This is a genomic window from Bradyrhizobium sp. 137 (assembly GCF_023074095.1).
Taxonomy (GTDB): Bacteria; Pseudomonadota; Alphaproteobacteria; order Rhizobiales; family Xanthobacteraceae; genus Bradyrhizobium.
In genome coordinates this window covers 1-115,343 of record NZ_JADPKU010000063.1, presented here as the reverse complement: position 1 = coordinate 115,343, position 115,343 = coordinate 1, and the positions used below count along the sequence as shown (strand labels likewise).

At 62.8% G+C, this 115,343-nt stretch carries 99 protein-coding genes and 1 pseudogene (1 of these 100 running past the window's edge); 65 read left to right on the top strand and 35 right to left on the bottom strand.

Annotated elements, in window-relative coordinates; translation table 11 throughout:
- The 3 genes in view from IVA78_RS19730 to IVA78_RS19720 are tightly spaced (at most 5 nt apart) and all read left to right on the top strand, a layout consistent with a single transcriptional unit that may run on beyond the window.
- Positions 1-342, top strand: partial view of a lipopolysaccharide biosynthesis protein gene (locus tag IVA78_RS19730; RefSeq protein WP_247467167.1) — the end only. 1,206 nt of this gene lie to the left of the window's left edge; only the last 342 of its 1,548 coding nucleotides appear in the window; its start codon lies off the left edge, out of view; its stop codon occupies positions 340-342.
- A 5-nt stretch (positions 343-347) separates the two neighbouring features.
- On the top strand, positions 348-1,430 hold the full coding sequence (gene gmd / locus IVA78_RS19725; RefSeq protein ID WP_247467164.1) for a GDP-mannose 4,6-dehydratase: 1,083 nt from the start codon (positions 348-350) through the stop codon (positions 1,428-1,430).
- Entirely contained in the window at positions 1,411-2,367 is a 957-nt protein-coding gene (locus tag IVA78_RS19720) for a GDP-L-fucose synthase (protein ID WP_276017352.1), read from the top strand. The genes gmd and IVA78_RS19720 overlap by 20 nt, the downstream gene beginning before the upstream one ends.
- Before the next feature lie 94 nt (positions 2,368-2,461).
- Here the strand turns inward: IVA78_RS19720 and IVA78_RS19715 are convergent, their stop codons facing one another.
- Positions 2,462-3,262 carry an FkbM family methyltransferase gene (locus IVA78_RS19715; protein ID WP_247305549.1) on the bottom strand — a complete coding sequence of 267 codons (801 nt, stop codon included), beginning with the start codon at positions 3,260-3,262 and terminating at the stop codon, positions 2,462-2,464.
- Positions 3,263-3,692: 430 nt separating this feature from the next.
- On the opposite strand from IVA78_RS19715, the gene IVA78_RS19710 reads away from it, so the two are divergent.
- Positions 3,693-4,820: a polysaccharide pyruvyl transferase family protein gene (locus IVA78_RS19710; RefSeq protein WP_247467161.1), complete on the top strand. Its 1,128-nt coding sequence runs from the start codon at positions 3,693-3,695 to the stop codon at positions 4,818-4,820.
- 10 nt (positions 4,821-4,830) lie between these two features.
- On the opposite strand, the gene IVA78_RS19705 is transcribed toward IVA78_RS19710, so the two are convergent.
- Complete coding sequence (locus tag IVA78_RS19705; protein ID WP_247467158.1) at positions 4,831-6,495, bottom strand: putative Ig domain-containing protein; 1,665 nt, start codon at positions 6,493-6,495, stop codon at positions 4,831-4,833.
- Positions 6,496-6,788: 293 nt separating this feature from the next.
- Between IVA78_RS19705 and IVA78_RS19700 the strand changes: the two genes are divergently transcribed.
- Positions 6,789-7,607, top strand: coding sequence for a glycosyltransferase family 25 protein (locus IVA78_RS19700; protein WP_247467156.1), 819 nt, complete (start codon positions 6,789-6,791; stop codon positions 7,605-7,607).
- Positions 7,608-7,665: 58 nt separating this feature from the next.
- Here the strand turns inward: IVA78_RS19700 and IVA78_RS19695 are convergent, their stop codons facing one another.
- A complete protein-coding gene (locus IVA78_RS19695; protein ID WP_247467153.1) occupies positions 7,666-8,715 on the bottom strand; it encodes a glycosyltransferase in 1,050 nt (349 codons plus the stop codon).
- 108 nt (positions 8,716-8,823) lie between these two features.
- On the opposite strand from IVA78_RS19695, the gene IVA78_RS19690 reads away from it, so the two are divergent.
- Positions 8,824-10,020: a glycosyltransferase gene (locus IVA78_RS19690; protein WP_247467151.1), complete on the top strand. Its 1,197-nt coding sequence runs from the start codon at positions 8,824-8,826 to the stop codon at positions 10,018-10,020.
- On the opposite strand, the gene IVA78_RS19685 is transcribed toward IVA78_RS19690, so the two are convergent.
- On the bottom strand, positions 10,009-11,007 hold the full coding sequence (locus IVA78_RS19685; protein ID WP_247467148.1) for a glycosyltransferase family 2 protein: 999 nt from the start codon (positions 11,005-11,007) through the stop codon (positions 10,009-10,011). The genes IVA78_RS19690 and IVA78_RS19685 overlap by 12 nt on opposite strands.
- Positions 11,008-11,935: 928 nt before the next feature.
- On the opposite strand from IVA78_RS19685, the gene galE reads away from it, so the two are divergent.
- From galE to IVA78_RS19655, 6 genes are all read left to right on the top strand, one after another.
- Entirely contained in the window at positions 11,936-12,934 is a 999-nt protein-coding gene (gene galE / locus IVA78_RS19680; RefSeq protein WP_247467145.1) for a UDP-glucose 4-epimerase GalE, read from the top strand.
- A gap of 38 nt (positions 12,935-12,972) precedes the next feature.
- On the top strand, positions 12,973-14,091 hold the full coding sequence (locus IVA78_RS19675; RefSeq protein WP_247467142.1) for a glycosyltransferase: 1,119 nt from the start codon (positions 12,973-12,975) through the stop codon (positions 14,089-14,091).
- Positions 14,088-17,018, top strand: coding sequence for a trifunctional glycosyltransferase/class I SAM-dependent methyltransferase/polysaccharide deacetylase (locus IVA78_RS19670; protein WP_247467139.1), 2,931 nt, complete (start codon positions 14,088-14,090; stop codon positions 17,016-17,018). The genes IVA78_RS19675 and IVA78_RS19670 overlap by 4 nt, the downstream gene beginning before the upstream one ends.
- Positions 17,015-18,010, top strand: a complete 996-nt coding sequence (locus IVA78_RS19665) for a glycosyltransferase family 2 protein (protein ID WP_247467137.1) — start codon at positions 17,015-17,017, stop codon at positions 18,008-18,010. The genes IVA78_RS19670 and IVA78_RS19665 overlap by 4 nt, the downstream gene beginning before the upstream one ends.
- Positions 18,011-18,060: 50 nt before the next feature.
- Positions 18,061-19,854, top strand: a complete 1,794-nt coding sequence (locus tag IVA78_RS19660; RefSeq protein ID WP_247467134.1) for an ABC transporter ATP-binding protein — start codon at positions 18,061-18,063, stop codon at positions 19,852-19,854.
- A gap of 230 nt (positions 19,855-20,084) precedes the next feature.
- A complete protein-coding gene (locus IVA78_RS19655; protein WP_247467131.1) occupies positions 20,085-25,322 on the top strand; it encodes an Ig-like domain-containing protein in 5,238 nt (1,745 codons plus the stop codon).
- Here the strand turns inward: IVA78_RS19655 and IVA78_RS19650 are convergent.
- Positions 25,309-26,778 carry a lipopolysaccharide biosynthesis protein gene (locus IVA78_RS19650; protein ID WP_247467129.1) on the bottom strand — a complete coding sequence of 490 codons (1,470 nt, stop codon included), beginning with the start codon at positions 26,776-26,778 and terminating at the stop codon, positions 25,309-25,311. The genes IVA78_RS19655 and IVA78_RS19650 overlap by 14 nt on opposite strands.
- 403 nt (positions 26,779-27,181) lie before the next feature.
- On the opposite strand from IVA78_RS19650, the gene IVA78_RS19645 reads away from it, so the two are divergent.
- Positions 27,182-28,822, top strand: a complete 1,641-nt coding sequence (locus IVA78_RS19645) for a hypothetical protein (RefSeq protein ID WP_247467126.1) — start codon at positions 27,182-27,184, stop codon at positions 28,820-28,822.
- The gene (locus IVA78_RS19640) at positions 28,812-29,270 is read left to right on the top strand and encodes a DCC1-like thiol-disulfide oxidoreductase family protein (RefSeq protein WP_247467123.1); all 459 of its coding nucleotides are present in this window, start codon (positions 28,812-28,814) and stop codon (positions 29,268-29,270) included. Before IVA78_RS19645 ends, IVA78_RS19640 begins: the two co-directional genes overlap by 11 nt.
- A 45-nt stretch (positions 29,271-29,315) precedes the next feature.
- On the opposite strand, the gene IVA78_RS19635 is transcribed toward IVA78_RS19640, so the two are convergent.
- Both IVA78_RS19635 and IVA78_RS19630 read right to left on the bottom strand, forming a co-directional pair.
- Positions 29,316-30,479 carry a glycosyltransferase family 2 protein gene (locus IVA78_RS19635; RefSeq protein ID WP_247279523.1) on the bottom strand — a complete coding sequence of 388 codons (1,164 nt, stop codon included), beginning with the start codon at positions 30,477-30,479 and terminating at the stop codon, positions 29,316-29,318.
- Between the two features lie 615 nt (positions 30,480-31,094).
- Positions 31,095-31,385: a hypothetical protein gene (locus tag IVA78_RS19630; protein WP_130211929.1), complete on the bottom strand. Its 291-nt coding sequence runs from the start codon at positions 31,383-31,385 to the stop codon at positions 31,095-31,097.
- 992 nt (positions 31,386-32,377) lie between these two features.
- Here IVA78_RS19630 and IVA78_RS19625 point away from each other — a divergent pair.
- Together IVA78_RS19625 and IVA78_RS19620 are read left to right on the top strand one after the other, a co-directional pair.
- The gene (locus IVA78_RS19625) at positions 32,378-33,673 is read left to right on the top strand and encodes an acyltransferase (protein WP_247467121.1); all 1,296 of its coding nucleotides are present in this window, start codon (positions 32,378-32,380) and stop codon (positions 33,671-33,673) included.
- A 348-nt stretch (positions 33,674-34,021) separates the two neighbouring features.
- Entirely contained in the window at positions 34,022-34,912 is an 891-nt protein-coding gene (locus IVA78_RS19620; RefSeq protein ID WP_247467118.1) for an aldose 1-epimerase family protein, read from the top strand.
- An 8-nt stretch (positions 34,913-34,920) separates the two neighbouring features.
- Here IVA78_RS19620 and IVA78_RS19615 read toward each other — a convergent pair whose 3' ends face one another.
- A complete protein-coding gene (locus tag IVA78_RS19615; protein ID WP_247467114.1) occupies positions 34,921-35,769 on the bottom strand; it encodes an MBL fold metallo-hydrolase in 849 nt (282 codons plus the stop codon).
- Positions 35,770-36,036: 267 nt separating this feature from the next.
- On the opposite strand from IVA78_RS19615, the gene pgm reads away from it, so the two are divergent.
- The 4 genes from pgm to IVA78_RS19595 all read left to right on the top strand — a co-directional run bounded on the left by pgm (position 36,037) and on the right by IVA78_RS19595 (position 40,834).
- Positions 36,037-37,683: a phosphoglucomutase (alpha-D-glucose-1,6-bisphosphate-dependent) gene (pgm, locus tag IVA78_RS19610; protein WP_247467111.1), complete on the top strand. Its 1,647-nt coding sequence runs from the start codon at positions 36,037-36,039 to the stop codon at positions 37,681-37,683.
- A gap of 352 nt (positions 37,684-38,035) precedes the next feature.
- Positions 38,036-39,085 carry an aromatic ring-hydroxylating dioxygenase subunit alpha gene (locus tag IVA78_RS19605; protein WP_247279528.1) on the top strand — a complete coding sequence of 350 codons (1,050 nt, stop codon included), beginning with the start codon at positions 38,036-38,038 and terminating at the stop codon, positions 39,083-39,085.
- A 5-nt stretch (positions 39,086-39,090) separates the two neighbouring features.
- Positions 39,091-39,843 carry a GntR family transcriptional regulator gene (locus IVA78_RS19600; protein ID WP_247279529.1) on the top strand — a complete coding sequence of 251 codons (753 nt, stop codon included), beginning with the start codon at positions 39,091-39,093 and terminating at the stop codon, positions 39,841-39,843.
- Positions 39,844-39,853: 10 nt separating this feature from the next.
- Entirely contained in the window at positions 39,854-40,834 is a 981-nt protein-coding gene (locus tag IVA78_RS19595; protein WP_247467108.1) for a PDR/VanB family oxidoreductase, read from the top strand.
- A 126-nt stretch (positions 40,835-40,960) separates the two neighbouring features.
- Here the strand turns inward: IVA78_RS19595 and IVA78_RS19590 are convergent, their stop codons facing one another.
- Together IVA78_RS19590 and IVA78_RS19585 are read right to left on the bottom strand one after the other, a co-directional pair.
- Positions 40,961-42,922: an EAL domain-containing protein gene (locus IVA78_RS19590; RefSeq protein WP_247467105.1), complete on the bottom strand. Its 1,962-nt coding sequence runs from the start codon at positions 42,920-42,922 to the stop codon at positions 40,961-40,963.
- Between the two features lie 303 nt (positions 42,923-43,225).
- Positions 43,226-43,591: a nuclear transport factor 2 family protein gene (locus IVA78_RS19585; RefSeq protein ID WP_247467101.1), complete on the bottom strand. Its 366-nt coding sequence runs from the start codon at positions 43,589-43,591 to the stop codon at positions 43,226-43,228.
- A 172-nt stretch (positions 43,592-43,763) separates the two neighbouring features.
- Here IVA78_RS19585 and IVA78_RS19580 point away from each other — a divergent pair, with 172 nt between their 5' ends.
- Genes IVA78_RS19580 through hemC form a run of 3 tightly spaced genes read left to right on the top strand, consistent with a single transcriptional unit; the run spans position 43,764 to position 47,042 of the window.
- Positions 43,764-44,354, top strand: coding sequence for a TetR/AcrR family transcriptional regulator (locus IVA78_RS19580; RefSeq protein WP_247467100.1), 591 nt, complete (start codon positions 43,764-43,766; stop codon positions 44,352-44,354).
- A gap of 55 nt (positions 44,355-44,409) precedes the next feature.
- Entirely contained in the window at positions 44,410-46,035 is a 1,626-nt protein-coding gene (locus IVA78_RS19575; protein ID WP_247467098.1) for a choline dehydrogenase, read from the top strand.
- A 26-nt stretch (positions 46,036-46,061) separates the two neighbouring features.
- Positions 46,062-47,042 (top strand): hydroxymethylbilane synthase, encoded by a 981-nt coding sequence (gene hemC, locus IVA78_RS19570; protein ID WP_247467097.1) that lies wholly within the window; start codon positions 46,062-46,064, stop codon positions 47,040-47,042.
- Between the two features lie 169 nt (positions 47,043-47,211).
- Here hemC and hemE read toward each other — a convergent pair whose 3' ends face one another.
- Positions 47,212-48,246 carry a uroporphyrinogen decarboxylase gene (hemE, locus tag IVA78_RS19565; RefSeq protein WP_247467094.1) on the bottom strand — a complete coding sequence of 345 codons (1,035 nt, stop codon included), beginning with the start codon at positions 48,244-48,246 and terminating at the stop codon, positions 47,212-47,214.
- Between the two features lie 106 nt (positions 48,247-48,352).
- On the opposite strand from hemE, the gene IVA78_RS19560 reads away from it, so the two are divergent.
- Together IVA78_RS19560 and IVA78_RS19555 are read left to right on the top strand one after the other, a co-directional pair.
- A complete protein-coding gene (locus tag IVA78_RS19560; protein WP_247279537.1) occupies positions 48,353-48,568 on the top strand; it encodes a hypothetical protein in 216 nt (71 codons plus the stop codon).
- 171 nt (positions 48,569-48,739) lie between these two features.
- Positions 48,740-50,643: pseudogene (locus tag IVA78_RS19555) on the top strand (diguanylate cyclase).
- Positions 50,644-50,652: 9 nt separating this feature from the next.
- Here IVA78_RS19555 and IVA78_RS19550 read toward each other — a convergent pair.
- From IVA78_RS19550 to IVA78_RS19540, 3 genes are read right to left on the bottom strand one after another with little or no spacing between them, the layout of a single operon-like run.
- The gene (locus tag IVA78_RS19550; protein ID WP_247467347.1) at positions 50,653-50,871 is read right to left on the bottom strand and encodes a SlyX family protein; all 219 of its coding nucleotides are present in this window, start codon (positions 50,869-50,871) and stop codon (positions 50,653-50,655) included.
- A complete protein-coding gene (locus IVA78_RS19545) occupies positions 50,861-51,613 on the bottom strand; it encodes a rhodanese-related sulfurtransferase (RefSeq protein ID WP_247467091.1) in 753 nt (250 codons plus the stop codon). Before IVA78_RS19545 ends, IVA78_RS19550 begins: the two co-directional genes overlap by 11 nt.
- A complete protein-coding gene (locus IVA78_RS19540) occupies positions 51,610-51,816 on the bottom strand; it encodes a hypothetical protein (RefSeq protein WP_247467089.1) in 207 nt (68 codons plus the stop codon). The genes IVA78_RS19545 and IVA78_RS19540 overlap by 4 nt, the downstream gene beginning before the upstream one ends.
- Here IVA78_RS19540 and ggt point away from each other — a divergent pair.
- The 5 genes from ggt to IVA78_RS19515 all read left to right on the top strand — a co-directional run bounded on the left by ggt (position 51,815) and on the right by IVA78_RS19515 (position 58,020).
- Entirely contained in the window at positions 51,815-53,401 is a 1,587-nt protein-coding gene (gene ggt, locus IVA78_RS19535; protein WP_247467087.1) for a gamma-glutamyltransferase, read from the top strand. The genes IVA78_RS19540 and ggt overlap by 2 nt on opposite strands.
- A gap of 216 nt (positions 53,402-53,617) precedes the next feature.
- Positions 53,618-54,181, top strand: a complete 564-nt coding sequence (locus tag IVA78_RS19530) for a (2Fe-2S)-binding protein (protein ID WP_247467344.1) — start codon at positions 53,618-53,620, stop codon at positions 54,179-54,181.
- A 4-nt stretch (positions 54,182-54,185) separates the two neighbouring features.
- On the top strand, positions 54,186-55,202 hold the full coding sequence (locus IVA78_RS19525; protein ID WP_247467084.1) for a xanthine dehydrogenase family protein subunit M: 1,017 nt from the start codon (positions 54,186-54,188) through the stop codon (positions 55,200-55,202).
- A 2-nt stretch (positions 55,203-55,204) separates the two neighbouring features.
- A complete protein-coding gene (locus tag IVA78_RS19520) occupies positions 55,205-57,496 on the top strand; it encodes a xanthine dehydrogenase family protein molybdopterin-binding subunit (protein ID WP_247467081.1) in 2,292 nt (763 codons plus the stop codon).
- Positions 57,497-57,555: 59 nt separating this feature from the next.
- Positions 57,556-58,020 carry an FKBP-type peptidyl-prolyl cis-trans isomerase gene (locus IVA78_RS19515; RefSeq protein ID WP_247279544.1) on the top strand — a complete coding sequence of 155 codons (465 nt, stop codon included), beginning with the start codon at positions 57,556-57,558 and terminating at the stop codon, positions 58,018-58,020.
- Between the two features lie 150 nt (positions 58,021-58,170).
- Here the strand turns inward: IVA78_RS19515 and IVA78_RS19510 are convergent, their stop codons facing one another.
- Entirely contained in the window at positions 58,171-58,389 is a 219-nt protein-coding gene (locus tag IVA78_RS19510; RefSeq protein ID WP_247279545.1) for a CsbD family protein, read from the bottom strand.
- A gap of 128 nt (positions 58,390-58,517) precedes the next feature.
- Here IVA78_RS19510 and IVA78_RS19505 point away from each other — a divergent pair, with 128 nt between their 5' ends.
- The 3 genes from IVA78_RS19505 (at position 58,518) to IVA78_RS19495 (ending at position 60,111) form a co-directional block, all read left to right on the top strand.
- On the top strand, positions 58,518-59,030 hold the full coding sequence (locus tag IVA78_RS19505; protein ID WP_247279546.1) for a cupin domain-containing protein: 513 nt from the start codon (positions 58,518-58,520) through the stop codon (positions 59,028-59,030).
- Between the two features lie 129 nt (positions 59,031-59,159).
- On the top strand, positions 59,160-59,588 hold the full coding sequence (locus IVA78_RS19500) for a VOC family protein (RefSeq protein ID WP_247415742.1): 429 nt from the start codon (positions 59,160-59,162) through the stop codon (positions 59,586-59,588).
- Between the two features lie 34 nt (positions 59,589-59,622).
- Positions 59,623-60,111, top strand: a complete 489-nt coding sequence (locus tag IVA78_RS19495) for a VOC family protein (protein ID WP_247467079.1) — start codon at positions 59,623-59,625, stop codon at positions 60,109-60,111.
- Positions 60,112-60,230: 119 nt separating this feature from the next.
- Here the strand turns inward: IVA78_RS19495 and IVA78_RS19490 are convergent, their stop codons facing one another.
- Positions 60,231-61,409: a hypothetical protein gene (locus tag IVA78_RS19490; RefSeq protein ID WP_247467076.1), complete on the bottom strand. Its 1,179-nt coding sequence runs from the start codon at positions 61,407-61,409 to the stop codon at positions 60,231-60,233.
- A gap of 2 nt (positions 61,410-61,411) precedes the next feature.
- The gene (locus IVA78_RS19485) at positions 61,412-62,113 is read right to left on the bottom strand and encodes a FecR family protein (protein WP_247467073.1); all 702 of its coding nucleotides are present in this window, start codon (positions 62,111-62,113) and stop codon (positions 61,412-61,414) included.
- A gap of 198 nt (positions 62,114-62,311) precedes the next feature.
- On the opposite strand from IVA78_RS19485, the gene IVA78_RS19480 reads away from it, so the two are divergent.
- A complete protein-coding gene (locus IVA78_RS19480) occupies positions 62,312-63,592 on the top strand; it encodes a phospholipid carrier-dependent glycosyltransferase (protein WP_247467070.1) in 1,281 nt (426 codons plus the stop codon).
- Between the two features lie 57 nt (positions 63,593-63,649).
- On the opposite strand, the gene IVA78_RS19475 is transcribed toward IVA78_RS19480, so the two are convergent.
- Positions 63,650-64,291 carry an OmpA family protein gene (locus tag IVA78_RS19475; RefSeq protein ID WP_247467067.1) on the bottom strand — a complete coding sequence of 214 codons (642 nt, stop codon included), beginning with the start codon at positions 64,289-64,291 and terminating at the stop codon, positions 63,650-63,652.
- Between the two features lie 370 nt (positions 64,292-64,661).
- On the opposite strand from IVA78_RS19475, the gene IVA78_RS19470 reads away from it, so the two are divergent.
- From IVA78_RS19470 to IVA78_RS19460, 3 genes are all read left to right on the top strand, one after another.
- Positions 64,662-64,898, top strand: a complete 237-nt coding sequence (locus IVA78_RS19470; RefSeq protein ID WP_247279553.1) for a hypothetical protein — start codon at positions 64,662-64,664, stop codon at positions 64,896-64,898.
- A gap of 119 nt (positions 64,899-65,017) precedes the next feature.
- Positions 65,018-65,263, top strand: a complete 246-nt coding sequence (locus IVA78_RS19465) for a hypothetical protein (RefSeq protein WP_247279554.1) — start codon at positions 65,018-65,020, stop codon at positions 65,261-65,263.
- A gap of 104 nt (positions 65,264-65,367) precedes the next feature.
- Positions 65,368-66,534, top strand: a complete 1,167-nt coding sequence (locus IVA78_RS19460; protein WP_247467064.1) for a crosslink repair DNA glycosylase YcaQ family protein — start codon at positions 65,368-65,370, stop codon at positions 66,532-66,534.
- 3 nt (positions 66,535-66,537) lie between these two features.
- Here the strand turns inward: IVA78_RS19460 and IVA78_RS19455 are convergent, their stop codons facing one another.
- Both IVA78_RS19455 and IVA78_RS19450 read right to left on the bottom strand, forming a co-directional pair.
- Entirely contained in the window at positions 66,538-66,783 is a 246-nt protein-coding gene (locus IVA78_RS19455; RefSeq protein WP_247300952.1) for a zinc-binding dehydrogenase, read from the bottom strand.
- Between the two features lie 61 nt (positions 66,784-66,844).
- Positions 66,845-67,696, bottom strand: coding sequence for an oxidoreductase (locus tag IVA78_RS19450; RefSeq protein ID WP_247415726.1), 852 nt, complete (start codon positions 67,694-67,696; stop codon positions 66,845-66,847).
- 116 nt (positions 67,697-67,812) lie between these two features.
- Between IVA78_RS19450 and IVA78_RS19445 the strand changes: the two genes are divergently transcribed.
- Entirely contained in the window at positions 67,813-68,364 is a 552-nt protein-coding gene (locus tag IVA78_RS19445; protein WP_247467062.1) for a TetR/AcrR family transcriptional regulator, read from the top strand.
- Here the strand turns inward: IVA78_RS19445 and IVA78_RS19440 are convergent.
- Positions 68,361-68,795 carry a DUF2809 domain-containing protein gene (locus IVA78_RS19440; protein ID WP_247279675.1) on the bottom strand — a complete coding sequence of 145 codons (435 nt, stop codon included), beginning with the start codon at positions 68,793-68,795 and terminating at the stop codon, positions 68,361-68,363. The genes IVA78_RS19445 and IVA78_RS19440 overlap by 4 nt on opposite strands.
- Positions 68,796-68,872: 77 nt before the next feature.
- Between IVA78_RS19440 and IVA78_RS19435 the strand changes: the two genes are divergently transcribed.
- The 10 genes from IVA78_RS19435 to IVA78_RS19390 all read left to right on the top strand — a co-directional run bounded on the left by IVA78_RS19435 (position 68,873) and on the right by IVA78_RS19390 (position 83,126).
- Positions 68,873-70,195, top strand: a complete 1,323-nt coding sequence (locus IVA78_RS19435) for an MFS transporter (RefSeq protein ID WP_247279559.1) — start codon at positions 68,873-68,875, stop codon at positions 70,193-70,195.
- A 276-nt stretch (positions 70,196-70,471) separates the two neighbouring features.
- Positions 70,472-71,578: an efflux RND transporter periplasmic adaptor subunit gene (locus tag IVA78_RS19430; RefSeq protein WP_247279560.1), complete on the top strand. Its 1,107-nt coding sequence runs from the start codon at positions 70,472-70,474 to the stop codon at positions 71,576-71,578.
- A 179-nt stretch (positions 71,579-71,757) separates the two neighbouring features.
- Positions 71,758-74,895: an efflux RND transporter permease subunit gene (locus IVA78_RS19425; protein ID WP_247467059.1), complete on the top strand. Its 3,138-nt coding sequence runs from the start codon at positions 71,758-71,760 to the stop codon at positions 74,893-74,895.
- A 34-nt stretch (positions 74,896-74,929) separates the two neighbouring features.
- Positions 74,930-75,529, top strand: a complete 600-nt coding sequence (locus tag IVA78_RS19420; protein ID WP_247279562.1) for a TetR/AcrR family transcriptional regulator — start codon at positions 74,930-74,932, stop codon at positions 75,527-75,529.
- 174 nt (positions 75,530-75,703) lie between these two features.
- A complete protein-coding gene (locus IVA78_RS19415) occupies positions 75,704-76,327 on the top strand; it encodes a flavin reductase family protein (protein WP_247279563.1) in 624 nt (207 codons plus the stop codon).
- Positions 76,328-76,645: 318 nt separating this feature from the next.
- Positions 76,646-78,913: an acyl-CoA dehydrogenase gene (locus IVA78_RS19410; RefSeq protein WP_247467056.1), complete on the top strand. Its 2,268-nt coding sequence runs from the start codon at positions 76,646-76,648 to the stop codon at positions 78,911-78,913.
- The gene (locus tag IVA78_RS19405; protein ID WP_247450098.1) at positions 78,913-80,196 is read left to right on the top strand and encodes an acetyl-CoA C-acetyltransferase; all 1,284 of its coding nucleotides are present in this window, start codon (positions 78,913-78,915) and stop codon (positions 80,194-80,196) included. The genes IVA78_RS19410 and IVA78_RS19405 overlap by 1 nt, the downstream gene beginning before the upstream one ends.
- Before the next feature lie 2 nt (positions 80,197-80,198).
- The gene (locus IVA78_RS19400) at positions 80,199-82,295 is read left to right on the top strand and encodes a 3-hydroxyacyl-CoA dehydrogenase NAD-binding domain-containing protein (protein ID WP_247279566.1); all 2,097 of its coding nucleotides are present in this window, start codon (positions 80,199-80,201) and stop codon (positions 82,293-82,295) included.
- 7 nt (positions 82,296-82,302) lie between these two features.
- A complete protein-coding gene (locus IVA78_RS19395; protein WP_247279567.1) occupies positions 82,303-82,713 on the top strand; it encodes an acyl-CoA thioesterase in 411 nt (136 codons plus the stop codon).
- Between the two features lie 221 nt (positions 82,714-82,934).
- Positions 82,935-83,126: a hypothetical protein gene (locus tag IVA78_RS19390; RefSeq protein ID WP_247279568.1), complete on the top strand. Its 192-nt coding sequence runs from the start codon at positions 82,935-82,937 to the stop codon at positions 83,124-83,126.
- 230 nt (positions 83,127-83,356) lie between these two features.
- Here the strand turns inward: IVA78_RS19390 and IVA78_RS19385 are convergent, their stop codons facing one another.
- Complete coding sequence (locus tag IVA78_RS19385; protein WP_247279569.1) at positions 83,357-83,809, bottom strand: nuclear transport factor 2 family protein; 453 nt, start codon at positions 83,807-83,809, stop codon at positions 83,357-83,359.
- A gap of 153 nt (positions 83,810-83,962) precedes the next feature.
- Between IVA78_RS19385 and IVA78_RS19380 the strand changes: the two genes are divergently transcribed.
- The gene (locus IVA78_RS19380; protein ID WP_247415708.1) at positions 83,963-84,649 is read left to right on the top strand and encodes an HAD-IA family hydrolase; all 687 of its coding nucleotides are present in this window, start codon (positions 83,963-83,965) and stop codon (positions 84,647-84,649) included.
- 87 nt (positions 84,650-84,736) lie between these two features.
- Positions 84,737-85,585 carry a DeoR/GlpR family DNA-binding transcription regulator gene (locus IVA78_RS19375; RefSeq protein ID WP_247279571.1) on the top strand — a complete coding sequence of 283 codons (849 nt, stop codon included), beginning with the start codon at positions 84,737-84,739 and terminating at the stop codon, positions 85,583-85,585.
- Here the strand turns inward: IVA78_RS19375 and IVA78_RS19370 are convergent.
- Together IVA78_RS19370 and IVA78_RS19365 are read right to left on the bottom strand one after the other, a co-directional pair.
- On the bottom strand, positions 85,582-86,004 hold the full coding sequence (locus tag IVA78_RS19370) for a type II toxin-antitoxin system VapC family toxin (RefSeq protein ID WP_247467053.1): 423 nt from the start codon (positions 86,002-86,004) through the stop codon (positions 85,582-85,584). The two genes, IVA78_RS19375 and IVA78_RS19370, sit on opposite strands and share 4 nt — an antisense overlap.
- Positions 86,004-86,258: a type II toxin-antitoxin system Phd/YefM family antitoxin gene (locus IVA78_RS19365; protein ID WP_247279573.1), complete on the bottom strand. Its 255-nt coding sequence runs from the start codon at positions 86,256-86,258 to the stop codon at positions 86,004-86,006. The genes IVA78_RS19370 and IVA78_RS19365 overlap by 1 nt, the downstream gene beginning before the upstream one ends.
- 284 nt (positions 86,259-86,542) lie before the next feature.
- On the opposite strand from IVA78_RS19365, the gene glpD reads away from it, so the two are divergent.
- The 7 genes from glpD (at position 86,543) to IVA78_RS19330 (ending at position 94,320) form a co-directional block, all read left to right on the top strand.
- Positions 86,543-88,093 carry a glycerol-3-phosphate dehydrogenase gene (gene glpD, locus IVA78_RS19360; RefSeq protein ID WP_247279574.1) on the top strand — a complete coding sequence of 517 codons (1,551 nt, stop codon included), beginning with the start codon at positions 86,543-86,545 and terminating at the stop codon, positions 88,091-88,093.
- Positions 88,090-89,229, top strand: coding sequence for an ABC transporter ATP-binding protein (locus IVA78_RS19355; protein ID WP_247450104.1), 1,140 nt, complete (start codon positions 88,090-88,092; stop codon positions 89,227-89,229). The genes glpD and IVA78_RS19355 overlap by 4 nt, the downstream gene beginning before the upstream one ends.
- A 12-nt stretch (positions 89,230-89,241) precedes the next feature.
- Entirely contained in the window at positions 89,242-90,327 is a 1,086-nt protein-coding gene (locus tag IVA78_RS19350; RefSeq protein WP_247279576.1) for an ABC transporter ATP-binding protein, read from the top strand.
- The gene (locus IVA78_RS19345) at positions 90,327-91,301 is read left to right on the top strand and encodes a sugar ABC transporter permease (protein ID WP_247279577.1); all 975 of its coding nucleotides are present in this window, start codon (positions 90,327-90,329) and stop codon (positions 91,299-91,301) included. Before IVA78_RS19350 ends, IVA78_RS19345 begins: the two co-directional genes overlap by 1 nt.
- Positions 91,301-92,107 carry a carbohydrate ABC transporter permease gene (locus IVA78_RS19340; protein ID WP_247279578.1) on the top strand — a complete coding sequence of 269 codons (807 nt, stop codon included), beginning with the start codon at positions 91,301-91,303 and terminating at the stop codon, positions 92,105-92,107. The genes IVA78_RS19345 and IVA78_RS19340 overlap by 1 nt, the downstream gene beginning before the upstream one ends.
- Positions 92,108-92,117: 10 nt before the next feature.
- Positions 92,118-92,447, top strand: coding sequence for a DUF2160 domain-containing protein (locus tag IVA78_RS19335; RefSeq protein WP_247279579.1), 330 nt, complete (start codon positions 92,118-92,120; stop codon positions 92,445-92,447).
- A gap of 130 nt (positions 92,448-92,577) precedes the next feature.
- Positions 92,578-94,320 (top strand): ABC transporter substrate-binding protein, encoded by a 1,743-nt coding sequence (locus tag IVA78_RS19330; RefSeq protein WP_247279676.1) that lies wholly within the window; start codon positions 92,578-92,580, stop codon positions 94,318-94,320.
- A gap of 224 nt (positions 94,321-94,544) precedes the next feature.
- Here IVA78_RS19330 and IVA78_RS19325 read toward each other — a convergent pair whose 3' ends face one another.
- The 5 genes from IVA78_RS19325 to IVA78_RS19305 form a co-directional block, all read right to left on the bottom strand.
- Positions 94,545-95,645 carry an alkene reductase gene (locus IVA78_RS19325; RefSeq protein ID WP_247467050.1) on the bottom strand — a complete coding sequence of 367 codons (1,101 nt, stop codon included), beginning with the start codon at positions 95,643-95,645 and terminating at the stop codon, positions 94,545-94,547.
- A 183-nt stretch (positions 95,646-95,828) separates the two neighbouring features.
- Positions 95,829-96,332, bottom strand: a complete 504-nt coding sequence (locus tag IVA78_RS19320; RefSeq protein ID WP_247415688.1) for a DUF1993 domain-containing protein — start codon at positions 96,330-96,332, stop codon at positions 95,829-95,831.
- Between the two features lie 304 nt (positions 96,333-96,636).
- Entirely contained in the window at positions 96,637-97,932 is a 1,296-nt protein-coding gene (locus IVA78_RS19315; RefSeq protein ID WP_247467047.1) for a lytic murein transglycosylase, read from the bottom strand.
- A 134-nt stretch (positions 97,933-98,066) separates the two neighbouring features.
- Positions 98,067-100,004 carry a glycosyltransferase gene (locus tag IVA78_RS19310; protein ID WP_247467044.1) on the bottom strand — a complete coding sequence of 646 codons (1,938 nt, stop codon included), beginning with the start codon at positions 100,002-100,004 and terminating at the stop codon, positions 98,067-98,069.
- Entirely contained in the window at positions 100,001-101,347 is a 1,347-nt protein-coding gene (locus IVA78_RS19305) for an HlyD family secretion protein (RefSeq protein WP_247279584.1), read from the bottom strand. The genes IVA78_RS19310 and IVA78_RS19305 overlap by 4 nt, the downstream gene beginning before the upstream one ends.
- 285 nt (positions 101,348-101,632) lie before the next feature.
- On the opposite strand from IVA78_RS19305, the gene htpX reads away from it, so the two are divergent.
- Entirely contained in the window at positions 101,633-102,568 is a 936-nt protein-coding gene (gene htpX, locus IVA78_RS19300) for a zinc metalloprotease HtpX (RefSeq protein WP_247279585.1), read from the top strand.
- Between the two features lie 139 nt (positions 102,569-102,707).
- On the top strand, positions 102,708-103,349 hold the full coding sequence (locus IVA78_RS19295) for a tetratricopeptide repeat protein (RefSeq protein WP_247415682.1): 642 nt from the start codon (positions 102,708-102,710) through the stop codon (positions 103,347-103,349).
- Between the two features lie 5 nt (positions 103,350-103,354).
- On the opposite strand, the gene IVA78_RS19290 is transcribed toward IVA78_RS19295, so the two are convergent.
- On the bottom strand, positions 103,355-103,708 hold the full coding sequence (locus tag IVA78_RS19290; protein WP_247279587.1) for a hypothetical protein: 354 nt from the start codon (positions 103,706-103,708) through the stop codon (positions 103,355-103,357).
- Between the two features lie 173 nt (positions 103,709-103,881).
- Positions 103,882-104,688 (bottom strand): hypothetical protein, encoded by an 807-nt coding sequence (locus IVA78_RS19285; RefSeq protein ID WP_247279588.1) that lies wholly within the window; start codon positions 104,686-104,688, stop codon positions 103,882-103,884.
- A 227-nt stretch (positions 104,689-104,915) separates the two neighbouring features.
- Here IVA78_RS19285 and IVA78_RS19280 point away from each other — a divergent pair, with 227 nt between their 5' ends.
- A complete protein-coding gene (locus IVA78_RS19280) occupies positions 104,916-105,209 on the top strand; it encodes an antibiotic biosynthesis monooxygenase (protein ID WP_247279589.1) in 294 nt (97 codons plus the stop codon).
- Between the two features lie 119 nt (positions 105,210-105,328).
- Here the strand turns inward: IVA78_RS19280 and IVA78_RS19275 are convergent, their stop codons facing one another.
- Positions 105,329-106,792, bottom strand: a complete 1,464-nt coding sequence (locus IVA78_RS19275; protein ID WP_247279590.1) for a short-chain fatty acyl-CoA regulator family protein — start codon at positions 106,790-106,792, stop codon at positions 105,329-105,331.
- A 223-nt stretch (positions 106,793-107,015) separates the two neighbouring features.
- On the opposite strand from IVA78_RS19275, the gene IVA78_RS19270 reads away from it, so the two are divergent.
- The 3 genes from IVA78_RS19270 (at position 107,016) to IVA78_RS19260 (ending at position 109,634) form a co-directional block, all read left to right on the top strand.
- Positions 107,016-108,647: an isocitrate lyase gene (locus IVA78_RS19270; RefSeq protein WP_247279591.1), complete on the top strand. Its 1,632-nt coding sequence runs from the start codon at positions 107,016-107,018 to the stop codon at positions 108,645-108,647.
- Between the two features lie 29 nt (positions 108,648-108,676).
- Positions 108,677-108,886 carry a hypothetical protein gene (locus IVA78_RS19265; RefSeq protein ID WP_247279592.1) on the top strand — a complete coding sequence of 70 codons (210 nt, stop codon included), beginning with the start codon at positions 108,677-108,679 and terminating at the stop codon, positions 108,884-108,886.
- 196 nt (positions 108,887-109,082) lie between these two features.
- Complete coding sequence (locus IVA78_RS19260) at positions 109,083-109,634, top strand: hypothetical protein (RefSeq protein ID WP_247279593.1); 552 nt, start codon at positions 109,083-109,085, stop codon at positions 109,632-109,634.
- A gap of 146 nt (positions 109,635-109,780) precedes the next feature.
- On the opposite strand, the gene IVA78_RS19255 is transcribed toward IVA78_RS19260, so the two are convergent.
- Positions 109,781-110,665 (bottom strand): metallophosphoesterase, encoded by an 885-nt coding sequence (locus IVA78_RS19255; protein ID WP_247467040.1) that lies wholly within the window; start codon positions 110,663-110,665, stop codon positions 109,781-109,783.
- A gap of 92 nt (positions 110,666-110,757) precedes the next feature.
- On the opposite strand from IVA78_RS19255, the gene IVA78_RS19250 reads away from it, so the two are divergent.
- Both IVA78_RS19250 and IVA78_RS19245 read left to right on the top strand, forming a co-directional pair.
- On the top strand, positions 110,758-111,249 hold the full coding sequence (locus IVA78_RS19250; protein WP_247279595.1) for an NUDIX domain-containing protein: 492 nt from the start codon (positions 110,758-110,760) through the stop codon (positions 111,247-111,249).
- Positions 111,250-111,398: 149 nt separating this feature from the next.
- The gene (locus tag IVA78_RS19245) at positions 111,399-111,914 is read left to right on the top strand and encodes an N-acetyltransferase (RefSeq protein ID WP_247279596.1); all 516 of its coding nucleotides are present in this window, start codon (positions 111,399-111,401) and stop codon (positions 111,912-111,914) included.
- Positions 111,915-112,031: 117 nt separating this feature from the next.
- Here IVA78_RS19245 and IVA78_RS19240 read toward each other — a convergent pair whose 3' ends face one another.
- Positions 112,032-114,398 carry a TonB-dependent receptor gene (locus IVA78_RS19240; RefSeq protein ID WP_247279597.1) on the bottom strand — a complete coding sequence of 789 codons (2,367 nt, stop codon included), beginning with the start codon at positions 114,396-114,398 and terminating at the stop codon, positions 112,032-112,034.
- Between the two features lie 151 nt (positions 114,399-114,549).
- Entirely contained in the window at positions 114,550-114,966 is a 417-nt protein-coding gene (locus IVA78_RS19235; protein WP_247279598.1) for a DUF2946 family protein, read from the bottom strand.
- Positions 114,967-115,343 lie beyond the last annotated feature (377 nt).

Sequence of the window (115,343 nt, the reverse complement as noted above, 5' to 3'; positions counted from 1 at the left end):
TACAACATGGTCCTGGTCCGCGAACTGATTGACGCTTCTGTCTCCCGGCAATTTCTCGTGAATCTGAGGGCCGCTTTGTCCACCTGCACGATGATCATTGTCGGTCTTCTGACCAATTGGGCTTTCATTACATTTTTTGGCCATGAGTCTCACGTCTATGCTCGGTTGATTGCCGTTGTTCTCGTGAGCGCTCTTGCCTATGTCGGGTCACTTTTTGGAGTCTGGCGAGCGACAGGCTCGCCGGCCGGGCCCGAGCGTGAGATCCTGCGAATCCTGGGCGCAATCGCCGACAGGTTTGGAAAAACTGGGAAAGTCATCGATGAGAATCGAGTGGTCGGGTGAGCAATATGAATGAAAGATCGAAGCGCCGCGTCGCGCTGATTACGGGCGTCACGGGTCAGGACGGTGCCTATCTCGCCGAGTACCTGGTCGGCCTGGGCTACGCCGTTCACGGCATCAAGCGGCGATCGTCCTCATTCAACACCGCCCGTGTCGATCATCTTTATCAGGATCCGCATGCCGGCAATGTGCCGTTCCTGATGCATTACGGCGATATGACGGATTCGACAAACCTGATCCGTCTAATGCAGCAGATCCGGCCAACAGAGATCTATAATCTGGCTGCACAGAGCCATGTGGCGGTCAGTTTCGAGAGCCCGGAATATACCGCGAACGCGGATGCGATTGGAACGCTGCGGCTATTGGAAGCGATCCGCATTCTCGGCATGGAGAGGGAGACGCGATTCTATCAGGCGTCCACCTCCGAGCTCTACGGCCTCGTGCAGGAAGTGCCGCAGAAGGAAACGACCCCCTTTTACCCGCGCTCCCCTTACGCGGTGGCGAAGCTCTATGCCTATTGGATCACGGTGAACTACCGCGAGGCCTACGGCATGTTTGCCTCGAACGGCATTCTCTTCAACCACGAGAGCCCGATCCGCGGCGAAACCTTCGTCACCCGCAAGATCACGCGTGCCGTTGCCCGCATCGAGACGGGTCTCGAAGAGACGCTGTATCTCGGAAATCTCGAGGCCAAGCGCGACTGGGGCCACGCCAGGGATTATGTCGAAGGCATGCACATGATCCTGCAGGCCGAGCGGCCTGACGATTTCGTGCTGGCAACCGGGGAGACTCGCTCGGTGCGCGAATTCGTGGAACTCGCCTTTGCCGAAGTCGGCCGCAAAATCGAATGGCGGGGCAAGGGCGTCGAGGAATCCGGTATTGACAAGAAGTCAGGCAGGATCGTCGTGCGGATCGACCCGACCTATTTCCGTCCCACCGAGGTCGATCTCCTGATCGGCGATCCCAGCAAGGTGCGCGAGAAGCTCGGCTGGAAATCCAGGACCCCTTTCGCGCAACTGGTCAAGGAAATGGTGGCGTCCGATTTGCTCGAGGCCAAGCGAGAGGTTGCCAATGGCAAGCACTCTATTTGAGCTGGCAGGCAAGACCGTCTTCGTCGCCGGCCATCGCGGCATGGTTGGCTCCGCGTTGGTGCGACGGCTCGCGGAGGAAAATGTCGAGTTGCTGACGGTGTCGCGGAGCGAGGTAGACCTGCGTGACCAGGCCGCCGTCGATAGATGGTTCGCTGCAAGGCGTCCGCAAGCAGTGTTCCTTGCTGCCGCCAAGGTCGGTGGCATCGTCGCCAACAATACGCTACGCGCCGAGTTCCTCTACGACAATCTCGCGATCGCGACCAACGTCATTCACGCCGCTCATGTTAATCGATGCGAGAAGCTGATGTTCTTTGGCTCCTCATGCATCTACCCCAAACGCGCAGTCCAGCCGCTGCGCGAAGAGTCGATGCTGACTGGTCCGCTGGAGCCGACCAACGAACCCTACGCGATCGCCAAGATCGCCGGCATCAAGATGGTCGAGGCCTATCGTAGCCAGTACGGTTCAAATTTCATCAGTGTGATGCCGACCAACCTCTATGGGCCCGGCGACAATTATCATCCAGAATACAGCCACGTCGTCGCGGCGTTGATCCGCCGCTTCCATGAGGCCAAGACGTCGGGAGCGAAGAACGTCGTGGTGTGGGGCACCGGCACGCCGCGGCGCGAATTCCTCTTTGTCGACGATCTGGCAGACGCCTGCATCCACCTGATGAAGACCTATTCGAGCGGCGAGCTCGTCAACATCGGCACCGGCGTGGACATTGAGATCGCCGAATTCGCCCGCCTGGTCGCGGAGACCGTCGGCTATTCCGGCGAGATCAGCTTTGACACCTCGCGCCCCGACGGCACCCCGCGCAAATTGCTCGACGTCAACCGATTGGCGAAACTGGGTTGGCGAGCCAAGACCCCGCTCGAGGATGGGCTCAAGCTGGCCTATCAGGCATATCTCGGCGAGAACCGGCAGGCGGGAGAGTAGGCAGCGCACTTCTGCCATTGCGAGCTAACGGTCGCGCATCCACGCGCCCGTTGTCCGCGGCTGGCGCGATTCATCGGCGCGGCCACGGAGGCGATCACTCCGGAGCGAACCAGCACTTCGGCAGCACGACATCATCCCTGTTGGCGACGTTTCTCCTGTCGAGGTCGTGAGGAAACCTTCTCGCAGGCGTTCGGCGAGAAACGCGATCCTTGCGCAAGAACGAGAATTCCATGATCGGCGGGACCTTGAACTCCCTGTATTCGATGGGTTTGAAGTAATTATTCGGATGAATGTGTACGACGTCGAAGTGCTTGGTGATCTTCTTGAAGACAGCGCCGATCAGCTTGAGACCGATGGGATTGAGAATTCTGTCCATGGAATGGAATTCGATGATCATGATCCTGAAGCGCTTCAGGTCGTCGCAGCTCGTTTCGATGAGAACCTCGTATTCGCCGCCTTCAATGTCCATCTGGAGGATGAGATCGCCGGTCCGAGGGCCCTTTCTCGACATCCAGTTCTCTAAAGTCATGAACTTGGCGTTGTTTTCGTTTCCGAGGAATTTCTTTTCGAAATCGAGTAGGTCATTGCGGATCGCGGGTGCATCCACCGAGAAGTCAGCGAGGAAACATGGGATGCCGCGTTCGGCAAGGCCGAGCTCGAAGTCAGAGACGTTGTAGACGCCCGGCGAAAAGCAACCGACGCAGCCATCGAGGTCGTCCGGAACCAAATAGCCGCCATCAGCCGATCCGCCCAGTCGAATCAATTTCTTGTCCGTCACGACAGGGAAAAGGTCCCGGAAGAATTCCTTGAGCTCCTCCTCCTTTGAGGTGCCGGATATCATAAAGTCGTTATCAAGCAGGCGGGCCTTTACGTAGTCTTTCAACAAACCGATCATGCGGTTGACTCCGAGCTCGCTAACGCATCTGGGTGCAGGCTTGCTGCAACAAGCGGCATTCCCGCAGGCTCGCTGCCTATGTTCGTTGCGATCAACACATTTGCCTGCCTTAAGACTTCAATAGATTCGATTCTTGTCATGAATATGTGCGGTGTTGTCGCTAATCGGCAGCGGTGCCGAGACTTGCCTTGGCTGCTAAGCCGATCTATTCCGTGCTCTGGAACCCGGTCAGCTTCCGCATCGGCGAGGGGACACCGAGAGAGGCACGTGAGCGTGATAGAAGCAGAAGCCGGCTGAGCGCGAAAGATCGAATGACTGACCGGGGAAGCTCGCAGCGCAACCGTCCGGCGTTCTCGCTGGCGGCACGCAGATGCGTCGTTCGCACAACCATAGCGGGTAGCTGGCGCAATGGCAGAAGTGGATTAGTCGAATGGGAAGTTTTGCCGATGCATCGAAAGCCGTTCGATGCTGTGATGCGACCGACGGGACCGAACTCAGGACGATGGCCGAAATTCCCATGAAGGACTCCCGTACACTGATTGCAGAAATGCAGGATGAGATCGAAAAGGTCATCGGGCCTCATCTGGAGGGTGTCGAGGATTTTGCGCTGGTGGATTTCCCCAACCACTCGAATGTGGGCGACAGCGCCATATGGCTGGGTGAAGAGACCTATCTGCAGAGGAAGCTAGGCCGAGCACCGTCCTACGTCTGCACCTATGACACCTGGTCAAAGCAAGAGTTTGAAAGAGCCGTTCCTGTCGGACCGATCCTTATCCATGGTGGAGGCAATTTCGGCGACCTGTGGCCCAGCCATCAGGAGTTTCGGCTCAGGCTTCTGTCGGAGTTTCCGGATCGCCAGATCATTCAGTTGCCGCAAACCATACACTTCTCCTCGAAGGCAAGTCTCAAGCGCGCCGCGGAGATCATCAACTCGCATAAAAAATTCCGGATTCTGGTCCGCGACGTGCAAAGTTTGAATATCGCGACAACGGAATTTACTGCGCCCGCCGATCTCTGTCCGGACATGGCATTCTGCCTGGGTGCGCAGAGTTCGCCAGCGGCAGTAACCAGGAAATTGTTGCTGCTGCTCCGAACAGATCACGAGAAGGTGGAGCAAAAGCGTTTTCCGCCGCTCCCGAATTTTGCGGTTGTCGAGGACTGGCTCATCGAACAACGAGGCTTGGGAAAGTGGTTGTTTGTCAAGGCGCTGCTCGAGACGGCGCTCCTCTTGCTCAAGGGCAGGACGCCGTCGGAGCTCGACGTGCGCATTCGGTGGTTTCACCTGCTCGCGTCGAACCGTGTAGCCCGTGGAATGAGGCAGGTTGGATCGTCGGCCTACGTGATCACGGACCGGCTTCACACGCACATCTTTTGCGTGTTGCTGAATGTGCCGCACTCGCTCCTTGACAACAATTATGGGAAAATCAGCACGTTCGTCGATGCGTGGAGCAAGTCCTTCGAAAAGTTGAGCCGGCCACTGAGCACGAGTGTGGACGACGCCCTCGCAAACTTTCTGAATATCGGCCAGGGCAGTTCGGCTCCGACGGATCAAGGTTGACGGTCGAGCATCATCCTCCGTACGGGCGGTTCGCCGGATCGTGCGCGTGGACGGTGAACGTTGTCGTTCTCTTTGTTGTCTGGCCCGCATTGTTTGCGCAGGAGATTGTCAGGTTGCTGACCCCCGTCGCCGTTGGAGCGCCATTGATCAGTCCGGTGGAACGGTCAAAGGCGAGCCCTTGCGGCAGTCCTTTGACGGACAAGGTCTTGGGCATCATGGCTCCGACATCGCACTCCCCATAGATGTCGTGGCGGTAGCTGTCGCCTGCGGCGGCTGAAAGGGGGCGCGTCGTCACGCGCGGGCCGCGATTGATCGAGAATCGCAGGGGCTCCATCGTTGAACCGTCAGGTTTGTAGCCATAAACGACGACATGAGACCGCCCGGCATTGCCTTCGGCCGTGAAGTCCGCGTTGATCGTGCGCGACGCCGCATCGTAGGAAATTCCTTCCGGGAATTGCGTAAACGTCGTCTGCTCCGTCATACCCGGTTCGGAGCTGTCATAGGGTACGACCTGGACGAATTCGGTAACGCTTGCATCGCCCCAGAGGGCCTTGGCGCTCGGCAGCACAATCTTGCCGTTGCCGTCGTAATCGACATTGAGATCTGCGACCGAAACCAGCGGCTTCCAATGCTTGACGCCTGTCGTCCGCCAGCCGCGGATCCAGTCGACATCGAGATAGGCGCCGGTCGCCGAACTGGCCCACGCTGCGGCGTCATACGCCTCGCCCGCGAACGTGTTGTTGAATACGTGTGACGTCAACAGCACAAATGAGGGCATATTCTTGGTATTGGAATCCACGGCAAACTGGGATCGAAGGGCGCCATCGACGTAGAGTTGGGTGTTTGCGCCGTTTCGAAAGACAAAGCTGAAGACGTGGAACGCGCCGTCCATATAGTCGAATGGTCCGGCGCTGTTGTCGGTCGAGATCGCCCCCGAGGTATGGACGATATTACTGAAGTGCATCCCTTGGGAGTTGCACTCCAGATCCCACTCGTTGCCGGTTGGATTGAGCACGGGTGCGACCGAATAGGTCCAGAACGCGGGATGAAAGCCGGCCGGATTTGTAAGCCTGGGGCTGAACCGGCCACGTATTTCGACGATGACGGCGTTGGCGGTCGGGTAGTATGCAAACGCTCCGGCGGTATGGATCATCGCGGAGAGGTGCGGCCGCACGCCTCCATTGATGGACCGGTCGGTCGGCGTAAGGAATTCCTGCTCGCGCGCTGTTGCCTTGCGCGCTCCGAGGCGCAGCACCGAGCCGGAGATCAACATGTTGTCGAAGCCAACCGCGACGCCGCGGTTGCGGTCCTTGTAGCCTGTGGTCAGCGGGTCGGCATCAAAAGCTGTCCCGAGCGACGTGGTATTGCCGCGGATGCCTGGATGATAGGCGCCAGTCGGAAAGAACTTGCCGCGAGGGTTTGCCGGACCCACGATATCGAGAGTGTTGAATTCATCACCCCACGACAGGGTATAGCCCGCATACAACCCACTGCCATTCTGGCCGACGACGGCGCCGCCGACGACCTGGCTGCGTTCCTTAAACAGCGGGATGAACTGCAGACGCTGTCGCAAACCATCATTGATAGCGGCAAGATAAAGGACTGAGGCACTGACAACTAATGATGCGACGAACAATGCTGCAATGGTGCTGGTGAATCGATGCTTTGATGGCATTCGCGCCTCTTTGCCTGAGACCGTCGCGACTTTCGCGAGGTACATAGTCACACGTCTGTGAGGAGCCGTTGGTTCGATCCAAGGCCTCCGAATGCGGACCGCTTTAGGTATAGCCGCTGAACGTATAGCCGCGGATTTCGCCGTGCTTTACGAAACAAAAATGTGAAATGGGCCACCAGCATGGCAGCGGCCGGGCAGGTGCCGCGTCCTTGTCAGCACAGACAGGTTCGCGGTAATCGTTTGGAGATCACGTGCAAAACGGTTCCCAATCAAGATGTCGGACTGATCGATCAATGGGCAGCAATCTCAGAATTGTGGCGATTAGTTTGGCCGGTTCCGCGCGCCGCGAGCGCGCGCGTGCAAATCTGGAGCCGCTTGAGATTCCATGGACCTTCTTTGATGCCCTGCGTGTGCCCGCCAAGGGGCTCCCGCAATATGATGAGGCGCTGGCCATTCGCTTTTGGGGCAGGGGCCTTTCACGTGCCGAGATCGGCTGCGCAGCGAGTCATATGAGCATCATGGCGCAAGTCGCAGCGTCAGACACCGACAATTCATGGACACTTGTGATCGAAGACGACGTCATCCTCGATGCCGGGTTCAGCTTTCGATCGCTTCCTGACATCTGCAAGGCTGCCGAGATCGGCTATCTCCGGCTGTATGGGCGACACATGGCGCCGTGCAAGCACGTGGCCTGGCTGGATCAGCGGGAATTGGTGCGGTTTGAGCGTGCGCCAATGGGAACGCAGGCTTATCTGATTTCCGGCCGTGCCGCGCGTCGATTTATCGACAGCGTGACAACGATCCATCGGCCAATAGACTGGGAGATGGACCGCTTCTGGGCAAATGGCCTCCACAATTATGCCTTGTTCCCTTTTCCGTGTCTTGAGCTAACGCTGACATCTTCGATCGTAAAGGCGGCGGAGTCGGTTCAGGGGCCTACTGCGCTCGATAGAGCGGCTCGGTTTGCGTGGAAATCAAAGGAATATGTTCTGCGCCTGACGGAAAATCTCCGTCTTCGCCAGTCCGACAGGCGGATTCGCGCCCGCCTCGCCGGCGCATCCAGTCTTTCCGGGCCAATGCCGGAGACAATTCGTACGATCGAAAGCGTGTGATCGATGAGGGCGTGGGACGAGATCTGACGAGGCGGGTTGCCTTTGCGCCGTTGCCCACTCAGGCGGGCTTGCGCCGGATGACACTTCCGAACCTGACGAGCGGCCGCAGGAGTTCTGCCCTGTTGAAGCGGAGCATGATCAGCCGGTACGCAAGCCAGAAAGGGCTCAAGAACAGCCCTGTGAACCAGACGATATGAGAGGCGGCTGCGCGCCAATCTGTTGTCGTGGTCAGCGCAAGCCATATCCCACGGCGCAGAAGTGAACTCGACGTGTCCGCGTCCTGCCCAACATAGCGCAGTCCCAATTTACGCGACGCGAGGCGATAGTTGACAAAGACGATCTCGTTATCGATCGGCCTTGCCGCTTGCACGTGCATGGACTTCTTGTCGCAATGTGCTTTCAGGATATCGAACTCTGCGACGCGGAATCCGATCTGTCTAGGAAAATCCGGAAAGCGCTGCGCCCGCCCCTTCGCGTCATTTCGGCTGATATTTCTGCCATGGAGCCGATATTGCCCCAGGATTTCCTGCACCGTGACCACGTCTCCGTAAAGAGGCGCTATCGTATTGAGGGCGCCGTCATATCCCACGGGCGGATTGAGCGGGACGACCTGTCGAAGAAACGCTCGGGAGTACGCATTTCCTGACATGACTGGCCAGATGTACGTTCCCGATCGTGTAAATTCTGCGTGCACATCGTCTGGCGCGTAGGATTTAGGAAACGCACAAAACGAGCGCCCAAGTCGCCTGCCGGCCCCGTCGATGATGTCCAGATTGAACTGAACTTTCGAAACACCTTCACGCCAGTGAGCAGCGACGTTTTCGACCGCCGTCGGCATCAGGATGTCATCCGCATCAAGGAACAGCAATACATCGCCTGTCGCTGCGCGATACCCAACTTCGAATGCTGCGATGTTGCCCTGATTTGCCTGAAATATGGCTCGAATCCTGTCACCATAGCCGGCGATGATCTGGCGGGAACCGTCGATCGATCCGTCGTCGACGACGACGATCTCGTCCGCCGGACGGGTCTGATTCAACGCGCTGTCGATTGCCAATCCGACATACCGTTCGTAATTGTAGACTGTTATGACGATGCTGATCTTCAACGCGTGTCGCTCACAATTTTGCAAGTGGCAGAAGAAGCTATCAATCCATGCCTTGATGAGCCAGAAGTAATTTCACGGTCCGCAAATCATCGTTGGTGAGGCAATCGCATGAAAATCGCTCTGATCGATCCGTCACTGTTTACTTGGCCATATGATCTTAAATTAGCCAAAGGATTGACCGATATTGGGCATGCGGCCAGCATTGTCGGGCGCCAGATTGGGCAGAAGCCTTCCGTTGATGAGGACCTGTTTCTTGACCGGCATTTTTATCCGGGATTGCAGTCGCGCTTTTTCAAGAAACTTCCACGCAATGTGCAGCTGGGGCTGAAGGGCCTCAGTCACGCTGAATCAATGACACGGCTGATCAGGCGCTTCAGGAGGACGCCGCCTGATGTGATCCATTTCCAATGGGCACCGCTGGCGATCGTCGACAGCCAGTTCATTCCCATGTTCAGAAGGGTCGCGCCAACGGTTCTGACGGTTCATGATTCGAATCCGTTCAATAACAATCCGAGCTCGCGGATCCAGCGGATTGGCGCGTTCAGCATTCTGCACTGCTTCGACCATCTTATCGTTCATACGACCGTTGCACGCGATCGCCTGCTGCGCGTTGGTATCCCGGACGAGAAGATATCCGTTATCGCGCACGGATTGCTGACGGATCATATCACCCGACCGGCCGACGAGCCCTCGGCCGGAGATGGGCGCGTTCAAATACTCCTGTTCGGCAAGATAAAGCCCTACAAGGGAGTCGACGTCATGCTTCGCGCGCTTGCGCTGCTTCCCCGAGAGGTCAGGGCGAATTGCGTGGTGAAGGTCGTGGGCTGGCCGGAAATGGCGATGGAGCCGCTGTTTGCGATGGTGAAGGATTTGCAGCTCGAAGATAATGTCGAATTCGACCTGCGTTTCGTTCCGGAAGATGATGTGACCTCTCTGGTTGCGCGCGCCGACATCCTGGCTTTTCCGTACCGGGATATCGACGCATCCGGCGTGCTGATGCTGGCGATCGCGGCGGGACGTCCGATTGTCGCGTCGAACCTTGGAACGTTTTCAGAATGGCTGAGCGATCGGGCAGAGGGGACGCTCGTTCCTCCAGGTGATCCCGCCGCATTGTCCCGGACGCTCGAGCGCTTGATCAGCGACCCTGATTATCGAAACCGCAAGAGTCAAGGAATGTTGGAGCTGCGAGACTCCGTGCCGACGTGGACCTCGATTGCACGCCTGACCGAGGCCGCCTATGCGAAGGCTGGCCGGCGTGTGGGCACGCCGGCCAGTGCCCAGGTTCTGCAGCGTTCAGGAAACTGAAGGGGTCATCTGCCAGGTGGTCTGGCGGATCCACAGGATACCCCAGAAAAAGCCAAGTGCCCACGCGAAGTGCATCACGACGGCGGCCGGCAGTGCAAGCAGCCCGCAAATTGAGCGATGTTTTACTGCAATCATCATTGCGGTCAGCGCCAGTATCGCCAGGTAGACCGCCGGCAATGTCAACAGCAGCGGTGCAGCCGGCGCCAGCACGATGGCGCCCAGCATCAATGCAACATGAGTGGGCACCAGGAATTGACGCAGTCGCAACGATCCTGGATGCCGTCTCACCGTTCTCGATCGACCACGACCGTAGTTGAAGTACTGCTTCGCCAGGCTCAGAAATCTCGATCGCGGTCGATATGAAAGGCGGATGTCCGAATCCAGAAATATCCGGCCGCCGAGTGCACGCAGCCTGCAGTCAAACTCTGCGTCTTCATTATGAGCGAAGGTCTCGTCGTAACCACCAGCCCTGCGGAACGCGTCGATGATCATCGCCGCATGATGCCCGTGATCGACAAAGCCGCTTTGCTTTCCGCCGCGATGTGCCGATCCGCCCGAACCGACCTTGGTGTCCGAGACCCATGCGACGGCCTTTTGCAGGCAGCCGTCACCACGCGAGTCCATGGGGACCACGACCGAGTCGGCTTGGCGCTCGTCCAAGGTCTTGAGGAGGCGCGAAACATAGCCGGTCGGATATTCGCAATGGGCGTCACACCGCACCAGGACCTGCGCCGCAGCACCATAGACCTGTACGGCTAAATTGACCCCGGCACTCTGCAGCCGCTGGGGATTGCGCAACAGATGGAGGCCGCCAATCTCGTTGGCGAGCTGGCGGACAATGTCAGGCGTCCCATCGGTGCTGCCGCCATCTGCAACCACTATTGTGCGATCTTCGTGGAGATTGTCCTGGGCCAGGTTGCGGACAACGGTCTCGATATGGGAAGCCTCGTTCAAAACAGGTATGACGATCAGGACGTTTCTGGACACGGTTTAGCTGCCACTTGCCATTGTTTGCTCAATCCATTGGCAGGCGCGAGAATGTTCCTTGATGCACGCCAAAGGAGGCGTGGACGGTCCGCTAAAAGAATGGCCAACTCGTGACTGCTTCTTTGATGCATCGTCAGATAGGGGGCATACTGATGGTGCCTTAAAATGGGCGATCTATTCTGCATGAATCGTGAATAGTGCGTGCCCGATCGCTCGAAGATCGGAAGCGAACCTGACCGGAGTGATATGTGAGAGTTGTTGTTGCTGCCCCCGCTTTGTTGCTGGCGCTGTGTCATCCTGCATCGGCCGATCCGATGACGTTGGATTTTTCATGGCGCGGGGCGCGCGGCTGTATCACGCTGTTCCCAAATCCGGAGATGCGTCTGCGTAACATTCCCGCTGGTGCCACTTCGATGACGCTCACACTTGCGCAAGGAACTCGCGAAATGGGAGGCCAGGACGTTCCGGTCCCCGGAAATGGCGTTCTGCCGTCGGGGACGATACGGACATTTGGTCCTTGCAAGCCGGGTCTGTATGAATGGACCGCCCTCGTGAAGTCATCGACGGGACAGGTTCTATCGGAAGCGCGTCAGGCGCGATTCTATCCCGCGGACGAGACCGCAGCGAAGCAATAATTTCGCAACGTCAATCCTCGTGTTGCACCGTTTCGGGGTCTTTGCAACTGCGCGTGGCAGCTCCACGCGTCTGCGCGCAGCCGATTGATCGTACGAATGAAGCCACAATCCATCTAGATAAGAATTGACTGGAATTTGGAATATTGGAGATCAAGAACGAGATCGTGCTTCGTGACAAGGAGTTGAGTGTTGTTGGCGCGAAGGTTGATGAAGACGCGTAACGATGTCGCCGATCCGACAAATCTCGGTAGTCCCCCACCTCCGAGCGATGTGGGGCGCGCGGACGCGGCGAGATGAAAAAGACCGTTCTGGTCACCGGCGGTGCGGGCTACGTCGGCTCGCATTGCTGCAAGGCGTTTGCGATGGCGGGCTGGAACGTCGCGACGCTCGACAATCTTTCCCGGGGCTGGCGCGATGCGGTGCGCTGGGGACCGTTGGTCGAGTGCGATATTCGCAATTCAGCCGGCGTGCGCGCAGTGCTGGAAACCTACAAGCCGGACCTCGTCGCGCACTTTGCGGCGCTGGCTTATGTCGGCGAATCCGTGGCCGATCCGGCCATCTATTACGACAATAACACGAGAGGAACGCTTGCCCTCCTGGAGGCAATGCGAGCGGTCGGCTGTTCGCGCGTGCTCTTTTCCAGCACGTGTGCCAGTTACGGAGTACCCAAGCACACCCCGATAGACGAAACACATCCGCAGGCGCCGATTAATCCCTATGGTTGGTCCAAGATGATCATCGAACGTATGCTGGAGGACTTTGGTCGTGCGTACGACATGTCGTCGGTTTCGCTGCGCTATTTCAACGCGGCGGGCTGTGATCCTGACGGCGAGATCGGTGAGCGCCACGAACCGGAGACGCATGCCATTCCGCTGGCGATCGAAGCGGTGCGCCGACCCGATCGGCCTTTCACCATTCTGGGAACGGACTTTCCGACGCCGGATGGAAGTGCGATCAGGGACTATATCCACGTCAATGACCTAGCGCAGGCGCACCTTCTCGCAGGTGACATGCTGGTGGCTCGAGGCGGTACTCATGTCTTCAATCTCGGTACGGGGGTCGGCACGAGTGTGCTCGAACTAGTAGAGGCCGTGAAGCGTGTCTCCGGAAAAGACCCGGTCGTCAGGCGCGGCCCACGCCGCGGGGGGGACCCGCCCATGCTCGTTGCCTCCTTTGCCAAAGCCAAGCGGGAGCTCGGTTGGAGCCCGCGGCAATCCGAGATCGATTTCATTATCGAGACTGCACTGAGGTGGAGCGATAGCAATCCGTCGGCATATTTCGCACGAAGATGATCGATACCCCATTCGCAGGAATTGGATTGGGAAGGGGCGTGACGCATGTCTCCGTGACGTCGGCGTCCGATGTTGCGGAAACGACGTTGAGCGATGGCATGACGGTGTTCTGGCGCGCCAACCAGCCGATCGGCCATGTGCTGATGCATGAAGGGCAAATTGCGGACGCCAGGATCGATCACATCGACGACGGCTTTCTGTCAGCCGTCGACTCCAAGGTGCGAACTCCGACAGAAGTGAGACTCTCGGCGAGCGTGGTGATCTGCACGCGCGACCGTCCGGACGAGCTGAGCAAATGCTTGTCGTCGCTGCCGAGGCAGACCCATCCTCCAAGAGAAATCATTGTGGTGGACAATGCATCGCGCGATCGGCGGACGCGGGATGTCGCGTTGGCCGCGGCAGCAACTTATATTCGCGAGGATCGACCCGGTCTGGATATTGCTCGCAATGCCGGCGCGCTCCAGGCGACCGGAGATATTGTCGCCTATACGGACGACGATGTGCTGCTTCACCCGGGTTGGCTGGAGCAACTGACATGTGCGTTTGACTCTCCCCAGATCGGTGCGGTGACGGGACTGGTGCTTCCGGCCGAGCTCGCGACCGAGGCGCAACGGCACTTCGAGACGTATTGGGGATTTAACAAAGGCTATCGCGAACAGGATTACGACAGCGCAGCCTTCCGATCGCATCGCGGTCGGGTCCTTCCCGCGTGGGACATCGGCGCCGGAGCAAGCATGGCATTCCGGCGCGAGGTGTTTCAGGCCGTCGGACTTTTCGATGAGCGACTGGACGTCGGCCAGGCCGGCTGCTCGGGAGACTCGGAATACTGGTATCGATTGCTCGCGGGCGGCTACACCTGCCGTTATACTCCGGCGTCGGTCGCATTCCATTTTCACCGCAGGACGATGGACGGCCTGGCCAGCCAGATCTATCACTACATGCGTGGTCATGCGGCAGCGCTTCTGGTGCAGTATGAGCGAACGGGGATCTCGGCGAACCGGCGTCTGGCCTACTATCACAAGCCGCGTTGGTACCTCTCTCGGCTGCTCCGGAAAGTAGTGGAAGGAGACAGCATTCGCGACCGCTTCCTGAAGGAGGAGGTGACCGGATATCTCGCCGGATTGCTGTTCTATCATCGCCGAAGGCTTCGCAGATGACGGCCCATCCGCGTACGTCCGTCGTGATCGCCGCACGTGATGCTGCAGAGACCATTGCTGAAACGCTTGACAGCCTGCTCGCGCAGAGCGCCCCTGACTGGGAGGCGCTTGTCGTGGATGACGGTTCGATCGATCCCACGGCCGCGATCGTTGCTGAATATGCGGCGCGGGATTCCCGCTTTCGTGTTCTGCAGTCTGGCGGAGGAGGCGCTTCAGGTGCCCGCAACAAGGGAATTGCAAGCGCGCGCGGCGAACGAATACTGTTCCTTGACAGTGACGATTGGATTGATCGGTCCTTCCTTGCCCGGATGAATGCTGCGCTGGATCTGGATCCTTTGGCGGTGGCCGCCTATTGCAACTGTTGCCGGGTTATGCCTGACGGCAGTGAAACTCCCGTGCGCTGCGATCCGGCTATCCAGGACAACGCGTTCGAGCGTTTCGCTCGGACGTGTGCCACGTTCATCCATGGCGTGCTTGTCCTAAAGAGCGCTGTTGCAAAGGTCGGTGGCTTTGAGACCAGCCTCCGCACGTGCGAAGATTGGGACCTGTGGCAACGGATCGCACGCTGCGGCGGCAGGTGGATCCATGTCGACGAGAAATTGAGCTATTACCGGACAAGCGACCGTTCACTGACGCAAGATGTCAAACGGATGCTGGCCGACGCGCGGGTGGTCATTGCTCGCGGATTTTCGAGTGATGACCGCGTCAGCGAGCCGGCACCCGAACATCGGGCGGGAGCGTCAACTGCATATGGCAGCGCCGAGGCGGCGTATGCGTATTTCATGCTCTGGTGTGCCGGATTTGATTGCGGCCGCAGGAATGCCAGTGATCCAACGCTGGAAACGCTGAGCGACATTCCAAAGACCGAGACAGCGGCGGACTTCATTGCCGCTGTTCTGCTCGATGCCGTGATGGTCGGGGCAAGAACGGTACCCGCCAAGCTGGCGGAACGGTGGCCGCAATACGGGGAGGGCGTAACCAACCTCATTTCAGCGATCGGTCGCGCATGGAACGATCCGGCGGCAGGGCGTAAGTGCCAATACCGCTTTGAGCGGAAAGTGCTCGACTATGACGATCTTTCGGCGCCCAGGGTCCTCACGTTGACGTTCGGCACGTGCGTTGACCTTCGCCGTATCGGCACCATCAGGCCGATCGGGACTATCGATCGATTGTACGTCTATCTCTGTGACGGGCCTCGCATCCTGACGCTGCTCGATATTGGTGCCCTCGGCGCTGTCGACAGCCGCTTCTGGATCGCGCTGGCCGCCGATGGCCTCGTTCACTTGCAGGTCAAAGACCAGATCGGAAGGCTGGTTCGGGCAAAAATCGCACTCCACAAGCGGACCGAACGACTTCAAACTTTCATGCGAGACGGCCGAGATACTCACCGGGGGCGGCTACGCGAGTTGGCCTCGCGGGCTTCATGTGAGGCGCGGTCGCGAGCCATCTCAGGCATCTCCGCTTCCAGCAGTCCTATGCGATGTGCCAGGCGATCTCGAGACACCGCACGCAAGCAATTTTGGGAGGAGTTTTTCGAGCAAGAGGATCCCTGGAACTACGGTTCGTCGTATGAACAGGAAAAGTACACTCGGCAGCTCGAGCTTCTGCCAGACCAGCCAATAGATCGCGCGCTCGAGCTCGCGTGCGCGGAAGGACACTTCACGCGCCAATTGGCCCGCAGGGTCAGACGCCTGTGTGCCGCCGATATTTCAACCAAGGCGCTCGGTCGCGCTCGTGTCCGATGCAATGGGCGTCAGAACATCGAATTCTCTCAATTGGATTTGTCCGCCGATCCGCTCCCACAGGACATCGATCTGATCGTCTGCTCCGAGGTCCTTTACTACCTTGATGACGAGGCCGAACTAGAATCGGTCGCGAGGCGACTGGTGCAGGCGCTGCGTCCTGGCGGCTACCTTATGGCGGCCCATACCTTTGTGCTGAAGGACAACATGTCGCGAACAGGGCTCGACTGGGAGAGCCCGTATGGGGCGGAGACCATCACGCGGATTATCCAGGGCGTACCCGGACTCGCCCTGGAGACATCGATCGAGACGGAACTGTACCGTATCGATCGGTTCAGGCGGTTACTCCCGGGCGAAGCCGCCCCTGACATACAGGTGAAATACGCGGCTATCGAGGCGCCGATTGAGGTCGAGGTTGCGCGGTCCATCGTGTGGGGTGGGGCTGTGGCGCGCAGGTTTGACGTCACCCAATCCGAAAGACGCACGCACGCTCCGGTCCTGATGTACCACCGAGTTGCGGTTGAAGGACCAGGTGAACTGGCGCGCTACCGCCTGTCTCCCGATGCGTTCCGGCAACAGATGCTGTGGCTTCGCCGCAATGGCTATCACACGATCAACTCGGATCAGCTCGCCTGGTTCGTGGCAAACAATCATCCGTTCGTCGGCAGGCCGGTGCTGATCACCTTCGACGATGGGTACGACGATTTTGCCGAGCATGCATGGCCGATCTTGCAAGCAAACGACTTCTCGGCAGAAGTCTTCGTTGCGACCGATTTCGTGGGAAAGCGGGCGGAGTGGGATGCTCAGTTTGGAGAGCCCGCTTCGCTGCTTGGGCCGACGAGGATCGCTGCGCTTGCCGCCGAGGGCATATCCTTTGGCAGCCATTTGGCGAGTCACCCGCGCAGCGAGCAACTTGCGACCCGGACTCTCGCCGAGGAATTGACGCGATCTCGCGCCCAGTTGGAACAGTGGCTTGGGCGATCGATAACGTCGCTTGCCGCGCCTTTTGGCTCTACCGATCAGCGGCTTGAAATTCTCGCCGCCGAATGTGGTTACAAAACTCTGTTCAACACGGTCGGACGGGCCGTAACACTGAAGGACAATCTGTTGGATCTGCCGCGAATTGAGGTCAGAGGCGATTTTACGTTGGACACATTCGCTCGTTGCCTGGAGCAGTACCAATGAATACGGGGGCGCTCCTGGTCAGCGTGGTTATTCCCGCCTTCAACGCCAGTGCAACGATCGACGAGACGCTTCGCAGCGTCAGATCCCAGTCGCACCGGGAGCTGGAAATCATTGTCGTGGACGACGGCTCCACAGACAACACGGTCGCAGTTGTCCAGCTGCATACGGCTCAGGATTCGCGAATAACAATCATAGAACAGCGTAATGCGGGGGTCGCGGCCGCCCGGAATGCGGGCTGGCAGGCGGCGGGCGCGGACTTCGTCGCGTTCATTGATGCCGATGATCTCTGGACGCCCCGCAAGATTGAGCAACAGCTTCAAGCCTTGCTTGATGCAGGAGAGCGGACCGGTCTTGTCTACAGCTGGTATGACTGGATCGATGCCGATAGCCGCGTAAGTGCCAGGTCCGATCCCGTCTTTCATGCGGGCGAGGTGCTAGACTATCTCTGTCAGGGAAATTTCATCGGCAACGGCAGCTCGGCGCTGGTCCGCCGGGAAGCCCTCATAGCTGCAAAAGGTTTCGAGAGCGGACTCAGGGCATCGGGGGCAGAAGGCTGCGAAGATCTGCTGTTCTATTGCCGTGTCGCGGAGGCGTACCACTTCGCGGTCGTGCCCAAGTATCAGATTGGCTATCGGTACCTCCCGAACAACATGTCAAGCAACAAGACCCGAATGTTCCGGTCGTGGATGCTGGTCGCGGATGAGATCATGACGCGACACCCTGAGCGCACGGCGCTCCTAGACCTGGGCCTCAGAAACTATGCGCGTTGGCTGCTTCGGAGAGCTCTGACGGGCGGTCAGTTGTGGTACTTCGCTTCAATCTTTGGACTGCTTTTCAAACGGAATCCCTTGCTCGCGCTCAGGGTCGCCGCGCACGATGTGCCGCGTGATACCGTCTCGGAAATCCGGTGGAAATGGCGTCATCAGCGTCGCAGGGCGGTTCGACCTTCGGCGTCGTTGTTTGCCATCGGCGATCCAACTCAATCGCTATGACAGAGCACGCGAACAACATACGCAGACCGAGAGCTGCTCGGCACGCAGCGTTGGTCGAATTGTTCAAGCTGCTCAAGCTTGCTCCACTGCCCGGTTGGGTGACGCCCGCGCTGATTGTCCTTGGCCTGGCTGCATCGTTGGCGGAGACGGTCGGGATTACTCTCGTGCTCCTGTTCTTCTATTTCGCCATGGGTCAGGTGGAACTTGCAACGTCGACCAGTGGCCTCCTGGGCGAAGCGCTCCGATATGCGGCGAACTGGTTTCACAGCTCGACCGAAACTGCTGTCGTGCTGCTCCTTCTCATCATTGCTCGCGGTGCTCTTTCCTTCATCAACGCACTAATCAGTGCACGTGTTGGAGAGCAGATCAATGAAGCCGCGCGCAACCGCGTCCATCTGCAGTATCTGTCGACTTCGTATTCATTCTTCCAACGCCATGAGGAGGCATATCTCATGGAGGTGTTGGGAACCGAGACATGGATAATCTCTGGAGCATACGCCAGCCTTACCCGCATTATCGTGAGCTCGTGTTCGATTTTTCTCTTCGCGTCTTTTCTGTTAGCGCTCTCGATCAAGGTAACGGTCCTTGCCATCGTCGCCTCGATGATTGTATCGGCCGGATTGCGCCATCTTTCGTTGCCCATGCAGCTGTTGGGTGCCGGCGTAAAGCTGGTTCATCAAAAGCTGGGCGAGCATATGCTGATGACACTCCAGGGTATGCGCACGATCCGCGCGTATGGCCAGGAGGAGATTCACCAGAAACGCTTCGAGCAGGCTTCGACGCAGGCCCGACAGGTCGCGCTGCGGCTTGCGCGCCTATCCGCCCTGGTCTCGCCTCTGACGGAGGTGGGGTATCTTGTCGTGCTGTTTCTCGTCATCGCGTTCGCTGATTTATGGGGAATCGGCTTCGCGACGAGCCTGACCGCGGTCGCGTTGCTCTATCGATTGCAGCCGCATATGCGAGATCTGGAAGGGAACTTGCTGTATATGGCGCAGATCGAGCCGCAGCTTCGGTCCATCAGACATATGCTGTCGATAGATGACAAGGAGTACCCGAACGCCGGGCACGTTGCCGTGGCTAAACTGGAGAACGGCATCTCATTTCGCAACGTGACATTCCGCTATGATGCCGGTACGGAGCCCGCTCTTTTGGATGCTTCGTTTGACATTCCTGCGGGGAAGACCACTGCGCTCATTGGAGCCAGTGGCGCGGGCAAGACCACGATCGTAAATCTATTGTTGCGACTCTATTCGGCCAACGAGGGTGTCATACGGGTTGATGGGCGATCCATCGAAGACGTTCGTCGAACCGATTGGCTCGGCATGCTCGCGATTGCGGGCCAGGATGTCGACGTGGTCGAAGGCACGGTGATCGAGAACGTTCGGATGGCCAAGAACGACGCCTCCGAGGAAGAGGTTCGGCAGGCGCTGCGGGTCGCGGGCATTTCAGAGGTCGTCGAGGCCTTACCGGACAAATACGACACCTGGATAGGACAGCATGGCCTGCGCTTCTCGGGCGGTCAGCGGCAGCGTCTTGGTCTTGCGCGAGCGATTGTGCGCAATCCGAAGTTCCTCATCCTCGACGAAGCGATGAGCGCGCTCGATCTGATACTCGAGGACAGCATTCGACGCGCGATCCAGCTACAATTCAAGAACCGAACCTTGTTGCTGATAACACATCGCCTGGATTCAGTGCGTGATGCGGACCACGTGGTGTGCATTGAAAACGGCCGGGTTCGCGCTGAGGGCCCTCCCGCGAAGGTCCTGGCGAGTCGAGGAGCGTGCGTAACAGGAACTTCGCAAGATGATGTGCTCACTTATCGGATGCGGAATACGGTTCCCTAATCGGAACCCAGCGTGTTCGGCGCTCGCCCAATGAATGACGGCCCCTGCACGGAGCCTGCTTGATGCAAGCAGCGCGGACTTCACATGAGCCCGTAGCATTACGGTGTCTCCGCAGAAATCTCCAGCCGTCAGCTGATTCTCTCGGCATGCGTCAAATTGCGTCGAATCCATAAGGCTCTTTTGAACGCGTGCATAGTTGTGTGCCACGTAATAGGAGCACGCAATCCATCATGACCATTATCACTGGAAGCGCCGGTGCTGACGTTCTGTTTGGCGGTACCGGAAATGATGTTCTGACCGGAGGAGCAGGCAGCGATACTTTCGTCGTCTCGAAGGGCTATGGCTCCGATACCGTCACTGATTTTCAGGCGGGCTTCGGCGGCGATGTGTTGCGATTGCAGAACTACGGCTTTGCGACGTTCGCCAGTTTCCTGGCAGCGGCCACCCAAGTGGGCTCCGATACGGTTGTAGCGCTGTCGTCAACCGAAACACTGACGCTGCAGAATGTCGCGCTTTCGACCTTGGTTGCAAGCAATGTCGCGCTGGACAATCCGCTGCCAGCGAGCGGAACGGCATGGAATTGGGCGGGTACCGTCCCTGCGGGAGGCACGCTGGCGACCGGAGCGACAAATGATGGCATGGAGGCCGGCGGCACGGGCGTCACGCTGATCGGCGGAGCAGGGGACGACACCTACTATGTCTATGACCACAACACTAGGGTCGTCGAGCAGGCCGGAGAGGGTATCGATACGATCCGCGTCTGGAACATCAACGGATACAGCCTTGTCAAAGCGCCGAACGTCGAAAACCTTGTCCTGACAGATAGCGTTCCGTCTCCCGCCACCGGCAATGATCTCAACAACATCATTGTCGGCAATGCCGGCGACAACATGATCGACGGCGGACGGGGGAACGATGTGCTGACCGGTGGGGCCGGTCGCGACACCTTTGTCGTGAGAGCGGGCAACGGCAACGACATCGTCACCGACTTTCAGGCGGGTGCGGGCGGGGACATCCTGCAGCTCAACAACACCGGCTTCAAGACGCTCGCCGATGTCACGGCGGCCATGAAGCAGGTGGGCACCGACCTTGTCCTGACAATCGCTGGCGGCGAAACGATAACGCTTGAAAACACCAGCCTCCAGAATCTCACGGCCGGCAATATAAACATCGTCAGTCCCCTGACCGGATTGGTCCAGACCTTCAACGACGACTTCAACACGCTGTCCGCGGGGCAGGATCCCAGCCTGACCTGGCGCACGAGTTATGCCTGGAGCGGAGCGGCAGGCTACGGGCTGGCCGGCGAACAGGAAGTGTATGTCGATCCCAGCTTTTCCGGGCTGCCGGCAACTCAGGCGTCAACGTCGCTTGGGCTTAATCCGTTCTCGATTCAGGACGGCCACCTTGTCATCACGGCACAGCCCTTGCCTGCGAGCGCCACGCCTTATACAGGCAGCGCCATTTTCTCGTCGGGCATGATCTCGACCCAGAACAGCTTTACCCAGACCTACGGCTATTTCGAGATGACGGCCACGCTGCCCAGCACAAGCGGCGCGTGGCCGGCGTTCTGGATGCTGCCCAGCACTGCCAATAATCTCAACACGGAAATCGATGTGCTCGAAGCATTTGGTCAGGATCCTGATCAGGCGCATTGGGCCATTCACTCACCCTACGCGCCCGCGACGAATGGGGGTTGGGCCAATACGGCCAACCTGACCACCGGAGAACACACGTTTGCGCTCAAATGGACGCCCTACGACCTGACGTTTTTCGTGGACGGGAAGGAGGTCGCGCAGCAGGCCACGCCCGCCGACATGAATACGGCGATGTACATGATCGCCAACCTAGCGATGGGCGGGAGCTGGCCGGGCAACGCCGCTCCAGGATCGACGGCGACGATGACCATCGATTCAATCAAAGCCTATCAATTGCCGGAATACACGCTTGCGAACTACACCCTGCTCACGAGTGGCGCGTCGACCAACACGATCGTGGGAAGCGCGGCTGTAGACACGCTGACCGGCACGTCCGGCAATGACCTGATCGGTGGTGCAGGAGGCGCGGATGTCATGACTGGCGGCGCCGGCGATGACACTTATGTCGTGACCGATTCCGGTGCGAAGATTGTCGAGGCCTATGGCGGGGGCATCGACACGGTAAACTCCTCGGTGACGTATACGCTTTCGAGCTACGTCGAGAATCTGACGCTCACCGGTTCGGCGGCCATCAGCGCCATCGGAAATATTCAATCCAACATCATCATCGGAAATTCCGCGTCTAACGTGATCACCGGCGGGCTCGGCAATGATACCCTGACCGGCGGCGGCGGTATGGATACTTTCGTATTCAACTCCGGCGATGGTTCGGACATCATCACCGACTTTTCTCCGGGATCGGGCGCCGCTCACGACGTCGTCCAGCTCAACGGCTTTGCCTTCACCTCATTTGCCGACGTGCAGGCGGCGATGACCCAGGTCGGAAGCGACGTCTATCTGAAGTTGACCAGCCAGGACACCTTGGTGTTCCGCAACACGACGGTCTCGGCATTCACCAGCGACAATTTCCAATTGCCAGCAACGCTCCCGGTTGGCGGGACGATCATGTCCTGGATTAGCGGGAAGGCGAGCAGCCGCATGGTGTACGGCACCGCGGCGAACGACAAGCTCTCGGCGGTCAATAGCGATGACACGCTCGTCGGGGGGAACGGCGACGATACCTACGTCATCGGAAGCGCGAACCAGAAAATCGTCGAGAATCCCGGCGGCGGCATTGACAGCGTGGAGGCGTGGACGTCGTACACGCTGACGGCGGACGTCGAAAACCTGACGTTGATGATGGGCGGGCTCGCGGGCGTCGGTAACCAATTGGCAAACCGTATGGTCGGCTCGAGCGGTGACGACGTCCTGGATGGCGCCGGCGGGAATGACTGGCTCTCTGGAGGATCCGGGAACGATACATTCATTCACTCTGCAGGCAGCGGCAACGATACGATCGCGGATTTCCACGTCTTCACGAGCGCGACCGCCGAACACGACAAGCTGATTCTGAAAGGTTACGACAGCGGCGCCTATTTGACCCATGTGAACGACGTGTGGACCGTTCGCTACGCGGGTGGAGCAGATGCGCTGCGCATTGCGGGCGTCACCAGCTTGACGTCGGCCGACTATTCATTCGTTTCCACGACGAATTCGCCGATGGCGATGACATCTATCGCCGTGCCGACGATCTCGGCGGTCAACGACAGCGGCTCGATCGTATCGGGCCTGATCAATATAAATCATCTGGTCCTCACGGGTCGCGCGCAGGCAGGTCTAACCGTCAAGGTTTTCGACGGGACAACTCAGATCGGCACGGCGATAGCCGATGGCAATGGTAGCTGGAGCATGGCGACCGCATTGCTGGCCGAAGGCGGCCACACCTTTGCCGCCGCAGCGATGGACGGTGTCGGCAATCTCACCGCGCTCTCAGCCGGGGTGAATGTCACCATCGATACGGTCGCCCCGAACGTGCCCAAGCTCGCGTCGTTCTCGCCAGACAGCAGCGTTGCCGGCGATGGCGTCACCAATGTCAACCACGTGAATTTGACTGGAGCCGCGGACGCCGGGAGCACGGTGCAGGTCTTCGACGGCGCGACGATGATCGGAACGGCGATCGCCGATACCAGCGGAGCATGGTCCTTTGCCACCGCAACGTTGGCGGACGGTAATCACACGTTTGCCGGCAAGACTGCCGACGCCGCCGGCAACGTCAGCGCTTCCTCCGGTGCGTTGAACGTCACGGTCGATACGCGTGCCCCGGTTGCACCTATCCTGACCTCGGGCGCACCTGGAGCTTCTAGCGCAATAATCGTGTCCGGCACGGCAGAAGCCGGAAGCACTGTCCGGCTGTACGAGGGCTCGACCTTGCTCGGCACGGGCGTCGCGGCGACAAGCGGGGCCTGGAGCGTCACCACCGGATCGCTCACGGCAGGGCAACACAGCTTCACCGCCACCGCCGCCGATATCGCCGGAAATTTGAGCCAGGTTTCGAATGCTTTCAGCTCCGCCGTCGGTACGGTGATCGAAGCGGCCGGAACGACATCGCTTATCAAGTCGGGAAGTAACTTCTACCTTTCGACGGCCAGCTCATCGGTGATCTTGAAGAATGGCGGAACGGCGGTTGTCGCGGGGCAGCTTGGCTCGTGGGTGCCAGTAGCTGCGGAAGCGTCGTCGAACGGCTATCTCGTCGCGTGGAAGATCCCCTCGACCGGTCAGTTCGCGGTCTGGAGCACCGACAGCAACGGCAATTTCGTATCCAACTATCTGAACAAGGTGTCCGGCACCGACCCGGCTCTTGAGTCGAGCGAGACCCTCTTTCACCAGGATCTCAACGGTGATGGCGTGATTGGTCTTCCACCAACGCCCCAGAAGGTTTCAGGCACGACAATCGAGGCGTCCGGCTCAACCAGCCTGGTTCTGGTCGGCTCGAATTACTTGCTCGACGCGATGACCAGCGGCGTGGGGCCGACCTTGAAGTACGGTGGCGTAGCGGTTGTGTCGGGACAGTTCGGCGCTTGGACGCCGGTGGGCGTGGAGCAAACAACCAGCGGCTATGATGTGGCCTGGAAGATTCCGGCCACCGGCGAACTCTGTGTGTGGACCACGGACAGCAATGGCAACTATGTATCGAACCTCCTGAACAAGGTGTCCCCGACCGACCCTGCTCTTAAAGCGGTCGAGACGACTTTTTATCAGGATCTCAATGGCGATGGTGTAATCAATACGTCATCGACCATCCTCAAGATCTCCGGAAATGTCGTATTGAATGTGGGCAATATGTCACAGGCCGCGACGGTCGACCCCGGCGCCACGCTCGAATTGTCCGGCGCCGCTTCGGGGTCGATCACCTTCAAGACGTCGACCGGCAATCTGGTGTTGGACCACGCGTCGCAATTTACGGGAACGCTCATCGGTCTGACGGGTGACGGCACCGCGTTCAATTCCAACCATATCGATCTGAAGGACATCGCGTACGGAGCGGGGACGTCGGCGTCCTTTTCCGGCAACACAGCCGGCGGTACGTTGACCGTGGTCGATGCCCAGAATCACACGGCAAATATTTCGCTTGTTGGTGACTACACCAGATCGACCTTCAACCTCTCGAGCGACGGAATGGGCGGCACGCTGGTGATCGATCCTCCGAAAACCAGCGTTGATTTGTCGGCGGTTGCCTCGTTACAGCCTCCTGCGACCGCACCGGCCGTCGGCCTCGCGGGCCTGGAAGATGGCGGGTTCGTGTTCGAGCAGTCCGCTACCTCCAATGCATATGACTTGATCAACGAGGCGTCTCGCGAATCTGCCAAGGCAGTGCTCCTCGCGGCGATCACTTCCCCAGATGTTGATTCAGGCTTTCATCAGGTCGACGCCGTTCACGCGGTCGCCCCCGTCGATATTCATCTGGCGGACTTGCATGGCTTCATCGTTCGCTGAAGGTCTTTGCCTTTCGAAAGACGTTGCGCAATACGCGTTTCGCAAGTGCCCGTTTCTGCGCGAAGAAGGACATGGCGAGGAGATATGATGCATAGGCAAGCGCCAGCAGCGTAACCAGCCCAGCGAATGAGTTTCCATCCAGCAATGAGATGATCGAAATCCTTGTGACGGTCGCCGCAACGGCACAACCGATCCAATGCGGGACAGTCGTCTTGATCAGGTTCCTTGTCGTCACAGGGCCATGACGACCGATCGATATCGCATAAAGCGGCAGCACGACGGTGCAGTTCACCAGCGTATACGCTGCGGCGATTCCAAGCGCGCCCCAGGGAAGACCGGCGAGGAATGAGGTCACGTTGATCAGGGCGGTCCAAACGCCGAGCCTGAAGTACTCCTGGCCACGGCCTTCACTGAGGAACAGCCAAGCTGCCGTCGCGGTCGCGACCTGGATCAAGCCCGCAACGCCAAGCCAGGAAAAAATCGGGGCTGCACCCACCCAATGCTCGCCGAGGAGAACTCTGAAGAGCGGCTCCGAGAGCAGGATGGCGAAGACGATGCCCGGCTGACATATGAGCATAACCATGGACAGGGCATCGTTGTAGGTGCTCAGATATCTCTCCTTATCGAAACGAAGTCGCGAAAGCAGCGGGACAATCACCTGGCCGATGGGGTTATGTAATTGGACGATCGGCAGCAGCAACAGCTTATAGGCCCGATCGTACAGTCCGAGTTCGTCGCCGCCTCGAAATTTGCCGATGAGAATGTTGTCCGCATTTCTCGAGAGATAGTTGACCAGATTGAACCCTGACACGTGCAGGCCAAATCGCGCCATGTGTCGCGTCTCGCTGTCCAGATGGGGATATCCAGGGCGATAGCCAGAATAGGCCCAGATCCCGACTGTCGAAATGAGCGTGAGAACGAGCGTGGACAGATAAAGTGCCCAATAGTCTCTCAAGATGATTACGGCGACGATCCCCGCGACAACGGAAGCGGTTGTCGCGGCGACATCCAGGATTGCCAGAGCCTTGAACCGGGACTCTCTGGCAAGTAGCGCCGCCGGAACGGTCGCAAGGCCGGCAATGAAGCTTAGGCCGGCAATTGCGATCATGAGCTGTTGAAGCCTAGTATCGTCGTAAAACAGCGCAACCGGATGCGCGCTCAACGCCAGAACGAGAGCAGATGCCGCGGAAGCGAGCACCGACAACCAGAACAGCGCATCGATCTGACCCTTGGCGATCTCCGTGCGTTGAATGATGGCCTGTCCAACGCCGACGTCCTTGAGGAGTCCGAGGAACGTTGCAGCGGTCGCAGACATGGCCAGCACGCCGAAGTCGGACGGGGCAAGATTTCGCGTCGAGAATATCGTCAAGACAAAACCGGCCGAGAGTTTCCAGGCCTGGGATCCGCCCGTTATGAGGATGTTGGTTACGGCCCGTGACTTGCTGTCTTTGTCCAACGAGCTCACCCTGCGATCTCAAACAGTTTCTTGCGCGGTCTTGCGCCTGCCAGCAAGTGCCTCGGGAAATCCAGTGCGCTGAACGATGGCGGTTCCGATCGTCTCCGGCTTTTAGCTTGGCCCTGACATGAACGGAAGACGTGATCGGGCGATGTGGGATCAGCGGAGCTGGGTCGAAACTGTTTTCAAACGATGGTCTGACCGTCACCAATGTCGACGTGGACACTTGTGGTCACATCAATGCCCGCAGTTTGTCATATTCAATTCGCAGTGTTGAGGTTCCCGCGGGATGATTTCGTTGGCACTCGCACCGGGAGAAGGACGAGCTGCGCTTGCGATGCTTGCAGATGGCTAGTGATTCTATAATGTTCGGTTGGGCGAAGCTCCGGAGGTCCCAGACGGGATGGCGTTGTATACCGTTGCATCACAGCAAGGAGCGCGGTCTAGCGTCTCGTCGCTCGCGGGACCTCTCTTCCTTCTTGCAGTAGCCGTCATTCTTTCTGCGATTTCGCGGCGGGCCGTCACGCACCTCGCGCGCTGGTCTGACATTTACGCTTTGGTGCTGGTTTGCTTGGCATTTGCCGGCGCGCTCGCCTTCAACTCCATTCGCTACCGTGATTTCTCGCCGCCATTGCGGATCACCGCCCTCGCGATCGGAATGACGATTTTCGTGCAGTTGCTGTTCGATTCATTGGGGCCTTTCGCAGGGCCCCCCAACATCCTGTTCGGTTCGAGCGACAAAAGTCTGTTCTTCCGCTACGGTGCAGTGCTTGCGGTTGTGGCAGGAATAGCCGCGATCTGGCGTCCTTCATTTCTGGTGCCGCTGTTCTATTTTTATCATGCATGGCGCGAAATGGTGAGCGTCGTGTCCGGCATCTTCGTGACCGAGACCGATTATCTCGGGATGCTCGACGTCGGTAACTTCGCCGTCCTTGGCGTGCTCGGCACGATCGTCCTCACCAGCGCCTGGGTGATGGATCGCGTGCCGTGGCTGCGAACTCTGTTCGCTTCTGCAGATAACGTGAAGCAGCTTCGCGATCGCGCCTATGGCTTGATTTGGGCGTGCGCCGTCGGGGCGCATCTCGGCAGCTATTTCTGGTCGGGAATCGCAAAGCTGCAGGCTGGTGGCGAGAAGCCATGGACCTGGCTGCTCGCAAATCCCACGCAAACCTCAATCCTGATGGGTCTCGAACGCGGCGACGCCCCGCTCGGCCTATGGCCGGGCGCGTTGCAGACTATCTGGGACGCGATCGTGAGCAACCAGCTGATCTTCAACGTCTTCGTGCTGGGTGCCCAGCTCCTGTCGCCCTTGGCTGCGATCTCGACGCGCGCGCTGTCGTTTTTCTGCCTGCTGTTCGACATCTTCCACATCGGCGTGTACTTCACACTGGGGGCTCTGTTCTTCTTCTGGATTGCGCTCAACGTGTTCATCGTAGCCGCGGCACGCACGCTGCCGCGTGATGGGTTCACCCCGGCGATGAAGGTTGTGATGGTCGTGACCGTCATTTGTGGCCGGTTCTTCTTCTACACCAATTACCTTGGATGGCTGGACGGGCCGAAGCTGGCAAGCCCGCGGCTTTTCGTCGAGACCCGCGATGGTCGCCAGGTTCTCGCGCCTTCCACGTATTTCGGCATCTACTCGTACATGATCGGGACCGGAACCATGTACATCCCTGAGAATCATTTCCGGGCTCGCGTTGGCGGCAACAACCACGATCTTGCGACTTGGCACGACGCGACCACCTGCGGCCCGGAGATCCTTCCGCGTCAGGACACAGGCGTAGCCATGGAGGCCGTGGAAAAAATGGTCCGCGAGACGGATCGCTTTTTCCGTGTCTATCCCTGGGTGAAGGATAACAACAGTTTTTATGCCTATCCGCACCACATGCTGTCCAATCCATGGCTGTACGGCGAATTCAACAAGCTGACCATGGACGATATTGTCGCCTATCACTATGTGGTGGACTCAGTATGCCTCGGCCTGGCGGAGGGCAAGCTTGTGCGCGACGTTCGGAAGCGAACGGACTATCGAATTGACCCATAGTGATGACGATATCTGGGTGGTCTATGACGGCGAATGCCCGTTATGCAGCCGCTATGTTCTGCTGTACCAGTTGCGGGAGCGTGGGCAGCGCATTCACCTGATCGACGCGCGTTCGGAGCATCCAATCGTGCGCGATATCCGCGCGCGCAACCTCGATCTCAATGAAGGCATGGTGGTTCGCTGGCGTGGGCGGCACTACTATGGGGCCGCTGCAATGCATCTGCTGGCAACGCTTGCCGGGGAGGCGACCGTCTTCAATCGCCTCAATCGGCTCGTGTTCTCCCGGCCCCGCCTCGCAAGGGCAATTTATCCAGTGCTGGTGCGCGGAAGGAAGCTTCTCCTTCGGCTTCTCGGCCGCAAGCTGATCGATGAAATCAATGCTCCAGAACAGCAGATATCGGTCGGTCCTTCCGACGAACACATCAAGCACAACGACGGGGTCCGGTAACGATTGGAGGAAGGCTCCAGCGCGCCTCCTGTGCAGAAAGCGGTGTCAGGGTTGTCGCGTCGCGGCCTGGTAGGCCGGGGAGAGACGCATCAGACCGCAACGGACAAGATCGTCTGATGATTGGTAGATCAGGCTATTGGGATAGATGAGCTCGAATGACGGATTCTGATCGAGCCGCTCCGCGTAGCGTTGATACTCGACCGAGCCGAGATAGTAGTTCCCCTCACGGACCGCGATTGCGACCTTATCGGTGAAGTCGTGAAGAAATTTGAAATGGAGCAGGGCGCCTGTGACGTCGCTTGCCTTGCCTGGTGGGGCCATCAGGTGACCGGCGGCGATATAGCGACGGCCGGGCGACCATCGGGCGAGCGGCACTTTAGTGAGCAGCGGTGGCTGCCAGCGCGTTATGTTAACTGCAGGCAGCAGCCGCGCCAGCCCGTATGGCTCAAGCAACTGTACAAGTGCGTCGTAAAGAGCGATCTTTGGCGGCATCGGTTCGTCATAAAACAGCCTCGCTCGCGCACCACCCACCAGGTAGTTGGTCGGAAAGCCGCGCCGACGGCGCTTCACATAGGTGTCGGAATCGAAGTAGGGGGAGAAAGCGATGAGGCTCTCGCCGGCATGGTAGCGCTCCGGACCGCCGAGCCAGCGTGGATACATATCGACCATTTCCGCGGTCATGCAATCAGCGCCGGTGCTCTCCAGATAACGGCACAACCATCGAAGATCAAAACGTTCGCAGCCGGGGTAGACGAAGAGTTCGTCTGCGTCGAGCGTCAGCGCCCACCGTCCTGGCGCGAATTGGTCGAGCACGGCGCTGGTCCAACGCGCACCACCACTTGATTCTGCAAAAGGCTCCCGAATCTCGAACACGTGAACATCCGGCTGATCGAGCAGGAATGCTCGCGTGCCGTCGTCCGAACGGTCATCGATCGCGAGGAAACGTCCGACTCCGAGCCGGCGATGATGGCGCAGGAAATCGGGTAATCGCAGCATCTCGTTGCGGAGCTTGCCGACAGCTACGATCTCATCGACGCCGAAGTCGAGGGGCCGGGTATCAATCCGGTGAATGACCGGATCGGGGCGCTGCTTGGTCCGTGATCGCGTTGGCGTCAAAAGTGCGACAGCCGCTTGACCCGTTACGATCGACTCTTGTAACGCGTTCTGCGCGCCATTGCCGCCCGCCGCTGCTCTCGCCGGCAATTCCATTTTAGATTTTCCAGCCAACCGATCACATCTGCATTATCTACGATAAAGACGGCGAATATAGGTGCTATGGACGGTCACGTTGTCTCAGCGGGTTGATCTAGCCTCATAAGTGCGTGGCGAGCTACAAATAGGCGCTTCTTCTTTGCAAGAGGAATATCGGCCGGCGGCGTCGCGTCGGTTCCAAATTGATTGCATTGCCCTTCATTCCCAAACGTCTTGAGCATACTTGATGTGTCGCTCCAGCTTGTCGCGCGTCGTGTCGTGCAAAGGCATTTTGCCCGGTCGGCTTTGTGCAACACAGCTATTCCGCGGAAGTTTCAAGGAGCCGAAATCAAAGTCAAAGAAGAAGCCTCCGCCACGCGTATTCAATTTGGTGCAGGAGATCTTTCGAGCCATTGAGCAGATTAGAGCTGTGGCCAACGGTTTCTGCGGAGCAGAACGCGTGCACGGGATCAATGCCGCGTAAATGAAGCGCTCACAAGCACACCGGCGGGAATGCGGCCCCGCGGGATGAACTGCATGGCAATTAAGCAGGTGCGGAGCTTCTACAGAAGGATGTAACAATGTACGACCATGCGACAACATTCTCGCTGGCCGCTCATGATAGGGGGCTGACTAGACTGCGATTTGCGATTCAGGCATCTGCGGTGATGCCTCCGACTGCACCTGGTCGAGCACCGAGAGGTTCGCGATGAGCAGATAGATCAGCAGGCTCGCGCAATAGACGACTTGCAAAATTACCGCGCTGGCGACGAAGGCTATCGCGCCCGTGGCGAAACCCTGCTCAAGGCCCAAATACCACGCTGCAACCAGGATCAGCATCGTTGCGGGAATAAGAGCGTATGCGCGAAGAAAACGCCCCAGAAGAACACCCGCCACGGCGCTTGCGATCATCAGCACGACCAAAATCTGCCCTCCTGCTCTTGCACCAGAGATGTTCCGGACGCATGACGGGCCGTATTGTAGCCACAGAGCCGCTAAAAACATACCACTTTTGTACGGCCATCGCCAGTCTTTGGTGCGGCTGCCGCTGCGCTGCGGGCGGGCGGCTCTGTTCTGGAACGTGCTCGGTCGTCGGCGCGATCCCCTGGATTCCGGAGTTCTCCTGCTGACAACTTGGTGCTTTTCGGTTCCAGGGGTTTACTTTCCCCCGGTGTGCTCGACCTCCGCAACTGGCGGACTCGCAAATGCGGCAAGAGGCTTGTGAGCAAGGCGCCCCGGAGGAGACCGGTCCTAGCCCCCCTGCTTTTTACGCAGCAGGAGCCCGACTAGTTCTTCGAGGCTCTGCTCAATGTCCACGGACTGCAAAGATCCGGTATCGGGCTCAGAGGAATGCGGCTCGATCAGACGCAAGCTTGCGCCGGCAGGCGCGGATTTCGCTGGCTTCGGCTCCCGAATGGATACGGGTTTAAGCGACTGAGGCATGTCATAGTTCGTCTGCTCAGTCATTGTGGGTTGAGGTGTGGCGTATCGCGTCCTGGTGCTTTCATCCGAAGATGGTCGCCTGGTTCTGAGCTCGGGCGAAACGTAGGGCTGCAAGTTCAGGTACTCGGCGTGCCGCTTACGAGAGATCAGCTCACGCGTGCCGTAGCCGGCCGCGAAGCCAATCGCGAGCAGAACAAATATGATGAGGAGCCCAACCATCAAACTATACGCGCCCACTCATAATTCTGCCTCAGAGTTAACCTGCTACCGTCCATATCCTGTAGTTGATAGATGCCGTAATTGACGATTTGAAGGCACGTCGTTCGGCGTGTCCGGGTGAGGCTGCGCTCGCCTGAGGATCGCTTCCAACGAGTGGTGAGGTGTTCGCGATACGAGATATTCGCTGTGATCCGCCGAGGCGCCAAGTTGCTGGTTAACGCGCCCCCAGTTTGGCATCGCACGCGTCGAGAGTGATGCGACAGCCATCGATTGACAGGTCGCTCAACGTAGCGAGCATCGCAACAGGCAACCAGAATACCGAGATCGCCGTCTTGTCGTTACAATCCCCAGGTTCCACCATCATAGCCGGTAGTCGCGCGCAGAAGATCGGGGCGGTCAACGGTTTTCGCGGACTCGCCATCCTGATGGTGATCCTCTTTCACTTGCTTGTTCCGTTTACATCCAGCGCGCCGGCGTTTCCCGGCGAACTTGATCCGAATGGTCTCTTGGCCATTGTCGCAAAGCACGGCTTCTTGGGCGTAAATATCTTTTTTGTGCTCTCCGGATTCGTTCTTTACCTGCCCTATCGCACCAAGAAGCGGGCCATCGATCGGCTCGCCGACTTCCCGCATTTCTATTGGCATCGCGCAGCCCGGTTGCTTCCACTTTACTATACGGTTGTCCTCGTGACGGTTGCACTCCATGCCAAGTCGCCCGCTGGGTCGCACGCGTGGTATCTGGAGCTCGGCGGACTCCTATCTACGCTCTTCATTTTTGTGCCGCACGGGTTTATGCCGCCCTCCAATCCCGTATTGTGGTCCGTAGGCGTTGAAATCTGGTTCAGCCTTTTATTTCCGCTGCTGATTCTTCTGATCGCGCGCTTCGGCCTTCGAAGGCTGTTGCTCTTGAGCGTCGTCATCTGCTCAGCTTTTGTGATGGCTGGGCATCTTATCGCGGTGGATCGGATTGGGATGTTTCGCCCGTTTGTGGGCGGAATATTTGGGTCGTGTTACCAGTTCATTTTCGGAATGTTGGTTTGCGATCTCTACGTCAAGTCCAGGGACAGCGTTTCACTTAGGAGATTTCAGTCGCGGGGGCTGCTGCCCGGACTGCTGCTGATGATCGCCGCCATATATCTCAAGGATAACGGCCCCTGGGCTGTGAGCATTCTCTACGCCACGATCTTTTGCGCCGGGTTTTCCATGGTGCTGCTGGCGGTGTTGTGCGGGGCATGGTCCGCAAATCGCTTGTTCGAGGCATGGCCCATTCAAATCGTCGGATGCATGTGCTACAGCATCTATGCGTGGCATTCGATCATCATGGTTGAAATGATCCCGCCCGATACGTCTCCGTTCCAAGACACGCTTCGACTTTCATTTCCGTATCTTGCAATAACGATCCTGCTAAGTGCCCTGAGCTATCGCTATATCGAATTCGGGCATCAGGGGGACTGGAGGTCGTTGTTCCTGTTGCGCAACTCCAATTCCGACGAGCTCACCGGCGCTGGGGTATCCCGTCGTGCTGAGTCTAAACCGGTCGCATCGTCCTAAGAGGACTCCCTGCTGGGACATCTGGGACTGCGGGTCAAAGGTGTGTTCGGTGCTCGAGTTCGCGGCTGCGCCTCAGTCCTGTGGCAAAGTCGAGGGCGTTGCGGACCTCGGCGGCTTACTTTTGTATCCCGCCTAGCGCGACGGCTCTGAAGGTCCGACGGCGTGACAACCTAGGCGCTGATCATGCGATTTGCTGCGCGTCGCCGCGGTGTCGAGCGATGGTCCACAGAACGAACCAAAATTTTCTTTTACATTTCAACGCTCTGCGCAAGCAAGCGCCTTCGATGACCGTCACACCTCTGCCGGCGTCGCCTTGCTGCGTGGGAGGTCGCGGTGTAGATGTGGCGCATGAGCGATGACACTTACACGCTTCGAAGCGGCCGGCTCAGCGCGACCGTCAAGGCGCATGGCGCCGAACTGTGCTCGCTCAAGGACGGCGGCGGCATCGAATTCGTCTGGCAGGCGGGGCCAGAATGGCCGCGCCATGCGCCGCTGTTGTTTCCGATCGTCGGGCGCCTCGCCAACGACGAATTGCGGCACCGGGGCAAGACCTATCGCATGACCCAGCACGGCTTTGCGCGCGACAGCCGTTTCGCGTGGACAGAACGCGGCGAGGGCCGCTGCACGCTGGTGCTCGAAGACAGCGAGGCGACGCGCGCGGTCTATCCGTTCGCATTCCGGCTCACCGCTGCCTATGCGATCGACGATTCCGGCCTTGATCTGACGTTCACGATCGCCAATACCGGCAAGGAGACATTGCCGGCTTCGCTCGGTGGCCATCCCGCCTTCAACTGGCCGCTCCAAGCCGGACGAGCGAAGGAGAGCTATGCGCTGACCTTTGCAAACGCGGAATCGGCTCCCGTCCGCCGTCTCGACGGCGGCTTGCTGCGCGCGGCAACGGAGCCGAGCCCGGTCAAGGATAGAGCGCTGCCCCTGTCCGAATCCCTGTTCGTGGATGACGCCATCATCTTCGGCCGCATCGAGAGCAATTCGGTCCGCTATGCCGCCGGGCAGGGCGCAGCAACCGGGCCCTGGCTGAAAATGTCCTGGCGCGGCTTTCGCGAACTCGGCGTCTGGTCGAAACCGTCGGGCGCGCCGTTCCTCTGCATCGAGCCCTGGCGCGGCCATGCCAGCCCCGCCGGCTTCGACGGCGAGTTCACCGAGAAGCCCGGCCTGATGCATATCGCGCCGGGTGCGCAAGAGTGCTTGTCGTTCCGGATCGAAGCCGGATCGTCCTGAGATCGCCCTCAGAGCTCGATCCGCGTGAGGTCCTCGCCGAGCACGACAGGACCTGAGTAGTCCTGCCGGACATCGTTGAGCAGCGCGCTCAGCATGGCATCGTCGGTGCGCGGCCGGTGATGGGTCAGCGCGAGCTTCTTGACGCCGGCCTTGGCCGCGACTTTTCCGACCGCGTCGCCGCAGGCGATCGTGAATTTCGCAAGCCGGCGCAGGTGCTCGTTGCTGATCTCCGGCGTTGCGAGGAAGCAGCACTGAACGAGCAGGTCGGCTCCCTCCGCCAATCGCTCGAGGCCGGGGCAGGGGACGGTGTCGCCGGAAATCGCAATGACCTTGCCTTCCGCCTCGAAGCGGTAGCCGAGGCACATCCAGCGTTGGAGGAAGGCAGGCGGCATGTCGAGACCGTCGCCATGCGAGACGAGTTCGGCGCTGATCTTCCAGCGGCCGGTGTCGAGAACCGGACCCGGCACGATGTCCGTTGCGACCACCGGTTTCCAGCCGCCGAAGGTCGGCTCGCCCCGATCCCGCCAGATGATGTCCTTGTCGTAGACCTGCGTGATCAGCGTGTTGACCAGTCGTTCGGTATCCGGCGGGCCATAGATGCGCAGCTCGTCCTTGCGTCCATGCATCCACGAATTCAGCATCACGTCATAGAGATCGCCGATGTGGTCGAAATGGTGATGGGTGAGGAAGACCGTGTTGATGGCGCCGAGCGGCACGCCAGCCTTGCTGAGCTGCACCATAACGCCGCGGCCGGCGTCGATCAGGATGTTTTGGTCGTGGAGCCTGATCAGCGTGGTCGTCGCCATCCGGCGCGGATCGGGGCGTGGGCCGCCGGTGCCGAGCAGTATGACCTCCATGGCGCTCCTCCAGATACAGCCTCTTGCGACGCACACTAGATGCGAAACTCGCGGCGGGGCAAGCTGCGAGGTGATTAGGTTGGCTCGCCTTCCGTCATCGAGATGCGCAGATCACCTCGTGGGGCCGGTTTCATCAGAACGACACCCGAGTGTGAGGCGCAGCCGGCGGAAGGAACGCCCCCTCCTTCGCGCGTGTTGTGCCCTTGGCGGGGTGCCGGTCGGTGCTATTGTATCCCGCGATCGCTTGCGACAGGACGAGGTATTTCAGTGGCTAATGTTGATCCCGCGGCGGGCAAGCAGGCCTCGCCGGACGCGCTCACCAATATTCCGCGGCTGGTGACCGCCTATTTCGCCGGCAAGCCCGACGCGGCCGACTCCGCGCAACGGGTCGCGTTCGGCACCTCGGGTCATCGCGGCACATCGTTCAAGAACACCTTCAACGAGGGCCACATCGTCGCGACCACGCAGGCGATTTGTGATTACCGCCGAGAAAAGGGGCTGACGGGCCCGCTCTTCATCGGCATCGATACCCATGCGCTGGCAGAGCCCGCGCTCACGAGCGCCGTCGAGGTGTTCGCGGCCAACGATGTCGATGTCATGATCGACAAGGACGGCGGCTACACGCCGACGCCGGTGATCTCGCACGCGATCCTGACCTACAACATGGGGCGTACGAGCGGCCTCGCCGATGGCGTCGTGATCACGCCCTCGCACAATCCCCCGGAAGACGGCGGCTACAAATACAACCCGCCGCATGGCGGCCCCGCCGACGCCGACGTCACCGGCGTGGTCGAGAAGCGCGCCAATGCTTATCTCGCCGATGCCCTCAGGAGCGTGAAGCGCGTCGACTACGCCAAGGCGCGCAAGTCTTCGAAAGTCCACGCCTACGATTTCATCACACCTTATGTTGCCGATCTCGGCAATGTCGTCGATCTCGACGTGGTCAAGTCCGCCGGCGTCACGATCGGCATCGATCCGCTCGGCGGTGCCGCCGTGCATTACTGGCATCCGATCATCGATCGCTACGGCCTCAAGGCCACCGTCGTGAACGAGGCGATCGATCCGACCTTCCGCTTCATGACGGTGGACTGGGACGGCAAGATTCGTATGGACTGCTCCTCGCCTTATGCGATGGCGAGCCTGATCGGGATGCGCGACCGCTTCGACGTCGCCTTTGCCAACGACACCGACGCCGATCGCCACGGCATCGTGACGCGAACCGGCGGCCTGATGAATCCGAACCATTATCTTGCGACCGCGATCTCCTATCTGTTCGTGCACCGTCCGGACTGGGGCAAGGATGCCGCGATCGGCAAGACCGTGGTGTCGAGCTCGATTATCGATCGTGTTGCGAAAAAGCTCGGCCGCAAGCTGATCGAGACGCCGGTCGGCTTCAAATGGTTCGTCGACGGCCTCCTCACCGGCGGCTTCGGCTTCGGCGGCGAGGAGAGCGCGGGGGCCTCGTTCCTGCGCCGGGACGGCACGGTCTGGACAACCGACAAGGACGGCCTCATTCTTGGTCTACTTGCTGCCGAGATCATGGCCAGGACCGGCCGTGACCCCAGCCAGCTCTTTGGCGACCTTACCGCCGAGTTCGGCGTGCCCCATTACGCGCGTACCGACGTCGCGGCCACCGGGCCGCAGAAGACCATCCTGAAATCGGTCACGCCCGAGCAACTTGGCCTGAAAGATCTCGCCGGCGACCCCGTCCGCGCCACCCTGAGCAAGGCGCCCGGCAACGGCCAGCCGTTCGGTGGCATCAAGGTCGAGACCGATTTCGGCTGGTTCGCGGCAAGGCCCTCGGGGACGGAGGACGTCTACAAGATCTACGCCGAGAGCTTCCGCAGCACCGAGCACCTGACGCGAATTCAGGAGGAGGCCAAGGCCGGGCTGAAGAAGGTGTTCGAGACGTAAGGCATCTTGTGGCGGCGGACGCTCTCTTATCCTCCCCTGGAGGGGGAGGTCGATGGCGCGTAGCGCGAGCGGGGTGGGGTGATCTTTCCTCTTGGGTAGGCCCGTGTGGAGAGATCACCCCACCCCGCTCCGCATTCCGCTTCGCTCCATGCGAAGCGACCCTCCCCTCCAGGGGAGGGTAAGAGGGCGCCGCATGCGGTTATTGCTCTCTTCGCGGAAAATAGACCTCCGGCCGGATATGTATACAGCTTCACTGGCAAAGGTATTATAGTGGGCCGCTTTTTAGCTTGAAGGTTTCAACTCCACTGCTATTGTATACATAACGTATTCAGGAGCCGTGGGAGTGAGACCGATGACAAAGCCCTTCCCGATGAACGCCTGGTACGCTGCGGCATGGGATGCCGAGGTGAAGCCGGCGCTGTTGCCGCGGACGATCTGCGGCAAGCATGTCGTGATGTACCGTAAGGCCGACGGCTCGGTGGCCGCGCTGGAGGATGCCTGCTGGCATCGCCTGGTGCCGCTGTCCAAGGGACGGCTCGAAGGCGACACCGTCATCTGCGGCTATCACGGCCTGAAGTACAACGCGCAAGGGCGCTGCACCTTCATGCCCTCGCAGGAAACCATCAATCCGTCCGCCTGTGTCCGGGCCTATCCGGTGGTCGAGCGTCACCGCTACATCTGGCTCTGGATGGGTGATCCCGCGCTGGCCGATCCCGCGCTCGTTCCGGACATGCACTGGAATCACGATCCGGCCTGGGCTGGCGACGGCAAGACCATCCACGTCAAATGCGACTACCGCCTCGTGCTCGACAATCTCATGGATCTCACCCACGAGACTTTTGTGCACGGCTCTTCCATCGGTAACGATGCGGTGGCTGAGGCGCCGTTCGACGTCACCCATGGCGAGAAGACGGTGACCGTGACGCGCTGGATGCGCGGCATCGAGCCGCCGCCGTTCTGGGCCAAGCAACTCGGCAAGCCCGGTCTCGTCGACCGCTGGCAGATCATCCGCTTCGAAGCCCCGTGCACCATCGCCATCGACGTCGGCGTGGCGCCGACCGGCACCGGCGCGCCGGAAGGCGACCGCTCACAGGGCGTCAACGGTTTCGTGCTCAACACCATCACGCCGGAAACCGAGAAGACCTGCCATTATTTCTGGGCGTTCGTGCGCAACTATCGCATCAGTGAGCAGCGCATCACCACCGAGATCCGCGAGGGCGTCTCCGGCATCTTTCACGAGGACGAGCTGATCCTCGAAGCGCAGCAGCGCGCGATGGACGAGAACCCGGATCGTATCTTCTACAATCTCAACATCGATGCGGGCGCGATGTGGACGCGCAAGCTGATCGATCGCATGGTGGCGAAGGAAAACGCGCCGCAGCATCTCCAGGCCGCGGAATAGCCGACATGGCCGAACGTGAGGTCGACCGCTCCGTCTCGCAGACCGTGAAGGCGCAGCTCGCGCTGCGCGACCAGATCCTGTCGGGCGTGTTGCGTCCGGGCGAACGCATCTCCGAGCTCCAGGCGGTGGAGACCACCGGCGCCTCGCGCACGCCGGTGCGCATGGCGCTGGTGCGACTGGAGGAGGAGGGCCTCTTGGAGGCGATCCCCTCCGGCGGCTTCATGGTGAAGGCGTTCTCGGAGCGCGACATCTCCGACTCCATCGAGCTGCGCGGCACGCTGGAAGGCCTCGCCGCACGTTTCGCCGCCGAGCGCGGCGTCTCCGCGCGCGAGCTCGAGCCGCTGAAGGAGTGCCTCGCCGCGATCGACGAATTGCTGCGCCAGGTGCCGATCTCGGTCGATTCCTTCTCGTCCTATGTCACGCTGAATGCGCGCTTTCATGCGCTGCTCACGGAATTGTCGCGCAGCCCGCCGTTGATTCGCCAGATCGACCGCGCCTCCGCGCTGCCGTTCGCCTCGCCCAGCGGCTTCGTGATGGCGCAATCGGCGCTGCCCGAGGCGCAGCAGATCCTCATCATCGGGCAGGAGCATCATCGTGTCGTGATTGACGCGATCGAGAATCGCGAAGGCGCGCGCGCAGAGGCCGTCATGCGCGAGCATGCACGGCTCGCGGTGCGCAACCTGCGGCTCGCGCTGCGCAACCGGACCCATCTCGACCTCTTGCCGGCGCTCGCGCTGATCAAGACCGCAACCGATTGAGGGCACAGCCATGCGCTTCATCGAAACCTGGATACCGGCAACGCTCGTCTCGACCCGCGATCTCGCACCGAGCATCCGCGAATTCCTGATCCGGCCGGATCAGTTCGATGGCGCCGCCTACCCGGTCGGCAGCCACATCAATGTCAACGTCACCATCGACGGCCTGCCGGAGACGCGGTCCTATTCGCTGGTCGGCGAAGCCACCTCGGCTGGTTTCAAGATCGCGGTGCGCCGCGCTGATGATCCCCGCGGCGGCTCGCGCTACATGTGGTCATTGCAGCCAGGCGCGCGGCTCGACATCACCCAGCCCGCCTCGCTGCTTGCAGTGGATTGGAGGCGGGAAAACTATTGCCTGATCGCCGGTGGCATCGGCATCACCCCGATCCTTGGCGCCGCGCAGGCGCTGGCCCGCCGCGGCGCTGACGTCACGCTGCACTATGCCGTGCGCTCGCGCGCCGAAGCCGCCTATCTCGATGATCTCGCCGCGCTGCTCGGCGATCGCCTGGTCGTTCATGCCAGCGACGAAGGCGCCCGGCTCGATCTCGACGTCCTGTTCGCGTCGGCGCCCAAGGGCGCGCTCGCGCTGTTCTGCGGCCCGATGCGCCTGCTCGATGCCGCGCGCCATGCCTGGATCGGCGCCGGCCATCCGCTTCCGGATCTCCGCTACGAGACCTTTGGCTCCAGCGGCACGCTGCCGACCGAGACGTTCCGGGTGCGTCTGAAGGACTCAAATGTCGAGCTCGAAATCCCGCGCGAACGCTCGATGCTGGACGTGCTCAACGCCAGCGGCCACGACGTGATGTATGATTGCAAGCGCGGCGAATGCGGCTTGTGCGCCATCGACGTGGTCGCGGTCGACGGCGAGATCGACCATCGCGACGTCTTCTTCAGCGACCATCAGAAGCAAAGCAACCAGAAGATCTGTGCCTGCGTCTCCCGCGCGAGGGGCACGATCACCGTGGATACGCTGCTGCGGGCGGACGCGATTTGAGGCGAGGTCGTCATGCCCGGGCTTGCCCCGGGCATCCACGTTCTTCGAGCCCTTTGGTTAGCGTGGATGGCCGGGTCAAGCCCGGCCATGACGCTGTGGAAGCGTCAGCATCTCACACTGCGGCCTTCAAGCCGCGTAAATCGCCCGATCCTTCTTCGTATCCAGCAGCGCCAGCACGGCATCGGCCGCCACCGGCCGGCTGATCAGATAGCCCTGCACCTCGTCGCAGCTGATCTGGCGCAGATATTCGAGTTGGTCGGAGCTCTCGACGCCTTCAGCGACGACACCGATGCGCAGGTCCCGCGCGAGCGAGACCACCGACTTCACGATCGCAGCGCAGTCCGGCTGCACCAGCACGTCGCGGATGAAGGACTGGTCGATCTTGATACGGCTGAACGGCAGCTTGCGTAAATAGGTGAGCGAGGAGAAGCCCGTCCCGAAATCATCGAGCGCCACGGTGACGCCGAGCTCCAGCAGCGCATTCAGGACCGATGCGGCCGAGCCGTATTTCGACAGCAGCATCGATTCCGTGATCTCGATCTCGAGCCGCCTCGGAGAGACCTTCGCGTCGGCAAGCGCCTGCACGATGGTCTGGAGGATGCCGGTGTTGTGAAATTGTGCCGCGGAGAAGTTCACCGCGACCCTGATCTGTTCGGGCCATTGCGCCACCGTCGTGCAGGCGCGGCGAATGACCCATTCGCCGATCTCGTGGATCAGCCCGGTCTCCTCCGCGATCGGTATGAATTCGCTCGGCGGCACCAGTCCGCGTACCGGATGCTGCCAGCGCAGCAGCGCCTCGAAGCCGGTGATGCGGTTGTCGCCTAGACCGAGGAACGGCTGGAACACCAGGAACAGCTCGTCCCTCGCAATCGCGCCCGCGAGGTCGGATTGCAGCGCCTTGCGGTCGCGGGACACCTTGTCGTCGCTGGTCTCGAAGAAGCAGACCGTGCCGGCTCCCGTCTTCTTGGCGCGATAGAGCGCGGCGTCGGCATTCTTCATGAGGTCGAACGGCGTGTTGCCGTCGCGCGGCGCCAGCACGATGCCGACGCTGGTCGCGCCGACGATCTGGCGGCCCTCGATCTGGAACGATTCCGTGAAGGCCGCGACGAAGCGCTCGGCGATCTCGAGCGCATCTTCGGGCCGCGCCACATTGTTCATGACCAGCGCGAATTCGTCGCCGCCGATGCGCGCGACATGCTCGGCCGCGCGCGTGCAACGCTGCAGGCGGCTTGCAACCTGGACCAGGAATTCGTCGCCGGCGGGATGACCAAACTGGTCGTTGACCTCCTTGAAGCGATCGAGGTCGAGCAGCAGCACCGCGAATTCCTCACCTGATAACGCCAGCCGTTTGAGCGCGGCATCGAGCGTTTCGTTGAAGGCGACGCGGTTGGGCAAATGGGTGAGGGGATCCTGCCGCACCGTGCGCTCCGCCTCGAGCTGCTGCATCACGCGACGCGCGAACGAGAACGAATTGACGAACACGCCGCGGAGCAGCACGCTTCCGTAGACCACGACGAGGAATGCGATCAGCAGGAAGGCGAGATCGCCGTTTCGGCCCAGGCAGATGGCGATGCCGAGGAAGATGGGCGCCGTGAAAGCGATGGCCGCGATCGGGATCGTCGCGAAGGCCAGCGCGCCGCCCGCCAGCATGCCTGAGCACAGGCACGTGATGACGAGTTGGCCGCCGGTCGAAGCGTCGGAGAAGAACGCGACTGGGACGATGCCCCAGGCCGCGCCAAGGATGAAGGCGTTGCGCACCAGCCGGTGCATGGCACGGCGCGAGACGAATTGCGGCTTGGTGATGCGGCGCGTGGCGTGGGATTGCAGGCCGAATGCGATCGCAGCGGCGGCCACGGCGACCGCCCAGATCAGGGCCGGCATCCGGTCCGGCGACTGCCACAGCGCGATGGCCAGCACGATGGCGTTGCAGGCATTGGCCAGCATGATGCCGACGGAATAGCCGAGCACCAGCGACATCTGTTCGGCCCTAATATGACCGGCGACGGCCTCGTCGGTTGCAGGACCGCCTAACGCCGACAGATCGCCGGCGAACAGCCGTGCGAAATAGCTGGTCGTTTGAGTCCGCATTCGAGAGCCTGGCAGCATCGGCCGTTGGTCCGGCTAGAAGCTGAGAATTCGCTACAAACCTTTGACGAACTATGAATTATGCTCGGCTGCGACCGCCGCCGTGACCACTTCTGCGTGTTCGAAACGAGGGTATCGATAACAAATCGATACAAATGCGCTATGGCAGGGGATGATGTTCGCCCCTAACTCCGCTGTCATGCCCCGGCCTGGGCATCCAGTACGCCGCGGCCTATCGATTGACTATTGGCGTCTCGGCGTACTGGATCGCCCGGTCAAGCCGGGCGATGACACCGGTGTCCGCAATCATCGCCCCAACTGCTTCGGGTCATAATAGAACCTCTCCTCGATCAGCTGATCGCCCCGCCAGGTCTGCCAGGCGACCTCGTCGAACGTCCGGGTGATCCCTTCGGCGTTGGTGAAGCTGAAGCACCAGCGGGTCGCGACATGGTCGCCCTCGATCAGGCTCGGCCCAATGCGCACGGCCTTGACCTCCTTCGAGGCCGCCAGCACGCCGCGCTCCTTGGCGATGAGCTTATCGCGGCCAACGGTCGGAGCAGCGTTGTTCTCGTAGGTGACGGCCTCAGGCGCGCAGAACTGTTCAATGGCGCCGATGAAGTCTCCTGCTTCCAGCCGCTGCGCAAACGCTTCGACAATGTCACGACTCGGCAATGGCACACCTCACGAGTAAAACCGACTGATAGTCGGTAAATACCGACCGGTGGTCGAAAAGTCAACTGGCCGCCTGTGCCGAACTCGACTAAAGCGAGAGTGAGTTGAACCGGTGCGAGCCGAGAACTCACCTCTCCCGAAGGGAGAGGTATTCTGAACCCAGACGAGACACATGGCGAAACAGGCGGAGCGGCGGGCGGCGACCACGGAAGCGATCCTGACGGCGGCGCGCCGTCTATTCGGGACACAAGGCTTCGCCGCCACCACCATGGACGAGATTGCGGAGGGGGCCCGCGTCGCCAAGGGCGCTGTCTATCATCACTTCAAGACCAAGGAGGCGGTGTTCGAAGCCGTGTTCGACCAGGTCTCGCGCGACCTCGTTGTCGAGATCGACAGCGCCGCGCGCGCCGAGAAGGACGTGCTCGCCGCTATGGTTGCCGGTACCCAGCATTACTTTGCGGCGACGGCAAAGGGCCCCACCGGCCAGATCATCCTGCGCGACGGGCCAGCCGTGCTCGGCTGGGAACGTTGGCGCGAGATCGACGCCAAGCACTTCGGTGGCAAGCTGCCGCGCACCCTTGCGGCGGCGATGGAGACCGGCCTGATCGCGCGACAGCCGGTCGAGCCGCTGGCGCGGCTGCTGCTCGGCGCACTCACGGAGGCCGCGGTCGCCTGCGCCGGGCGCGCTGATATCGCAAGGGCGGGCGCGGAATATGCCCGTGCGTTCAGGTCGCTGGTCGAGGCGCTGCGCCTGCATGCATGATTGTGCTAAGTGACGAAGCTGGAAACGCCAACACCAACAAAAAGAACAGTAGCGCATGAACGCAAATTCCTCCCACGCGCCGTCCGATCCCGAATTCGACTACATCATCGTCGGTGCCGGCTCGGCCGGCTGCGTGCTCGCCCACCGGCTCTCGGCGAATGGCAAGCACAGCGTGCTGCTGCTCGAAGCCGGCCCGAAGGATTCCAACATCTGGATCCACGTGCCGCTCGGCTACGGCAAGCTGTTCAAGGAAAAGACCGTCAACTGGATGTACCAGACCGAGCCGGAGCCCGAGCTGAAGGGGCGCCAGGTCTTCCAGCCGCGCGGCAAGACGCTGGGCGGCTCCAGCTCGATCAACGGCCTGCTCTATGTCCGCGGTCAGCACGAGGACTACGACCGCTGGCGCCAGCTCGGCAACACCGGCTGGGGTTATGACGACGTGCTACCCTACTTCAAGAAGGCCGAGAACCAGACGCGCGGTGCCGACCAATATCACGGCAGCGGCGGCCCGCTGCCGGTGTCCGACATGATCGTGACCGATCCGCTGTCGAAGGCGTTCATCGACGCCGCGGTCGAGACCGGCCTGCCCTACAATCCGGATTTCAATGGCGCCACGCAGGAAGGCGTCGGCCTATTCCAGACCACGACGCGCAATGGCCGCCGCGCTTCGACGGCGGTGGCCTATCTTGGCCCCGCCAAGTCGCGCAGCAATCTCAAGATCGAGACCTCCGCACACGCTCGGCGCGTCCTGTTCGAAGGGCGGCGGGCGGTCGGCGTCGAATACCGGCAAGGCGCGGCCTTGCGCCGCGCGCGGGCCCGCAAGGAAATCGTGCTGTCGAGCGGGGCCTACAACTCGCCGCAACTGCTTCAGCTCTCCGGCGTCGGCCCGGCCGATCTCCTCCGCACGCATGGTATCGACGTCGTGCTGGAGGCGCCGGGTGTCGGCCACGATCTTCAGGACCACATGCAGGTCCGCATCGTGATGCGTTGCTCGCAGAAGATCACGCTCAACGACACCATCAATCATCCGCTGCGCCGCACGATGGCGGGCGCACGTTACGCGCTGTTCCGGAAGGGCTGGCTGACGATCGCGGCCGGCACAGCAGGCGCGTTCTTCAAGACCAGCCCGCGGCTCGCTTCGCCCGACATCCAGGTGCACTTCCTGCCGTTCTCGACCGACAAGATGGGCGAGAAGCTGCACGATTTCTCCGGCTTCACCGCCTCCGTATGCCAGCTCCGGCCCGAAAGCCGCGGGACCTTGCGCATCAAAAGTGCCGACCCGACCGTGCCGCCGGAGATCCGCATCAACTACATGTCGACCGAGACCGACCGCACCACCAACGTCGAGGCCCTGAAGATCCTGCGCAAGATCCTGAGCGCGACGGCGCTGAAGCCGTTCGTCGCTGGCGAGGTCGATCCCGGCACGAAAGTATCCACAGATGCCGAGCTGCTCGATTTTTGCCGCGAGCGCGGCAGCACCATCTACCATCCGACCTCGACCTGTCGTATGGGCAACGACGCGCTCGCGGTGGTCGACCAACGGCTGAAGGTGAGGGGGCTTGACGCCCTCCGCGTCGTCGACGGCTCGGTCATGCCGGACCTGGTGTCCGGGAACACCAACGCGCCGATCATCATGATCGCCGAAAAGGCCTCCGACATGATATTGGAGGACGCGCGCTAACCCGCGCGCTTCGAGAGGACAAAGACTTGGCTACGCGATTCAAGATCGGCACCCGCAAGAGCGCGATGGCGCTGGCACAGACGGAAGAGATTGTGCGCTGCCTGACCGCCGCCGTGCCCCATCTCGACGTCGAGATCGTCAAATTCGACACGACGGGCGATCTCGACCAGACCAGCAAACTCCTGCCCCACGGCGGCAAGGGCGGCGCCTTCGTGGCGCAGATCCGCGCCGCCGTGCTCTCGGGCGAATTGCAGGCGGCGATGCACTCGCTTAAGGACATGCCGGGCAACGAGGACACGCCCGGCCTCGTGATCGGCGCCACGCTGTCGCGCGATCCGCCCAGTGACGCGCTGGTGCTGCGTTATGGCGTGACGCTGGAGACGTTTCGGCAAACGCGCGGCCGAGGCTTCAAGATCGGCACCAATGCCGTACGGCGCGCAGCCTATGCGCGTCGGCTCTTTCCGGAGGCAGAGATCATTCATTTTCGCGGTGCGGCCGACACGCGTGTGCGCAAGCTCGACAACAAGACGAAGCAGCATCTGCCCGATGGTGGCGAGGTGGGTCCCGCGGATGCGCTGATCATGGCGCGCTCCGGCCTTGATCGCGTCGGCCTTTCCCATCGCATCGCTTACGAATTCACGCCGGCGGAGATGCTGCCCGCCGCAGGCCAGGGCATCGTCGCCGTTGAATGCGCGGCGCAAGATTGGCAGACGCGGCAAATCCTGGCATCGATCGACGATCCCGCCGCGCACGCCTGTGCCAACGCGGAGCGCGAAGTGCTATGGGTGCTCAACGGCCACTGCAATTCGCCGGTGGCGAGCTTTTCGACCAGCGCCGGCGATCGGATGTCGCTGACGGCGTCCGTGCTCGACCTCTCCGGCAACACCATCATCGAGGCCTCGCGTTCAGGCCCCGCCAACCGCCCGCGCGAACTCGGTCGTGCGGTGGGTCTGGATCTGCTGGCCAAGGGTGCCGCCGAGATCATCGAGCGCAGCCGGCCGCGCTAGCCTGCCTGCGAGATCATAATCCGCGATGATGTCATCGTGCCCCTGTTTTGCCCGACGTGTCAAACGCGCCGGGTGAGTCATGCTGGCTTAGATTTTTCAATGACTTGTCTACTGTGCATGGGGTTGTTTTCGCGCTTTTTGTTTTGCCGCGTCCCACCTGCGAAATAAATCAGCCCCGCACGCGCTTCAGCATCTGCTCGACATGGGCGATCGGCGTTTCCGGCTGGATGCCGTGCCCGAGATTGAAGATCAGCCGCCCTTGCCCAAAATTCGCCAGCACGTCGTCGATGGCCCGGTCGAGGGCGGTACCCCCAGTGATCAACACCAGCGGATCGAGATTACCCTGAACGGCGACCTTGCTCTGCACGCGCTCGCGGATGAAGGCCGGCTCCGCGGTCCAGTCAATGCTCACCGCGTTCACGCTGGTCGTCTCGACATAGCCAGGCAACTGCGCGCCGGCGCCGCGCGGGAAGCCGATGATCTTCGCATCCGGCACCTTGGCGCGCACGCCTTCGACGATGCGCCGCGTCGGTTCGATCGACCAGCGCGCGAACTCTGCCGGCGGCAGCACGCCGGCCCAGGTGTCGAAGATCTGCAAGGCGTCGGCGCCAGCGGTGAGCTGCGCCAGCAGATATTCGACCGAGTTGTCGACCAGCACGTCGATAATCTCTGCAAACGCCTCCGGATGCTGGTAGGCCATCAGGCGCGCTGGTGCCTGGTCGGGCGTGCCCTGGCCGGCGACCATGTAGGTCGCTACCGTCCATGGCGCGCCGCAGAAGCCGATCAGCGCGATCTCGGGAGCGAGCGCGCCGCGCACGATCCGCAGCGCCTCGAACACGGGTGCGAGCTTGGAGAAGTCGGCGCGCGCGGCCAGCGTCGCAATCTTCGCCGCGTCATCCAGCGGTTCGAGCCGCGGGCCTTCGCCGACCTCGAAACGCACGGAGCGGCCGAGCGCATAGGGGATCACCAGGATGTCCGAGAAGATGATCGCGGCATCGAAGCCGAATCGCCGGATGGGTTGCAGCGTCACCTCCGCGGCAAGCTCCGGATTGAAGCAGAGATCGAGGAAGCCGCCCGCCTTGGCGCGCACCTCGCGATATTCCGGCAAGTAGCGGCCGGCCTGCCGCATCATCCACATGGGCGGGATGGCCTGGCGCTGGCCGGAGAGCACGTCGATGAAGGGCTTTGACGCAGACTGGGGCACGAATGGTCCTGAAGAGAGTTATGGCTCCTGATACACTGCCGCGGCCCCCAGCGGAACAGGGGAACCAGCGCAATCGGGCCGCGTTGACCAGCCAATGGAGGAGATCATGGCTGAGAGATTCAACCCTGCGCCGCACGACAAGCATGCCGATGACCTGCGCGAGGCGCTCGCCGCCGATCGCAACGCCAAGCTCGACGGCGGTCTGAAGGATACGTTTCCGGCCTCCGATCCCGTCAGCGTCGCGCAACCGACACCCTCGAAGGCGGATGCGGATGCCGAGCACCCCACGCTCTGGGAGAAAGTCAAGGCCATCTTCAGCTAGCGGGCGGGAGTCGTTCCCGAGAGGCGCGGTAATGTTCTGTTAGCAATGCGCTGATGCTTGCGTCCGTACGACTACGGGAAAGAGCGCATATCGCCGCGCATTACCGCGGTTATTTCAGAGTTCACTGGCAGAAGCGGCAGAGTTTCCGAAAAGATCGGAGAATTCTGCCGCATGAGTGCTGCGACCCAAAAAGCCGGATGGAGCCGTCTGCCGCTGCGCGCGGCGGCGTTCGTCGTGCTGACCTGCGTGACCATTCTCGGGGTCAGCGGCTGGCGCGAGTGGGCCGCGCGCGATGCGGTGCTCAAGGGTGCCGAGACCGAAATGGCGAACGTTGCCCGTTCGCTGACACAGCATGCAGAGGACAGCCTCGATCTGCTGGATTCGGGCGTCGTCGGCGTCGTCAGCCGGCTAGAGATGGACGGCGCCGGCCCGGCCACGATCGCGAAGCTGCGCACCCTGCTGGAAGCGCGCAAGAGGGCCGTTGAGCGCATTCACAGCCTCGCCATCATCGACGATCAGGGCAATTGGCTGACCTTGCCCGGCACGATCGGCTCGACCTTCAGCGACGACGCGTTCTTCCGTCATCATCAGCTCTCTGCGAAACGAGAGGCCCATGTCGGCCGCCCCGTGAAGAGCCTACTGGACGGCGAATGGGTCGTCACCCTGTCGCGTCGCTTCAACAAGCCGGACGGCAGCTTCGGCGGCGTGGTGCTCGCGACCATCAGCTCGGAATATCTTTCGCATTTCTACGAGCAGTTCGAGATCGGCCGCAACAGTTCGGTGGCGCTGACGCATGGCGACGGTCTGATCGTTGCGCGCAACCCGAGTAACGACAAATTCGTGGCCCGCAACGTCGGCGACACACCGCTGTTCCGCGACGCCAGCCTGCAGCAGCCGGGCGGCGCCTATCATTTCAAGTCGCCGCTGGACGGCGCCCAGCGCGTCAGCTTCTTCAAGCGCAGCAGCCGTTACCCCTTGGTCCTGCTCGCCACCGTCGATAAGGACGAACTGCTGGCGCCCTGGCGCGCAGCCGCGATCTCCCGCATGCTTTACGTGGTCGCCCTGGTGATGCTGATCGCGGTCATCGGTGCCGTACTGGTGCGGCAGCTGCAACGGGGCCAGCGCATGGCCGCAGCCCTGATCGAAAAGGAGGCTCACTTCCGCCTGCTCGCGGAAGGCTCCAGCGACATGGTGACCCGCATCGGGCTCGACGAGCGGCTGCGCTATGTCTCGCCCTCGTCGGTGCGCCTCGTCGGCTGGCGCGCCAATCAACTGATCGGCACGCCCGCGCTCGCGGGCGTCAATCCGGAGGATCGGCCGCAGGTTCAGGCGATCGTCGACGCCATGAAGCGTGGCGAGAAGGAGGAGGCACGCCTCGTCTATCGCAACTCGCACCGGGAGAACGGCGAAGTCTGGCTCGAATCGACCATGCGGGTGACACGCAAGGCCAACGGTAACATCGACGGCGTGGTGGCGATCTCGCGCGACATCACCGAACACAAGAAGCTGGAGACCAGGCTCGAGACACTCGCGATCGAGGACAGCCTCACCGGCCTTGCCAACCGCCGCCGCTTCGACGAACGTCTGAGGACGAGTGGGCGCGCGCCTATCGCGACCGCGCCAGCCTCGCCTTGCTGATGGTCGACGTCGACCACTTCAAGGCCTACAACGACGAATATGGCCATCCCGCCGGCGATGCCTGCCTCCGCCGGGTGGCGCAGGTCATCGCGGCCGAGATGCAGCGTCCCGGCGATCTGGCGGCGCGCTATGGCGGCGAGGAGTTCGCGATGCTGCTGCCGAACACCGATGCCGAGGGCTGCGCCCGGATCGGCGACCGGATTCGACGGGCGATCCGCGAGGCGGGCCTCGTCCACACCACCAACCGTGCCACCGGTTGCGTCACCGCTTCGCTCGGAGGCGCCGCCTGCCGGCCGGTGCTGGAGCGCACGGCGGGCGTGGCCTCGCTCGTCGAGGCGGCCGATCAGGCGCTCTACGCCGCGAAAGAAGCCGGGCGCAACCGGTTGATGATGTCGGGCGAGGTGGCCAGCCTGATGCTCAAGGCGTCCAGTCAGTAGCTCATCGTTTCAATAATGCGGCGGGCGCTCGTTGGCAGACCCCGGCGCATTCGCCTCGGCATCCTGGAGCCGTTCACTGAGCTGCGCGATCTGCCGCGTCAGCGCATCGATCTGCTTCCACTGTGCGGTGATCGTCTGGTTCAGCGTTTCGATGGTCTCGTCTTGATAGCTGAGGCGCATCTCCAATGTGTCGATGCGCTCGCTCAGCGTCTTGATCTCATTCGTCACGGCCATGCCCCTTGTCGAGTTCGCGCAAAGCGTGGCCGAGCGCGACGCGCTCGTCGAACACGAAGCACTCGCCGCGCCAGCGGCTCTGCGTCTCCGGCACCTCTTCCAGATATCTCAGGATGCCGCCCTTGAGGTGATAGACCTCGGCAAAGCCGCGCGCGAGCAGATGCGCGCTGGCCTTCTCGCAGCGAATGCCGCCGGTGCAGAACATCGCGATCCTGCGGTGCTTGGCCGGATCGAGCTGATCGGCGGCAAAGTCCTTGAACTGGCCAAAGCTCTTGATGCCGGGATCGACCGCGCCCTCGAACGTGCCCATCGCCACCTCGAAGGCGTTGCGGGTGTCGAGCAGCAGCGTGTCGGGTGCCGCGATCAAGGCATTCCATTCGGCGGCGTCGACATACGTGCCGACCTTCTTGGTCGGATCGGCGGCCGCATCGCCGAGCGTGACGATCTCCTTTTTCAGCCGCACCTTGAGCCGGCGGAACGGCATCGCCGCCGCCGTCGAGAATTTGAGCTCGAGATTGTCCAGCCTGCCGCCGAACATGTCGCCGTGCGCGAGCTCGTGAGCGAAAGCGTCGACCGCCTCCGGCGCGCCCGCGACAGTGCCGTTGACCCCCTCCTGGGCCAGCAGCACGCTGCCCTTCAGGGCCAGGCCAGCACAGAATGCACGCAACGGCTCGCGCAGCTCCCGGTGATCCGGGAGGGCGGCGAATTGGTAGAAGGCGGCGACCTTGTAAGTCATGGCGGCTCGTTTAGCAGGCGGCGGCCGTCCGGAAAACCCGCCATGGCTGAAAGCCGCGATCCGTCCATATACGCCCAGCGGATGGCAGCCATTTCATTGGTATGCCAGCATTGCTCCGGCTGGCCGGAATATGCCATGTAGGCCGGGTTTTTCCGAGATGGCGCGCCGTCGCGCCGGACGTCCAAGAAAGCAAGAATTCGCATGAGAAACTTCCATTTCCCCGGCAGGTCCACGGTCCACGCCACCAACGCGATGGTGGCGACCTCGCATCCGCTGGCCTCGCTCGCCGCGATCGAGGTGCTGCGCGAGGGCGGCGCGGCGGTGGACGCTGCGGTCGCCGGCTCGGCCTTGCTTGGCGTGATCGAGCCGCAATCGACCGGCATCGGCGGCGACTGCTTTGCGCTGATCCAGCCGCGGGGCGAGGGCAAGATCATCGCCTATAACGGCTCCGGCCGCGCGCCGAAAGCGGCGAACGCCGACTGGTATCTCGAGCGCAAAATCACTGCCGTGCCGCTGACCTCGGCGCATGCGGTGTCGATTCCCGGCGTGGTCGACGCCTTCGCCACCGTGTTGCGCGATCACGGCAAGTTCGGCCTCGACCGGCTGCTCCAGCCAGCGATCAAGGCGGCCGAAGAAGGTTATGTCGTCGCGCCGCGCATCGCCTTCGACTGCAAGAACCAATTCGAGAAGCTGAAGGGTGGCACCAACACCGTGCGTTACCTGTTGCCGGGCGGAAAGCCGCCGGTGGCCGGCGACCTCATCCGCCAGCCGGAGCTCGGCAAGACGCTACGCGCGATCGCCAGGGATGGTCGCGACGCCTTCTATAAGGGCCCGATCGCGGAAGACATGGTCGACACCCTCAGGGGCATCGGCGGCCTGCACACGCTCGACGATTTCGCCGCGCATACGACGGAAGTGACCACGCCGATCGGCACCATGTACAAGGGCTATGACGTCTGGCAGTGCCCGCCGAACGGACCCGGCCTCACTATGCTGCTGATGCTCAACATCCTGTCGCGGTTTGACCTGAAGAAATATGCACCGCTCAGCGTCGAGCGTTTCCATCTCGAGGCGGAAGCCGCGCGCATCGCCTACATGCATCGCGAGTTGCATGTCGCCGATCCCGACCACATGCAGATCGAAGTCGCCAAGATCCTCGCCAAGGAATTCTGCGACGAGCACATCGCCAAGATCCGCATGGACGGCATGCTCGACCTGCCCAACGTCGCACCGCCGATGAATCCCTCGACCATCTACATCACGGTGGTGGACAAGGACCGCAACGTCTGCTCGTTCATCAACTCGATCGCGCATTCCTTCGGCTCGGCGATCGTCTCGAACAAGACCGGCGTCTTGTTCCAGAACCGTGCCGGCGGCTTCCGCATCCAGCCGGGCCATCCCAACTGCATCGCGGGCGGCAAACGGCCGCTGCACACGATCATGCCGAGCCTGCTCACCAAGGGCGGCCGGTCCGTGATGCCGTTCGCGGTGATGGGCGGACAATATCAGCCGGTCGGCCAGACCCATGTGCTGACCAACATCCTCGACTATGGCTGCGACGTGCAGGAGGCGATCGACATGCCGCGCGGCCTGCACTACGAGGGCCAATATCAGCTCGAGGACAGCGTGCCAGCCGCGATCGTCGAAGGCCTGAAGAAGCTCGGCCACAAGACCACCAGCGTGGTCGGTCCGCTCGGCGGCGCCCAGGCGATCTGGATCGATTGGGACAGGGGCACGCTCACCGGCGGTTCCGATCCACGCAAGGACGGTTGTGCGCTGGGCTATTGAGGCGCCCGCGCGGTTCCCCCGCAAGATCAGGAAAAGTTGACAAAGGGCGGCGCGGCATTTGCTGCGTCGCCCTTTCTCGTTCGGAACGGAGCTCATGGCTTCAGGTTAAGGGGCGATGAGCGGTGCAGGCGTGTGCTGCTTGGTTCGAAGCAGTGGAGGCCGTCCATGTCCGATAAATCAAGTTCCAAAGCATCCGCATTCGATCGGCGCGCCTTTATGGTGGGCGCTGCCGGCAGTGCGTTTGTTCCGATCACGGCGCGCGCAGCCGCGGGGGATACGAGCGCGTCAGTCGCACAAGATCCGGCGCTTCCTGTCGAGGTCACCCTCCACGTCAACGGCAAGGACAAGCGCCTGAGCATCGATCCCCGCACCACGGTGCTCGACGCGCTGCGCGAACACCTCAAGCTCACCGGCAGCAAGAAGGGCTGCGATCACGGCCAGTGCGGTGCCTGCACGGTGCTGATCGACGACCGGCGCGTGGTGTCGTGCCTGACGCTTGCGCTCGCCGCCGAGGGGCAAGAGATCACGACGATCGAAGGGCTTGCCACCGACGACCGCCTGCATCCGATGCAGCAGGCCTTCATCGACAACGACGCATTCCAGTGCGGCTATTGCACGCCCGGTCAGATCATGTCCGCTGTGGCCTGCGTCAAGGAGGGCCATGCAAACAGCGAGGCCGATATCCGCGAGTATATGAGCGGCAATATCTGTCGCTGTGCCGCTTATCCCAACATCGTCGCCGCCGTGAAGCAGGCCGCGCCCGAGATCATGAAAGGCTAGGCGCATGCGACCGTTTTCGTATCAGAGGGCAACAGACCCTGACATGGCCGTGCAGGCGCTCAGCGCCGCCGCGGCCGCGAACAATCCGCTGACCCAGGCCGCTGCGCAGCCGCTCGCCGGCGGCACCACGCTGATCGACCTGATGAAACTGGATGTGATGCGGCCGGCCGCGATCGTCGATATCAATCCGCTCGCGCACGGCTGGTCGGCGATCGAGTCAAATGGCGACAATTTGCGGCTCGGCGCGCTCGCAAAGATGTCCGACGTCGCCGCGCATGACGGCATCCAGCGCAACTACCCGGTAATTGCCAATTCGCTGAAGCTCGCCGCCAGCGCCCAGCTACGCAACATGGCGACGCTCGGCGGCAACGTGATGCAGCGGACGCGTTGCAGCTATTTCCGCGATGTCTCCTACGAGAATTGCAACAAGCGCCATCCCGGCTCCGGTTGCGCCGCGATGGACGGCGTCAACCGCATGCATGCCGTGCTCGGAATCTCCGACCAGTGCATCGCGACCTATCCCGGCGATTTCGCCCAGGCGCTGATCGCGCTCGACGCCGTGGTCGAGATCACGGGCAAGGCCGGCACGCGCAGCATGCCGTTCGCCCAGCTTCACAAGGCGCCGGGCAGTACGCCAGATATCGAAACCACGCTTCAGCCCGGCGAGCTGATCTCGGCCTTTGCTGTGCCCGGACGCTGGCCGCGATCGGTGTATCTGAAGGCGCGCGACCGCCAATCCTACGAGTTCGCGCTGTCTTCGGCTGCAGTCGCGCTCGACGTGCAGGACGGCACGATCAAGGATGCGCGCGTCGCGCTCGGCGGTGTCGCAACCGTGCCCTGGCGAGCGCGCGAAGCGGAGGCGCTGCTCAAGGGACAAAAATTCGACGAAGCCCTCGCACAACGCGCCGCCGATGCTGCGTTCGCAGACGCCAAGGGGCGGCGGCACAACAGCTTCAAGATAGCGCTCGGCAAGCGCGTGGTGGCACGCGCGCTCCAGCAGGCCGTAACAATGGAGATCTGATCATGACTGCTGCTGCTCCCGAGCCGAAGACAAACATGGGCCAGCCCGTGCCGCGCTATGACGCCGTCGTAAAGGTAACGGGACGCGCCACCTATGCGTCAGACATGCCGCTCGCCGATCCCGCCTATGCGTTTCTCGTCACCAGCGCCATCGCCAAGGGGCGAATCGATCGCTTCGACCTCGATGACGCCAAGCGTGTCCGCGGCGTGATCGACATCGTCACGCACGAGAATGGGCCGAAGCTGAAGGAGTCGAAGCTCTTCAGCAATGGCGGCTATGCAGGCACGACGATCCAGCCGCTGAAATCGGCCGACATTGCCCATGATGGCCAGATCATCGCGGTGGTCATTGCCGAAAGCTACGAGGCGGCGCGCGAGGCGGCCAACCGCGTCAAGGTCAGCTACACAGTCGCCGCGCCGAGCGCGACCTTCGACTCGCCCGGAACGACCATTGCGGCCGCGAAGGGACAGAATGCCCAATTCAAGGAAGACCCGAAGGTCGGCAACTTCGCAAAGGCGTTCGAAGAGGCCGAGGTCAAGCTGACCGCGTCCTACGACACCCCGACGCAGCATCACAATCCGATGGAGCTGTTCTCCACGAGCTGCGCCTGGATGGGCGACGAACTCGTCATCTACGAGCCGAGCCAATTCGTCTACGGCCTGAAATATGGCGTCGCCGAACAGCTCGGCATCGACGCCGACAAGGTCCGTGTGGTCAATCCCTATGTCGGCGGCGGCTTCGGCTCGCGCGGCTCGATGACGCCGCGCACCGCCATCATCGCCGCCATTGCGAAGCGCCTGAACCGGCCGATCAAGCTGGTCCCGACCCGCGACCAGGGCTTTACCATCACCACCTATCGCGCCGAGACCCGCCACGAGATCAAGCTAGGGGCGAGCCGTGATGGCAAGCTGCTGGCCTTAAAGCATGAGGGCGCCGAAATCTCTTCGCGCCCCGACGCCTATTGCGTCGGCGGCACCAAGACCACGACGCGGCTTTATGCCTGTCCGAATGTCGACAGCCTCGTCTCGATCGTGCGCGCGGACCGCAACACGCCCGGCTTCATGCGTTCTCCACCGGAGGTGCCGTATCTGTTTGCGCTGGAGAGCGCGATGGACGAGCTTGCGGTGAAATTGAACATGGATCCGGTCGAGCTCCGCCGTATCAATGATACCACCGTTGAGCCGATTGGCGGCAAGCCCTACACGTCGCGCTCGCTGATGGCCTGTTTCGACGAGGCCGCCAAGGCGTTCGGCTGGGCGCAACGCTCGCCTCAGCCGAAATCGATATCGGATGGCGACTGGCTGATCGGCTATGGCTGTGCCGCCACGTGCTACCCGACCCAGATGGGCCCGGCGGCCGCGCGCGTGCGCCTCCAGCGCGACGGCCGCACCCGCGTCGAGATCGCCGGCCACGAGATCGGGACCGGCGCCTACACCGTCATCGCGCAGACCGCCGCCGAGCGGCTCGGCGTGCCGCTCGAGAAGGTTGCGGTCTTCATCGGCGACAGCGATCTGCCGCCGGCGCCCGTTGCCGGGGGCTCGAATTCGACGGCCAGCACCTGCTCCGTGGTTATGATGGTGTGCGATCAGATCCGCCAGCGCCTGTTCAAGGCGGCGATGCCGAGCCAGAGCCTGACGGACAAGGCCAAGGAGACCGTAGGCATCGGCCAGACACCGGCCACACAGGCGGCGAAAGGTGACCGCCCGCTCGACCTCGAGAAGGCCTTCGACGCGCTCGGTGTCGGCGTCGTCGAGGAGTATGGCGAGTGGAAGCCGGATGGCGCGCCGCTGGATTCCTTCCGCGCCATGCACAGCGGGCAGGTGCGTCTCGTCGGCGGCCACGCCATGAAAGACCAGATCGCCTATGCGTTCGGTGCGGAGTTCGTCGAGGTCCGCGTCAACCGCTTCACGCATGAGATCCGCTGCCCCCGTCTGGTTGGCGCGTTCGCGGCAGGCCGCATCATGAATCCGCGCACCGCGCGCAGCCAGCTGATGGGCGGGCTGATCTGGGGCATGTCGTCGGCGCTGCTGGAGGCCACCGAGATCGACGAGCACAATGCGCGCTACGTCAACGACAACTTCGCCGATTACCTCGTGCCCGTGAATGCGGACGTGCCCGGCGTCGAGGTCATCCTGCTCTCCGAGCAGGACGATCACATCAACCCGGCAGGCGTGAAGGGTCTCGGTGAGCTCGCCAATGTCGGCACCAATGCGGCGATCTGCAACGCGATCTATCACGCCACCGGCCAGCGCATCCGCAAGCTCCCGGTCCGGCTGGAAAATATCGAGGTGTAGGGGTGGAAACCTCATCGGCGTTGCGCTAGACACCTCCCGCCTCAAACGGAAGGTGCCTCATGCAGCGTTTCCAACGCGCGCTCCTCGCCCTGATGTCGGCACTCGCGATCACCGTGATTGCCAGCGTGTCGCATTTCGTTTCCACCACGGCCTCGGCCCAGACCGCAGGAAAGACCATGACCACAGCTTCAGGCTTGCAGATCATCGACAGCGTCGCCGGCACTGGCGCTTCGCCCAAGGCGGGCCAGATCTGCGTGATGCACTATACCGGCTGGCTCTACGAGAACGGCCAGAAGGGCAAGAAATTCGACTCGTCCGTCGACCGCAACGAGCCATTCGAATTCCCGATCGGCAAGGGCCGCGTCATCGCCGGCTGGGACGAGGGCGTCGCTTCGATGAAAGTCGGCGGCAAGCGCACGCTGATCATCCCGCCGCAACTCGGCTACGGCGCCCGCGGTGCCGGCGGCGTGATCCCGCCGAACGCGACGCTGATGTTCGACGTGGAATTGCTCGCGGTAAAGTGACGGCGCAGCCGTCATTCCGGGATGGTCCGAAGGAGCAGACCCGGAATCTCGAGATCTCGGGTTCGATGCTGCGGATCGCCCGGCTGGCTGAGCAAGACAAACAAAAAGACCGGCCTTCCGGCCGGTCTTTCGCTTTCAGCCACGCACGCGCTACTCCGCGGCGCGCTTTGCCGCAGCGGCGGCACGATCCATTGCCTCCTTCGCGGCGTCCTTGGCATCGCCCATGGCCTGCTGGCCCTTGCCCTTCACTTCCTGGACTGCGCCTTCGCCCTTCATACGTTCCGAGCCGGTGGCTTCGCCGATGCCCTGCTTGGCCTTGCCGATTGCCTCGTTGGCATTGCCCTTGATCTTGTCGGTCGTGCTGCCCATGAAACTCTCTCCTTCGGGTTTGCTCGCGACGACAACGTTTCATGACTACGAGGGTTCCGAATTTGCTATGGCTCGCGGGCGTGGCTTTGGGTTAGTTTGCGCGTAAGGAACCAACGGAAAGCAGTCCCATGACCGGCCATGACCACACGCATTCGCACCATGCACAGGATCACGAGGATCGCTGGAAACATGACGGCGTACGCGTCATCCCGGGCAACCAGCTCGATACGAATGTGCCATCGACGGCAGGTATGGACCGCGCGGCCGCGATCAATTTCGCGCGGGTCGGCGCTCAGAAATTGTGGGCGGGCACGGTGAGCATCAAGCCCGACGCCAAGACCGGCGCGCATCACCACGGCCATCTCGAAAGCGTCATCTATGTGGTGAAGGGCAAGGCCCGAATGCGCTGGGGCGAGCGTCTGCAATTCACCGCGGAGGCAGGCCCTGGCGATTTCATTTTCGTCCCGCCTTACGTCCCGCATCAGGAGATCAACGCCAGTCCCGACGAGGTGCTGGAATGCGTGCTGGTGCGCAGCGACGGCGAAGCGGTCGCGATCAATCTCGATATTGAGCCGGTCGAGAAGCCCGAAACCGTGCTGTGGATCGACCCCGTTCACCGCGATCCCAACGAGAAGAAGTAAGGCGCCCGAGGAGGAGCGAGGTTCGGAGCGACGGAACCTTGCAGGAGAAGGTCAAAAAATATTAGGAAGCCATGTCGGATGGCCGCCGGCTGGTCCGTCCTTGGGCGGAACCCCGCCAAGGAGCTTCCGATGCCCAAGATGATCTTCGTCAATCTGCCGGTGACCGACCTCAGGCGCGCCACTGCCTTCTACGAGGCGATCGGCGCGGTCAAGAATCCGCAATTCTGCGATGAGACAGCGAGCTGCATGGTCTTTTCCGAGACCATTTTCGCCATGCTGCTGACCCACGACAAATTCCGTCAGTTCACGCCGAAGCCGATCGCGGATGCCAGGACCTCGAACCAGGTCCTGTTCTGCCTATCCGCGGAGAGCCGCAGCGAGGTCGACGATATCGTCGGCAAGGCTGAGGCTGCGGGCGGGGTGGCCGATCCCGGTCCGAAGGACGAATACAGCTTCATGTACGGCCGCAGTTTCGAGGATCCTGATGGCCATATGTGGGGCGTGAACTGGATGGATCTCGCCGCGGCCCCCTTGCAGCCCGACATGGCGACTGCCTGATCCAAGCCCGCCAAGATCGAACAGGAGCATTCAAATGTCGAAGGTCACGCCCTGCCTGTGGTTCAACGGCGACGCTGAAGAAGCCGCCAATTTCTACGTCTCCCTGCTGCCCGATTCCAAGATCGTGCACGTCCAACGCAACGTCTCCGATGGCCCCTCCGGCAAGCAGGGTTCGGTGCTCGTCGTCGAGTTCACGCTCGGCGGACAGCGCTTGGTCGCGCTGAATGGCGGAATGAAAATGGAGTACACCCACGCGCTGTCGCTGATGATCGATTGCGATGACCAGGCCCAGGTCGACAGCGTCTGGAGCGCGTTCCTGGCGCATGGGGGCAAGGAAGAGCGGTGCGGCTGGGTCAGGGATCGCTGGGGCGTGGCTTGGCAGGTGGTGCCGAAAGTGATGTTCGAATTCCTGTCGAGCCCCGATAAGACCGCGGCCGCACGCGCCATGCAGGCCATGATGAAGATGGTGAAGCTCGATGTCGATGTTCTCCGTCAGGCGTTCGAGGGCAAGTCGGCGGCGTGAGAGCCGGACGGATGCCGTAGGGTGGGCAAAGGCGCATTCGCGCCGTGCCCACCAGCGTTCTCAAGCCGAGAGAAAAGCGGTGGGCGCACTTCGCTTCGCCCACCCTACGAGGCTGTGCCTCAATAACTAATCCGCAGCCCCGCGCCGCCGTGGACGGTATTGCCGACCGGCTGCGGGCCCAGCGTGCCGTTGGCGAACAGATCCACGATCCAGCCCTTTTGCACGCGGAAGCCGAGGCGGCCGCCATATTCGAACCAGCCCTGGTTGCCCATGGTCGGGACCACCACGCCGTTGCCGGTCACGGTCGCCACGATGCCGCTGTGGCTCGCAAAGGACTGGACCCAGCCGCCGTTGATGTTGGCCTCAATGTTGCTGCCGTAGAGATGGGTCCACTGGCCGCCGATCTTGACCAGGCTGGTGCGGTCGGTGCCGGTCGCAATCGCGGCGTCGAACGGATTGAAAGCCACTGCTCCGTCGGTGTAGCCCGATACCCGCTGCCAGAGCTGCCAGACCTCGATGGAGGCCGCGACCTCGTCGCGCGGCGACAGGCGCCTCATCCAGCCGGCACGGCCATAGACGGCGTAGTTCGAGGCGTTGGTTGAGCTGGTCACGCTCACAGGCCCGAGGCTGGTGTCGTAGCTGCGTGTGTAGCGCGCCTTCTCCCAGGGCGTCAGGATCGTGCCGACGTCGAAGAACGGGCGCGACGAGCCCCAGTCGGTGAAGTCATAACGTAGCGCGAAGGCCCCGATCGGTGCGCTCGTGACCTTGTAGCCGCCCTCGTTGTAGTGCGTGTAGGCGATGCCGGCGAGCAGCGACAGATTGTTGGTCAGCTCCTTGCGGCCGTGGATGCCGGCGGAGAACGAGCCGGCCGAGCCGAACGCGCTGATGCAGTCGCTGCAATTGACCTGCTCGTTGACGCCGAGCAGCACCGTGCCGAGCACACGGTTGGTGATCATCTGGTTGAAGCGCTGATTGGCGAGGCCGCGAATCGAATTGCCGCTGGAATCCGCGCCGGTCGGTGTCGGGCTCGGAGATGGAGATGGGCTCGGAGCGGGCGCAGGATCCGGGCTCGGCGAGGGCGACGGATAGGGGCTCGGCGAGGGGGAGGGCGATGGTGACGGAGAATATGTGGGCGTTGGGGACGGTGAATAGGTCGGGTAAGGCGTCGGCTCACCGCATTCGGATCCGCACGCCGCCTGGGCTACAGCCGGTCGAATATCGAGCGCGACAAACGCAAGCGCAGCCAAGGTGGCCAGCGCGCCGGCGCGGACGAAGCGCTTGAAGCGGAGTTTCGCCATTGTCACCGCCCGCACAGCACGCCGTCGTCTTGGACGGCAGGTGTGATGGTCGGCGAGGCGGCGGCATATTGGTCGACCGCGCAAAGCCCGGCATTCGCGGCGCAGTTGGCGGCAAACGTCCAGGGCGAGGTGTTGGACTTGGTGATGCCGGCCTTGCCGCCGGTGGAGGTGATGATGGCGGTGTCGCCGGGCTGGGTGAGCTGCACGCACTGGGAGCTCTTCGTGCAGACGCTGGCCGCGCCGTCCTGAAGCACGACGACGGATCGGCCACGCTGCGAGAGGATGTCGAGCGTGGTGCCGCGTACGCCGATGGTTGCGAGCGGGGTCGTGATCTTGTAGGCGGTCTTGTCGGAGTGTCCGGTGACGAAGCGGAATGCGCCGGTGGTCATGCGGATCGCGACGTCGCGATAGCTGTGCTCGTCGTTGAAGACGGTGCGGTCGAGCTTCAGCGTCGCGCTCGGGCCCAGTGACAGATTGGTGCTGTCGGCCATGACGAAGCGCGCCGCGCTGTCGGCGCCGGTGCGCACGGTCTCGTCGCGCAGCATGCTGTCGCCGACATTGATGGGCGTGGTGCTCGCGGCCACGCGCACCACTTCGTTCTGGATCACGACGGCCTCGCCGACGCGCGTCTGCGCCTGCGCGCCAGGGCCAGCGCACAATGCGGCCGACAACAGAGAGGGGAAAAGCCAGAAACGCAAATTCATTTCGCAACCGATCGATGTGTCCCTGATCGTACCGGATCGCGCGCGCTTAAGATGTGGCGGAATTATCACAAGCGGCGTGGACCTGCGTTATGCTTAGTGACAGTTGCGGCAGAATGCGTTCAATGAAACTGCGATCTCTTTTTTGTCCGCGGTGACGCCAATTTGCCACGCACAACATCTCCACAGCCGACGCTCGAATTGTCCGCGGTTCCAAAGGCGTCGCGGAGCGCAGTGATTGCTGTCGCGATTTTCCTGGTTGCTCATCTGGCGCTGCTGATCGGTCTTTCGACGCCGGAGAAGTTCGTCTTCGACGAAGTGCATTATGTGCCGGCGGCGCGGCAGATGCTGACGCCTGCGATGTCGCAGCCGATGCTCAATCCGATGCACCCGCCGCTGGCGAAGGAGCTGATCGCAGCATCGATCGCAGCCTTCGGCGACAACGCGTTTGGCTGGCGCTATCCGGCGACCTTGTTCGGCGCGCTCGCGGTGGTCGCGATCTATCTGTGCGGCCTTGCGCTGTTCTCCGCGCAGGGGCCGGCGATCGCAGCCGCGCTGATCACTGGCAGCAACCAGATGCTCTACGTGCAGGCGCGCATCGCCATGCTCGACATCTTTGCGCTCGGCTTCGGCCTGCTCGCGACCGCCGCCTTCATGCATGGTTTTCGAAGAGAGCGGCCGCATGCGCTGTTCGCACTCGCGGGCGGCCTGTTCGGCTGTGCTGCGGCCTGCAAATGGAGCGGCCTGTTTCCACTGGCCGTCTGCGTTATGATCGTTGCGGTGATTCGCCTGATGCAGGGCTGGCACACGCAGTTCGCCGACGCCAAGCCGAGCGACTGGTATCGGCCCGATCTCTGGCGCGGCTTTCGGGTACAGCATGCCGCGCTCTGCTTCGCCCTTCTGCCCGCGTTGACGTATCTTGCCGCTTTCGTTCCGCTGTACGGATTGTCGTTGCCGGATTTGGTCGAGGCGCAGCGGCGAATCTTCGCCGACAACACCACAACGGCGATCGCCGGCCACACCTATATGAGCGCGTGGCCATCCTGGCCGTTGCTCGCCCGCCCGGTCTGGTTCCTGTTCGACAAGACGGCGGAGGACAACGTCGCCGCGATCGTCTTCCTCGGCAATCCGCTGGTGTTGTGGCCGGCGCTGCTCGCGCTCGCGATCGTGCTGCGCGATTTCATCGTGGCGCGGCGCTGGGATGCGTTCCTGATCGCGGCGTTCTATTTCGGCCCCTGGCTCGCCTGGGCGCTGCTGCCACGCACGCTGGGCTTCATTTACTACTATCTGCCGGCCGCGACCGCGGCGTCGCTTGCGCTGGTCTATGTTCTGCGCCGGGACGGACTGCCGCACTGGCTGCTGTGGGCCTATATCGGCATCGCCGCCGCCGGCTTTGCAGTCCTGCTGCCGATCTCCGCGGCCTTTGTCGGCAGCTCAATGCGAACCTTCGGCCGATTGATGCTGTTCCAGAGCTGGATATGACATCGCCGCCTGCCGGGTTACAGCAGGCGGCGCGTTTCGTCACGCGTAACTAGGAGATCATTTCGACGCGGTCTTGGTGTCCATGTTCACGACCTGGACGCGGCGGTTGACTGGGTCGGCGCCGTTGGCGGCATCCTTCAGCTTGGTCTCGCCGTAACCGACAGTGACGAGATCGGCGCCGTTCAGGCCGTAGTTCTGCACCAGGTACTTCTTGATGGTGTCGGCGCGCCGCTCGGAGAGCCCTTGATTGTACTCCTCGCCACCGGTCGCGTCGGTGTGGCCTGCGACCACGAAGGTCGAACCCTTGAGCGCCGGATCGGACAGCGCTTTGCCGAGCGCCTGCACCGAGGCCACCGAGGTCTTGGCGATCTCGGCCGAGTTGTAGTCGAACTGGATCTCCAGATCGATCTTCGGTTTGGCGGCCGCGAGCTCGGCGATCTGCTCGCGCTCGCCGGTCGAGAGCGACCGGGTCGAGCGGTTGCGCACGGTGTTGAGGAACGTCGATTCCTTGGCCTGCGCGGTGGTATCGGCCTGCGGCCCAACGGACAGGCCGCGGGTCACCGGCTTCGGCTTCAGTGCATCCAGGATCTGGCCCGCGGAGACGTTGTTGTCGCCGGCCAGCGCAAGGTTCGCCGTCATCGACAGGGCCGCCGAGAGAGTAATCGCCTTCAGTCCAAAAAATTTATCGAAAGGGGTCATTGTCGTATCCTCGCTGTTACGCCTGATGGCGATTTGATGCTGCGAGCATAGGGAAGGTTCAAAGGCCCTGATGTGATCCTTGTCACATTCGAAATCACGAGCCGGAGGTCACAGTGTTCGTTCCGGCTTGCTCCGAACCAGCTCTCTGGCCGTTCCAGGCATCCGCATTCGCCGATCGTCGCAAAGGCGTCGCCCCAAGGCCGCCCACGAACAAGAATTCGTCCAGATGCGCGCCTAGCAGGCTTTGATCATCCAACAATTCGTCCGCGAGGGAGGCGAGTTCCGTCCAGTGCCGAGGCCAAGTGACTACCAGCGTGACTACCAGTTCTATCGCAGCGGCCCGCCGGATCGGACAGTGTCCCTGAGCTCAATGCCAATCTATATCGGCGCGGCGATGATCGCGGTGGCGATCCTGCTGTCGACATTGATCACGGGGCTGACCTCCCGCTATGTCGGACTGGAAGCGCCGACCGACGATAACATGTGGCTGGTCGATCGTCTCACTGGCAGCGTCTATCGCTGCCAGTCGGAGGGGCGCGGCAAGGCGTCCTGCGAGCCGGATACTGCTACAGGCAGCCTCGGGGAGCGCCCAAAAGCCGCACGCTAAGGGGGGCTATCGCTGCGGCGCAGCAACGAAAATGTCTTCTCCCTGAAAACTTGTCGCTGAAGAATGGCTCTTGCGTTGGCCGGCACGACGCCGGTTTTGTTCTACGGAGGAGACACTCGATGAAGATGTTGCTTTCGGCTGTTGTGCTCGCGGTGTTCGCGGCCTCGCCGGCTTCTGCGGCAAAGATGCAACCCTGTACAGGCGAGGCTATCGGCAAATCGATGACCGCAATGGGAACCGTCGATTCGCCCGCCAAACAGGCGATGGCCAAGGAAATGGCTGCGGCCAACACCGAGATGAGCAAAGGCAATATGCGCGGCGCCTGCATGCATTACATGAAGGCGCAGAAGATGGGCGCGAAATAGTTTGAGCAGTTCGCTGACAGATCGCGCTGTCAGCAGATGGCAGCGCGGTTTTCTTTGCCTGTCTTGTTTGCCTCAGCGCGAATCCCGCTACATTGCATCCTGCAATGTCCCGCGCTCCCAAGCCTCTCCCTCTCTCGACGACACAGGCCCGGCAGATCTGGCTGCATGCCCAGCGGCTGGACGAGCGTACCCCGTTCGGCGAAGGCGCGCAGGCCGTCGCGCACGCGGTCGCTCATCTCGGCTATGTGCAGATCGACACCATCAACGTGATCGAGCGCTGCCACCACCACATCCTGTTCAGCCGCATCCCGTCCTACCGCCGCGCTGATCTTCGCCATGCCCAGAGCGTCGACCGAAGTGTGTTCGAATACTGGACGCATGCGCTGTCCTACGTGCCGGCGAGCGACTTCCGCTTCTTCCTGCCGGCGATGCGCGAGCACCGGCGCGAAGGGCACAAATGGTTCGACTCGGTGAAGCCGGCCGACACGCGCAAGGTAATGCGGCTGCTGCGCGCCGGTCCGCTCACGATCCGCGACATCGAGGACGACGTGCTCGTCGAGAAGGAACATTTGTGGCAGAGCCGCAAGCCGTCGAAGCGGGCCTTGCAACTTGCCTTCTATACCGGGGCTGTGACCATCAGCGAGCGCCAGGGCATGCTCAAGACCTATGAGCTGACGACGCGCCATTTTGGCTGGGACAAGCTGCCGAAGCCGGCCTCGCCCAAGGAGATCACGGCCTATCTGCTCGACCGCGCGCTGCGCTCACAGGGTGTGGTCAGTCTGGATTCGATCTGCCATCTCGATGCGCCGCGCAAGAAGGCGGTGGCGGGGCTGATCGCCTCGCGCGTGCGCCGCGGCGAGCTCGTGCCTGTCGCGATCGAAGGCGCGGGCAAGCAGGAGCATTGGGCGGTGCCTGCGGTGCTCGAGTCCACCGGCGCGGCGGCGTCGCCCGATCTCGTCCATATCCTGTCGCCGTTCGATCCGCTGATCATCCAGCGCAAGCGCACCAATCTCATCTTCGGCTACAACCATCTGTTCGAAGCCTATGTGCCGAAGGCCAAGCGCAAGCTTGGCTATTTCGCGCTGCCCGTGCTGGTCGGCGACGAGATCGTCGCCGCGCTTGATCTCAAGACGGACCGGCAGGCCAAGAAGCTCTTGATGCAGAAATGGACCTGGGTCGGCGAGGGCAAGAAGACTGCAGGCCGCAAGGAGCTCAAGGGCAAGATCGAGGACGAGCTCGATCGCTTCGAGCGGTTTCAGCTTGCGGAGTGAGCCTCACCTCATCTGGACAACGACTTTTCCCTTGGCCCTGCCCTTCGCAAGATAACCAAGGGCGTCCTTTGCCTGCGCGAACGGAAATACCTTGTCGATCACCGGCCGAATGTGGCCCGCCGTGAGAATGTCCGAGATCTGCGAGAGCTGCCCCCCGTCCGGATGCACAAACAGGAACGAATATTCGACGCCGCGTTTTCCAGCGCCGCGAATGATCTTGCGGCTCAGCAGGCCGAACAGGAACACCATGAAGAAGTTCATGCCTCGGGCACGGGCGAATGCTGCGCCGGGAGCGGCGGCGCGCGCGCCGTCAAAAAGCTCGTGGGAGACGAGCGGACCGCGACGGCTGAGCCGCATCAAGCCGGAGGTCCTTTCGAATCCCGGCATCGACCAGGCCGGCGGGCGCAAACCTGCGTAGAAGTCGCAGGCGGTTCGCGAGCTTGCCGGCTGTGTATCGAATTTTCGGATGCGTCGCGTTTGCCGCCTTCAATACGGTGTCGGCGACCACATCCGGCGATTCGGCGGTTGCCATGACCTCGTTCACCCGCCTGCTCACGGCCGCGCGTGCTTCGCGATACTCGTCGAGCTTGACGTCCGGCTCGATGAAGTTCGCGTCGAACGGTGTCTTCGTGTAGGCGGGTTCGATGGTGGAGACCCTAATACCCCGCGTGCGCAGCTCGTGGTCAAGCGATTCCGAATAGCCTTCCACGGCGTGCTTGGTCGCCGCATAGAGCGCTCCATAGGGCATCGGCAGAAAGCCAAGGACGGAGCTGATGTTGATGATGCGGCCGCTGCCCTGACGGCGCATCTGCGGCAGGACGGCGCGCGTCACCCGGATCAGCCCAAAGAAGTTCGTCTCGAAAATCGAGCGGGCCTGCTCGATCGAGCTCTCCTCCGCGCCGGCGGGGGCAACGCCGAATCCGGCGTTGTTCACGAGTAGATCGATGCGACCCTCGCGCCCGATCACCTCGCTGACGGCCGCTGTGACGGATTCGTCGCTGGTCACGTCGAGGGCCAGCATCTCGAAAGGCCGCTTGCCTGCCTGAACTCCGCGTCGGCTGGTGCCGTAAACTCTATAACCGGCTGTTGCGAGCCGCTGCGCGGTGGCTTCGCCGATGCCCGACGAGGCGCCTGTCACGAGAGCAATCTTTACCTTGGCCATGACTTTCTCCTGGTGATCGGCGCTGCGCCCGTCACGTTTTGATGACGATCGTAATGTTTGAATTAGATGACGATCGTAATTATAATTGTCAAGACCTCTGATTCGGGATTTCTGACATGCGCGTTTCTAAGGAGAAGGCGGCCGACAACCGCGAGCGAATTCTAAGGGCGGCCTCACGCCTGATCCGGGAACGCGGGATCTCCGGCGTCAGCGTCGACGCGCTGACCGAAGCCGCCGGCATGACGCATGGCGGCCTTTACAGCCAATTTGGCTCCAAGGAGCGGCTAATCGAAGAGGCGGTCGCCGAAGCGATCGTCTCCAAAGGACGCGAACTCCGTGAAACCACCACGGTCGGCGATTATGTTTCCGAATATCTCTCGGTGGCGCACCGGGATGAACCGGGAAGCGGCTGCCCCTTTGCTGCCCTGTGCTCTGAGATGCACCGCCAGAGCCAAGGCGCGCGAGAGCGATTTACCGCCGGCGTGAGTGGCATGATCGGATGGCTCAGCGCCCGCATGGGAGCGGGGGCCGGCCAACGCAAGCGCGATGGGGACGCGATCGTGACTCTGGCCTCTCTGGTCGGAGCGGTTGTACTCGCCCGCGCCGTGAGCGATTCCAAATTGTCAGACGAGATTCTCCGCGCCACCAGGAAGAGGCTGGCTGGCTAGCCGTTGCCTAGGCTGCGCGTTTCCACAAGCCGATCCAGCCAGACGCCGAACACAATGCCGATCACGTAAGCCACCAAATTCCATAACGAGAAGATGCGCCCGAGCAGCAGCGCGCCCGCGGTGGTCAGGCGGAACGCGTCAAGCCAAGGGGTATGCACCAGGCGGGAGAATTCCACGACGACCGCGATCACGACCGCGATAGCTGCCATCTGCATCCGCGTCAGCCGCGGCAGCAAAAGACCGACCAGCAGAAACACCATCGTCGCCCACAACAGCGAGCCGCCGTACTTCACGGCGAAGGCGGGCAGGCCGAGCGGAAAGCCGTACCAGCGCAGAGACAGCCCGCAGACGATCACCGCAAACGCGAGGCCGGCGCGGATCAGCGATGTCCGCAGCAGCGCAACGCGTTTATCCGGCTGCGCTCCGTGCATTGCTCGCTCCATTGACTCTTTGCCCGCGATGCTCAAAACCGCCTCTTAGCTACAAAAGCAACAACACGGGGGAAGCCATGAGCCAGACCACGACCTATGCCGGTTCCGTCGGCGCAGCCAAGTCGGAAATCGAGACCTCGACTATCCGCACTATCTCATGGCGCCTGATTCCGTTCCTGGTGCTGGCCTACTTCTTCTCCTATCTCGATCGCGTCAATCTCGGTTTCGCCGCGCTGACCATGAATGCGGAGCTGAAGTTCACACCGCTGATCTTCTCCTGGGGCGCCGGCATCTTCTTCATCGGCTACTTCATCTTCGAGGTGCCGAGCAACCTCGCGCTGGAAAAATTCGGTGCCAGCCGCTGGATCGCCCGCATCATGGTGACCTGGGGCATCATCTCTGCGCTGATGGCGGCGGTCAGCGGCGTCACGAGCTTCTACGTCCTGCGCTTCCTGCTCGGCGTCGCCGAGGCCGGCTTCTTCCCGGGCATCATCCTCTATCTCACCTATTGGTATCCGGCCGAATATCGCGCCCGCTTTCTCGCGGCCTTCGCCATCGCCGTTCCGGTCTCGACCGTGATCGGCGCGCCGGTCTCGGGCCTCCTGCTCGGGCTCGACGGCCTGATGGGGCTGAAGGGCTGGCAATGGCTTTTCATCATCGAAGGCATTCCTTCCGTGCTGCTCGGCATCGTCACCTGGTTCTATCTCACCGACAGGCCGGAGAAGGCGAATTGGCTCTCGGCCGAGCAGAAGGCCTGGCTCAAGGCCAAGCTCGATTCTGAGATCGCAATCAAGCAGGCGGTGAAGCATCCATCGCTGGGCCAAGCGTTGTCGTCGCCGAAGGTGATCGCGCTCAGCCTGATCTATTTCGGCTTCGTCGGCGCGCTCTATGGCATGCAGTTCTGGCTGCCGCAGATCGTCAAGGCGTTCGGCCTCACCAACGCGCAGACCGGCTTCGTCACCGCGATTCCCTATCTGTTCGGCACCATCGCGATGGTGCTGTGGGCGCGGCATTCGGATGCGACACGCGAGCGCGTGATGCATGTCGGCGCGCCGCTGCTGCTCACCGCGGTTGCGCTCGGCATCTCCTCTTATCTCACCGATCCAGCCCTCACGATGGTTGTGCTGACGGTGGCGGCCATTGGGGTGTTCTGCTGCTTCGGCGTGTTCTGGACCTTGCCGACCGCCTGGCTGTCCGGCACCGCGGCGGCCGGCGCGATCGCCCTGATCAACTCGGTCGGCAACCTCGCCGGCTTCGGCGGGCCCTATCTGATCGGTTGGGTCAAGGAAGCAACTGGCCAAACCTCAAGCGGCCTGCTCGTGCTCGCCGTCTTGCCGCTGATCGCCGGCCTCCTGGTCTTCGTCGGCGGCCATGACAGCAAGCACGAGTTCGCCGAATAGGAACGGCGAGGGAGCACCTGCAGTGGGCCAAGGCGTGCTCTTCGCACGCGGTGCCCATCTCCCCGCTTGTGACTGTCGAGGTGGCACGCGTCCGCCTTCGCTCTTCGAGCTAGGGCGGACATCTCGCGTTGTCCGCCCTACCATCGCACCTTCCTGACAACGGGGACAATCCTTACCAGCCCTTAACGATCACGGATTCCTGATGACTGACGATTATTGACTTTTGTCAGTGATTAATCGACATTCCTCTCATTCGAGATGCAGGAGTGTCCTTCGATGTTCGTCCGGTCGGTTTTGTCCAGCTATTCCAGGCTGTTGGCGGGTGTGTCGCTGGCCCTGATGGCCGCCGCACTGGCTGGGTGCAATGACACCATCGCCGAAAAGGCCGAGCCGCCGCGGCCGGTTCTGGTCGCAACGGCCCATTATGACGCCGAGACGCCCGAGCGGAGCTTCGTCGGGACCATTCGGCCGCGGATCGAGAGCGATCTCGGTTTTCGCGTCGCCGGCAAGGTCGCAAAGCGCCTGGTCGAGGTCGGCCAGACCGTCGAAATCGGACAGCCGCTGGCGACTCTCGACGAGATCGATCTGAAGCTCCAGGCCGAGCAGGCCGTTGCCGAGTTGACTGCCGCGACCGGCGTGCTGGCCCAGGCCGCCGCTGCCGAGCAGCGCGCCAAGGACCTAAAGGCCAAGGGCTGGACCACCGATGCCCAGCTCGACCAGAGTCGTGCCGCCGCTGACGAGGCCCGTGCGCGCCTGAATCGGGCCGAGCGCTCGGTCGAGCTGACCAAGAATTCCCTTTCCTACGCGACGCTCAACGCCGACGCCCGTGGCGTCGTCACCGCAACGCTGATTGAGCCCGGCCAGGTGGTCGCCGCGGGCCAGGCCTCGATCCGTGTCGCCCGCTTTGCCGAAAAGGAAGCGGTCGTCGCCATCCCTGAGACGCTGGTCGGACGCGCCAAGTCGGGCGCCGCCAGCGTCACTCTTTGGTCCGAGCCGAACAAGAAGTACACGGCCAAGCTGCGCGAGATCGCGCCGGCGGCCGATCCGGCAACCCGCACCTATCTGGCAAAATTCTCGCTGCCCGAAGCCGACGACAAGGTCGCGCTCGGCATGACCGCGACGCTCACGCTGTCGGACGCCGCCACCGAGCGCGTCGCCCGGCTGCCGCTGTCGGCGTTGTTCAACGAAGGCGGCAAGCCGTCCTTCTACGTCGTCGACGACAACGGCGCGATTACGCTGAGGCCGGTGACGGTGAAGTCCTACGAGAGCAACGACGTCGTCATCACCGGTGGTGTCGAAGAGGGCGCCAAGATCGTCGCCCTCGGCGTGCAGAAGCTCGATCCGAGCCAGAGGGTGCGGATCGTCTCGTCGCTGTCCTTCTAACGAACGTTTACGAGTTCCTCATTGCGAGGTGAGTTTCGGCCCGAGCGCAAATGCAAGGGCTGAAGCGGCGAAGCGATCCAGAACCTGCCCAGCCCCCTGGATTGCTTCGCTGCCTCGCGATGAGGCCTTCAATAGAGCGGCTGTCGTTTTTGCAACTGGATCGTCTTTCGGAGAGTGCGATGAAGCGCTTCAACCTTTCGGCCTGGGCCGTCAGCCATCCGACGCTGGTGCTCTTCCTGATGATCGTGCTCGGCGTCGCCGGCTTCTTCTCCTATGAGAAGCTCGGCCGTGCCGAGGATCCGTTCTTCACGGTGAAGGTGGTCAACGTCTCCGTGATGTGGCCGGGAGCGACCGCGCAGGAGATGCAGACCCAGGTCGCCGATCCCATCGAGAAGAAGATCCAGGAGCTGCCCTATTTCGAGAAGGTGCAGACCTATTCCAAGCCCGCCTTCACCGCGCTCCAGGTGACGTTCCGCGACAGCACCCCGCCGAAGGACGTGCCCTATCTCTTCTACCTCCTTCGCAAGAAGCTGGTCGACGTGCAGGGTCAGCTGCCGTCCGGCATCCTCGGGCCCGTCGTCAACGACGAATTCTCCGACGTCGATTCCATCCTCTACATGATGACCGGCGACGGCGCCGACTATGCTCAGCTCAAGAAGGTCTCGGAAGGATTCCGTCAGCGCCTCCTGAAGGTGCCCGGCGTGACCAAGGTCGACGTCTACGGCAATCAGGACGAACGCATCTTCGTCGAGTTCAGCCACGCCAAGCTCGCCACCCTCGGCATCACGCCGCAAGCGCTGTTCGATTCGCTCGCCAAGCAGAACAACGTGACGCCGGCCGGCACAGTCGAGACCTCGTCGCAGCGCGTGCCGCTGCGCGTCACCGGCGCGCTCGACGGCGCCAAGGCCGTGGCCGAGACGCCGGTCGAGAGCAACGGCCGCGTCTTCCGTCTCGGCGATATCGCCACCGTCACCCATGGCTATGTCGATCCGCCGAGCTTCGTGGTCCGCCAGGAAGGCAAGCCCGCGATCGGCATCGGCGTCGTCACCGCCAAGGGCGCCAACATCCTCGATCTCGGCAAGGAGGTCGAGAAGGCGACGAGCGAATTCATGAAGGCCGTGCCGCAGGGCATCGACGTCAGGCTGATTGCCGACCAGCCCAAGGTGGTCGAGCACGCCGTCGGCGAGTTCGTGCACTCCTTCATGGAGGCGCTCGTCATCGTGCTGTTCGTCTCATTTTTGGCACTGGGCTGGCGCACCGGCATCGTGGTCGCGCTGTCTGTGCCGCTGGTGCTCGGCATCGTCTTCATTGTCATGAACACGATGTCGCTCGACCTGCACCGCATCACGCTCGGTGCGCTGATCATCGCGCTCGGTCTGCTCGTCGACGACGCCATCATCGCAGTCGAAATGATGGTGGTGAAGATGGAGCAGGGCTGGGATCGCATGCGCGCGGCGTCCTTTGCCTGGGAATCAACTGCGTTTCCGATGCTCACGGGAACGCTGGTCACGGCCGCTGGCTTCCTCCCCATCGGCTTTGCCAATTCCGCGGTCGGCGAATATGCCGGCAGCATCTTCTGGATCGTGGCGATCGCGCTGGTCGCCTCCTGGTTCGTGGCGGTGATCTTCACGCCCTATATCGGCGCCATGCTGCTGCCGGAGACGAAGGTCCACCACAATCACGATCCGCACGCAGTCTACGAGACCCGCATGTACCGCGGCCTGCGCGCCATCGTGCAATGGTGCGTCAATCATCGCATCACCGTGGTGGTCGCGACCGTCGGAATTTTCGTCGCCTCGATCGTCGGGTTCGGCCATGTCCAGCAGCAGTTCTTCCCGCTGTCGGAGCGCCCCGAGCTGTTCCTCCAGCTCCGCCTGCCGGAGGGCACCGCCTTCAACGTCACCGAGAAGGCGGTGAAGAAGGCCGAGACCCTGCTGAAGGACGACAAGGATATCGAGACCTATACCGCCTATGTCGGCCAGGGTTCGCCGCGCTTCTGGCTCGGCCTCAATCCGCAGCTGCCGAACGAGGCCTTCGCCGAGGTTGTCATCGTCGCCAAGGGCGTCGAGGCGCGCGAGCGCATCAAAGCCAAGATCGAAAACGCCGCTGCCGAGGGCTTCCTGTCCGAGGCGCGCGTGCGCGTCGACCGCTTCAATTTCGGTCCGCCGGTCGGTTTCCCGGTCCAGTTCCGCGTGATCGGCCCCGATGCCAACAAGGTGCGCGAGATCGCCTACCAGGTCCGCGACGTCATGCGGCAGAACAGGAGCGTCAAGGACGTCCAGCTCGACTGGAACGAGCAGTCGCCTTACCTCAAGCTCGTCGTCGACCAGGACCGTGCCCGCGCCATGGGCCTGACCCCGCAGGACGTCTCGCAGGCGCTGGCGATGCTGATCTCGGGCGCGCAGGTCACGACCGTGCGCGACGGCATCGAGAAGGTCGGCGTGGTCGCCCGCGCGGCGCCGTCCGAACGCCTCGATCTCGGCGGTGTCGGCGACCTGACGATTACCTCGCGCAACGGCGTTGCCGTGCCGCTGCAGCAGATCGCCAAGATCGAATATGCCCACGAGGAGCCGATCTTGTGGCGGCGCAACCGCGACATGGCGATCACCGTGCGCTCCGACGTGGTCGACGGCGTGCAGGCGCCCGACGTCACCAACCAGATCACGCCGAAGCTGAAGGCGATCAAGGACCACCTCGAGCCGGCCTACCGGATCGAGCCGGGCGGCGCCTTCGAGGAATCCGCCAAGGGCAACGCCTCGATCTTCATTCTCTTCCCGCTGATGGTGATGGTGATGCTGACGCTCTTGATGTTCCAGCTTCAGAGCTTCTCGCGCCTGATCCTGGTGTTCCTGACGGCGCCACTCGGCATCGTCGGCGCCTCTCTCGGGCTCAATGTCGCCAATGCCCCGTTCGGCTTCGTGGCGCTGCTCGGCCTGATCGCGCTTGCCGGCATGATCATGCGCAACACCGTCATCCTCGTCGACCAGATCGAGACCGACGTCTCGCACGGCCTGACCCGGCGCGAGGCGATTGTCGAGGCCACCGTCCGCCGCGCCCGACCGGTGGTGCTGACGGCGCTCGCCGCGATTCTCGCCATGATCCCGCTGTCGCGCTCGGCCTTCTGGGGCCCGATGGCGATCACCATCATGGGCGGCTTGTTCGTCGCGACCTTCCTCACGCTCTTGTACCTGCCGGGCCTCTATGCGCTTTGGTTCAGAAAGAGCCTAGATGAGGCTGGTACTCCCGAGCAGCCTGCCGCGCCGCAGCATGGGAGCGATGAGCCACGCGCAATTCCGCTTGCTGAAGCGGCTGAATAAGTGAGATGAAGTGCTGACTGACGAGTCCTGACAGATGACACTGATTACGGAACATATCGAAAGCGACACCCGGGATCGTATCCTCGAGGTGGCCGAGCGGCTGTTCCGCCAGATCGGTTACCAGAAGACCACGGTCGGAGACATCGCCAAAGAACTGCGGATGAGCCCCGCCAATGTCTATCGCTTCTTCGAATCGAAGAAGGCGATCCATCAGGCGGTGGCCCGCTCGCTGATGGGCGAGGTTGAGCTGGAGGCGCAGCGGATCGTGGCGCGGCCCGGTCCGGTGCTGGAGCGCTTCCGCGAGCTGCTCACCACCATCCATCGCATGAACACCGAGCGCTATGTCGGCGACAATAAGCTGCATGAGATGGTCGAAATCGCCATGCAGGAGGACTGGGACGTCTGCGTCACCCACATGGAATGTATCGCCGGAATGATCGGCCAGATGATCGGGCAGGGCGTCGCCGCCGGCGAGTTCGAGGCACCGGACCTGCAATTGGCCGCGCTCTGCTCCTGCACCGCAATGATGCGCTTCTTCCATCCCCAGATGATCGCCCAGTGCGCCACCAAGCCGGGCCCGACCATCGACCAGATGATCGATTTCGTCATCGCGGGATTGTCGCCGCGGCACTGACGGGGCGGTGGCTTTCCTCCTATAAGCAGCTTCGCGCCACCCTAACGGAGGGATGACGGCAAGGACGGACCAACACACTCCGTCATTGCGAGCGTAGCGAAGCAATCCAGGCTGTCTCCGCAGAGGGATTCTGCATTGCTTCGTTCCGCTCGCAAGACGGGAAGGAAACAGAGCGTGACCGCCAAAGACCCCTACTTCTACGAGCCCTCCAAGGGCCACGGCCTCAAGCACGATCCCTTCAACGCTATTATCGCGCCGCGGCCGATCGGCTGGATCTCCTCGCGCGACGCCAGGGGCCACGTCAACCTCGCACCCTACAGCTTCTTCAATGCGTTCTGTTATGTGCCGCCGATCATCGGCTTCTCCTCCACCAATTGGAAGGACACGGTCGAGAACATCCAGCAGACCGGCGAATTCGTCTGGAATCTCGCCACGATGGATCTGGCGAAGCACATGAACGCAACCGCCGCGCATGTCGCGCCCGAGGTCGACGAGTTCGAGGTCGCGGGTCTGACCGCCGTGCCCGGCAAGCTTGTCAACGTGCCGCGCGTCGGCGAGAGCCCGGTCGCCTTCGAATGCAAGGTGTCCGACATCGTTCGTCTCAAGGGCGCCAACGGCAAGGAGGCTGACGCCTGGCTGACGCTCGGCGAGGTCGTCGCCGTCCACATCGACAAGGCCATGATCAAGGACGGCGTCTACCAGACCGCCGCCGCCCGCCCTATCGTCCGCGCGGGGCGCCGCGGCGACTATTTCGAGATCAAGCCGGAAAACATGTTCGAGATGGTCCGGCCGGATTAAGCCGGGCTGCTGCTTCCACAGGTCATTCCGCGGCGTCGCCAGACGCGACCTATGATGCGCAATTGTGCATCAGAGATCCATTGGTCCACCAACGCTGCCGCACGCTCGATTCCGGGCTCGACGCTTGCACGTCGCCCGGGAATGACTGTGGCGAGGCGTTCGGCCCCATTTCCCGATCCCGGAACCGGCACCGCGGCCCGGCCGTTATGGCCCCTGGGCGGCCGCCCGGCCGCGTCAATTTCGCAGGCGAAGTGTTCGCCTCGGCCAGCCAGTTTCCGCTAAAATGCCCGATAACCGCGCCGATGCATGAGGTCAGCCATGAGCTTCCGCCGCGACACTCTGACAAAGCCGATCTTCACTCTCGCGCGCGGCGTGCTGCCGGCGATTTCCGATACCGAGCGCGAGGCGCTGGAGGCCGGTGACGTCTGGTGGGACGCCGATCTCTTCACCGGCAATCCCGATTGGTCGAAGCTGCTGAAGGTCCCGCAGGCAACGCTGACCGCGGAGGAACAGGCTTTCCTCAACGGCCCCGTCGACGAGCTCTGCGCCATGCTCGACGAGTGGAAGATCTTCTGGGAATGGCGCGACCTGCCGCAGGACGTCTGGCACTTCGTCAAGCGCGAAAAGTTCTTCGGCATGATCATTCCGAAGGAATTCGGTGGGCTCGGCTTTTCGCCGTATGCGCATTCCGAGGTCGTGCGAAAAATCTCGACCCGTTCGATCGCGGCCGCCGTCACGGTGATGGTGCCGAACTCGCTCGGCCCCGGCGAGCTCTTGATGCGCTTCGGCACCAAGGAGCAGCAGCAGCGCTGGCTGCCGCGCCTCGCCGATGGTCGCGACATTCCCTGCTTCGGCCTCACCAGCCCGGAGGCCGGCTCCGATGCCGCCTCGATGGTCGACACCGGCATCATCTGCAAGGGGGAGTTCGAGGACCGCGAGGTGATCGGCCTTCGTCTCAACTGGCACAAGCGCTACATCACGCTCGGCCCCGTCGCGACGTTGCTCGGTCTCGCCTTCAAGGCCTATGATCCCGATCACCTCGTCGGCGATCAGGAAGAGCTCGGAATCACGGTGGCGCTGATCCCGACTAATCTGCCCGGCGTCGAGATCGGTCACCGCCATCTGCCGTCGATGCAAGTGTTCCAGAATGGCCCGAACCGGGGCCGCGACGTCTTCATCCCGCTCGACTACGTCATCGGCGGCGAAGCTCGGCTGGGGCAGGGCTGGAAGATGCTGATGACCGCGCTCGCCGCCGGGCGCGGCATCTCGCTGCCGTCGCTGTCGGCCGCCGGCGCCGCCTTTGCGGCGCGCACCACCGGTGCCTATGCTCGCATCCGCGAGCAGTTCGGCATCTCCATCTCCAAGTTCGAGGGCGTCGAGGAGCCGCTCGCGCGCATCGTCGCGACCGCCTATCAGCTCGATGCGGCGCGGCGGCTGACCTGCGCGGCGCTCAATGCCGGCATTCATCCTGCCGTCATCTCCGGCATCATGAAGCTGCATGCGACCGAACGCATGCGCACTGCGATCGACGACGCCATGGACATCCACGGCGGCAAGGCCGTGATCGATGGTCCGCAGAACTATCTCGGCAATCTGCATCGCGCCGTGCCGGTCGGCATCACGGTCGAGGGCGCCAACATTCTCACGCGCAATCTCATCGTGTTCGGGCAGGGCGCCATCCGCGCCCATCCCTATCTGCTCGGCGAGATGAATGCGCTCGCCGACACCGACCGCGAGCGCGGCCTCGCCGCGTTCGACAAGGCTTTCTGGAAGCACGTCGGCCACAGCTTCCGCACACTGCTTCGCGCCTTTGGCCGAAGCTGGACGTTCGGCGCCTTCGCACCGGCGCCTGATGCGGGCGATGCCACGCCATTCTATCGCCAGCTCTCGCGCTACTCTGCCGCCTTCGCGCTCTGCGCCGATCTGGCGCTGCTGACGCTCGGCGGCGCGCTCAAGCGCAAGGAGATGCTGTCGGCGCGGTTCGGCGACATTCTGTCCGAGCTGTATCTGCTCTCGGCCGCGCTGAAGCGCTGGCAGGACGAGGGCCGTCAGAAGGAGGATTTCGCCGCGCTGGAATGGTGCATGGCGACGGGCTTCCGAACCATCGAGAACCGGCTCGCGGAAATTCTGGCCAATCTGCCGAACCGCTTCGTCGCAGCCTTCCTCAAGCTCGTGGTCCAGCCGTTCGGCGCACGCGTGCTCGGCCCGTCGGACCGCGTCGTCCATCAATGCGCAAGCCTCGTCCTGGAGCCGTCGGCGGCGCGCGAGCGTCTCACGCCCGATCTCGCCCATGTCGACGACGACGGCGGCTTTGCCCGGCTTGAGCGCGCGTTCAAGCTCGCTGCAGAAACCGATGCGATCGCTAGGCGCGTGCGCGCCGCGCAGGTCCGCGACTGGAAGGACGCGGTCGCCAAGGGTGTGATCACGCAAGCCGAGGGCGAGCAGCTCGCCGCGGCCCGCGAAGCCGTCAACGAAGTGATCGAGGTCGATGACTTTGCGCCTGAGGCGCTGTCACCGATTTACAAGAAATCCGGCGACGTGCATCAGTTCTTCCAGGAACTCGGTGAACAGAGGGCGGCGAGCTGATGGCACGACCGGTTTTCATCATCGACGGCAGTCGGACGCCGTTTCTGAAGGCGCGCTCGGGCCCCGGCCCGTTCACGCCGGTGGATCTCGCTGTGCAATGCGGCCGACCGCTGCTGGCGCGCCAGCCGTTCGCCCCGACTGACTTCGACCAGGTCATCCTCGGCTGCGTCAACGTGATCGCGGACGAGATGAACCCCGCCCGTGTCGCCGCGCTGCGGCTCGGCATGGGCGAGGACATGGTTGCCTTCACGGTACAGATCAATTGCGGCTCCGGGATGCAGTCGATCGACACTGCCTATCGCTACATCCGCGAAGGCCATGCCGACATGATCCTGGCCGGTGGAACCGAGGCGCTGAGCCACGCGCCGCTGGTCTGGCCGAATTCCGGCGTGCGCTGGTTCGCCGGGCTCGCCACCGCCAAGGGCGTTGCCGCGAAGCTCGCCGCAGCCTTCAAGCTGCGCCCAAGCTATCTCAAGCCGGTCATCGGCCTCGAGCGCGGACTGACCGATCCCGTCACCGATTTGAACATGGGCCAGACCGCCGAGGTCGTCGGTCATCTCTTTGGCATCACGCGCGCGCAGTCTGATGCCTACGCGGCCGAGAGCCATCGCCGCCTTGCGCATGCGCAGGCCGAAGGTTTTCTGAAGGGCGAGGTTGAGACCGCGTTCTCCCGGGATGGCAAGTTCTTCGACCATGACGACGGCGTACGCCCGGACTCGACGGCCGAGACGCTTGCAAAGCTCCGGCCGGTGTTCGAGCGCCCCTGGGGACAGGTGACCGCCGGCAATTCCTCGCAGATCACCGATGGCGCCTCCTGGGTGATCCTGGCCTCCGACGCCGCGGTCGCCAAGCATAAGCTCACCCCTAAAGCTGTCATCGTCGACAGCAATTGGGCCGCGCTCGATCCTAGCATCATGGGGCTCGGCCCGGTGATCTCGGCGACGCCGCTGCTCCAGCGCAACGGCCTCAGCATCAACGACGTCGAGACCTGGGAATTGAACGAGGCTTTCGCCACGCAGGTGCTCGGCTGTCTCGCCGCCTGGAACGACGATAAATTCTGTCGCGAGATTTTGGGCCTCGACGGCGCAGCCGGCGAGATCGCCCGCGAAAGACTAAACGTCGACGGTGGCGCGATCTCGCTCGGTCATCCCGTCGGCACCTCCGGCAACCGGATCGTGCTGCATCTCGTCAACGCCATGAAGCGGCTTGGCACGCGGCGCGGCGTTGCCACCGAATGCATCGGCGGCGGGCTCGGCGGCGCCATGCTGATCGAGGCGCTGTGACCATGGATTCCAAGATCATGACCGCGCTTGGCGACCGCGTGCTGGAGCTCGGGCCCAAGCCTGGGACAGACAGTCCCTACAAGCACTTCAAGCTGACGCGCGATGCCGATGGTGTCGCCTGGCTGCTGTTCGACCGCGCCGAGGCGAGCGCCAACACGCTGTCCTCGGATGTGATGGAGGAGTTCGATGCCGTGCTTGCGGCGATCGAGACCGAGCGTCCCGCCGGCCTCGTGATCCGCTCGGCAAAGCCGTCCGGCTTCATTGCCGGCGCCGACGTCAACGAATTTCGCGGCGCGTCCGATCCTGAGATGGTGGAGACACGCATCCGGTCCGCGCATGCCGTAATCGATCACCTGGAAGCCTTGAGGTTGCCGACGGTGGCGGTCATCCACGGCTTCTGCCTCGGCGGCGGGCTCGAGGTCGCGCTCGCCTGTCAGGCGCGCATCGCCATCGAGGGGGCGCGCTTCGGCTTCCCGGAGGTGATGCTCGGCCTTCATCCAGGCCTCGGCGGCACCGCGCGCTTCACCGCGCTGGTCAATCCGATCCAGTCGATGGCCCTGATGCTGACCGGCCGCACCATCGATGCGCGCCGCGCCAGATCGCTCGGCCTCGTCGACACCGTCACGCAGGAGCGCCACGTCCACAATGCCGTGAAGGATGCGCTGTTCGGACGTCTGAAGCGGGCGCGGCCGGGCTTGCTGGTTCGCGCGGCGAATGTCGGCCTCGTGCGCGGGCTGCTCGCCAGACGCATGCGCTCGCAGGCGGCGAAGGCGGCATCTCGTGAGCATTATCCGGCGCCCTACGCGCTGATCGATCTCTGGGAGACCCACGGCGGCAGCAAGGCCTCGATGCTGAAAGCCGAACAGGGCTCGTTCGCCAAGCTGATGGTGACGCCGACCGCGCAGAACCTGATCCGGGTCTTCTTCCTGCGCGAGCAGATGAAGAAGGCGGCGGGCAGCGGCAATGCCGTCAAGCATGTGCATGTCATCGGCGCCGGCGCCATGGGCGGTGACATCGCGGCCTGGTGCGCGGGCCAGGGGATGCGCGTCTCGCTGGCCGACATGAAGCCGGAGCCGATCGCCGGCGCGGCGAAGCGCGCGGCCGAACTCTACGGCAAGATCATTCGCAAGCCGACCGACGTGCGCGACGCACTCGATCGCCTCATTCCCGACATGGACGGAGAAGGCGTACGCAACGCCGATCTCATCATCGAGGCCGTGCCGGAGAAGCTCGAGCTGAAGCAGAAGGTCTATGCCGGCCTCGAGCCGCGGATGAAGCCCGGCGCGATCCTTGCGACCAACACGTCGAGCATTCCGCTACAGGACTTGCGAACAACGCTGGCGCGGCCGGATCGGCTGGTCGGCCTGCATTTCTTCAATCCGGTGTCGCGGCTGCAACTGGTCGAGGTCGTCAGCCATGACGGCAACGACCCGCAAGTGCTGAAAGAGGCGCTCGCCTTCGTCGGCGCGATTGACCGCCTGCCGCTGCCCGTGAAGAGCTCGCCCGGCTTCCTCGTCAATCGCGCGCTGACGCCGTACATGCTGGAAGCCATGGTGATGCTGGACGAGAAGATCGACCAACGCCTGATCGACGCCGCGGCCGAGCAGTTCGGCATGCCGATGGGACCGATCGAGCTGGCCGACCAGGTCGGGCTCGACATCTGTCTCGATGTCGGCGACATGCTGCGCACCAAGTTCGGCGATCTGCTGCCGCCGACGCCGGCCTGGCTGCGCGAGAAGGTCGCCAAGGGTGAGCTCGGCCGCAAGACCGGCAAGGGCTTTTATGTCTGGAAGGAGGGCGAGGCGGAGAAGGCACAGCTTCCCGAGACCGGTCCGCGCGTCACCGACCAGATGATCGACCGCCTGGTGCTGCCGATGTCCAACGTCTGCGTCGCCGCGCTGCGCGAAGGCGTCGTCGACGACGCCGACGCGGTCGACGGCGCCCTCATCTTCGGCACCGGCTATGCACCGTTCCGTGGCGGTCCGTTGAACTATGCGCGCACGCGCGGCGTGGAAAATGTCGTATCCAGCTTGCGCGCACTGGCCGAGCGATTCGGCGAGCGCTTTGCGCCCGATCCGGGGTGGAACAGTTTCAAGTGAGAGAGATATGAGTGAACACGCCGCCACCGGACCGCGCGGGGATCTCTGTATTCGTACTCTGGCGATGCCCGCCGACACCAACGCGAATGGCGACATCTTCGGCGGCTGGCTGCTCAGCCAGATGGATGTGGGCGGCGGCGTGTTCGCCTCGAAAGTCGCGAAGTCGCGCACGGTGACCGTCGCGATCGAAGCGATGAATTTTCGCAAAGCGGTCTATGTCGGTGATCTCGTATCCGTCTACGCCAATCTCGTACGGGTGGGTCGTACCTCGCTCACCGTGCATCTGGAAGCCTGGGCGCTGCGGCGCGGTGAGGAGCATCCGTTCCTCGTCACCGATGGCAACTTTACCTACGTCTCGATCGACGAGCACGGCCGCCCGCAGGCGGTTCGCGCGACCGACACGACGATCGCGACGTAATCGCGCGACTCTCTGGCTCATCTCACGAAGACGTGGCAAGCACCGCAAACGCGGCGCGACTAAGTCATCGCGTCGCGTCTTCGCCAAGAACCAGTCATAAAACGGATGAGGTCCTAGCGTACTCAATTGCGTGTCGATTCGGGGTGGAAACGGCCTCAAATGCCCGCGGAACCTTTGGGCAGGAATGCCGTTATTTGCCCGCACTGAGGAATCCACGGGCCATGCCGGACAGCTACATCATCGAAGTCAATTCGCAGACCGCAGGTATCGTCGTTCGTTCTCAGGGAGGCTACTGTTTCTTCGCCTCATCCGACCGCTTCAACCGCCTCGAAGGTCAACTCTTCCGCAATGCCCGCGAAGCCGAGCGCGCCGCGCGCAAGCTTGTGAACGGCGAGGTGAAGGAGGCGGCGTAAGCGCCTGGCGCTGGTAATTTTGACGCGCGAAGCGTGGTCGGAAATTTTTACCGCCCACACCGCTGCTCCTCCTTTCTCCTTGCGGGAGAAGGTGGTGCGAAGCGCCGGATCAGGATCGGCTCCGCAAACGCAGAAGTGGGAGGTTCGTTTCGTGGATGGAGACCGCTCACCCGTCTCGCCGCTCCGCCGCGAACCACCCTCGCCCGCAAGGGGAGAGGGTTGGAACGTCATCACAACTTCGTCGCCGCCCGCGACAGCAGCTTCCACTCGTCGCCCTGCTTCTGCCAGTTCATCAGGATGTGGAGGTTGGTCGATACTTTCTTCCCATCGGCCGCCATCTCCTGTTCGCCGAGCCAGTGGAAGCGCACGATCGCGGCGGGACCGACGACCTTGATGGTCGGGTCCTTGTATTCGATCGAGAGGAATTTCGACTTGCCGTCGGTCGCATTGGTGATGAAGGTCGCCTTGTCCTCGACCTTGCCGCTGGAATGGCTGTAGCTGAGCTCCTCCGCGCAGAGTGCGCCGAGCGCCTTAGGATCCGCTGCGATCTGGGCGAGGCGGAAGGCCTCCACCTTCTTCGCCACGGCCTCTTCGTCCGCTGAAGCGGCCAGTGCCGGTGCCGCGAGAGCAAGCGCGGAGACGGCGAGAGTCGATAGAGCCAAATCGCGTCGGTTGATCATCATCGTTTCCTCCTTTTTGATCTTGCCACGAGTGTTGCAGCCGCGCGCGACTTTGTCGAGTGCCGCATTGTCGTGATGTGGACGCGTCATTGCGCAATCGAGGCCGTATTGATACGTCTTTCGCATTGATGCGCCACGCACTTGGGAAGTACGGAAATGATCGAGGCCAAAAGGCAAGCGATGGGCAGGGCGTTACTGTTCGACATTGACGGGACGCTGGCCGATACGGATCCGCTTCATCGCGAAGCCTTTCACCGCGTGTTCGCCCCGCGCGGCCATGTGGTGGACGATGAGCGCTTCAAGCGCGAGCTTCAGGGCTTTTCCAATGTGTCGATCGGGGAGCGATTTCTGCCGGACGAATCGCCGGAACGGCGCCTCGCAATCCTCGGCGAGAAGGAGGCGATCTTTCGTGATCTGGTGGCCGGGCAGATCGTGCCGATACCGGGGCTGATGGCGCTGCTCGACCGTGCGGATGCCGCCGGCATTCCCATGGTGGCCGTGACCAACGCGCCGCGCCTCAACGCCGAGCTGCTGCTCTCGGGCCTCGGCATCACCGAGCGGTTCAAGGCAATCGTGATCGGCGACGAGCTGCCGCACGGCAAGCCGCATCCGCTGCCCTATCAGGAAGGACTGCGTTTCGTCGGCGCCAGCGCAGAGGCGTCGATCGCGTTCGAGGACTCACGCTCCGGCGTGCAATCGGCCGCGGCGGCCGGCATCCCGACCATCGGCATGCGCACCACCCTCAGCCATGCAGACCTTGTTGCCGCGGGCGCGGTCGCGTCCGCGCGCGCCTACGACGATCCGGAGCTGCTCGCGCGCCTAGCCGCCGCGATGGCGTGTTGAGGCAGTCCGTTAACCGTGATCGTCTCCCGCATTGACCGAACGCGCGAACCGCCGCACCATGCATCGTTCTGATTTGAGGCTCTTGCCGTGACCGGACTGACCCATCGCCAAGCCGAAATCCTCAACCTCGCGCGGGCCTCAGGCCGCGTCATGGTCGAGGAACTCGCGCGCCGGTTCGAGGTGTCGGCGCAGACCATCCGCAAGGATCTCAACGATCTCTGCGAGCGGAGATCGCTGACCCGCATCCATGGCGGCGCCATCATCGCCTCGGGCGTTGAAAATCTCGCCTACGAGGCGCGCCGCTTCGTCGCCGCCGACGAGAAGAAGGCGATCGGCGCTGCTGCCGCCTCGCTGATCCCGAACGGCTGCTCGCTCTTCATCAACATCGGCACCACGACGGAGGAGGTCGCGAGCGCGCTGACCTCGCACGAGGATCTGCTCGTCATCACCAACAATCTCAACGTCGCCATGCTGCTCTACCGCCATCCCCGCATCGAGGTGGTGGTCGCCGGCGGCACGGTGCGGCGCGCCGACGGCGCGGTGGTCGGCTCGACCGCGACGCAGCTAATCGGCCAGTTCAAGGTCGATTACGCCATCATCGGGGCGTCCGCGATCGATGAAGAGGGCGCGCTGCTCGACTTCGACTATCGCGAGGTGCAGGTGGCGCAGGCGATCATCGCCAATGCTCGCAGCGTCATGCTGGTCGCCGATTCCACAAAGCTCCGCCGCAGCGCGCCGGTGCGGATCGCCCACATCAGCCAGATACAGACCTTCGTCACCGACCAGGAGCTGCCCGAGCGCCTCGCCACCATCTGTCACAGCAAGGGCATCGAGGTGGTCGAAGCCATGCCGAAGGAGGCGAGGGAGATCGATGAGACGCAGGCCGATGCGCAGGATGCCGCGCCTGAAGCAGTGCCGGTGATGCGGTTGCGCTAAGATTTAGGTGCGCTCCACGGGTTCAGCAGCGTCACGCCCGTAGGTTCGAAATCTCCCACATTGCGCGTAACGACCGTTAAGCCGTGAACAAGTGCGGTCGCAGCAATAAGGGCGTCGCGTTCGGCCGGCGGGTTCGGAACATGCAGTTGCGCGCAACGCTGCGCCACGGCCGTGTCGATCGCCAGAATCCGTCCCTCGAACCGGGCCAGAATGTGATCGTTGATCCAGGCACGCAGGACGGCACCTTGCACCGCGTCTTTGCGCTCGATCAGGCGCGCACCAAGTTCAATCTCACGAATCGAGATGGCGGACATGAAAATATTCGCCGCAGGCACAGCATTGGCCCAGGCGAGGACATTGCGATCGGCCTTGTCCGGCCGCCTCAGTTCGGAAATGACATTGGTGTCCAGCAGAAACATCAGTCGAGATCAGCGGGCCTAGAGACGCCGCCGGTCATCCGAGGCGGTTCGAAATCGAAGTCCGCGTTCGCCTGTGCCAGAGCTTCGGCAAGGTTCATGTGCCCGCCGCTCAAGCGCAAATAGTCCTCGATGGTCAGCAGGACATGGGCCGGGCGGCCGCGATCGGTAATGAAGACAGGTCCGTGCGAGGCCGCTTTCTTGGCGCGGCTCGTATCCTGATTGAATTCCCGGCTGGTCAGGGTGGTCACGACCATCTGTGCGTCCAAGCCATTCGATGCTCTGCTCACGAGATCTATGTAGAGATGTTGCTACATTCAAGTCAATAAGCGCGTTGGTTCACGGAGCCGCACTAGCTGCTCCTTAATCGAGCTGCTTGCCCGTACATCTGTCCGTTCTCCTGCTGATTTCCCCACTCCATCGTGGTTGAAAAAGTTCCTCTTTCATTTCCTCTCGCTTCTCTTTCATCTTGCTTTCGTTTTGCGGTGTGATCTAATCAAAAACGAAAGTTGCCGCTCGATGAACGGGCGGTCGCCGGGGGATGCGTCTGTTGGAGCGTATTTTCGACCTCGCCATCATCGGAGGCGGTGTGAATGGCTGTGGCATCGCGCGCGACGCGGTGGGCCGCGGCAACACGGTTTTCCTGTGCGAAATGAACGATTTGGCGAGCGGGACGTCGTCTTGGTCGACCAAGCTGGTGCATGGCGGGCTGCGCTATCTCGAATATTACGAATTTCGCTTGGTCCGAGAGGCCTTGATCGAACGCGAGATCCTCTGGGGCATCGCGCCCCACATCATCCGCCCGCTGAGATTCGTCCTGCCGCATCACGCCGGCCTGCGCCCGGCCTGGCTGCTGCGGCTCGGCCTTTTCCTTTATGACCACATCGGCGGCCGTCACTTGCTGCCCGCGACCCGCTCGGTGGATCTCCGGCGTGACGAGGTCGGTCGCCCGCTGATCCCGAACCGCTACAGCCGCGCGTTCGAATATTCCGACTGCTTCGTCGACGACGCCCGCCTCGTCGTGCTCAATGCGCGCGATGCCGCCGACAAGGGTGCCGAGATCCGCACCCGCACCCGCGCCACCGAGATTCGTCAGTCCGACGGCGTCTGGACCGTCGGCATGATCAACACGCTGACCGGCGAGCGCTCGTCGATCCAGGCGCGCGCGCTGGTCAATGCCGGCGGTCCCTGGGTCGAGGACGTGCTCGGCCGCGGCGCCGGCCTCAATGCGAAGGCCAAGGTGCGTCTGGTGCAGGGCTCGCACATCGTGGTGAAGAAGCTCTACGACCACGACCGCGCCTACATGTTCCAGAACGCCGACGGCCGCATCATCTTCGTGATTCCGTACCAGGACGATTTCACGCTGATCGGCACCACCGACCGCGACTATGATGGCGATCCCGCTAAGGTGAAGGCGACAGCCGAGGAGATTCAATATCTCTGCACGGCGGCGAGCGAATACCTGGCTAAGCCGGTGACGTCCGACGACGTGGTCTGGACCTATTCCGGCGTACGCCCGCTCTATGACGACGGCGCCAGCGAGGCCAAGGCCGCGACCCGCGACTACGTGTTCGAGCTCGATACGCCCGGCGGCGTGCCGCTGCTGTCGATCTATGGTGGCAAGATCACGACCTACCGCCGACTCGCCGAAGAGGCGCTGGAACGGCTGGCGCCCTATCTTCGCAGCGCGAAAGCGCGCGAGGGCTGGACCGGCAAATGGCCGCTGCCCGGCGGCGACATGAACGTATCCGACATCGACGGCCTGATCGCGGAGCTCCAGCGCGGCTATCCCTTCCTCAGCCATGAGCATGCCCGGCGCCTCGCCCGCGCCTATGGCACCCGTGCCATCAAGCTGCTCGGCGATGCGAAATCGACCGCCGATCTCGGCCGGTCCTTTGGTGCGACGCTGACCGAGCGCGAGGTCCGCTATCTCATGGCGAATGAATGGGCGGTCACCGCCGAGGACGTCGTCTGGCGCCGGTCCAAGCTCGGCCTGCGACTATCTGCCGACGAGATCGCCGCGCTTGACGACTGGATCAGGGCCCACGCCGTGCCGCAAACTCCCCTGCTGGAAGCAGGAGGACGCTCATGACAGTGACGCTCGACCACGTGACCCGGACTGTCGAGGGCGTCCCGCACATCCGCGATGTCTCGCTGACGTTCGAGAGCGGTACCCTCAACGTACTGCTCGGCCCGACGCTGTCGGGCAAGACCTCGATCATGCGGCTGCTCGCCGGCCTCGACAAGCCGACCACGGGCAGGGTGCTGGTGGGCGGCAAGGACGTCACCGGCGCCGACGTGCGCCAACGCTCGGTCGCGATGGTCTATCAGCAATTCATCAATTACCCCTCGCTCACGGTTTATGAGAACATCGCCTCGCCCCTGCGCGTGCAAGGCAAGCCGCGCGACGAGATCAAGGCGCGTGTCGCGGAGGCTGCAAAGCTGCTCCGCCTCGAGCCGTTCCTGAAGCGAACTCCGCTCCAACTCTCGGGCGGCCAGCAGCAGCGTACCGCGATTGCGCGCGCGCTGGTCAAGGGCGCCGATCTCGTGCTGCTCGACGAGCCGCTCGCCAATCTCGACTACAAACTCCGCGAGGAGCTGCGCGCCGAGCTGCCGCGCATCTTCGAGGCCTCCGGCGCGATCTTCATCTACGCCACCACCGAGCCGACGGAGGCGCTGCTGCTAGGTGGCAACACCGTGTGCATGTGGGAGGGCCAGGCGCTTCAGATGGGCGAGACATCCAACGTCTACCGCCGCCCGCGGACGCTGCGCGTCGCGCAGGTGTTTTCGGATCCGCCGCTCAATCTCGTCGGTATCGAGAAGCGAAATGGCTCCGTGCAATATGCCGGCGGCACGGCCTCGCCGGCCTCGGGGCTCTATGCTGGCCTTGCCGACGGCGCCTATCGCGTCGGCTTCCGCGCGCATCAGCTCGGGCTTGCCAATGGCGAGGCCGACCGCCACGCCTTCCACGCCACGGTGACGGTGACCGAGATCACCGGTTCGGAGAGTTTCGTGCATCTGACCCGCGAGGGTTCGAACTGGGTGGCGGTCCTGCACGGCGTGCACGAGTTCGAGCCGGGCCAGACCCTGGACGCCGTGCTCGATCCCAATGATGTCTTCGTGTTCGATGCGGCCGACCGTCTGGTCGCCGCACCTGGCATAGCGTTTTCAAGCGAATTGCGTGGCGGTTCGCGTGAAGAAAACGCGTCAAACAGAAAAAGCTCCTGAGGGAGATGCGCCATGGCCCGCATTGACCTCGTCGATCTCGCGCACTCCTATGGCGGCAATAATGCGCCGCCGGAAAGCTTTGCGCTGAAGCCTGTGACCATGACCTGGCGGCAGGGCGGCGCCTATGCGCTGCTCGGCCCGTCCGGCTGCGGCAAGACCACGCTGCTCAACGTCATCTCCGGCATCATCACGCCCTCGCGCGGAAAGATCATGTTCGACGGGGTGGACATCACACCATTGTCAACCCAGAAGCGCAACATCGCCCAGGTGTTCCAGTTTCCGGTGATCTACGACACCATGACGGTGGGGCAGAACCTGGCGTTTCCGCTGAAGAACCGCGGCGTGCCGAAGGCCGAGATCGACAGGCGCGTCGCCGAGATCGGCCGCCTGCTCGATCTCGAACCCTATCTGAACCGCAAGGCGACGCGGCTCACGGCCGACGCCAAGCAGAAGATCTCGCTCGGCCGCGGCCTGGTTCGCTCGGACGTCGCCGCAGTGCTGTTCGACGAGCCGCTGACCGTGATCGATCCCGAGCTGAAATGGCAGCTCCGCTCCAAGCTGAAGGCGCTGCATCGCGAGCTCGACCTCACGATGATCTACGTCACCCATGACCAGACCGAGGCGCTGACCTTCGCCGACACTGTAGTCGTCATGCATGACGGCCGCGTGGTGCAGAGCGGCACGCCGGCCGAACTGTTCGACAAGCCTGCCCATACGTTCGTCGGCTACTTCATCGGCTCGCCTGGCATGAACATCCTGCCGGCGGAGGTGAGGGGACGCGAGGCGCGGATCGGTGGGCACGTCATCGCGCTCAACCGCAGCTACGACAATTTGCCTTCGGGCGCCAAGATCGAGATCGGCGTCCGCCCCGAATTCGTCGAGGTCGTCGCGCCCGCGCCCGGTCTGCTCACCGCAAAGATCGAGCGCATCGACGATCTCGGCCGCATCCGTTTCGCGCGGGCGCGGCTCGGCGACGCAAAGCTCGCCGCGCGCGCCCCCGGCGGATTCACCAGCCCGGACGGCAATGCGGGGCTGAAATTCGATCCGTCCCATGTCCACGTCTATGCCGACAGCCTTCTGGTGGAGGGAGCCGCCTGATGGACAAGATCGTCAACCAAAAAGCCTGGTTCCTGGTGCTGCCGGTGTTCCTGGTCGTCGCCTTCTCGGCGGTGCTGCCGCTGATGACCGTGGTGAACTATTCGATGCAGGACACCTTCGGCAACAACCAGTTCTTCTGGAACGGTGTCGGCTGGTTCAAGGAGCTGCTCGATCCCTCGACCGATCTCGGCGGCCGCTTTCTCGCTTCGCTCGGCCGCAATTTGTTTTTCTCGCTGGTGATCCTCGCCATCGAGGTGCCGCTTGGCATCGTCGTCGCGCTGTCGATGCCGCGCGAGGGCTGGACGGTTGCGGCCTGCCTCGTCATCCTCGCGCTGCCGCTGCTGATTCCGTGGAACGTGGTCGGCACGATCTGGCAGATCTTCGGCCGCCCCGACATCGGCCTGCTCGGCTATGCTCTCAACGCCGCGGGCTTCGACTACAATTACGTCTCCAACGACATCGACGCCTGGGTCACGGTCATCGTGATGGATGTCTGGCACTGGACCAGCCTCGTTGCGCTGCTCTGTTACGCCGGTCTGAAGTCGATTCCCGAAGCCTATTACCAGGCCGCCCAGATCGACGGCGCCTCGCGCTGGGCCGTTTTCAAGGCGATCCAGCTGCCGAAGATGAACCGCGTGCTCTTGATCGCGGTGCTGCTGCGCTTCATGGACAGCTTCATGATCTATACCGAGCCCTTCGTCGTCACCGGCGGCGGGCCGGGCAACTCGACGACCTTCGTGTCGATCGAGCTGGTCAAGATCGCGCTCGGCCAGTTTGACCTCGGAAAGGCCGCCGCGCTGTCGCTGGTCTACAATCTGATCATCCTGATCGTCTGCTGGATCTTCTATACCGTCATGACCAATGCCGGCGTCGAACGCAAAGTCCAGGCAGAGAGCGAGCCGGCGATTGAGTCCAAGCCGTCGGCCCGGCCCAAGCCCGTGCCCGCGCTTAAGCCAAAGGAAGGAGTGGCCTGATGCATTCGATCCCCGGCCGCCGCCTCATCATGGGGCTGTTCCTGATCTTTCTGCTGCTGCCGATCTACTGGCTCGTCAACATGAGCTTCAAGACCAACAGCGAGATCGTCTCGACAATGACGCTGTGGCCGCATACCCCGACGCTCCAGCACTACAAGCGCATCTTCACCGACGAGAGCTGGTACTCCGGCTACATCAACTCGCTGGAATACGTCGTCCTCAACACCGTCATCTCGATCGCGGTGGCGCTGCCGGCGGCCTACGCCTTCTCGCGCTACCGCTTCCTCGGCGACAAGCACCTGTTCTTCTGGCTGTTGTCGAACCGCATGGCGCCGGCCGCGGTTTATGCGCTGCCGTTCTTCAACCTCTATTCGGCGATCGGCCTGTTCGATACGCCCTGGGCGGTCGCGCTCGCGCACTGCATCTTCAACGTTCCGCTGGCGGTGTGGATCCTGGAAGGCTTCGTCTCCGGCGTGCCGCGCGAGATCGACGAGACCGCCTTCCTCGACGGCTATTCCTTCCCACGCTTCTTCATCAAGATCCTGGTGCCGCTGATTGCGAGCGGCATCGGCGTCGCCGCCTTCTTCTGCTTCATGTTCTCATGGGTCGAGCTCTTGCTCGCGCGCACGCTGACCTCGGTGCAGACCAAGCCCATCGCCGCGATCATGACGCGCACGGTGTCGGCCGCCGGCATGGACTGGGGCCTGCTGGCCGCCGCCGGCGTGCTCACCATCATTCCGGGCGCGCTCGTGATCTGGTTCGTCCGCAACTATATCGCGCGCGGTTTCGCGCTTGGCCGGGTCTAGGGAGGCTCATATGGAATCCATTGCATGGATGGCCTGGACGTTGCCGACCGCGATCTTCTTCGCAGCGCTCGCCTGCACGCTGGCGGTGATGACGTGGCTTGCCGCGGTCTATCCCGAGGCCGAGCGCGTCGGCGTGCTCAGCATTCCGACCACGCGCGGCGACCGCCTGTTCATCTCGCTGATCGCGGCCGCCGTCATTCACCTCGTGTGGATCGGCCTCGTCGGCACCGATGCGATCGCCACGCTGCCGGTCGGCGAGGAAGGTTTTGAGATTTCGAACCTGTGGCTCGCAAGTGGAATTTCGCTGGTCATGGCCGCGCTTATTTTTCGCACGGTCTGAAGCTGGCGAAGGGACGGCCAGATCCGGGACCAACCCGGGCCTGTATAAAAGTTTGTCGCTGCAACGGAGGAATAACATGCGGCAGTTTAGGAGAAGGAAAGGTCCATTGACCAGGAATAGCTTTACGACCATGTCCAGCGTCGCCGCGATTGTTGCGGTGTCGTTCGCCGTCTCGGCGCCGGTTCGCGCCGCCGATGACGCCGTAATCCAGAAGTGGATCGCGGAATTCCAGCCCTCGACGCTGTCGAAGGAAGACCAGAAGAAGGAGCTGGAGTGGTTTGCCAAGGCCGCCGAGCCCTTCAAGAACATGGAGATCAACGTCGTCTCCGAGACCATCACGACACACGAATATGAAGCGCAGACGCTGGCCAAGGCGTTCTCCGAGATCACCGGCATCAAGCTCAAGCACGACCTTATCCAGGAGGGTGACGTCGTCGAGAAGCTCCAGACCCAGATGCAGTCCGGCAAGAACGTCTATGACGGCTGGATCAACGATAGCGACCTGATCGGCACGCATTTCCGTTACGGCCAGACCATCGTGCTGTCGGACTACATGGCCGGCGAGGGCAAGGACGTCACCGATCCCATGCTCGACGTCAATGACTTCATCGGCAAGTCATTCACTACCGGGCCGGACGGCAAGCTCTATCAGCTTCCCGACCAGCAGTTCGCCAACCTCTATTGGTTCCGCTACGACTGGTTCACCAATCCCGACTACAAGGCCAAGTTCAAGGCGAAGTATGGCTACGAGCTCGGCGTGCCCGTGAACTGGTCCGCGTATGAGGACATCGCCGAGTTCTTCACCAACGACATCAAGGAGATCAACGGCGTCAAGGTCTACGGCCATATGGACTATGGCAAGAAGGACCCCTCGCTCGGATGGCGCTTCACCGACGCCTGGCTGTCTATGGCCGGCAACGGTGACAAGGGCATTCCGAACGGCCTGCCGGTCGACGAATGGGGCATCCGCATGGAAGGCTGCCGTCCGGTCGGCTCGTCGGTGGAACGTGGTGGCGACACCAACGGTCCAGCCGCGGTCTACTCGATCACCAAGTATCTCGAGTGGCTGAAGAAGTACGCGCCGCCGCAGGCGCAGGGCATGACGTTCTCCGAAGCTGGCCCGGTGCCGGCGCAGGGCAATATCGCCCAGCAGATCTTCTGGTATACCGCCTTCACCGCCGACATGGTGAAGCCGGGACTGCCGGTCGTGAATGCGGACGGTACGCCGAAGTGGCGCATGGCTCCCTCTCCGCACGGCTCCTACTGGAAGGAAGGCATGAAGCTCGGTTACCAGGACGCCGGCTCCGCGACGCTGCTGAAGTCGACTCCGCCGGACCGCCGCAAGGCAGCCTGGCTCTATCTCCAGTTCATCGTCTCCAAGTCGGTGAGCCTGAAGAAGAGCCATGTCGGTCTCACCTTCATCCGTGAGTCCGACATCTGGGACAAGTCCTTTACGGAACGTGCGCCGAAGCTCGGCGGCCTGATCGAGTTCTACCGCTCGCCCGCCCGCGTGCAGTGGACCCCGACCGGCAACAACGTGCCCGACTATCCGAAGCTCGCGCAGCTCTGGTGGCAGAACATCGGCGATGCGTCGTCCGGTGCGAAGACGCCGCAGCAGGCGATGGATGCCCTTGCGGCCGCCCAGGACTCCGTGATGGAGCGCCTCGAAAAGTCCGGCGTGCAGGGCGCCTGCGGTCCCAAGCTGCACAAGAAGGAATCGGCCGAATACTGGTTCGCCAAGGCCCAGAAGGACGGCACGATCGCTCCGCAGCGCAAGCTCGCCAACGAGAAGCCGAAGGGCGAGACGGTCGACTACGACACCCTGATTAAGTCGTGGCCGGCCACTCCGCCCAAGCGCGCGGAAGCGAAGTAAGCAGCGTCTCATAACAACGAAGGCCGGGAGCAATCCCGGCCTTTTTCTTTTTGGTGAGTTGGGCTCACTGCCTCCGCACCGTCACTGCGAGCCACCGGGTCCGCGCGAAGCGCGGCCCGATGACAGGCTCCGCGAAGCAAGCCGGAGTCTTTCCGCGGAGGCAGTCTGGATTGCTTCGTCGCTTCGCTCCTCGCAATGATGGAGAATGGGGCTACGGCGCAGCCTTACTCCGCCAGCTCAGCCGCGAGCGTCGGATAGTCCGTGTATCCTTTCGCGCCGCCGCCGTAGAACGTGGTCTTGTCCCAGTCGTTCAGGGCCGCGCCCTGCTTCAGCCGTTCGACCAGGTCGGGGTTGGAGATGAACGGCTTGCCGAAGGCGATGAGATCGGCCGCATTCGCGTCCAGCACCTTGTTCGCGAGATCGAAGCCGTAGCCGTTATTGGCGATATAGGCGCCCGAAAAGCGCTTGCGCAAGGACGCATAGTCGAACGGTGCGAAGTCCCGCGGTCCGCCGGTGGCGCCTTCGACGACGTGGAGATAGACCAGCTTGAGCGCGCTGAGACCGTCGACGATGTGATCGAACAGAGCTTGCGGATTGCTGTCGGAGATGTCGTTGGCAGGCGTCACCGGTGAGATGCGAATGCCGGTGCGATCGCTGCCGGCTTCAGCCGCGACGGCTCTGGAGACCTCAAGCATCAACCGCGCACGGTTCTCGATGGAGCCACCATAGGGGTCGGTTCGCTTGTTGGCGCCGTCCTTGGCGAACTGATCGAGCAGATAGCCGTTGGCGCCGTGGATCTCGACGCCGTCGAAGCCGGCTTCGAGCGCATTCTTCGCGGCGCGCTTGAAGTCGTCGATGATCCCAGGAATTTCGGACAAATCGAGCGCGCGCGGCTCGGAGACGTCGGCGAAGCCGCCGTTGACGAAGGTCTTGCCCTTGGCGCGGATTGCGCTCGGCGCCACGGGGGCTGCGCCATTCGCCTGGAGGTCGACATGCGAGATGCGGCCGACATGCCAGAGTTGGATGAAGATCTTGCCGCCGCGCTCATGGACGCGGTCGGTGACCTTGCGCCAGCCGGCCACCTGGTCTTTGGAATAGATGCCGGGCGTGTCCTGGTAGCCCTGGCCCTGCTGCGAGACCTGGCTCGCTTCGGTGATCAGGAGCCCCGCGGAAGCGCGCTGGCCGTAATAATCGGCCGCGAGCGGACCAGGTACGAACGTGCCGGGCGCAGCACGGTTGCGCGTCAGCGGCGCCATCACCAGGCGATTGGCCAGCGTGATCGGGCCGAGCTTGTAGGAGGCAAACAATTTGGTCGGACGGCTCATGGGAATGCTTCCAGGCAATGAGAGGTCACGAACACTTGTGCATCGCGATAACAGGCGCAAGGGAGGAGCCATACGGAAAGTGCAGGCGAGCTGCGCGGCGAGCTCTGCGCAGCATGAATCATGTGCAAATTCGGCCGCGGCGGCAGGTTCGACCTCCTGCCGCAGCCGCTTGCATTGTCGAGGTTAGTTCGCGCCGAGGAAATCGCGCTTGCCGATCTCGACGCCGTTGTGGCGCAAAATGCCATGGGCGGTCGTGGCGTGGAAATAGAAGTTCGGCAGCGAAAACGAGCTCAGGAATTGCTGGCCCTTCATGGTGATGGATTTGTCCGGACCGGCCGGGAAGGTGACGTCCTTGACGTCGGCACCTTCGAACTGCTCGGGCTTTAACGACTTCACGTAGTCGATGGTCTTGGCCAGCCGCTGCTTCAGCTCTGCGAAGCTGATCTCGGTGTCGGACGTTGCGGGCACCTCGCTATGGGTGAGCCGGGCACAGCCCTTGGCGGCGAAATCGCTGACGAGCTGGACCTGCTTCGACAGCGGCAGCATGTCCGGAAAGAGGCGTGATCCGAGCAGGACGCTGGGGTCGATCTTTTTGGCCGCGCAATGTGCCTCCGCCTTGGCGAGCAGGCCGGTGAGGCTGTTCAGGATTTGCAAATAGGCGGGGACGACGGCGTCGTAGAAGGACATGTGATGCTCGCTTCAATGGGAGGGAATCTCAGGAGAAAACCTGAGCGACTCACATGGGAACGTCATGGAAAAATACAATCGCGGAAGCAGCTTGTGCGATGCGAAAATTCTCCTTCGATGGCTCGTGGTGCTGTAGCCGCCACACCTCTTGCTGTCATGCCGCGCGAAGGCGGGCGATCCCGTACGCCGAGACGATTGTGATTGGGCAGAGGCGCTGCGCGTACTGGATGCCCGGCCGGAGCCTGTTATCGGGCTCGCCGAAAACGAGACCCGGTGGCGGGGCATGACGGCGAGTTAGGCTCGCTTATCTCACCATGCCCGCCGGCTGCGCCTGCGCCGTGCCGCCGCGCATGCGGGCCAAGAGCTCCGTGGTCGGCCAGGAATCGGCCGGCAGACCGTGCTTGATCTGCATCGCCTTGACGGCCGCGCGGCTCTGCTGGCCCAGCACGCCATCGATCTTGCCGACATTGAAGCCGGCACGCACCAGGAGCTGCTGCAATTCCTTGAGCTCGTTGAACGGCAGCTGCGCCACCGGCGCCGTTGGCTTGCGCAGCGGCGGGGCGCCAGCGATGCGCGAGGCGAGATAGCCTGCCGTGGTCGAGTAGATCAGCGAGTTATTCCATTCGGTATAAGCCGCGAAATTCGGGTATGCCATGAACGCCGGCCCAAAGCGTCCCATCGGCAGCAGCACGGAGGCGGCGAGATTGTCGTTCGGCAGCGGGCGTCCGTCAGGGTAGGTGACTCCGAGCTGCGCCCATGTCGAGCGCGGCTCCCGCACGTTGAGATCGGTCTTGTCCCACGGCAGGTTTGGCGGCACCTTGATCTCCTCCAGCCACGGCTCGCCGCGCCGCCACTTCAATCCGTTGGCGATGTAATTCGCGGTCGAGCCGATCACGTCGGCTCCCGAGCGCAATAGGTCGCGCCGCCCGTCGCCGTCATAGTCGACGGCGTAGTTGACGTAATGCACGGGCAGGAACTGCGTCTGCCCGAGCTCACCGGCCCAGGAGCCGATCATCTCGTCGGGATGCAGATCGCCGCGGTCGATGATCTTCAGCGCGGCGATGGTCTCATTGACGAACATCTCCGAGCGGCGGCAATCATACGCGAGCGACACCAGCGATTTCAGCGTCGGCAGGTTGCCCATGTTGGCGCCGAAATCGCTTTCCAGCCCCCAGAACGCGGCGATGACGGCCGGCGGCACGCCATATTCCTTCTCGGCGCGCGCGAATGCGGCCGCGTATTGCTTGATGTGCTGCTGGCCGTTCTGCATGCGATAGGGCGCGGCCATGCGGCCGGCAAATTCGGTGAAGAGCTGGCCAAACACACGCTGGCCGCGGTCACGGTTCACGATGCCCTGGTCGTAGATGAGATAGGGCGAAGCCTCCGCGATCGTGCGCTGCGATACGCCCGCAGCCATCGCCTGTTGCTTCACGTCGGCCAGGAAGCGATCGAAGCTCGCGCCATTGTGGCACGACGCCGCGCGCGGCGAGGGAGCCTTCGGCACTGCGGGCTTGGCGGGAGGTGGAAGCATTTGGGCCGAGGCGGTGGCGGAGCATGCGAGGAGCGCGACGGCCGCGATCAGAAATCGGGTCTGGACCATGGGGGTTCCGGCGGGGAAGGGGAGGCGTGGATTCGACAGAAGTCTAGGCGAAGTGATGGCCTCAGGCCATCCTTCCTTGCCGCCCTTTCCATGCCCCGTCAGCCCAGGGAATACGAGCGGGCGTCGCACGAGGCCTAGCCGAACAGCCGCAGCAGCAGCGCCTTGCCGACCGGCAGCGCGCTCACGCCCCGATAGGCCCGAACATATTCGCCGGCATAGAACGCCCTGATCGCATGCACGCGCGTATCCATGCCTTCCTCGAAGCGCACGGCGAATCCATCCGCAGTCCATCGCACCACGATCGCCGCGATCGAGCGGCCATAGATCCGGCATTCGATCGTGCTTCCGGGCGCCGGCCGATCGGGATCGATCAGTCGGGCGCCGGTGATGGAGATGTCGGCGAGCCGCGCGAGATGCGACCGGCCATCCTGGCGCAGCAGGACCGGTTCATTGCGATTGAACCGCTCCGCCTTGCGCTTGCGCGGCTGCTCGATGCAGACGAAGCAGACCACGGTGAGAATGAGCGCGTTGTAAAGGCTCCAGGCCAGCGCCAGTCCGCCATAAGCGATGTTCTCGCCGCGAAGGTGCAGGATGAAGGCATAGGCGATGGCCGAGAGCGTGATGAGAAGGGCGGTGCCATAGAGCCGCAGCAGCGGCCATTCGACGAATCGTCTGTCGCGGTCGCCGCCTTTCGCGGTGACCTTGAATTTGTGACCTTTCGGCTTCAACAGGCCGGCCGCAACCGCCTTGAGCACGGCGGGCGCGGCGATGAGCTGCGAGACGTCCGTCATCATGGCGAGCGAACGGCCGCGCGACAGCCAGGCCATGCTGAGACCATTCCAGACATAGAACGGCAGGAAGACGCGCAATAATTCGGTGAGATCGGCCCGGACCGCCTTGATTCCGAACAGCAGGAACAGCCAGGGCACCACGAGGCCGGCCACCTTCGATGGGTAGACCGCGGCCCAGCTCATGAAGGCGTCGATCAGCGAGAGCCGATCGATCAAGGGCAGCCTTGAGTCCCGCGAGAGTGGTCCGCTGCGGCCGCGCACGATCTGCATCAAGCCGAGACACCAGCGGGCGCGCTGGGTGATGTATTCCTTCAGGCCTTCCGGCGCGAGCCCGATCGTCAGGCGCTCGTTGAGATAGATCGTGTTGAGGCCGCGTTCCTTCAGGCGCAGGGTGACGAGGTAGTCTTCGGTCACCGAGTCAGTCGGAAACCCGCCGATCTGCACCAGTCCGGTATAGCGAATGAGGGATGAGGTGCCGCAGCAAAACGCGACCCCCCAGGCGTCTTTCGCCGGCAGCAGGATGTCGAAGAAGAAGCGTTGCTCGTCGGGCCAGACGTCAGTCGCGGCAAGGTTGGTCTGGATCGGGTCGGGATTGATGAAGTGCTGCGGCGTCTGCACCACGCCGACCGAAGCATCGTCCATGAGCGAGATGGTGCGCGCGAGGAAGTCGGGCCGCGGCACGAAGTCCGCGTCGAGGATGGCCACGAAGTCGGGCCGCTCCGGCAGCGCGCCGACATGCCTGAGCGCATGGTTGATGTTGCCGGCCTTGGCGTGGTGGTTGTCGGGCCGCGTGAGATAATGGCAGCCGAGCTCGCGCGAAAGGCGCCCCAGGGGCCGTCGGCCATCGTCGAGCACCCAGACGCGGTAGTTGCCGTACGCCATGCCGGTCGCGCCGATGATCGTGCGCTCGAGGATCGATCGTTCCTCGTTGTAGGTGCAGATGAAGACGTCGATCAACGGCGCGCGCGGGTCGGTGGCACGGCCATCGATCCTCGCCGCGCCCGTGCGATCGAGCGTCCGGCTCAGGAACAGCAGGGACAACGCGACTGCGACCAGCGAGGCCGCCTCCAGCAGCATGAAGGGATAGCCGATCACCGCATCAACAGTCAGATGCGGCGGCGGGAGCGTCGCCGTGACCCGCCAATAGAGATAGCGCAGCAGCAACGCCACCGACATGACGGCCAGCAGCGAGCGAGCCATCGTGCTGTCGCGCCTGAGCAGCGGCACGATCGCCATGAAGGCGCCGAGCGCAATCAGGCCAGGCGTCAGCGCCGTCGTCACGGCGTGGTCTCATGCCGGGCGAACACGACGCGGCCGGTGCGCCCCACGGTGCAAGCGCGGGCCGCAGCGTCGCGTGATGCCACGGTCACGCGATAGGGCTCCTTGCTCAGCGCATCCGGATTGATCGCGAGATTGGCGGGCGCGCCGGCGGCGCCGGTCAGATTGATCACGGTGCCGGAGATCGGCTCGCCGCCGTCATTCGGCTCGAAGGTGGCGCGGTCGCCGAGCTGCAGGTGGTTGTAGACGTTTTCGGTGACGTTGGCAGTGATGACGGCGCCGCTGCAATCGAGCACCTTGAGCAGGGGCTGGCCGGCCTGCACGTCCTCGCCCGGCGAGGTCATCATCTCCCAGACCCGCCCTGTGACCGGTGTCGTGATGTTGGCCTCTGAGAGATCCGCGAAGCGGACCTCTTCGACGATGAGCTCGTTGGCGAGCCAGGAGATCTCGGTGTCGATTCGTGCGAGGTCGGCTTCGAGGTCGCTGGCGCGCTGGCGCATCTCTTCCTCGCGCTGCACCGAGCTTGGCCGGTCGTTGTAGCTGTCGCCGAGGAACGAGCCGTTCTGTGCCGCGGCGAGCTCCACCTTGGTGGCGTCCAGCCGCTTGCGCGCACCGAGTTCGGTCTGCTGTGACACCGAGAGCTCGCGCGTCAGACGCGCCAGCTCGACGGTCGAAACGTTGCCGGATTTCGCTAGCGAGGAGGCGCGGTCGACGGCGGCGCTGGCCTCGTCGCGCCGCGCGGCGGCCGCCTCGATCGAGGTCTGGATCTCCGCAATGCGCGCCTCGAGCTGGAGCACGCGTCCGTCGCGGAATTGCGTCGCCTGCCGCGCAAGATCCTTTTGTGCGGCCTGGGCCGAGGCAAGCTTGGCAGCAAGGCTCGGCCGCTCGTTTTCAAGGCGCGATTTCTGCCGCCGGAGATCGTCGAGCCGGGTGCGATCGCTGCGCGAATTCACGACGCGCAGGACCACGGTTCCCGCGTCGAGCTTGGTCTGGTCGGTGATGCGCTGCGCAGCTGCCACACGGCCGCCGATCGGCGTACGCAAGGTGACGAGCCGGGAATTCAGCACCGCCTCGACGCTCGAATTCTCCCAGATCGCGCGTAGCGGCAGCCAGCCGAACACTGCGATGATGGCGAGCCCGATGGCAATCTTGGCCCCGCGCCGCAGATGGGGCCAGCGCGGCGGCGGTTCCGGCGCCGTTTGCGCATCGGGCGCGTGGCCGGGCTCGTCATTGGCGAACATCTGCTCGTACAGCGCCTCCTGCAAGCCCTTCGCGTCAGTCTTGCTCTCGTGAGGGGAGGGAGTGGATGCGGGGTCGACGGAAGCGGCGCGTGAGCGGTCCATCATGGCGGTCACCTTGCTGACGGGATGCCAACGGAACCGGTCAATGCACAAGAACCGTGCGCCGTGCCCGGTGAGCGCGGATTAAGCCAATGCTGCGCTTTCCAGGTTGCTAAGCGCCCACGTGTGTTTTTGCGTAAATCTCCGTCAAGGTTTAGGGGCGGGGGAAAGGCTGGCCGCACTGCCATCGATCTGCGGCCGGGCGACGCACGAACCTTGCGGTCACAGGCAGCATTCATACCTCGTTGGAGCCGGCCAGAGGCTCGCCCGCGGCCGCGCCAGGAGACGGCCATGAACTATCTTCGTACCGCAATGCTGCTCGCAGGCCTCACTGCCCTGTTCATGGGCGTGGGGTATCTGATCGGCGGTGCCTCGGGCGCCATGATCGCGCTCGTCATTGCCGCCGCGACCAATCTCTTCACCTACTGGAACTCTGACCGCATGGTGCTCTCGATGTACGGCGCCCATGAGGTCGACCGTGCCAGCGCGCCGGAGTTGGTCGGCCTCGTCGCCGAGCTTGCGGGCCGCGCCGGCCTGCCGATGCCGCGCGTGTTCCTGATGGACGAGGCTCAGCCCAACGCGTTCGCGACCGGCCGCAACCCGGAGAACGCCGCGGTGGCCGTCACCACCGGCCTGGTGAACCAGCTCAGCCGCGAGGAGCTCGCCGGCGTGATCGCGCACGAGCTGGCGCATATCAAACATCACGACACGCTTCTGATGACGATCACCGCGACGATCGCCGGCGCGATCTCTATGCTGGCGCAGTTTGGCATGTTTTTCGGCGGCAATCGCGACAACAACAACGGTCTGGGCATCGTCGGCTCGATCCTGATGATGATCCTTGCCCCGCTCGGCGCCATGCTGGTGCAGATGGCGATCAGCCGCACCCGCGAATATGCCGCCGACAATCTCGGTGCGCGCATCGTGGGACAGCCGATGTGGCTGGCGTCCGCGTTGGTGAAGATCGAGGGCGCCGCGCATCAGGTGCCGAACTTCGAGGCGGAGCGGAATCCCGCGACCGCGCACATGTTCATCATCAATCCGCTGTCGGGCCACGGCGTCGACAATCTGTTCGCCACGCATCCCTCGACCCAGAACCGCATCGCGGCGCTTCAACAGCTCGCGGCCGAACTCGGCGCGCGGTCAGCGCCGTCGCTCGGCGCTAACGAGAACTATCCGCCGCGAAGCCCGTGGGGCCGCTCCTCTTCGCGCGGTCCTTGGGGCTGATGCGGCACACCGGCTGGAAATTGCGCTCTGTTTTGTGACCTGGCGCACACAGGATCCCCGGCGCCGGTGTTAACATCCCGGCGAGACCACTTCTTCGAAAGGGGATGCGTGACCGGCCCTCTGCCGGTCACCGTCGAAGATGACCAGAGCTGCCGTACCATTGCTGATCGTCCTTTGCGTGCTTATTGGGCTGTCCACGCACATGGTCGTCAATTGCGGCGACGAGGACGATCCCGACATCTGCTCGGCCGTGATCGGCTTCTCGCCGCTGCGCGGCTCGCTGATCGCGTTCGCCTATGAGGGGCGCGGACGGATCGCGCTGCGCCATGGCGACTTCAGGCGGGCGATCGCCGATTTCGATGAGGCCATCCATCTCAATCCCAACCGCGCCTCACTCTATCGAGACCGCGCGCTGGCGCGCCGGCAGAACGGTGATCTGGAGCTTGCGATTGCGGATTATGACGAGGCGATCGCGCATGACCCCAAGCTCGCCGCGCCCTATCACCAGCGCGGTCTCGCGCTCGCCGCCAAAGGCGATCTCGACCGCGCCATCCTGAGCTACAACACGGCGGTCCGCCTCGACCCCTCGGACGCGCAGGCCCGCCTCGACCGCGGCTTTGCATTCCTCGCCCGCGGCCAGACCGACGACGCACGGGCCGATTTCGAGGCCGCGCTGGCGCTGCCGCCCGGCAAGGACGGCCGCACCCATGAGGCGGCACGTGCCAAGCTCGCCGAACTCGCCAGCGCCGAGCCGACTCGGCTCGCCGCGCCGAGAAGGTGAGCTGATTACTTCGCCTTCTTGGCTTTGGCCTTCTTCGCCTTCGCAGCCTTCTTCACCGGCTTCTCCTTCGCCGTCTTCTCCACCTTTGCCGCGGCCGGCGTGCTGGCGGCGAGGCGCATGGCGCGGGCGTAGCTGTCGGCGACGTTGTCCGCGGACATCTGGAGGCGCTTGGCGGCGGCGGTGGCCTGCTCCAGGGTGGCCTTGGCCATCATCTTGAAGCGGTCGCTGGTCTCCTTGCCCTTGGCCTTGGCGGCAAGGCCGTTGAAGCGATCCCGCCGCTGCTTGGCGCGGGTCATCAGGCCCGTATGCAGTTGTCTGGCCAGTTGCCGGATCACGACATCCAGGTCGGCGTCCGCCATGTTGTTCTATCCCCTTCGAAAACAATATCGATGCGGGCGGGACTATGCAGATCGGCCCCCACCTTGGCAATTCCCGCTGAGCCGCCATCCGCAGCTTCCGGTTTACAAAACAAAAAAGCCGCGCATTTTGCGCGGCTCTGATGTCATCTGGCGCAGGAAGCGCGACGTCAGCCTCACTTCAGCGAGGCGACCGGACCGCTTGGGGCTGCAGGGTCGGGGTCGAAGCCGAACACGCCGACCAGGTATTTGTAATAGTCCGGCAACTTTTCCTTGAGCGCCTCGCGAGACTTCGGATCGTGGAATTCGCTCTTGCCGGCCAGGAAGATGCTCGCGGTCACGGCAAAGAACTCCATGGGATTCTTCATCGCATAGGATTCCCTGGGCAGCAGGTCCTTGGACTTGGCCAGGACGTAATAGGCGATCACGCCCTTGTTGGCGTAGCCGTCCGGCAACAGCCGCGCGTGGTAGGCATGCAGGAGCTCGTGCAGCAGCACAGCCTCCTTCTCGTAACGCATCATGTCGGGCCGCAGCATGATCACGCCGAGCCCCGAATCGACCGCGAGATCGACCGCATTCGGATTGGTCCAGCGCTGCTTGTCCGGATCCCAGACCGTCAGCGTCCGGGGAGCGCTGCGCTGGATGTCCGGTGTGACCCTGCCGTAGCAGGCGGTCGCGGCACCTTCGTCGAGGCAGGCCAGCTCGCTCGCGACGATCGGAACGGTGTGGAAGAAGCGCAGCACGCGCGGCGACAGGCCGACGCCTTCGACCACGTCGATCTGGCTCTTCAGATTGCTGGTGAGCTTGTCGACATCCTTGCGGTCGCGATTCTCGGACAAATCGAACATGTAGCCGCGGTAGCTCTGGAAGCCCGGCGGCAGCGGCTGCGCTGCGTCAGTCGACGCATCGAGCGATCCGGCAATGGATGGATTGGCGAAGAGCGCGCCGACGATGGTTGCGGTCAGCAGCAACGCAATGCGCATGATGAACCCCCTGATCTCACCTCGCCCGGCAGGATAAGCCACCGTTGTTCGCGAAACGTGAGTGGGGCAAGACTAAGGCACCGATGTTGAGGCGTGCTTAATCCTTGGTTGCAGATCGCGGCGTCGGATTAGGGCGAGGTTAACCAAGCGTGGATCGGCGGCGCGCTTCGGCGTAACATCCACTCCGGGCACCAGGCCCTTACATCAGTAGCCGGAAGGAGGATGTCATGTATGCCGCCATCCGTCAGGCCAAGGCGAAAAGCGGGAGCGCTGAAGAGCTGGCGCGCCGCATCAAGGACGGCGCCGTCCCGATCATCAGCGACGTCGATGGTTTCCGCGCTTATTACGTCGTCTATGCCGGCGACGACACGGTGACCGCGATCTCGATCTTCGACAAGTTCGAACAGGCGGAGGAGGCGAACCGGCGCGCGATCGCCTGGATCGAGAAGGATCTGGCTCCGCTGCTCGCGGGACATGCGAGCGCTGCGGCCGGGCCGGTGATCGTGCATACGCTGGCGTAGGCGGCGGGGCGCGTTAGAGCTCTATCTTCAACTGGCATGCCCCGCCTTCGCGGGCGACGACAGGAGGACGTGGCGCGCGCCATTGGCCAAATGCACCCTGCGCCCCACTGCTCCCGGCTTCACAATTCCCGTGCATTCGAGAAGGCGAAACTCGACACCCGCCGCGTCGTCTCATCCAGGATCAGGGTGCGCGTGATCGGCGGCTCGGCACGCTGGGCGCAGTTTTCGCGCTCACAGAGACGGCAGTTGACGCCGATCGGCGTGCCCTCGGTCTTCTCCAGGTCGATGCCCGCAGCGTAGGTCAGGCGCGCGGCGTGACGGATCTCGCAGCCGAGGCCGATGGCGAAACGCGGTTGCGGCAGCGGGTGCGGCGCGACGGGGCGGCGCACCATCTGCGCGATCGAGAAATAGCGCGTGCCATCGGGAAGCTCGATCACCTGCTTGAGCAGGCGGTCCGGCGTGTCGAAGGTCGAGTGCACGTTCCACAAGGGGCAGGTGCCGCCGAATTTGGAGAACGGGAACGTGCCGGAGGAGAAGCGCTTCGAGACGTTGCCGGCATTGTCGACGCGCAAGAGAAAGAACGGAATGCCGCGCGCGTTGGGCCGCTGCAGAGTGGTGAGGCGGTGGCAGACCTGCTCGAAACCGGAATTGAAGCGCTGCGCCAGCACCTGGATGTCGTAATTGAGCGCCTCGGCCGCGGCGAGGAACGCCGGGTAGGGCATCATGACGGCGGCTGCAAAATAATTGCCGAGCGTGATGCGGAACAGCCGCCGCGGCGCGTCGTCGAGCGGGCCGGATCGGCCGATGATAGTCTCGAAATGCTGCGCGCATTCACCTAAGCCGAGCTGGAAGGCGAGCTGGAACGCACGGCCGGGCGGGTCGACCAGCTCGGAGATCAGGAGCTGACGGCGATGGCGATCGAACCGCCGCAGCGTCTCGCGCATCACGTCGACGGGCATGATGCGGGTCTGGATCGAATGCTTTTCGCGCAAGCGCGCGGCCAGCGCCGCGTAGAGCCCTTCGGCCGGCACGTTCAGCTCATCGCGAAGGTTTTCCGCGGCCTGCTCCAGCTCCGGGAAATAGTTGCGATTGGCCTCGATCAGTTCGCGTACGCGCTCGACCGGATTGGCCTCATAACGCGTGCCGACGTCGCGGTCGGCCATTTGCGCGGCCGCCAGCGTCTCGCCCTGGCGCGCTTCGGTATAGGCGGCATAGAGCCGTTGCAGCGCATGAGTCACGCCGGGGCAAAGCTCGGCGAGGTCGCGCAGCTCCTGCTTGGGCACGTCGATCTGGCGGAACAAGGGATCGGAGAAGATTTCGTTGAGCTCGGCGAAGAAGCGGTCCTCATCGGCAGTGGCGAGGTCGCGCAGGTCGAGGTCATAGGTCTCGGCCAGCCGCAGCAGGATCTGCGCGGTCACCGGGCGCTGGTTGCGCTCGATCAGGTTGACATAGCTCGGCGAGATCGAGAGCCCCTCGGCGATCTGGGTCTGCGACAGCCCCAATTGCTGCCGGATCCTCCGAAAGCGCGGGCCGACGAACAGTTTCTTCCCGGAGAACAGTTTCTTCCCGGAATCGACGGGCATTTCTCAGGACTCCGTAGGCATCAAGGACAGTCTTGCTGACCTATAATTTACAAAATTTACAAAGTAACATGTATTACATGTTCTTATGTTACATGACATCACCAATAAGAAACAAGCCATCTATACGAAGTTTCTGTTTTCGCGTTTAGCTCCTGACACGCATTTCGCAATGCATTGTCAAGAATGTCGATGGCTCGCCATCGACCGCGAAAGGATCAGGCACATGAACTATCAGCCCCGCGGCATCAGCACCCTCCTGCGCCCGGCTTCGTATCAGAGCGAGATCGAGGCGGCTCAGGCGCTCCTTGAGACCCAGCCGACCTGGAACGGGGTGAAGGCCGAGGCCGTCGCACGCATGCGCCTGCAGAACCGTTTCAAGACCGGCCTCGATATCGCCCGCTACACCGCCGCGCTGATGCGGGCCGACATGGCCGCCTATGACGGCGACCCCACCAAGTACACCCAGTCGCTCGGCTGCTGGCACGGCTTCATCGCGCAGCAGAAGCTGATCTCGGTCAAGAAGCACTTTGGCAAGACCGATCGCACCTACCTGTATTTGTCGGGCTGGATGATCGCCGCGCTGCGCTCCGAGTTCGGCCCGCTGCCCGACCAGTCGATGCACGAGAAGACCTCGGTGCCCGCCCTGATCGAGGAGCTCTACACTTTCCTGCGCCAGGCCGACTCGCGCGAGCTCAACGATATCTTCCGCGCGCTCGACAAGGCCCGCAAGGAAGGCGACAAGGTCAGGGAGAAGGAGCTGATCGAGAAGATCGACAACTTCCAGACCCATGTCGTGCCCGTCATCGCCGACATCGACGCCGGCTTCGGCAATGCGGAGGCGACCTATCTGCTTGCCAAGAAGATGATCGAAGCGGGCGCCTGCGCGCTCCAGATCGAGAACCAGGTCTCCGACGAGAAGCAGTGCGGCCACCAGGACGGCAAGGTCACCGTGCCGCATGACGTCTTCCTCGCGAAGATCCGCGCCTGCCGCCACGCCTTCCTCGAGCTCGGCGTCGAAGACGGCGTCGTCGTGACCCGCACCGACTCGCTCGGCGCCGGCTTGACGCAGCAGATCGCCGTCAGCCACAGGCCCGGCGACATCGGCGACCAGTACAACAGCTTCCTGGATTGCGAGGAAGTGACGGCGGAGAACGCCAGGAACGGCGACGTCATCATCAACCGCAACGGCAAGATGATGCGTCCGAAGCGGCTGCCCTCCAACCTCTACCAGTTCCGCCCGGGCACCGGCGAAGACCGCTGCGTACTGGACTGTATCACCTCGCTTCAGAACGGCGCCGACCTGCTCTGGATCGAGACCGAGAAGCCGCATATCGAGCAGATCGCCAAGATGGTCGACCGCATCCGCAAGGTGGTTCCGAACGCGAAGCTGGCCTACAACAACTCGCCGTCGTTCAACTGGACCCTCAACTTCCGTTGGCAGGTCTACGATGCGATGAAGGAAGCCGGCAAGGACGTCAGCCAGTACAACCGTGCCGAGCTGATGAAGGCGGAATATGACGACACGCCGCTGGCGAAGGAAGCCGACGAGCGCATCCGCACCTTCCAGGCGGATTCGGCCAAGCGTGCCGGCATCTTCCACCATCTGATCACGTTGCCGACCTATCACACGGCGGCGCTGTCGACCGACAATCTGGCGCGGGAATACTTCGGCGAGCAGGGCATGCTCGGCTACGTCAAGAACGTCCAGCGCGCCGAGATCCGTCAGGGCATCGCCTGCGTGAAGCATCAGAACATGGCCGGCTCCGATATCGGCGACGACCACAAGGAGTACTTCGCCGGCGAAGCTGCCCTGAAGGCGGGCGGCGCCCACAACACGATGAACCAGTTCGGCTAACGCATCACGCACTTCGACAGGAGACTGACATGACCAAAGGCAGCAATTTCTGGGTGATCGGCGGCGAGTTCGGTTCGATGAACTTCCACAAGCTCGTGGAAGGCTCGGCTCAGGTCAAAGGTCCGTTCAAGACCCGCAAGGAAGCCGAAGACTGCTGGCGCGAGGTGTCGGAAGAGAGCCGCTACAAGGCCGGCGTCCGCTTCTCCATCGTGGAGGAGCCTTCGCGGGTCTCGGCCTAAGGATTCCGGCTGCCGATCTAACTAAGAAGACGTCCAAGGACGGATGGTCCCATCCAGGCCTTAGCCTGGGTGGGATCGTCTGTTTTTGGCACAGGTGAAACGTCTGTGGGCGCCGTAAGTATCTGGAATTGTGGACCCTTTGCGGGCGCTGTGGTTGCTGATAGGTTAATTCCCGTGTTTGAGGACGAGGCCGACAATGTCAGAGCCCGAAACCAGCGGGATTCATCCCAGCCAGCCGCGCCCGGTGCGGCTGCGCGATGCACTGTTGCGCGCCCGGATCGAGGCCGCCGACCGGACCGGCGTGGTCGTCGACCTCAGAGATGCCGAGGTGGCCCGGCTGGAGATCCTCAACGACGCGCTCGATCCTCTGTTCGCGCAGGTGCCGGAGCAGATCGAGCTGTTCGACCGTGGCATCAGCCAGGGCGATACGCCGAGGCTCTGGATCGACGTCGTCGCCCACATCTTGATGGGGCGTGACAAGCGGATGTACCGCTTCGTCCAGGACACCCGCTTCGGCCGCATCGTGCTCGCCGAATCGCACGACACCGCCGTTATCGTCGAGGCCGTCACCGACTATGTCGCGCGCCGCATGATCGAGCGCGAGCGCGCGATGGTGGTGCCGCCCGAGCCGAAGCCCGCCGCCGCGCCGCCGCGCCGCTCGCGCGTGTGGCCGTTCCTGTTCGGCTTCATCCTCGGCGCCGCGGCGCTGTTCGGCCTCGCTGTGCTGGCCGCCTTGCGGAGCTGGTGAGGCTCTCTCCGTCGTCATTCCCGGGCATGCGAAGCATGAGCGCCGGAATCCACCGGGCCACAGCGCATGCGGGTGAATGGATTCTCTGATGCGCAATTGCGCATCAGAGCTCGCCTGCCGCGCGCCCCCGGAAAATGACGATGGCCTCAAATCAACCGCGCATGCTTGATCTGCCCGATCTGAAATCCAGCGCCCAGGCTCCGCACCGTCTGCTCGCAGCGCCAGCCGGAATTGTCCTTTTCGATTGTGAACAGGTTATACGCCGCCGCCGGGTAACGTCCGTGCGCGAGCGCCGAGGCGGAAGGCACGCCGAGTGCGGCAATGTTGCCGTTCGGGCCCTCGAACCACATCGTCGAATGAATGTGGTCGTGCCCGTGCAGAATCAGCTCGACGCCATGCCGTTTCAACAGTGCCAGCAGCTCGGCCGCGTCCGTCATCCGCTTCTGGCGCGCGACGGATCTCAGCGGATGGTGCACCAGCAGCACGCGGAAGACGTCTTCCGCCGCGAGCCGCTCGAGCACCTCTGCGAGGGCCGCGAGCTGATCGCGCCCGAGCGTGCCCGTCGCCATCAGCGGCAGGGTCGGCACCGCCGTGGACAGGCTGATCAGCGCGAGCGGCCCGCGCCGGCGCACGGCGGGGAAGGCTGCGGTATCGGGCGTATCCGCGGCGATGTAGTGCAGGAACGTCTCGCCGAAGCGATGGCGCGTCGCGCTGACATAGGCGTCGTGATTGCCGGGAATCGCGGTGACGCGCTCGGGCGGACCGACGCTTTCGAGCCAGGCCAGGGCCGGCGCGAACTCGGCTTCCAGCGCGAGGTTGACGAGATCGCCCGTCACGGCGATGTGGTCGGGCGCCTGGGCCTTCATATCGGCGACCAGCGCGTCGAGCACCTCGCGGCGCTGGTATTTGTGCCGGTTGCGCGTCCAGTTGATGTAGCCGAGCGCGCGCTTGCCCGCGAGCTCGATCAGCCGCGGCTTCGGCAGTGGCGGCAGATGCGGGTCGGACAGATGGGCGAGCGTGAAGGGGGCCATGGCGCGCGATTGCCTCGCTATTGCTCCGCTGTAATGGCAAGGTCGCAGCCAGCGCGCAAGCGCGGCTCGAAACGGGGCGTCAAGAAGGCCTGATGCGAGAACGTCTGAACAGCATTCGACGACAATGCGAGCCGCTGCTGCGGCGTCTCTTCCATGCCTATTTCCTGCTGGTCCGCGGCATGACGCTCGGCGTCCGCGCCGTGGTGCTGGACGCCGAGAATCGGGTGTTTCTGGTCAGGCACAGCTACGTCACCGGATGGTACCTGCCCGGCGGCGGCGTCGACTTCGGCGAGACCATGGCGCAGGCGCTGCGGCGCGAACTCAAGGAGGAGGGCGACATTGATCTCACCGGGGACGCCATGCTGCACGGCATCTTCCTCAACAGCCACGTCTCCCGCCGCGACCACGTCGCCGTCTACGTCGTCAGGCAGTTCAGCCAGGACCGCCTGCCCGGACCGAACCGCGAGATCGTCGAATGCGGGTTCTTCGCGATCACGGCGCTGCCCGAGGGGACCACGCCCGGCACACGGCTGCGGATCGCCGAAGTGCTGGACGGCAAGCCGCTGATTGCGACGTGGCGATGAGGGCGGCCCGTGCTGGTGCGTGAGGGTTGTCGTTCAACAGTGCAAACCGGCGAATCAGAACACCTCTCCCGTCGGCGCTGAAAAAGGAACTGAGCATCTTTGCTGCCCGATGGACCGCGCTGCGTTCAGGTGCTATCCCGCGCGCTGACATGAGCGATCTCTCACTCACCATCCTTCCCGAGGCCGCCGGCGACGCTCAGGCGATCGAACGGCTGCACGAACGCACCTTCGGCCCCGGCCGCTTCGTGCTCAGCGCCTACCGCATCCGCGAGCATGTCGACCATCTGCTCGAATTGTCCTTCACCGCGCGCGTTGGGACGCTGCTGGTCGGCTCGGTCAGGCAGTTGCCGATCCTGATCGGCGACACGCCGGCGCTGCTGCTGGGGCCGCTCACCGTGGAGCCGCCGTTCCGCGACCGCGGCATCGGCCGTCTCCTGATGGAGCGCGCGCTGAAGGACGCCAAGGAAAAAGGCCACGCCATCGTGCTCCTGGTCGGCGACGAAGCCTATTACAGCCGCGTCGGCTTCAAGCCGGTCGCAAAGGGCCGCGTCACCATGCCGGGTCCGGTTGACCCCGCCCGCATTCTGGTGTTCGAGCTCGTCGACGGCGCTTTCGAAGGCGTATCCGGGCGGGTTGCGCCGGACTGGAGCAAGGCGCGCGGGTAGGTGCTACGACGCTGTGAATGGGAAGCGCAGCGGCAGTGCCCATACTCTGTCATTGCGACGGCGTGAACCAGCCGGGCGAGGCCAGCCGGGGCCGCTGTGGGCCCCGACTGTATGAGCTTAGAACTTGAAGTTCGCGAATGCCCGCACGCCAATGCCGGGCATCAGCACCTCGTCCTTGGTGTAGGAAACCGAGTTGCGGATGTTCTCGTTGAGGAGATTGTTGCCGACGATGCCGGCCATCATTTCGCGCGCGCCGAACCAGTTGCGGTCGAGCTTGGTCTTGTAGCTGACCTCGGCTTTCAGCAAATTGTAGCCCGCTGTCGGCGTCTCCGCGATCACCGCGACGTTGTTCTGCGCGAAGGCGTGCAGCAGGTTGACGCGCATCAGCCAGTTGTCGTCGCGCCAGAATACGCCGCCGCCCATTCTGAGCGGCGGAATCCGCGGCACGTTGGTGCCGTCGCTGAAGGTGGCGCGGACGAAGTCGAGCTGGTTCTCGATGCCCCAGATGCCGCCCTGGAAGGCGCCGACGTCGAGCTGCGACTGGAATTCGCCACCGCGGAAATTGGCATTGCGTTGCGAATAGACCGCCTGGTTCAGCTCGCCATCTGGTCCCCCGCAGGACGCAAAGTCGTCATCGCAGGACACGCCGGTGAGGCGGCGATAGATGAAATTGTCGAAATGCGTGTAGTAGACCGTCGCCTCGAACCGGAACGGCCCCGTCGCCCTGCGCACGCCGACCTCGATCGATTTCGCGGTCTCGATGGTGAGGTTCGGATTACCGATGTCGAACGTCGCGGTCGCGTCATGGCCGCCGCGTGAAAACAGCTCGGCAGCCTTCGGCGCGCGCTCGACATATTGCGCGGTGAGGCTGCCGACCATGCCACCCGGCAGGTCCTGCAGCAGACCGATGCTGCCGCTCTTCGGCGTGAAGGACGGATTGCGCGCGATCGCCGTCTGCGGCGTGCCGTCGGGCAGGTAATCGGCGGGGAAATCAGGCGTCGTGCCGTGCAGCTCGACATGCTCGATGCGACCGGCGATCTGTGCCCGCGTCGCCTCCGTGAACTTGAACTCGTTGAAGGCGTAACCAGCAACGCGCGTGCTGTTGTTCGGGTCCCACAGGCCGTTGAACAGCGTGCCGGGATTGTCGGGGCTCGGCGCACTCAATTCCTGATGTCCGACCTGGAAGCCGAGCGCCGTCGTCACCTCGGCGAAGCGGGCATTGAACGGCATCAGCTGCACCTCGGTGCGGATCTCCTGCTCCTTGTTGGTGAAGGTCTGGCGCACGCCGTCGCTGTTGGGGTTGCCGGGATCGGCAAGGCCGATCTCGTTGTGCCGGTAGTCGGTCGCGCCGGCCCAGAAGCGGACCGCGTCGATCGCGGCCGCGTCGGGGTGGTACTCGCCTTTGACGTTGATCTTGGTCTGATGTGCGTCGATCCGCGTGTTGTGGTCGGCGCCGTCGATGCCGGGGATGTGGTAGAGCGAGTCGTTCTGCGTGATCGATGCGCCGATATAGCCGCCCTGGAAGAAGTAGGAGCCGCCGATCGAGGCGCCGTCCGAGCGCGTCGCCGAGTTGGGCTGACGGCCGTTCACCGGGCGCGACTGGTCGGTCAGATAGGGATAGCTCGGGATATAGTAGTCGGAGGTCGTGCGGCCATAGGCGTCGGCATGGAATGCAAAATTGCCGCCGCCCGTGTCGAGCAGCACGCCGCTCTCGACGCCGCGATCGACCGAGCTGAACGCGGTGCGCGTCTCGGCGGTGACGCAAGGAGCGGTCGCGGCGCTCGCGAGCGGGGCCTTGGCCGGCATGCCATAGCTCTGGAATGAGGGCGCGCACGCAGGCATCGCGTCCGGAATCCGGTTGTTGGTGGCGCTGACGACGCCGCCGATCGAGGTCGAGCCGTAGCGCAGCGCCGCCGGCCCGCGCACCACTTCGATCTGGTTGGTGGCGAGCGGATCGACCGGGACGAAATGGTCCTCACCGAGATCGGAGGCGCCGCCGGCATTGGTGCCGTTCTCGACGATGCCGACGCGGTTGACATCGAGACCCCTGATGATCGGCCGGCTGGAGGCGCCGGGTGCGAAGCTCGAGCCGGTGATGCCGGGCTTGGAGAACAGGAGATCGCCGAGCTGGCCGCCGCCCTCGCGGCGGATCTCCTCGTTCGGCACCACGGTGACGGTAGCGAACTGGTTGGTCACAACAGGCAGCACGCCCTGCTGCGGCGCGGCGGGCGCGGACGCCGCGGGCGTCGCTTCCGCCGTTTGTTGGCGGCTGCGCACTCGCGCGGTCCGCGTGCCGCGGCCTGCGGTGCGGGAAGGCACCACCGCTCTGCGCACGATCGGGCTCGGCGCCGTCACGGTGACGGCGGGAATCTCGGTCGACGACTTGTCCTCGGCCGACTGGGCCAAGGCTGGTGTGGCGGCGGCCCCGAGCAGGAGCAGGCTTGCTCCGCCAAGACGCTGCGCGCGTCGCGATTGAAATGACATGGTCCTGATTCCACTCAGGCGCCGTCCGCATGATTGTATTGTCTGCTGATCGGAGGCGGCCTGCCGTCGCGGTGCGACGGAATTCGACTTCAACTTCTCCCCAGGCATTCGCCGACATTTAGCGAGGCTGGGCGTGATCAAGCGTTGGAGGTCAGGACGCGGGAGGGGCGCGGGGCTGGAATGCCGTGCCGGCGGATTTCAGATGGATGAATTCGGCGCCGGTGGTGCGGTGGAGCAGTTCGATCGCTTGCGGCAGCAGCAGCACGGGCGACGTCGCGAACACAATTGTGCCCGCCATCGCGACGACGGCGCAGATCGCGCAATTGTCCTCGCCCGGATGCTCGCGGTCGGGACCGGCCGGCGATTGCGTCTGGACTGCGGCGCGGCCCATCGCAGCAGCGCCCTTGGCGCTGTCCTTGGCGCCGTCGGTCTGCTGGAGCGAGGATTGGGCGAGGGGCGCGGCCCGCGCGAACCAGTGGCTGTGGCCGAACGTCAGCGCGAACTGCACCAGCATCGCGAACAACGCGAGCCGGGCAGCATGCCTCACATTCGACCGAAACCATTTCATCCCAAAACGCCCCACACCGCGCGGCCAATCCCCTGCCATCGCGGCGTTACAATGTAACATCGCCCGATCGGACGGTGGATGTCAACGCCGGCCGGATCGGCGCACGCAGGGCCGCGAGCCGATGTGTCGTTCCGGCAACTAGAGTGGGATGGAATTTTAGTTGAACTGCGCGCCCAGAACTCTGAGCAACCGGCGACATGGGTAACAGTTCAAACCGACGACATGGGTAACACAATTCTCGTTTCGTTCAGGCCTGCTGTTGTTGGGGCTGTGGACCCTGGGGGCAACGCGCAGCGTTGTCCCCAAGGTCCACAGCGCTTTGGCGTTCTTAATTGATCCGCCCGATAAGCAATGGTGCCGAGCGTGACCGGGCCGTA

Excerpts from the sequence above, each read along its gene's own strand:
- gmd (WP_247467164.1), top strand. The coding sequence starts at position 348 with ATGAATGAAAGATCGAAGCGCCGCGTCGCGCTGATTACGGGCGTCACG.
- IVA78_RS19720 (WP_276017352.1), top strand. The coding sequence starts at position 1,411 with ATGGCAAGCACTCTATTTGAGCTGGCAGGCAAGACCGTCTTCGTCGCC.
- IVA78_RS19715 (WP_247305549.1), bottom strand. The coding sequence starts at position 3,262 with ATGATCGGTTTGTTGAAAGACTACGTAAAGGCCCGCCTGCTTGATAAC.
- IVA78_RS19710 (WP_247467161.1), top strand. The coding sequence starts at position 3,693 with ATGGGAAGTTTTGCCGATGCATCGAAAGCCGTTCGATGCTGTGATGCG.
- IVA78_RS19705 (WP_247467158.1), bottom strand. The coding sequence starts at position 6,495 with ATGCCATCAAAGCATCGATTCACCAGCACCATTGCAGCATTGTTCGTC.
- IVA78_RS19700 (WP_247467156.1), top strand. The coding sequence starts at position 6,789 with ATGGGCAGCAATCTCAGAATTGTGGCGATTAGTTTGGCCGGTTCCGCG.
- IVA78_RS19690 (WP_247467151.1), top strand. The coding sequence starts at position 8,824 with ATGAAAATCGCTCTGATCGATCCGTCACTGTTTACTTGGCCATATGAT.
- galE (WP_247467145.1), top strand. The coding sequence starts at position 11,936 with ATGAAAAAGACCGTTCTGGTCACCGGCGGTGCGGGCTACGTCGGCTCG.
- IVA78_RS19670 (WP_247467139.1), top strand. The coding sequence starts at position 14,088 with ATGACGGCCCATCCGCGTACGTCCGTCGTGATCGCCGCACGTGATGCT.
- IVA78_RS19665 (WP_247467137.1), top strand. The coding sequence starts at position 17,015 with ATGAATACGGGGGCGCTCCTGGTCAGCGTGGTTATTCCCGCCTTCAAC.
- IVA78_RS19655 (WP_247467131.1), top strand. The coding sequence starts at position 20,085 with ATGACCATTATCACTGGAAGCGCCGGTGCTGACGTTCTGTTTGGCGGT.
- IVA78_RS19645 (WP_247467126.1), top strand. The coding sequence starts at position 27,182 with ATGGCGTTGTATACCGTTGCATCACAGCAAGGAGCGCGGTCTAGCGTC.
- IVA78_RS19635 (WP_247279523.1), bottom strand. The coding sequence starts at position 30,479 with ATGGAATTGCCGGCGAGAGCAGCGGCGGGCGGCAATGGCGCGCAGAAC.
- IVA78_RS19625 (WP_247467121.1), top strand. The coding sequence starts at position 32,378 with ATGCGACAGCCATCGATTGACAGGTCGCTCAACGTAGCGAGCATCGCA.
- IVA78_RS19620 (WP_247467118.1), top strand. The coding sequence starts at position 34,022 with ATGAGCGATGACACTTACACGCTTCGAAGCGGCCGGCTCAGCGCGACC.
- IVA78_RS19615 (WP_247467114.1), bottom strand. The coding sequence starts at position 35,769 with ATGGAGGTCATACTGCTCGGCACCGGCGGCCCACGCCCCGATCCGCGC.
- IVA78_RS19605 (WP_247279528.1), top strand. The coding sequence starts at position 38,036 with ATGACAAAGCCCTTCCCGATGAACGCCTGGTACGCTGCGGCATGGGAT.
- IVA78_RS19600 (WP_247279529.1), top strand. The coding sequence starts at position 39,091 with ATGGCCGAACGTGAGGTCGACCGCTCCGTCTCGCAGACCGTGAAGGCG.
- IVA78_RS19595 (WP_247467108.1), top strand. The coding sequence starts at position 39,854 with ATGCGCTTCATCGAAACCTGGATACCGGCAACGCTCGTCTCGACCCGC.
- IVA78_RS19590 (WP_247467105.1), bottom strand. The coding sequence starts at position 42,922 with ATGCGGACTCAAACGACCAGCTATTTCGCACGGCTGTTCGCCGGCGAT.
- IVA78_RS19580 (WP_247467100.1), top strand. The coding sequence starts at position 43,764 with ATGGCGAAACAGGCGGAGCGGCGGGCGGCGACCACGGAAGCGATCCTG.
- IVA78_RS19575 (WP_247467098.1), top strand. The coding sequence starts at position 44,410 with ATGAACGCAAATTCCTCCCACGCGCCGTCCGATCCCGAATTCGACTAC.
- IVA78_RS19560 (WP_247279537.1), top strand. The coding sequence starts at position 48,353 with ATGGCTGAGAGATTCAACCCTGCGCCGCACGACAAGCATGCCGATGAC.
- IVA78_RS19545 (WP_247467091.1), bottom strand. The coding sequence starts at position 51,613 with ATGACTTACAAGGTCGCCGCCTTCTACCAATTCGCCGCCCTCCCGGAT.
- ggt (WP_247467087.1), top strand. The coding sequence starts at position 51,815 with ATGAGAAACTTCCATTTCCCCGGCAGGTCCACGGTCCACGCCACCAAC.
- IVA78_RS19540 (WP_247467089.1), bottom strand. The coding sequence starts at position 51,816 with ATGCGAATTCTTGCTTTCTTGGACGTCCGGCGCGACGGCGCGCCATCT.
- IVA78_RS19530 (WP_247467344.1), top strand. The coding sequence starts at position 53,618 with ATGGTGGGCGCTGCCGGCAGTGCGTTTGTTCCGATCACGGCGCGCGCA.
- IVA78_RS19525 (WP_247467084.1), top strand. The coding sequence starts at position 54,186 with ATGCGACCGTTTTCGTATCAGAGGGCAACAGACCCTGACATGGCCGTG.
- IVA78_RS19520 (WP_247467081.1), top strand. The coding sequence starts at position 55,205 with ATGACTGCTGCTGCTCCCGAGCCGAAGACAAACATGGGCCAGCCCGTG.
- IVA78_RS19515 (WP_247279544.1), top strand. The coding sequence starts at position 57,556 with ATGCAGCGTTTCCAACGCGCGCTCCTCGCCCTGATGTCGGCACTCGCG.
- IVA78_RS19510 (WP_247279545.1), bottom strand. The coding sequence starts at position 58,389 with ATGGGCAGCACGACCGACAAGATCAAGGGCAATGCCAACGAGGCAATC.
- IVA78_RS19505 (WP_247279546.1), top strand. The coding sequence starts at position 58,518 with ATGACCGGCCATGACCACACGCATTCGCACCATGCACAGGATCACGAG.
- IVA78_RS19500 (WP_247415742.1), top strand. The coding sequence starts at position 59,160 with ATGCCCAAGATGATCTTCGTCAATCTGCCGGTGACCGACCTCAGGCGC.
- IVA78_RS19495 (WP_247467079.1), top strand. The coding sequence starts at position 59,623 with ATGTCGAAGGTCACGCCCTGCCTGTGGTTCAACGGCGACGCTGAAGAA.
- IVA78_RS19490 (WP_247467076.1), bottom strand. The coding sequence starts at position 61,409 with ATGGCGAAACTCCGCTTCAAGCGCTTCGTCCGCGCCGGCGCGCTGGCC.
- IVA78_RS19485 (WP_247467073.1), bottom strand. The coding sequence starts at position 62,113 with ATGAATTTGCGTTTCTGGCTTTTCCCCTCTCTGTTGTCGGCCGCATTG.
- IVA78_RS19475 (WP_247467067.1), bottom strand. The coding sequence starts at position 64,291 with ATGACCCCTTTCGATAAATTTTTTGGACTGAAGGCGATTACTCTCTCG.
- IVA78_RS19470 (WP_247279553.1), top strand. The coding sequence starts at position 64,662 with ATGCCAATCTATATCGGCGCGGCGATGATCGCGGTGGCGATCCTGCTG.
- IVA78_RS19465 (WP_247279554.1), top strand. The coding sequence starts at position 65,018 with ATGAAGATGTTGCTTTCGGCTGTTGTGCTCGCGGTGTTCGCGGCCTCG.
- IVA78_RS19460 (WP_247467064.1), top strand. The coding sequence starts at position 65,368 with ATGTCCCGCGCTCCCAAGCCTCTCCCTCTCTCGACGACACAGGCCCGG.
- IVA78_RS19455 (WP_247300952.1), bottom strand. The coding sequence starts at position 66,783 with ATGGTGTTCCTGTTCGGCCTGCTGAGCCGCAAGATCATTCGCGGCGCT.
- IVA78_RS19450 (WP_247415726.1), bottom strand. The coding sequence starts at position 67,696 with ATGGCCAAGGTAAAGATTGCTCTCGTGACAGGCGCCTCGTCGGGCATC.
- IVA78_RS19445 (WP_247467062.1), top strand. The coding sequence starts at position 67,813 with ATGCGCGTTTCTAAGGAGAAGGCGGCCGACAACCGCGAGCGAATTCTA.
- IVA78_RS19440 (WP_247279675.1), bottom strand. The coding sequence starts at position 68,795 with ATGCACGGAGCGCAGCCGGATAAACGCGTTGCGCTGCTGCGGACATCG.
- IVA78_RS19435 (WP_247279559.1), top strand. The coding sequence starts at position 68,873 with ATGAGCCAGACCACGACCTATGCCGGTTCCGTCGGCGCAGCCAAGTCG.
- IVA78_RS19430 (WP_247279560.1), top strand. The coding sequence starts at position 70,472 with ATGTTCGTCCGGTCGGTTTTGTCCAGCTATTCCAGGCTGTTGGCGGGT.
- IVA78_RS19425 (WP_247467059.1), top strand. The coding sequence starts at position 71,758 with ATGAAGCGCTTCAACCTTTCGGCCTGGGCCGTCAGCCATCCGACGCTG.
- IVA78_RS19420 (WP_247279562.1), top strand. The coding sequence starts at position 74,930 with ATGACACTGATTACGGAACATATCGAAAGCGACACCCGGGATCGTATC.
- IVA78_RS19410 (WP_247467056.1), top strand. The coding sequence starts at position 76,646 with ATGAGCTTCCGCCGCGACACTCTGACAAAGCCGATCTTCACTCTCGCG.
- IVA78_RS19405 (WP_247450098.1), top strand. The coding sequence starts at position 78,913 with ATGGCACGACCGGTTTTCATCATCGACGGCAGTCGGACGCCGTTTCTG.
- IVA78_RS19400 (WP_247279566.1), top strand. The coding sequence starts at position 80,199 with ATGGATTCCAAGATCATGACCGCGCTTGGCGACCGCGTGCTGGAGCTC.
- IVA78_RS19395 (WP_247279567.1), top strand. The coding sequence starts at position 82,303 with ATGAGTGAACACGCCGCCACCGGACCGCGCGGGGATCTCTGTATTCGT.
- IVA78_RS19390 (WP_247279568.1), top strand. The coding sequence starts at position 82,935 with ATGCCGGACAGCTACATCATCGAAGTCAATTCGCAGACCGCAGGTATC.
- IVA78_RS19385 (WP_247279569.1), bottom strand. The coding sequence starts at position 83,809 with ATGATGATCAACCGACGCGATTTGGCTCTATCGACTCTCGCCGTCTCC.
- IVA78_RS19380 (WP_247415708.1), top strand. The coding sequence starts at position 83,963 with ATGATCGAGGCCAAAAGGCAAGCGATGGGCAGGGCGTTACTGTTCGAC.
- IVA78_RS19370 (WP_247467053.1), bottom strand. The coding sequence starts at position 86,004 with ATGTTTCTGCTGGACACCAATGTCATTTCCGAACTGAGGCGGCCGGAC.
- IVA78_RS19365 (WP_247279573.1), bottom strand. The coding sequence starts at position 86,258 with ATGGTCGTGACCACCCTGACCAGCCGGGAATTCAATCAGGATACGAGC.
- glpD (WP_247279574.1), top strand. The coding sequence starts at position 86,543 with ATGCGTCTGTTGGAGCGTATTTTCGACCTCGCCATCATCGGAGGCGGT.
- IVA78_RS19355 (WP_247450104.1), top strand. The coding sequence starts at position 88,090 with ATGACAGTGACGCTCGACCACGTGACCCGGACTGTCGAGGGCGTCCCG.
- IVA78_RS19350 (WP_247279576.1), top strand. The coding sequence starts at position 89,242 with ATGGCCCGCATTGACCTCGTCGATCTCGCGCACTCCTATGGCGGCAAT.
- IVA78_RS19345 (WP_247279577.1), top strand. The coding sequence starts at position 90,327 with ATGGACAAGATCGTCAACCAAAAAGCCTGGTTCCTGGTGCTGCCGGTG.
- IVA78_RS19340 (WP_247279578.1), top strand. The coding sequence starts at position 91,301 with ATGCATTCGATCCCCGGCCGCCGCCTCATCATGGGGCTGTTCCTGATC.
- IVA78_RS19335 (WP_247279579.1), top strand. The coding sequence starts at position 92,118 with ATGGAATCCATTGCATGGATGGCCTGGACGTTGCCGACCGCGATCTTC.
- IVA78_RS19330 (WP_247279676.1), top strand. The coding sequence starts at position 92,578 with ATGTCCAGCGTCGCCGCGATTGTTGCGGTGTCGTTCGCCGTCTCGGCG.
- IVA78_RS19325 (WP_247467050.1), bottom strand. The coding sequence starts at position 95,645 with ATGAGCCGTCCGACCAAATTGTTTGCCTCCTACAAGCTCGGCCCGATC.
- IVA78_RS19320 (WP_247415688.1), bottom strand. The coding sequence starts at position 96,332 with ATGTCCTTCTACGACGCCGTCGTCCCCGCCTATTTGCAAATCCTGAAC.
- IVA78_RS19315 (WP_247467047.1), bottom strand. The coding sequence starts at position 97,932 with ATGGTCCAGACCCGATTTCTGATCGCGGCCGTCGCGCTCCTCGCATGC.
- IVA78_RS19305 (WP_247279584.1), bottom strand. The coding sequence starts at position 101,347 with ATGATGGACCGCTCACGCGCCGCTTCCGTCGACCCCGCATCCACTCCC.
- htpX (WP_247279585.1), top strand. The coding sequence starts at position 101,633 with ATGAACTATCTTCGTACCGCAATGCTGCTCGCAGGCCTCACTGCCCTG.
- IVA78_RS19295 (WP_247415682.1), top strand. The coding sequence starts at position 102,708 with ATGACCAGAGCTGCCGTACCATTGCTGATCGTCCTTTGCGTGCTTATT.
- IVA78_RS19290 (WP_247279587.1), bottom strand. The coding sequence starts at position 103,708 with ATGGCGGACGCCGACCTGGATGTCGTGATCCGGCAACTGGCCAGACAA.
- IVA78_RS19285 (WP_247279588.1), bottom strand. The coding sequence starts at position 104,688 with ATGCGCATTGCGTTGCTGCTGACCGCAACCATCGTCGGCGCGCTCTTC.
- IVA78_RS19280 (WP_247279589.1), top strand. The coding sequence starts at position 104,916 with ATGTATGCCGCCATCCGTCAGGCCAAGGCGAAAAGCGGGAGCGCTGAA.
- IVA78_RS19275 (WP_247279590.1), bottom strand. The coding sequence starts at position 106,792 with ATGCCCGTCGATTCCGGGAAGAAACTGTTCTCCGGGAAGAAACTGTTC.
- IVA78_RS19270 (WP_247279591.1), top strand. The coding sequence starts at position 107,016 with ATGAACTATCAGCCCCGCGGCATCAGCACCCTCCTGCGCCCGGCTTCG.
- IVA78_RS19265 (WP_247279592.1), top strand. The coding sequence starts at position 108,677 with ATGACCAAAGGCAGCAATTTCTGGGTGATCGGCGGCGAGTTCGGTTCG.
- IVA78_RS19260 (WP_247279593.1), top strand. The coding sequence starts at position 109,083 with ATGTCAGAGCCCGAAACCAGCGGGATTCATCCCAGCCAGCCGCGCCCG.
- IVA78_RS19255 (WP_247467040.1), bottom strand. The coding sequence starts at position 110,665 with ATGGCCCCCTTCACGCTCGCCCATCTGTCCGACCCGCATCTGCCGCCA.
- IVA78_RS19250 (WP_247279595.1), top strand. The coding sequence starts at position 110,758 with ATGCGAGAACGTCTGAACAGCATTCGACGACAATGCGAGCCGCTGCTG.
- IVA78_RS19245 (WP_247279596.1), top strand. The coding sequence starts at position 111,399 with ATGAGCGATCTCTCACTCACCATCCTTCCCGAGGCCGCCGGCGACGCT.
- IVA78_RS19240 (WP_247279597.1), bottom strand. The coding sequence starts at position 114,398 with ATGTCATTTCAATCGCGACGCGCGCAGCGTCTTGGCGGAGCAAGCCTG.
- IVA78_RS19235 (WP_247279598.1), bottom strand. The coding sequence starts at position 114,966 with ATGAAATGGTTTCGGTCGAATGTGAGGCATGCTGCCCGGCTCGCGTTG.